General features: G+C 57.5%; 78 protein-coding genes and 4 tRNA genes. 34 read left to right on the forward strand and 48 right to left on the reverse strand.

What is annotated here, in order from left to right; genetic code table 11:
• Positions 1-143: 143 nt before the first annotated feature.
• On the forward strand, positions 144-1,361 hold the full coding sequence (locus Q1Q75_RS00700; RefSeq protein WP_300667028.1) for a hypothetical protein: 1,218 nt from the start codon (positions 144-146) through the stop codon (positions 1,359-1,361).
• A gap of 628 nt (positions 1,362-1,989) precedes the next feature.
• Here Q1Q75_RS00700 and Q1Q75_RS00705 read toward each other — a convergent pair.
• From Q1Q75_RS00705 to Q1Q75_RS00725, 5 genes are all read right to left on the reverse strand, one after another.
• Complete coding sequence (locus tag Q1Q75_RS00705; protein WP_300667030.1) at positions 1,990-2,850, reverse strand: lysophospholipid acyltransferase family protein; 861 nt, start codon at positions 2,848-2,850, stop codon at positions 1,990-1,992.
• 443 nt (positions 2,851-3,293) lie between these two features.
• Positions 3,294-3,884, reverse strand: coding sequence for a hypothetical protein (locus Q1Q75_RS00710; RefSeq protein ID WP_300667033.1), 591 nt, complete (start codon positions 3,882-3,884; stop codon positions 3,294-3,296).
• On the reverse strand, positions 3,884-4,870 hold the full coding sequence (floA, locus tag Q1Q75_RS00715) for a flotillin-like protein FloA (RefSeq protein WP_300667035.1): 987 nt from the start codon (positions 4,868-4,870) through the stop codon (positions 3,884-3,886). The genes Q1Q75_RS00710 and floA overlap by 1 nt, the downstream gene beginning before the upstream one ends.
• 120 nt (positions 4,871-4,990) lie before the next feature.
• Positions 4,991-5,467, reverse strand: coding sequence for an NfeD family protein (locus Q1Q75_RS00720; protein WP_300667037.1), 477 nt, complete (start codon positions 5,465-5,467; stop codon positions 4,991-4,993).
• Positions 5,468-5,485: 18 nt separating this feature from the next.
• A complete protein-coding gene (locus tag Q1Q75_RS00725; RefSeq protein ID WP_300667039.1) occupies positions 5,486-6,964 on the reverse strand; it encodes an NfeD family protein in 1,479 nt (492 codons plus the stop codon).
• Between the two features lie 480 nt (positions 6,965-7,444).
• On the opposite strand from Q1Q75_RS00725, the gene Q1Q75_RS00730 reads away from it, so the two are divergent.
• From Q1Q75_RS00730 to Q1Q75_RS00770, 9 genes are all read left to right on the forward strand, one after another.
• Positions 7,445-8,278: a sugar phosphate isomerase/epimerase gene (locus tag Q1Q75_RS00730; protein WP_300667041.1), complete on the forward strand. Its 834-nt coding sequence runs from the start codon at positions 7,445-7,447 to the stop codon at positions 8,276-8,278.
• Positions 8,279-8,583: 305 nt separating this feature from the next.
• Positions 8,584-9,186, forward strand: coding sequence for an RsbRD N-terminal domain-containing protein (locus Q1Q75_RS00735; RefSeq protein WP_300667043.1), 603 nt, complete (start codon positions 8,584-8,586; stop codon positions 9,184-9,186).
• Positions 9,187-9,305: 119 nt separating this feature from the next.
• Positions 9,306-10,304 (forward strand): sulfate reduction electron transfer complex DsrMKJOP subunit DsrM, encoded by a 999-nt coding sequence (gene dsrM / locus Q1Q75_RS00740; protein ID WP_300667045.1) that lies wholly within the window; start codon positions 9,306-9,308, stop codon positions 10,302-10,304.
• A 24-nt stretch (positions 10,305-10,328) separates the two neighbouring features.
• Complete coding sequence (gene dsrK, locus Q1Q75_RS00745; protein ID WP_300667161.1) at positions 10,329-11,921, forward strand: sulfate reduction electron transfer complex DsrMKJOP subunit DsrK; 1,593 nt, start codon at positions 10,329-10,331, stop codon at positions 11,919-11,921.
• The gene (dsrJ, locus tag Q1Q75_RS00750; protein ID WP_300667047.1) at positions 11,911-12,294 is read left to right on the forward strand and encodes a sulfate reduction electron transfer complex DsrMKJOP subunit DsrJ; all 384 of its coding nucleotides are present in this window, start codon (positions 11,911-11,913) and stop codon (positions 12,292-12,294) included. Before dsrK ends, dsrJ begins: the two co-directional genes overlap by 11 nt.
• 2 nt (positions 12,295-12,296) lie before the next feature.
• Positions 12,297-13,079 carry a sulfate reduction electron transfer complex DsrMKJOP subunit DsrO gene (dsrO, locus tag Q1Q75_RS00755; protein WP_300667049.1) on the forward strand — a complete coding sequence of 261 codons (783 nt, stop codon included), beginning with the start codon at positions 12,297-12,299 and terminating at the stop codon, positions 13,077-13,079.
• 12 nt (positions 13,080-13,091) lie between these two features.
• Positions 13,092-14,249: a sulfate reduction electron transfer complex DsrMKJOP subunit DsrP gene (gene dsrP / locus Q1Q75_RS00760; RefSeq protein WP_300667051.1), complete on the forward strand. Its 1,158-nt coding sequence runs from the start codon at positions 13,092-13,094 to the stop codon at positions 14,247-14,249.
• A 431-nt stretch (positions 14,250-14,680) separates the two neighbouring features.
• On the forward strand, positions 14,681-18,796 hold the full coding sequence (locus Q1Q75_RS00765) for an acyl-CoA dehydratase activase (RefSeq protein WP_300667053.1): 4,116 nt from the start codon (positions 14,681-14,683) through the stop codon (positions 18,794-18,796).
• Between the two features lie 436 nt (positions 18,797-19,232).
• Positions 19,233-21,008, forward strand: a complete 1,776-nt coding sequence (locus tag Q1Q75_RS00770) for a fibronectin type III domain-containing protein (protein ID WP_300667055.1) — start codon at positions 19,233-19,235, stop codon at positions 21,006-21,008.
• A gap of 267 nt (positions 21,009-21,275) precedes the next feature.
• On the opposite strand, the gene fdhD is transcribed toward Q1Q75_RS00770, so the two are convergent.
• Both fdhD and Q1Q75_RS00780 read right to left on the reverse strand, forming a co-directional pair.
• Positions 21,276-22,070: a formate dehydrogenase accessory sulfurtransferase FdhD gene (gene fdhD / locus Q1Q75_RS00775; protein ID WP_300667057.1), complete on the reverse strand. Its 795-nt coding sequence runs from the start codon at positions 22,068-22,070 to the stop codon at positions 21,276-21,278.
• 56 nt (positions 22,071-22,126) lie between these two features.
• A complete protein-coding gene (locus tag Q1Q75_RS00780) occupies positions 22,127-22,924 on the reverse strand; it encodes a 1-acyl-sn-glycerol-3-phosphate acyltransferase (protein WP_300667059.1) in 798 nt (265 codons plus the stop codon).
• Positions 22,925-23,200: 276 nt separating this feature from the next.
• On the opposite strand from Q1Q75_RS00780, the gene ylqF reads away from it, so the two are divergent.
• Positions 23,201-24,064 (forward strand): ribosome biogenesis GTPase YlqF, encoded by an 864-nt coding sequence (gene ylqF / locus Q1Q75_RS00785; protein WP_300667061.1) that lies wholly within the window; start codon positions 23,201-23,203, stop codon positions 24,062-24,064.
• 293 nt (positions 24,065-24,357) lie between these two features.
• Positions 24,358-24,720, forward strand: coding sequence for a PilZ domain-containing protein (locus Q1Q75_RS00790; RefSeq protein ID WP_300667063.1), 363 nt, complete (start codon positions 24,358-24,360; stop codon positions 24,718-24,720).
• Positions 24,721-24,824: 104 nt separating this feature from the next.
• Here the strand turns inward: Q1Q75_RS00790 and Q1Q75_RS00795 are convergent, their stop codons facing one another.
• The 7 genes from Q1Q75_RS00795 to Q1Q75_RS00825 all read right to left on the reverse strand — a co-directional run bounded on the left by Q1Q75_RS00795 (position 24,825) and on the right by Q1Q75_RS00825 (position 33,448).
• Entirely contained in the window at positions 24,825-26,042 is a 1,218-nt protein-coding gene (locus Q1Q75_RS00795; RefSeq protein ID WP_300667065.1) for an aspartate kinase, read from the reverse strand.
• Positions 26,043-26,131: 89 nt separating this feature from the next.
• Entirely contained in the window at positions 26,132-26,629 is a 498-nt protein-coding gene (tsaE, locus tag Q1Q75_RS00800; RefSeq protein ID WP_300667067.1) for a tRNA (adenosine(37)-N6)-threonylcarbamoyltransferase complex ATPase subunit type 1 TsaE, read from the reverse strand.
• Between the two features lie 82 nt (positions 26,630-26,711).
• The gene (locus tag Q1Q75_RS00805; protein ID WP_300667069.1) at positions 26,712-28,301 is read right to left on the reverse strand and encodes an NAD(P)H-hydrate dehydratase; all 1,590 of its coding nucleotides are present in this window, start codon (positions 28,299-28,301) and stop codon (positions 26,712-26,714) included.
• A 356-nt stretch (positions 28,302-28,657) separates the two neighbouring features.
• Complete coding sequence (locus Q1Q75_RS00810; RefSeq protein ID WP_300667071.1) at positions 28,658-29,383, reverse strand: pyridoxine 5'-phosphate synthase; 726 nt, start codon at positions 29,381-29,383, stop codon at positions 28,658-28,660.
• A gap of 264 nt (positions 29,384-29,647) precedes the next feature.
• Positions 29,648-30,016 carry an rRNA maturation RNase YbeY gene (ybeY, locus tag Q1Q75_RS00815; protein ID WP_300667073.1) on the reverse strand — a complete coding sequence of 123 codons (369 nt, stop codon included), beginning with the start codon at positions 30,014-30,016 and terminating at the stop codon, positions 29,648-29,650.
• The gene (locus Q1Q75_RS00820) at positions 30,003-32,432 is read right to left on the reverse strand and encodes an HDIG domain-containing metalloprotein (protein ID WP_300667075.1); all 2,430 of its coding nucleotides are present in this window, start codon (positions 32,430-32,432) and stop codon (positions 30,003-30,005) included. The genes ybeY and Q1Q75_RS00820 overlap by 14 nt, the downstream gene beginning before the upstream one ends.
• Before the next feature lie 17 nt (positions 32,433-32,449).
• Entirely contained in the window at positions 32,450-33,448 is a 999-nt protein-coding gene (locus Q1Q75_RS00825) for a PhoH family protein (protein ID WP_300667077.1), read from the reverse strand.
• Between the two features lie 532 nt (positions 33,449-33,980).
• Between Q1Q75_RS00825 and Q1Q75_RS00830 the strand changes: the two genes are divergently transcribed.
• From Q1Q75_RS00830 to hisF, 4 genes are all read left to right on the forward strand, one after another.
• A complete protein-coding gene (locus Q1Q75_RS00830) occupies positions 33,981-34,508 on the forward strand; it encodes a CvpA family protein (protein WP_300667079.1) in 528 nt (175 codons plus the stop codon).
• A gap of 93 nt (positions 34,509-34,601) precedes the next feature.
• Positions 34,602-35,363 (forward strand): nucleoside triphosphate pyrophosphohydrolase, encoded by a 762-nt coding sequence (mazG, locus tag Q1Q75_RS00835; RefSeq protein WP_300667081.1) that lies wholly within the window; start codon positions 34,602-34,604, stop codon positions 35,361-35,363.
• 78 nt (positions 35,364-35,441) lie between these two features.
• Positions 35,442-36,071, forward strand: a complete 630-nt coding sequence (gene hisH, locus Q1Q75_RS00840; RefSeq protein ID WP_300667083.1) for an imidazole glycerol phosphate synthase subunit HisH — start codon at positions 35,442-35,444, stop codon at positions 36,069-36,071.
• Positions 36,065-36,844 (forward strand): imidazole glycerol phosphate synthase subunit HisF, encoded by a 780-nt coding sequence (gene hisF, locus Q1Q75_RS00845; RefSeq protein WP_300667085.1) that lies wholly within the window; start codon positions 36,065-36,067, stop codon positions 36,842-36,844. The genes hisH and hisF overlap by 7 nt, the downstream gene beginning before the upstream one ends.
• A gap of 209 nt (positions 36,845-37,053) precedes the next feature.
• Here hisF and Q1Q75_RS00850 read toward each other — a convergent pair whose 3' ends face one another.
• The 5 genes from Q1Q75_RS00850 to Q1Q75_RS00870 form a co-directional block, all read right to left on the reverse strand.
• Entirely contained in the window at positions 37,054-37,524 is a 471-nt protein-coding gene (locus tag Q1Q75_RS00850) for a hypothetical protein (protein ID WP_300667087.1), read from the reverse strand.
• Between the two features lie 348 nt (positions 37,525-37,872).
• A complete protein-coding gene (gene flgM / locus Q1Q75_RS00855) occupies positions 37,873-38,181 on the reverse strand; it encodes a flagellar biosynthesis anti-sigma factor FlgM (RefSeq protein WP_300667089.1) in 309 nt (102 codons plus the stop codon).
• The gene (locus Q1Q75_RS00860) at positions 38,168-38,623 is read right to left on the reverse strand and encodes a DVU0524 family FlgM-associated protein (RefSeq protein WP_300667091.1); all 456 of its coding nucleotides are present in this window, start codon (positions 38,621-38,623) and stop codon (positions 38,168-38,170) included. Before Q1Q75_RS00860 ends, flgM begins: the two co-directional genes overlap by 14 nt.
• Before the next feature lie 93 nt (positions 38,624-38,716).
• Positions 38,717-39,295, reverse strand: coding sequence for an NUDIX hydrolase (locus tag Q1Q75_RS00865; protein WP_300667093.1), 579 nt, complete (start codon positions 39,293-39,295; stop codon positions 38,717-38,719).
• A gap of 89 nt (positions 39,296-39,384) precedes the next feature.
• Positions 39,385-40,656 (reverse strand): class II fructose-bisphosphate aldolase, encoded by a 1,272-nt coding sequence (locus Q1Q75_RS00870; protein WP_300667095.1) that lies wholly within the window; start codon positions 40,654-40,656, stop codon positions 39,385-39,387.
• Between the two features lie 395 nt (positions 40,657-41,051).
• Between Q1Q75_RS00870 and Q1Q75_RS00875 the strand changes: the two genes are divergently transcribed.
• Together Q1Q75_RS00875 and Q1Q75_RS00880 are read left to right on the forward strand one after the other, a co-directional pair.
• Positions 41,052-41,288, forward strand: coding sequence for a hypothetical protein (locus Q1Q75_RS00875; RefSeq protein WP_300667097.1), 237 nt, complete (start codon positions 41,052-41,054; stop codon positions 41,286-41,288).
• Positions 41,289-41,366: 78 nt separating this feature from the next.
• Positions 41,367-42,734 carry a hypothetical protein gene (locus tag Q1Q75_RS00880; protein WP_300667099.1) on the forward strand — a complete coding sequence of 456 codons (1,368 nt, stop codon included), beginning with the start codon at positions 41,367-41,369 and terminating at the stop codon, positions 42,732-42,734.
• Positions 42,735-43,068: 334 nt separating this feature from the next.
• Here the strand turns inward: Q1Q75_RS00880 and Q1Q75_RS00885 are convergent, their stop codons facing one another.
• Together Q1Q75_RS00885 and lon are read right to left on the reverse strand one after the other, a co-directional pair.
• Complete coding sequence (locus Q1Q75_RS00885) at positions 43,069-44,451, reverse strand: TrkH family potassium uptake protein (RefSeq protein ID WP_300667102.1); 1,383 nt, start codon at positions 44,449-44,451, stop codon at positions 43,069-43,071.
• A gap of 52 nt (positions 44,452-44,503) precedes the next feature.
• A complete protein-coding gene (gene lon, locus Q1Q75_RS00890; RefSeq protein ID WP_300667104.1) occupies positions 44,504-46,981 on the reverse strand; it encodes an endopeptidase La in 2,478 nt (825 codons plus the stop codon).
• Positions 46,982-47,285: 304 nt separating this feature from the next.
• On the opposite strand from lon, the gene Q1Q75_RS00895 reads away from it, so the two are divergent.
• Together Q1Q75_RS00895 and Q1Q75_RS00900 are read left to right on the forward strand one after the other, a co-directional pair.
• Complete coding sequence (locus tag Q1Q75_RS00895) at positions 47,286-48,473, forward strand: MFS transporter (protein WP_300667106.1); 1,188 nt, start codon at positions 47,286-47,288, stop codon at positions 48,471-48,473.
• Between the two features lie 501 nt (positions 48,474-48,974).
• Positions 48,975-49,385, forward strand: coding sequence for a helix-turn-helix transcriptional regulator (locus tag Q1Q75_RS00900; protein ID WP_300667108.1), 411 nt, complete (start codon positions 48,975-48,977; stop codon positions 49,383-49,385).
• A 188-nt stretch (positions 49,386-49,573) separates the two neighbouring features.
• On the opposite strand, the gene Q1Q75_RS00905 is transcribed toward Q1Q75_RS00900, so the two are convergent.
• The 3 genes from Q1Q75_RS00905 to sfsA all read right to left on the reverse strand — a co-directional run bounded on the left by Q1Q75_RS00905 (position 49,574) and on the right by sfsA (position 52,633).
• Positions 49,574-50,362: an FAD-dependent oxidoreductase gene (locus tag Q1Q75_RS00905; protein WP_300667110.1), complete on the reverse strand. Its 789-nt coding sequence runs from the start codon at positions 50,360-50,362 to the stop codon at positions 49,574-49,576.
• Positions 50,280-51,578 (reverse strand): NADH:flavin oxidoreductase, encoded by a 1,299-nt coding sequence (locus Q1Q75_RS00910; RefSeq protein WP_300667112.1) that lies wholly within the window; start codon positions 51,576-51,578, stop codon positions 50,280-50,282. The genes Q1Q75_RS00905 and Q1Q75_RS00910 overlap by 83 nt, the downstream gene beginning before the upstream one ends.
• A 311-nt stretch (positions 51,579-51,889) precedes the next feature.
• The gene (gene sfsA, locus Q1Q75_RS00915) at positions 51,890-52,633 is read right to left on the reverse strand and encodes a DNA/RNA nuclease SfsA (RefSeq protein WP_300667114.1); all 744 of its coding nucleotides are present in this window, start codon (positions 52,631-52,633) and stop codon (positions 51,890-51,892) included.
• Positions 52,634-52,850: 217 nt separating this feature from the next.
• Here sfsA and Q1Q75_RS00920 point away from each other — a divergent pair, with 217 nt between their 5' ends.
• From Q1Q75_RS00920 to Q1Q75_RS00930, 3 genes are all read left to right on the forward strand, one after another.
• Entirely contained in the window at positions 52,851-53,381 is a 531-nt protein-coding gene (locus Q1Q75_RS00920) for a gamma carbonic anhydrase family protein (protein ID WP_300667116.1), read from the forward strand.
• A 3-nt stretch (positions 53,382-53,384) separates the two neighbouring features.
• The gene (locus Q1Q75_RS00925; protein WP_300667118.1) at positions 53,385-55,628 is read left to right on the forward strand and encodes a PAS domain S-box protein; all 2,244 of its coding nucleotides are present in this window, start codon (positions 53,385-53,387) and stop codon (positions 55,626-55,628) included.
• A 148-nt stretch (positions 55,629-55,776) separates the two neighbouring features.
• Complete coding sequence (locus tag Q1Q75_RS00930; RefSeq protein ID WP_300667120.1) at positions 55,777-57,075, forward strand: M18 family aminopeptidase; 1,299 nt, start codon at positions 55,777-55,779, stop codon at positions 57,073-57,075.
• A 379-nt stretch (positions 57,076-57,454) separates the two neighbouring features.
• On the opposite strand, the gene Q1Q75_RS00935 is transcribed toward Q1Q75_RS00930, so the two are convergent.
• The 3 genes from Q1Q75_RS00935 to Q1Q75_RS00945 form a co-directional block, all read right to left on the reverse strand.
• A tRNA-Glu gene (locus tag Q1Q75_RS00935) sits at positions 57,455-57,532 on the reverse strand.
• Between the two features lie 28 nt (positions 57,533-57,560).
• Positions 57,561-57,637, reverse strand: a tRNA-Asp gene (locus Q1Q75_RS00940).
• A gap of 21 nt (positions 57,638-57,658) precedes the next feature.
• Positions 57,659-57,734 (reverse strand) — tRNA-Phe (locus Q1Q75_RS00945).
• Positions 57,735-58,227: 493 nt separating this feature from the next.
• On the opposite strand from Q1Q75_RS00945, the gene Q1Q75_RS00950 reads away from it, so the two are divergent.
• A tRNA-Gly gene (locus tag Q1Q75_RS00950) sits at positions 58,228-58,302 on the forward strand.
• A gap of 227 nt (positions 58,303-58,529) precedes the next feature.
• Positions 58,530-58,886, forward strand: coding sequence for a cupin domain-containing protein (locus tag Q1Q75_RS00955; RefSeq protein ID WP_300667122.1), 357 nt, complete (start codon positions 58,530-58,532; stop codon positions 58,884-58,886).
• On the opposite strand, the gene Q1Q75_RS00960 is transcribed toward Q1Q75_RS00955, so the two are convergent.
• The 3 genes from Q1Q75_RS00960 to Q1Q75_RS00970 all read right to left on the reverse strand — a co-directional run bounded on the left by Q1Q75_RS00960 (position 58,883) and on the right by Q1Q75_RS00970 (position 63,873).
• Positions 58,883-59,527, reverse strand: coding sequence for a lactate utilization protein (locus tag Q1Q75_RS00960; RefSeq protein WP_300667124.1), 645 nt, complete (start codon positions 59,525-59,527; stop codon positions 58,883-58,885). The two genes, Q1Q75_RS00955 and Q1Q75_RS00960, sit on opposite strands and share 4 nt — an antisense overlap.
• A 36-nt stretch (positions 59,528-59,563) precedes the next feature.
• On the reverse strand, positions 59,564-60,241 hold the full coding sequence (trmH, locus tag Q1Q75_RS00965) for a tRNA (guanosine(18)-2'-O)-methyltransferase TrmH (protein WP_300667126.1): 678 nt from the start codon (positions 60,239-60,241) through the stop codon (positions 59,564-59,566).
• A 131-nt stretch (positions 60,242-60,372) separates the two neighbouring features.
• Entirely contained in the window at positions 60,373-63,873 is a 3,501-nt protein-coding gene (locus Q1Q75_RS00970; RefSeq protein ID WP_300667128.1) for a hypothetical protein, read from the reverse strand.
• 321 nt (positions 63,874-64,194) lie between these two features.
• Here Q1Q75_RS00970 and Q1Q75_RS00975 point away from each other — a divergent pair, with 321 nt between their 5' ends.
• A complete protein-coding gene (locus tag Q1Q75_RS00975) occupies positions 64,195-64,614 on the forward strand; it encodes a hypothetical protein (protein WP_300667130.1) in 420 nt (139 codons plus the stop codon).
• 171 nt (positions 64,615-64,785) lie between these two features.
• Here Q1Q75_RS00975 and yhbY read toward each other — a convergent pair whose 3' ends face one another.
• Positions 64,786-65,205, reverse strand: a complete 420-nt coding sequence (gene yhbY / locus Q1Q75_RS00980) for a ribosome assembly RNA-binding protein YhbY (protein WP_366945128.1) — start codon at positions 65,203-65,205, stop codon at positions 64,786-64,788.
• A 405-nt stretch (positions 65,206-65,610) separates the two neighbouring features.
• Between yhbY and Q1Q75_RS00985 the strand changes: the two genes are divergently transcribed.
• The gene (locus tag Q1Q75_RS00985; protein ID WP_300667132.1) at positions 65,611-66,228 is read left to right on the forward strand and encodes a TetR/AcrR family transcriptional regulator; all 618 of its coding nucleotides are present in this window, start codon (positions 65,611-65,613) and stop codon (positions 66,226-66,228) included.
• 74 nt (positions 66,229-66,302) lie between these two features.
• Here the strand turns inward: Q1Q75_RS00985 and pabB are convergent, their stop codons facing one another.
• The 6 genes from pabB to mtnA all read right to left on the reverse strand — a co-directional run bounded on the left by pabB (position 66,303) and on the right by mtnA (position 72,695).
• Positions 66,303-68,540 (reverse strand): aminodeoxychorismate synthase component I, encoded by a 2,238-nt coding sequence (gene pabB, locus Q1Q75_RS00990; protein ID WP_300667134.1) that lies wholly within the window; start codon positions 68,538-68,540, stop codon positions 66,303-66,305.
• A gap of 52 nt (positions 68,541-68,592) precedes the next feature.
• Positions 68,593-69,210 carry an aminodeoxychorismate/anthranilate synthase component II gene (locus Q1Q75_RS00995; protein ID WP_300667136.1) on the reverse strand — a complete coding sequence of 206 codons (618 nt, stop codon included), beginning with the start codon at positions 69,208-69,210 and terminating at the stop codon, positions 68,593-68,595.
• A 135-nt stretch (positions 69,211-69,345) separates the two neighbouring features.
• Positions 69,346-70,032, reverse strand: a complete 687-nt coding sequence (locus Q1Q75_RS01000; RefSeq protein WP_300667138.1) for an FHA domain-containing protein — start codon at positions 70,030-70,032, stop codon at positions 69,346-69,348.
• A 124-nt stretch (positions 70,033-70,156) separates the two neighbouring features.
• Positions 70,157-70,981, reverse strand: coding sequence for a protein phosphatase 2C domain-containing protein (locus Q1Q75_RS01005; RefSeq protein WP_300667140.1), 825 nt, complete (start codon positions 70,979-70,981; stop codon positions 70,157-70,159).
• 104 nt (positions 70,982-71,085) lie between these two features.
• Entirely contained in the window at positions 71,086-71,580 is a 495-nt protein-coding gene (locus Q1Q75_RS01010) for an Lrp/AsnC family transcriptional regulator (RefSeq protein ID WP_300667141.1), read from the reverse strand.
• Entirely contained in the window at positions 71,571-72,695 is a 1,125-nt protein-coding gene (mtnA, locus tag Q1Q75_RS01015) for an S-methyl-5-thioribose-1-phosphate isomerase (RefSeq protein ID WP_300667142.1), read from the reverse strand. The genes Q1Q75_RS01010 and mtnA overlap by 10 nt, the downstream gene beginning before the upstream one ends.
• 246 nt (positions 72,696-72,941) lie before the next feature.
• Here mtnA and mtnP point away from each other — a divergent pair, with 246 nt between their 5' ends.
• Together mtnP and Q1Q75_RS01025 are read left to right on the forward strand one after the other, a co-directional pair.
• Entirely contained in the window at positions 72,942-73,694 is a 753-nt protein-coding gene (gene mtnP / locus Q1Q75_RS01020; protein WP_300667143.1) for an S-methyl-5'-thioadenosine phosphorylase, read from the forward strand.
• Between the two features lie 52 nt (positions 73,695-73,746).
• Positions 73,747-74,268 carry an adenine phosphoribosyltransferase gene (locus tag Q1Q75_RS01025; protein WP_300667144.1) on the forward strand — a complete coding sequence of 174 codons (522 nt, stop codon included), beginning with the start codon at positions 73,747-73,749 and terminating at the stop codon, positions 74,266-74,268.
• Positions 74,269-74,355: 87 nt separating this feature from the next.
• Here the strand turns inward: Q1Q75_RS01025 and Q1Q75_RS01030 are convergent, their stop codons facing one another.
• Entirely contained in the window at positions 74,356-75,141 is a 786-nt protein-coding gene (locus Q1Q75_RS01030; protein ID WP_300667145.1) for an IclR family transcriptional regulator, read from the reverse strand.
• Between the two features lie 338 nt (positions 75,142-75,479).
• Between Q1Q75_RS01030 and Q1Q75_RS01035 the strand changes: the two genes are divergently transcribed.
• Both Q1Q75_RS01035 and tatC read left to right on the forward strand, forming a co-directional pair.
• Entirely contained in the window at positions 75,480-75,764 is a 285-nt protein-coding gene (locus Q1Q75_RS01035) for a twin-arginine translocase TatA/TatE family subunit (RefSeq protein WP_300667146.1), read from the forward strand.
• Between the two features lie 110 nt (positions 75,765-75,874).
• On the forward strand, positions 75,875-76,690 hold the full coding sequence (tatC, locus tag Q1Q75_RS01040; RefSeq protein WP_300667147.1) for a twin-arginine translocase subunit TatC: 816 nt from the start codon (positions 75,875-75,877) through the stop codon (positions 76,688-76,690).
• A gap of 78 nt (positions 76,691-76,768) precedes the next feature.
• Here tatC and Q1Q75_RS01045 read toward each other — a convergent pair whose 3' ends face one another.
• Complete coding sequence (locus tag Q1Q75_RS01045; RefSeq protein ID WP_300667148.1) at positions 76,769-77,287, reverse strand: shikimate kinase; 519 nt, start codon at positions 77,285-77,287, stop codon at positions 76,769-76,771.
• 249 nt (positions 77,288-77,536) lie between these two features.
• Between Q1Q75_RS01045 and mobB the strand changes: the two genes are divergently transcribed.
• Positions 77,537-78,016, forward strand: coding sequence for a molybdopterin-guanine dinucleotide biosynthesis protein B (gene mobB, locus Q1Q75_RS01050; protein WP_300667149.1), 480 nt, complete (start codon positions 77,537-77,539; stop codon positions 78,014-78,016).
• A gap of 6 nt (positions 78,017-78,022) precedes the next feature.
• Here mobB and Q1Q75_RS01055 read toward each other — a convergent pair whose 3' ends face one another.
• From Q1Q75_RS01055 to Q1Q75_RS01065, 3 genes are read right to left on the reverse strand one after another with little or no spacing between them, the layout of a single operon-like run.
• Positions 78,023-78,931: an MlaD family protein gene (locus Q1Q75_RS01055; RefSeq protein WP_300667150.1), complete on the reverse strand. Its 909-nt coding sequence runs from the start codon at positions 78,929-78,931 to the stop codon at positions 78,023-78,025.
• Complete coding sequence (locus Q1Q75_RS01060) at positions 78,928-79,641, reverse strand: hypothetical protein (RefSeq protein ID WP_300667151.1); 714 nt, start codon at positions 79,639-79,641, stop codon at positions 78,928-78,930. Before Q1Q75_RS01060 ends, Q1Q75_RS01055 begins: the two co-directional genes overlap by 4 nt.
• A 14-nt stretch (positions 79,642-79,655) precedes the next feature.
• Positions 79,656-80,468 carry an ABC transporter permease gene (locus Q1Q75_RS01065; RefSeq protein WP_300667152.1) on the reverse strand — a complete coding sequence of 271 codons (813 nt, stop codon included), beginning with the start codon at positions 80,466-80,468 and terminating at the stop codon, positions 79,656-79,658.
• A gap of 104 nt (positions 80,469-80,572) precedes the next feature.
• Between Q1Q75_RS01065 and Q1Q75_RS01070 the strand changes: the two genes are divergently transcribed.
• The gene (locus tag Q1Q75_RS01070) at positions 80,573-82,141 is read left to right on the forward strand and encodes a SpoIID/LytB domain-containing protein (protein WP_300667153.1); all 1,569 of its coding nucleotides are present in this window, start codon (positions 80,573-80,575) and stop codon (positions 82,139-82,141) included.
• A 133-nt stretch (positions 82,142-82,274) separates the two neighbouring features.
• Complete coding sequence (locus Q1Q75_RS01075) at positions 82,275-83,192, forward strand: hypothetical protein (protein WP_300667154.1); 918 nt, start codon at positions 82,275-82,277, stop codon at positions 83,190-83,192.
• Positions 83,193-83,264: 72 nt separating this feature from the next.
• On the opposite strand, the gene metK is transcribed toward Q1Q75_RS01075, so the two are convergent.
• The 6 genes from metK to Q1Q75_RS01105 all read right to left on the reverse strand — a co-directional run.
• On the reverse strand, positions 83,265-84,437 hold the full coding sequence (metK, locus tag Q1Q75_RS01080; protein WP_300667155.1) for a methionine adenosyltransferase: 1,173 nt from the start codon (positions 84,435-84,437) through the stop codon (positions 83,265-83,267).
• Between the two features lie 129 nt (positions 84,438-84,566).
• Positions 84,567-85,664, reverse strand: a complete 1,098-nt coding sequence (locus Q1Q75_RS01085) for a radical SAM protein (protein ID WP_300667156.1) — start codon at positions 85,662-85,664, stop codon at positions 84,567-84,569.
• A gap of 23 nt (positions 85,665-85,687) precedes the next feature.
• A complete protein-coding gene (gene rnc / locus Q1Q75_RS01090) occupies positions 85,688-86,392 on the reverse strand; it encodes a ribonuclease III (protein WP_300667157.1) in 705 nt (234 codons plus the stop codon).
• Positions 86,389-87,264 (reverse strand): PHP domain-containing protein, encoded by an 876-nt coding sequence (locus tag Q1Q75_RS01095; protein ID WP_300667158.1) that lies wholly within the window; start codon positions 87,262-87,264, stop codon positions 86,389-86,391. Before Q1Q75_RS01095 ends, rnc begins: the two co-directional genes overlap by 4 nt.
• Positions 87,254-87,616 (reverse strand): RNA polymerase-binding protein DksA, encoded by a 363-nt coding sequence (gene dksA, locus Q1Q75_RS01100; protein ID WP_300667159.1) that lies wholly within the window; start codon positions 87,614-87,616, stop codon positions 87,254-87,256. The genes Q1Q75_RS01095 and dksA overlap by 11 nt, the downstream gene beginning before the upstream one ends.
• A 172-nt stretch (positions 87,617-87,788) precedes the next feature.
• On the reverse strand, positions 87,789-88,238 hold a 450-nt coding region (locus Q1Q75_RS01105; RefSeq protein WP_300667160.1), incomplete at its 5' end, for an ACP S-malonyltransferase.

Consider the following 88,238-nt stretch of genomic DNA (forward strand, 5'->3'; position numbering starts at 1 on the left):
TGAATTTACCTGTCGATGTGGCTTTCAAACCCTGGAATTAGGTTGGGTTGCAAACCAACCGTCACATGTAAAGCACCTATAACGCTTGATGTTCCCTGAAGTTGCGTTCAGAGGTGCATCCACGGCAAGGAGACGTCATTGAGATGAAAAAAAACATCGCGGCCATTTTAGCCATCGTCACGGGGGTCGTCTTCGCCTCCCCCGCCAGCGCGACCCTCATCGAAAACAACACCAACTTAAGCGCGGACTGGACCCGCATGCCGGCCCGGGTCGCCGCCACCGACTCCGTGGACACCGTCCTCTACAACCCGGCGGGCACCATCCGCCTGGGCGAGGGCACCTACATCATGGCGGGAAACCAGATCCTTCCCAAGGCATACAGCCACACCAAAGACGGGGTAAAACACGAGACCACCACCCTCACCACCGTTGTGCCTGATTTTTTTGTCTTGAAGAACGGAAAAAAATGGAGTGGATTTACAGGATTTGGGGTCATCGGGGGCGGAGGATCGCTGGAGTATGACAACGGAATACTCAACAAAGAGATGGGGATCACCACTAAGCAGGTGGCCGATCTTCTATCGAAACATCCCGTAGGCGCCGCCGTGACGGAAGAGGTGGCCTCGGCCTGGATCGGGGCCTACGTGGGCGGCGCCTATGCCGTGAGCGACACCCTCTCTCTCTCGCTGACCGGCCGACTGGTCTACGGCACCAACACGTACGAAATCGACGGCGGAAAAGTCCTGGACTATGAAAAAACCGGCACCGGCTTCGCCCCCATCATCGGGGTCAACTACACCCCCAGCCCGGTCCTCAACATCGGCTTTCGCCACGAGTTCCGCACCCGGGTAGAGTGGGACGTGGACAAAATCGATGGAACAGCGGCACCTGTCTTATCACAATCCCCAACGTTTGGAGCCAAAGGCGACACCTCCCGCAAGGACTTCCCCGCCATGACCGCCCTGGGCGCCTCCTGGAAAGCCACCGAAGCCCTCACCCTGGCCACGGACATCAGCTACGCCTGGCATGATGACATCGACTGGGAGGGGGTGGAAAAAGGGCTCGACAACGGAGTAGAGTTCGCCCTGGCCGGAGAGTACGCCCTCACCCCCACCCTCAAGGTGAGCACGGGCTACTCCTACTCCAACGCCGGACAGGACAAAGAGAAATACTCCACCGCCATCTCCAAGAACGTCTACCACGGCCTCTCCGCAGGCTTTATGATCGAGCCGAAGCCGGGCCTTAAATTCAACGTCGGCGCCACCAAGCTCTTCTACGAAAAAGACACCGACAGCCACGGCATCACCTATGAAAAGGACCTCTGGATCATCGGTACCAGCGTGCAGTATAAATTTAATTAAAGCTGGCCTGCAGCGACAGGGTGGTCATCAAAAAAATGCCCCTAAAAACAAAAAGCCCTGTCTGATCCCAACGGATCACTCAGGGCTTTGGCATGAAACGAACAGAATGCGTCGTTTGGGTTGGTGGGAACAAATAATGATACCGTGGCTTGCCGGAATACCGCTGGGATTTGACCCGAGGAATCCGCCTACGCAAAAGCCTCCGGCGTGACAAGTCCGCCTAAGCAAAAGCCTCCGGCGTGACACGTCCGCCTACGCCCATGTTCATGCGTCACCGTTCGACCGACATCAATGGGCTTCGGCGCGACAAGCGATCCGTCTTCGCCTGCGGCTACGCCGTGACATGGGGGCAAAGCGCATTTGCAACCTGCTTTCAAGGTGGCACACCTTGCCGCCGGAATTAATCCGGTTCATGTCTACCCATGAGTTGATACGGAAGCACCGGTAACTTATGCGCTTGCGACACACGAGGCACCCCCTCACCCTTCACGCGAATGCGGAGGCGGGGTGCCGCAAGTACCGATAGCCGGGGAGCATTCGCAAACCCGCTTTCAAGGTGGCATCACCTTGCCGCCGGAGGCATTGCTTTTTGTTCTTTTATTTTTTCCTGCAACCTTACCCCTCGGCGTCACTCGGGGGGACGGGTCTTCCACCGGTTGTGCACCCAGAACCACTGCTCCGGAAATTTGAGGATCATCTTCTCTATGGCGTAGCTGAAGTTCTGGGTGTTGGTCTGGACATCGGCCTCAAAATCACCCGTGTTGACAAGGGGGATCTCCGGGCCGAACTCCCCGCGGACAAACCGGCCGTCCCGGGCCACGAAATAGGGAATCACGGGGGCGCCGGTGGACAAAGCCAATTGGGCGATCCCATTGTTGGCGCTGGCTTTCTTACCAAACATGTCGACAAAGACACTCTGATGAGGCTTGGGGGCGTTCTGGTCACTTAAAAGCCCCACGGCGTTGCCCTCGCTGAGTTCCTGAAGGATGCCTTTCACGGCTTTTTTGGTCGGGTACATGCGGCAGCCGAAGCGCTCTCGCATCTCCTGGATAAACCGATCCATGGGCTTAAAATCCAAGGGGCGGTAAACCGCCGAGATCTGAAACCCGGTGATGCCCATGGAGGTGGGGAGAAACTCCCAGTTCCCCATATGGCAGGTCAGCACCAGCACCCCTTTGCCTTTTTTTTGAGCCGCAGCCAGATGGTACACCCCGTAAAGGCGAAACCGCGCCTTGATCTCCTGCCAGCCCCAGCGCAGACTGCGCCCCATTTCAAAGGGAACCAGGGCGATGTGATCAAAGGCCTGCCGACTGAGGCGTTCAATCTCCTGGCGGGACTTCTCCCGGCCAAAGACGAGGGTCATGTTGTCTATCGCCACCTGACGATGACGCGCATCACGACGATACCAGAGACCACCGATGGCATGGGCCATCCGCACGGCCTGCCGCTCCGGGATCAAGCCCAACAGCAGAAAAAACAATCGAATCATTTTGTACGCCAGACATTCCATACCCTGCGTCCACCCCTCCCTCTTCCACGAATTCATATCATCGGGTCACTCTTCAGCTTGTGCCTTCTATGGTTAAAGTTCGGGGCAAAAACGTGCCTTGGGCTTTAGATTTACCCAAGATTATAATTCAAGACCTGTTTATCTAACTGTTCAAAAGTTTGGCCTCCGGCGGTTCTGACGGGGGCCAACCAAGTGACCTCGCCCCTTCCTTTTTTTAAAAAGGCGCGTTCAACCACAGAGAGGGCACTATACGTGTGGATCCGGGGTTTTGCAATGGGAAAACCGTTCAGAGGAATTCTGGAAAAACAAGGAAAAGCATGAAGGGAGACGCTGTTTCCACGGGATGTCTTAGACAGACAAACCTCGTGGAAACACGCCTGGTGGGTGAGGCAAATCCATGGACCACCTCACCGGCACATCATTTAAGACCTCATCCCTATGGGCGAGTCGAGAATCTCTTTCCAGATGACCGCCTCTTTAAGACGCCGCCGCCGTTTTCGTTGACCACGGCACCTGTCCTCCGGCACCTCAGAGGGCCCCACACGTTTGCGGGTGACGCAGGGTGCGGCCTCCGATTCCCCGGGAAGGTCCCAAAGGGAGGGGGTCTCGTCCACAGCATCCCACCGTTCCTGGGAAGACGGACTCTCATCCGTCACCTCCCACCGTTCATGGAGAGAGGGTCGTTCCTCTTCTGCCTCCCAGCGATTACGGGGCGCATCAGGAAGATCGCTATCCGTTTCGCAGAGAACCTCTGAACGAGGTACATCCGCCCCCCGAAGCTCCTCCCAGGGGTCATCATCCATAAGGATCTCTGCGTCCGTACCTGAAGCTTCCCGCTCCGCCTCGAGCCTGGCCTTCTCCATCTCCTGCTTCATCTGCTGGATCACGTTGCCCATTTTATTTTTCAGGGCTCCGCCCCCTTCCGAATTCACGGCAGAGAGAACCTTCCTCATGATGGAGCGAAAGATCAGGTAGATCACAAAAAGCGTGATCAGAAACTTCAGGCCACTCATCAGGTGGTCTCCTTGTCATCCGGCCCTTTCTCGTCACCGGCAATGGAGCTGCGCATATCGGTATCGGCCATGATGTTCTTCATTTTGTAATAATCCATAATGCCAAGGTTGCCGCTGCGGAAGGCTTCGGCCATGGCCAGAGGCACCTGGGCCTCGGCTTCAACGACCTTGGCCTGCATCTCCTGAACCCTTGCACTCATCTCCTGCTCGACGGCATACGCCATGGCACGACGCTCTTCGGCCTTGGCCTGGGCGATCTTCTTGTCGGCTTCCGCACGATCGGTCTCAAGATCTGCCCCGATGTTCTTGCCCACATCCACGTCGGCAATATCGATGGAGAGAATCTCGTAGGCTGTCCCTGAGTCGAGGCCCTTGGCAAGCACGGTCTTGGAGATACGGTCCGGATTCTCCAGAACCTGCTTGTGGTTCTCCGCAGAACCAATGGTGGAGACAATCCCCTCGCCCACACGGGCAAGAATCGTATCGGCACCGGCGCCCCCCACCAGGCGATCGAGGTTCGCGCGAACCGTCACCAGAGCCAGGGCTTTCAGCTGAATGCCGTCCTTGGCCATGGCGGCAATTTTCGGGGTCTCGATGACCTTGGGGTTGACACTCATCTGCACGGCTTCGAGCACATCACGTCCGGCCAGGTCAATGGCCGCCGAACGGTTAAACTCCAGCTCGATGTTGGCTTTATCAGCCGCGATAAGGGACTGGACCACACGGGCCAGGTTACCGCCAGCCAGAAAATGGGATTCCAGCATGTCCGTGTCAATATCGATTCCCGCCTTCACGGCCATGATCTTGGATTCAATGATCAGCGGAGCCGGGACCTTCCTGAGCCGCATAAAGACAATGTTCAACATCCCCACATGGGCACCGGAGACCAGGGCCTGAATCCAGAGCTTGATGGCGGAGCCGATGACAAACAGAATCACCAGCACAATGGCCAAGACGACAAACGTTAAAATCATATTCGGGTTCATGTATTCTCCTGGGTTACGCGTTATCTAAATGGCCTTCCGCTTCCAAAAGACCGGGTTTCGTCTAAAAACTGCCCACGGTGTCACAGGGGGAGGACCCAAGGGGCACAAAAAAGCCACCTTCTACCCCACCTTTTTGACAATCACGCGGTTGGCGGTGACGGAGAGTACCCGCAGGGGACTCCCCTTTTCGATGTATTCGCCACGAGTGACCACATCGATGCGTTCGTCACCTAAAAGGGCCACGCCCGATGGGCGCAAATCGGTCAGGGCACGTCCTTCGAGCCCCACGAAATGATCCAGGCCTTTTTTCTGTGAGGTGGCACCTTCGGATCGTTTCAACTGCTGCTTGAGGGTGATCGGGGAATGTTCCAAGAGTCTGACCCCCAAAAAAATGGCGGCGGGGACCAGGAAGAGGTCGGCAATCAGCAGGGCATAGCCCATCTGGCTGGAAACCTCGGTAAAGACCATATAGAGAGAGAGACCCAGAAGCGACGCAGCGATGACGGAGATCACCCCAAAAGAGGGAATGAGAAACTCTGCAATGATGGCGGCAGCCCCTGTGAGTTGCAGGAAAAAAATGGCGAAAGCAAATTTCATGATCGTGGGTTGACTCCTTTAAGAGACAGATTCAGAAGATGGCCCCTTCCAGGCCACAAGGATACGATTGCCTTCGACAGCGGTCACCACAACGGGGTCGCTTCGATCTATAAAATCCCCCTGGGTGACCACGTCAAAGGGCTCGCCATGGAATTCCGCCTTGCCTGCCGGACGAAGGGGGGTGAGAGCGACGCCGTTCTCTCCCACGGCGATCCGAGAGGTCTCCTCGGAATCGGCTTTGGACGCTTTAAGGTCTGCATCCAGATAGGGTCCGCTCACGCGGCCTGCCATGGCGGGCACAAGATAACGCAAGAGCATGACGGCCATGAGCACGGAGGCCCCGACGGAGATCACCACGGTCAACAGGTTGCCCCGGAACAGGGTGCCCTCCCAGGGCAGGGTGGGGTCAGGCAATACGAAATCCTGAAGCGAAAGGATCAGGCCAATCATCACCAGCAGAAACCCGCTGATGCCTGCCACCCCGAACCCGGGGAGAATAAAAATCTCCACAATGATCAGCAGCAGGCCCATGACGATAATCAGAATCTCCGCATAAGTGGCGAGCCCGGCGATATGATGGCCGAAAAGAGCCAGCCCCAGGGCGCTGAGGCCCACGATCCCGAAGATGCCAAATCCCGGGGCCTTGAGTTCGGTGTAGAGAGCCCCCAGCCCGATCATCATAAGAACAGGGGCGATGGAGAGAATCCAGCCGGAGAGCCCTTCGGACCAGGAGGGGATGACACGCGTCACCGGCAGGGCACCATGGCCCATGGCCCCAGCCACCTCGGCGGTGGTTTTTACCGTGGCCCGGGAAAAACCGAACCCCTTGGCTTCCACATCATCCATGGTGAGGAGTTCCCCCTTGCGCACCACGGTCCGAACGTGTTCGGGCTTCTCCTTCAAGTCCTCGTAGGCCTGCGCTTCCATATAGAGGGTTTTTCCCTCTGCCTCATACGCAACGATCTCCAGATCGGCGGTCACCATGGACTCGGCCAGGGATTCGCTGTAGCCGTTTTTTCGGGCCAGCGCCCGGAACTTGGCCCGAAGAGGGGACTGAAATTTTTCGCCCAGCATTTGGGGACCCTCCTTGCCCACGGCAATGGGGGCACAGTCCCCGATGGTCGTGCCCGGGGCCATGTAGAGGGCATCTGCGGAGAGGGCAATCAGGGCACCGGCACTGATCGCCTTGGTTTTCACCCAGGCCACGCTGGGAACCTCAAGGGAGGTAATCGTATCCACAATTTTCAGGGCGGAGTCCACGCGGCCACCGAAGGTATCCATCTCAAAAATGACGAGGGACGCCCCGTCGGTTTCTTTCACTGCCCGTGCAATGAAGGCGGCCATGGAAGGGGACACCTCCCCGGAAATGGGAATCAGGCGAATTTCCCCGGCCGTGGCCTGGGCCCCTGCAAGGGGACCACCCACCGGGAGAAACCACGAGAAGAGCACACCGACAAAAAGCCAGAGCGAAAGAAGAGAGAACGTCGATTTATTCATGGTGATGCCTGGGGTTCAGTTAAAGAGAGCCGCGCCGGGAACCGATACAGGGGAGTCCAAAAAATCCATGACCCAAACACACCACGCGATCAAAAAGGATCATCCTGTTCGCCACGGCACATCTGGAAGTGCGTCAGATGACACCTTGTTGACTATTCGTATATACAGGAAAAGCTGAAAGCGTGCAAGAACAGGGAACCCGCAACCCTTTCACATCGGGCCAGACGAGTGCATCAAACAAAGTGCGTAGATCCATCAAAATTTTTCACCTCTCGATGGCGTTTCTTTGGCGTCCCGCTTCTGCTATAGTGCGGCGGTTTATCGTGAAGGCGCCACGGCAGAGCATCCTTATTGAAGCGCCTTATCACGTCATTGCTATAGATGTCGGATGACACATCATCGCACCCTAAGGCTTTCTGACGCCTTTGCCCGAGCCCTGGCAAACCCGTCGGAGATCGATGAGACGAGGCACAATCAACCATGCTGATGGATGAAACAATGCGAACCGCGGCCCAAAAGGTACACGTCAATGTGCCCTACCGCATGCTCGTAGAGGAGAAGGGACTTTTCGATCTCTTCCTCTCTCTGACCCTCAATCCCGAGCTGGGAATGGACATCCCCACCCTCGACACCTACGATCTCGCCCACTTTAAAAAAACGGCGGAAACCTTTCGCCGGGCCGGAGCACGTCTCACGATCCACGGCCCTTTTGAAGGCGTGGACCCGGGTTCAGCGGATGCCACTCTGCGACGCAGCAGCGAAAGGCACCTTCAACGCCTCACCGACGCTGTGGCCATCATACGGCCGGCAAGCGTGGTCTGTCACACCGGATTTCAACCCAACCAGCAGGACGGGGATTTTTCCGGCTGGCTGGAAAGAAGCCGCAGGGCCTGGACGGAGCTGGCGGCGTCCTTCGCCGCCTTAGACACCCGCCTTCTCCTGGAAAACGTCCATGAAGGCTCTCCGGCCGAGATGGCGAGCCTGACCCACGACATCGAGCACCTGGGGCTCTGCCTCGACACGGGCCATCTGAACGCCTACGGCAATGGAGACCTCGCAGGGTGGGTGCAGACCCTCGGGCCTTTAACCGAAGAGGTACATCTCCATGATAACCACGGAACGGAGGATGAGCACCTGCCCCCTGGCCAGGGAGAAATCGATTTTACTCCCTTGTGCTCCCTGACCCGCCGCCGCTCCCTGATCATCACCCTGGAGCCCCACACCCGGGAGGACCTCCCACCGGCTCTGGACTTTCTCCTGCGCCACCCCGATCTTCTGCCAAGACAACCCCGAGGGACACGACAATGGTTTTGATATGACTGAGTTACCCCATGGTCTGAGGAGAACAAACCACGAATTCTGAAGACGGAAATACTATCGAAACATGGAGGGGTATCAAAAAAAGCCCCCCCTCGTTACTTCGATGAGAGATAAACGTAATATCCTTTAACAAAGCATACTTCAGCCCTGTTTGCAGGGAAAGTAGTTCTTGACACTAAAACGGAAATTGATCTATATCAATCGTTTAAACTTAAAAATTTTTGTTTTGTATTAAGTGACTGTTACCAATGAAATTCTAAGGAAAACCCACGCTCGCAATCAGGTGGGAACGAGGAACCATGGGTATTTATAAACACCTCGACAGCCATGCCAAAGAGATTGTCAAAGCATGGAACGCCCGTTTTGCGGGCAGCTACCCCTCAGAAGGCGGCCGATTCATCATGAAGGAGAAAGACCCCTTCAACAATCCCATCGGCGCCATGGCCCAGAAAGCGTTCACTGAAGTTTTCGCCATTCTGTCCCAGAAAAGCGAACCGGATCCCGAGGCGCTTCGCGCCAAAATCGATCCCATCATCCGTCTGAGGGCCGTCCAGACCTTTATTCCCAGTGAAGGCGTTGCCTTTATTTTCCCACTGAAAGACGTGGTCCGAGACGCACTGAAAAAAGAGGTCAAAGAGGGCATGGTGTCCCAAAAAGATCTCGACGCATTTTACAACCGGGTGGACCAGCTCAGCCTGTGGGCCTTCGATGTTTACATGGCCTGCCGTGAGCAGATCTATCGGCTGCGCGCAAGCGACGTGCGCACCAGAACCCTCAATGTGTTGAAAAACAAGGGTATATTGTGTGAGGTTCCCGAAGTCGGGACCGAAATTTTACCACATGATGTTTATAAAAACGGGGGCTTTGAAAAATCGGATGAAGATCCGGATCGAGGGCTGTAGGACGGTCGCATGACAGCCATAGGGAGAGTTGCCGGCTCACCCGATGCTGTGTCCGTCTTTTACAAACTTTCAATTCGGGTGCATTCGTTTAATCAAGCACCAAAGGGTGAGGAAAAGGTATGAACGTTAATATTGTGTTGTCCCTGGTAGCGGTCGTTGTGCTGGGTGCACTCGCCTTTCTGGGCGGCAGTGCGCCTGCGCTACAGGGGGTGTTTGGGATCCTGATACCCTACATCGCCTTCGTCATGTTCCTGGGCGGTTTTATCTGGCGTATCATGAAATGGGCCAAGTCACCGGTGCCCTTTCGTATTCCGACCACCTGCGGTCAGCAGAAATCATTGTCATGGATCAAGCATGACAAGATTGAAAACCCGACCACTGGAATCGGTGTCGTGATCCGAATGGCCTTGGAGATCCTAACTTTCAGATCTCTGTTCCGGAACACCAAAGCCAAAATTATAGGGGACAGGATCTCTTATGAATTAGAACTCTGGCTCTGGCTTTTTGCCCTGGTCTTTCATTACAGCTTTCTGGCCGTGCTGGTCCGTCACATGCGCTTCTTTTTAGAGCCTGTGCCTGTCTGCATCACATTCCTGGAAGCGGTCGACGGTTTTTTCCAGATCGGGCTTCCCATCGTGCTGATGTCCGGCGTACTCCTCTTTGCCGCGGTGGCTTTTCTTTTCTTACGAAGGATTGCAACGCCCACCCTTCGGTACGCCTCCCTTGCCGCCGATTACTTCCCCCTCTTCCTGATTATGACGATCGCAGGCACCGGCATGTATATGCGGTACTTCCTGAGGGTGGACGTTGTGGCCGTCAAAGAGCTTACCATGGGCCTGGCGACTCTGCATCCTTCCATTCCGGCCAACATTGACCCCTTCCTTTTCGTGCATCTGTTTCTCGTATGCGTTCTGTTCGTATACTTCCCCTTCAGCAAGCTGATGCATGCCGGTGGTATTTTCTTTTCTCCCACCCGGAACATGGCCAACAACAGCCGAATCAAGAGACACATCAACCCCTGGAACCCCGATCTACCCTTCGTGACCTATGAAAAATATGAAAATGCCTTCAGAGAAAAAATGATCGAAGCGGGTATCCCAGTGGAAAAGGAGTCATAAATCGTGGACATCAAACCAGAAGAGATGATCAAGATACACAACCCGATCCCGAAGAAGTCGTGGATGGATACGCCACCGGATTTGTCCGAAGGCAAGTTCTGCTATCCCGCCAAGGCGAAGACTATGGAATACTTGGGGATTCCCAACGCACGAGACTGGTCTCCTGCCGACGAAGACTGGAAGCTTCCTGAAAACTGGCAGCAGATCATTCATGAAGGTTTCAAGGATCGCCTCGACAAATACCGTTCCCTGAAAGTGTTCATGGATATTTGTGTCCGCTGCGGCGCCTGCGCCGATAAATGTCACTTTTTCATCGGCTCGGGCGACCCCAAGAACATGCCGTTCCTTCGGGCCGAGCTGCTCCGAAGCATCTACCGAAACGACTTCACCGCCCTGGGCAAGCTCCTCGGTAAAATCGGCGGTGCCCGCAAAATCACCCCCACGGTCATCAAGGAGTGGTTCTCCTATTTCTACCAGTGCACCGAATGCCGCAGGTGTTCCGTCTTCTGCCCCTATGGCATCGACACCGCAGAGGTCACCATGATGGGCCGCGAGCTTCTCAGCCTCCTCGGCATCAACATCAACTGGATCTCGGATCCCGTGGCCAACTGTTCCAAAACCGGGAACCACCTGGGCATCCAACCCCAGAACTTCAAAGAGATCGTCGAGTTCTTCTGCGAAGACATTGAAGAGATCTCCGGCATCAAGATCAACCCCAGCTTCAACCGAAAAGGCGCAGAGATTCTCTTTGTCACGCCTTCAGGGGATGCCTTTGCCGATCCCGGTACCTACACCTTTATGGGGTACCTGATGCTCTTCGAGCACATCGGCCTGGACTACACCCTTTCCACCTATGCCTCCGAGGGCGGCAACTTCGGTCTCTTCACCTCCTCGGACCAAATGAAGAAGCTCAACGCCAAGATGTACCACGAAGCCGAACGCCTGGGCGTTAAGTACATCCTCGGCGGCGAGTGCGGTCACATGTGGCGCGTCGTCAACCAGTACATGGGGACGATGAACGGACCGGCGAACTTCCTGGAGGTTCCCAAGAACCCCATCACCGGCACGGTATTTGAAAACTCCGCGTCCACGAAGATGGTTCACATCGCTGAGTTCACCGCCGACCTCATCAAGCACAACAAGCTCAAGCTCGACCCGAGCCGTAACGATCACCTCAACGTGACCTGGCACGACTCCTGTAACCCGGCCCGAGCCATGGGGATCCTGGACGAGCCCCGTTATGTGCTGAAAAGCGTCTGCAACAACTTTCATGAAATGCCGGTCAACACCATCCGTGAGCAGACCTTCTGCTGCGGCTCCGGTGCAGGCCTCAATACCGAAGAGATCATGGAACAGCGCCTTCGTGGCGGCCTGCCCCGTGCCAACGCGGTCAAGTACGTCCACGAGAAGTACGGCGTCAACTCCCTGGCCTGTATGTGCGCCATCGACCGGGCGGCCCTGCCCCCCCTGATGGATTACTGGGTACCTGGTGTCGATGTCACGGGTCTCCACGAGCTGGTGGGCAACGCCCTGGTCATGGATGGTGAGAAAGAACGAACCTTAAACCTGAGGTTAGAGGATTTACCTGGAGCGGAGGGTGATTCTGATGAAAGATAAAGGCAAAATAATAGCCGGGGTGGCCATCTTCGCCGCCCTGGTTTCCTTCCCGTTCTGGTACAACACGGGAACGGCCAAACCTGCACCGGAGCTGATCCTCGCGCCGGAAGCCAAAGCGGCTGTGACATGTATCCTCCCCAAAGACCAGATGGCCAAGGAGCACATGCAGCTCCTCGACGGCTGGAGAAACTCGGTGGTTCGTGAAGGCCAGCGCGTCTATGTGGCGGAAGACGGCAAAAAGTACGACATGAGCCTGTCCAACACCTGCCTGGAGTGTCACACCAACAAGGCGGATTTCTGCGACAAGTGCCATGATTACGCCGCTGTTAACCCCTACTGCTGGGATTGCCACGTGAATCCGAAGGAGAAGTAGTGATGAAAGAAAGCAGAAGAAGCTTCCTGAAGATCGCTGGAGTATCCGCACTGGGCGTGACAGCAGCGTCCAACGCCCACGCCATTGGCGAATACTTCATCCCTTCAGAGCAAGCCATTAAAGACCAGAAAGTCAGCACGGCAGACCGATGGGGCATGGTCATCGATACCCGTAAGCTCACCCATGAGCTGAACGAGAAAATCGCCAAGTCATGCCACCTGAACCACAACGTGCCCACCCTTGAGAACAAAAACCACGAGATCAAGTGGATCTGGGAAGAGCACTACGAGCACGCCTTTACACAGCAGCCGAATGAGTTCCAGGCGGAGGAGACAGCCCACGCCCCCATCCTGACTCTGTGTAACCACTGCGACAACCCTCCCTGCGTCCAGGCCTGCCCCACCAAGGCGACCTTCCAGCGGGAAGACGGTATCGTTCTCATGGACTTCCACCGCTGCATCGGCTGCCGCTTCTGCATGGCTGCCTGCCCCTATGGTTCCCGAAGCTTTAACTTCAGGGATCCCCGGGATGCAATGGAGGATGGAAAACCCACCAACCCCGAGTTCCCCACCCGCACCAAGGGTGTCGTGGAGAAGTGTAACTTCTGCGCGGAAAGACTGGCCGTTGGCAAGGATCCCTACTGCGTAGAGGCCTCTGAGGGCGCCCTCGTCTTCGGTGACCTCTCCGATGAAAATTCAGAAATTCGGAAAGTCCTGAAAGAGAACTACACCATTCGGCGAAAGGCCAGTCTTGGTACCGGGCCTTCGGTCTTTTACATCGTTTAACGGGAGGTCATCATGCTTGAAAAAGCATTAAGCGGAAGCAGAAATTACTGGCTGTGGATTGCCGGTCTGATGGCCGTCATTGCGGTGGCCTTTATGGGATACCTGCAGCAATGGGAGTTCGGTCTCGGCGTCACCGGCATGAGCCGTGACGTCTCCTGGGGCTTTTACATTGCCCAGTTCACCTTCCTCGTCGGCGTCGCCGCCGGGGGTGTGATGCTGGTGCTGCCCTACTACTTGCACGACTACAAGGCCTTCGGCCGCATCACCATCCTGGGGGAATTCCTGGCGGTGGCGGCGGTCGTCATGTGCCTGCTCTTCATCCTGGCCGACCTTGGCCAGCCCAAGCGCGCCATGAACGTGATCTTCAACGCCACACCCTACTCGATGCTCTTCTGGGATGCCCTGGTTCTCAACGGCTATCTCCTGCTGAACATCGTCATCGGGTGGAAGCTCCTTGAAGCGGAGAGAAATGCGGTCCCTGCTCCCAAATGGATCAAGTATCTCATCTATCTTTCCATCCCCTGGGCCTTCGGCATCCACACCGTGACCGCCTTCCTTTACTGTGGCCTTCCCGGTCGTGGTTACTGGCTCACGGCGATCCTTGCCCCCAGGTTCCTGGCCTCGGCCTTTGCCGCCGGTCCCTCGTTTTTGATCCTCCTTTGCTTCATCGTTCGCAAAGTGACCAAATTCGATCCCGGCACAAAAGCGATGCAGACCCTCATGAAGATCATCACCTACGCCCTGATTGCGAACGTGTTTTTCCTCCTCTGTGAAATCTTCACCGTTTTTTACAGCCAGATCCCCGAGCACATGGACCACCTGAAGTATCTCTTCTTCGGACACGGTGACAAGGTGGCTCTGGTACCCTGGATGTGGACCTCCATGTTCCTGATGCTTTCGGCCATCGTCCTTCTCGTGATTCCCAAAATCAGAAACAACGAGAAGTACATGCCCTTCATCTGCATCATGGTGTTCGTCGGAACCTGGATCGACAAAGGCATGGGCATGATCGCCGGTGGCTTCGTCCCCAACGCCATGCACACCTACCACGAGTACACACCGACCCCCCTGGAGATTCTCATCACCGTGGGTGTCTACGCCACAGGCCTGCTCGTCGTGACGATCCTTTACAAGATCGCCACACAGATCAAAGAAGAGGTCAACGCGTAAGCAACGCTTTTTTATAGGTTGTACGAATCCGGAACGCCAACTGGATTGTTTAAAACCCGCCCTCCTGGAAACAGGGGGGCGGGTTTTTGCTTTTGGGGCTGTGGGTGGAGAGAAGACGGACAGGAAGGAAACACCCCCCGCGATGAAAACGCCATGAACCCCGATGGCCGTCTCTGTGAGCATAGGCCAGTGTCCTCGCTCACCCCAAATTCAAAACAAAGATTCTTCAGCATTGCCTCGATCCGAGCCAACCTTTTTGTTTAACGCTTTGATCTTGACTCACCCATAAGAAAATGTTTAAAAAGCTCATACGTTAACATAGAACACATATTCTAGACTCAAGCGCCCTCCCCCGGAACGATTCCCACGTCCCATCTCATCCCCCATCTCCGGGGAGGCCCGACCATAGAGAAGGACAGAGGTGCCCACCCATGAAAGCAGGACTTGACTTCGGATCCAAGTATATCCACTACGCCGTGGTGAACGCCGAGCGTATTGTGACGCGCGGCAGCATTCTCCACAACGGCAACCTTGAAGACGCCCTCGACCAGGCCCGACAGGCCATGGAAATCCAGGCGCCTGCCCCCATCACTCACTTTGGGGTCACCGGCAACATCACCCTCTCAGAGGTCCGGGTCTTTGACCCAGTCATCGCCTCGGTGGAGGCCGCCGCTTTCCTCCACACCCCCTGCCGGAACATCCTCTCCATCGGCTGCGAAAGCTTTTACCTCATCCGACTGGATGAGGAGGGACACTACATGGAACATGTGGTGAACTCCGACTGCGCCTCCGGCACCGGCTCCTTTATCGATCAGCAGGCAGAGCGCCTCGGGTTCTCCACAGAGGCCCTGGCGGAGAAGGCAGCCGCCTTTACGGGCAAAGCGCCCTCCATCGCCACCCGATGCGCAGTCTTTGCCAAAAGCGACATCATCCACGCCCAGGCCCAGGGGTATGCCAAAGAGGCCATCGCCACGGGGCTCTGTGAAGGCGTTGCGCGCAGCGTCCTGGCCAACACGGTCCGGGGCCGCGAGCTCAAAGGCGACCTCCTCTTTATCGGCGGGATGGCCGCCAACACAAAAATGGTTCGGGAAATTGAAACCGCCTTGGACCTCTCCGTCTCGGTGCCTGAACAGGCTCAAAGTATCAACGCCATCGGAGCGGCCTCCCTGGCCGATCAACCCTGGGATTTGAGCAAGAACCTCATCGCCCGCATGGGCCGGGTCAGAACGGTGCGCCCCGCCCTGGACACGGACATGCCTCACTACCCGGCATTTGAAGGTCTCACCTTCGAAGAAATCGATGGGATCGAGATCACCCTCTACCAGAAACCCGCCCCAATCTGCGAAGCCTACATGGGCATCGACGTGGGCTCCACCAGCACCAAAGCGGTCCTCACTGACAAAGAGGGGGCCATCCTGGCCGGCCTCTACGGCCGCACCCAGGGCGACCCGGTGGACGCCGTCACCCGCCTCTTTGTGCAGGTAAAACATCTCTTCAACGACGTGGACCTCACCATCTGTGGCGTGGCCACCACCGGCTCGGGCCGGGAGCTGATTAAAGAGGTCATCGGGGCAGACCTCGCCATCAACGAAATTACCGCCCACGCCAAAGGCGCCACCTTCCTGGACCCGGAGGTCGACACCATCATCGAGATCGGCGGCCAGGACTCCAAGTTCACCCGCCTGAAGGATGGGGTGGTGACGCATGCCGTCATGAACTACGTCTGTGCGGCCGGTACCGGCTCCTTTATCGAAGAGCAGGCCAAACGCCTTCACATGACCCTGCCCGAGATCTCCGACATCGTGGAAGGCGCCAAAGCCCCCTTCACCTCCGACCGCTGCACCGTGTACATGGAGCGGGATCTCAACATCTTTCTCTCGGAAGGGTGGAAAAAGGCAGAAATCATGTCGGCTGTGCTCCACAGCGTCCGGGACAACTACCTCTCCAAGGTGGTGGGCAAGAGCACCCCAGGCCACCGGGTCTACTTCCAGGGAGCCACGGCACGCAACAAAGCCCTGGTGGCCTGTTTTGAGCGGGAGCTGGGCCAAAAAGTGCAGGTCTCCAAGTTCTGCCATCTCACCGGCGCCCTGGGCTGCGCCGTGGCTTTGAAAGAGGCGCAATTCCCCGCCTCCACCTTCACGGGCATCGACTTCTCCTGCACCGTAGAGACCGAAACCTGCGAGCTCTGCGCCAACCGCTGCGAGCTGCGCGTCTACACCGTGGGGAATAAGAAAAACGCCTGGGGCCTGAAATGCGGACGGGACTATGCGGAAAAAAAAGTGGGGGGCAAAGAGACCGTCTCCTCCCTCGAAAAACGGTTTAAATCCATTTTCAAAACGGAGGATGTGGCCGCCACAGGGCAAAAAACCATCGGCATTCCCGAGACCCTCTTCATGGTGGAGTACACCCCCCTCTTCAAGGACATCTTCCAGCGCCTGGGATTTAACGTGGTGGTGGAAAAAAGCACGGCCGGCAAACTGGCCCACGGCATGAAACTCATCAACGCCGATTTCTGCACCCCCATGGCCCTCACCCACGGCATGGTCGCCGCCCTGGATCAGCGCGGGGTGGATTTTATCTTCCTGCCTACCCTCATCAGCGAGCAGAACCTCCTTGAGACGCTGCCCATGGAAGAGGCCTTCGGCACCAAAGCCACGGACAGCTACTTCTGCTATTACTCCTCCTACGCCGCCACCATCATCAACAACCTGCCCGGCATGAATTTCGGCGGACGCCTCCTCCACCCCACCATGCGCATGAACAACGTGGCCGACGAGATCATCGGTGAACGGCTGGCTGCTGACCTGGCACAGGCCCTGGACCGACCCGAAGAGGCCGTGGTCCATGCCTTCATCGACGCCAGACAGGCCTTTATGAAGATGAAAAATGCGTGGGTGGCCGAAGGCACAAAACAGCTCGCCACCCAGGGCAAGAAGCCAAAGGTTCTGCTTTTGGGGCGTCCCTACGCCCTCTTCGACAAGCGGGTCAACCTGGGCATCCCCGCACGCATCGAGTCCATGGGGTTTGATATCGTCTCCCAGTCCATGATGGACCTCACGGCCAATCCCAAGGACATGCCCGATCACCTGCCCAACATGCACTGGTACTTCGGCCAGCAGATCCTGCTTGCCTTAGACGCCGTCCGCAAACACCCTGATCTCTACCCCGTCTTTCTTACCTGCTTCCGATGCAGCCCTGACGCCTACCTGATGAACCACATCAAGGACGCCATGGAGAAGATGGGCAAACCGTTCCTGATCCTCCAGCTCGACGAACACAGCAGCGACGTGGGCTATCTGACACGCATCGAAGCGGCCATCGACACCTTCGTGGCTGACTACGACCGACGCAAAACGCACACGGATGAGATCGTCATCCCCCGGACCGCCTTCACCCCGGACACCCCCGAAGAGGGCGACACCGTCCTGATCCCCATGGTGGATGCCCGCATCAACCGCCTCCAGGCCGAAGTCTTTAAGACGGCGGGGTACAAGGCGGAGGTCCTCCCCATGGACAACGAGACCTTAAACCTCGGCTACCGCTTTGCCAGCGGCGGGGAATGTCTGCCCAACGTCGCCATCGTGGGATCGGTGATCTCCAGGCTCTCCAAAGGGGATCTTGAGGCCTCCAAAGCCATCGTCTACCTGCCGAACATCTGCCTCTCCTGCAACTTCAACCAGTACGCCAACCTGGTGAAAGCGGCCGGGGCCAAGTCCGGGTTTTCCGGCATCAAGGTGATGAACACCAACGGACAGGCAGCGGTTCCGGGCATCTCCGCCCGCCAGAACGCCCTGCTCCTCTCGGTGACCATCTTAAGCTCCATCCTCTCCAAGCTGCGGTTTCGTTTCCTCCCGTATGAGGCCGAGACGGGTGCCACCCAACGCATCATGGCCGAGGCAGAAGCCCTCATCGCCTGGCACATTGCCCACCGCAAATCCCTGATGACCGCCGCGGAAAAGGTGAGGGATCTCTTCGACGGGCTGCCCCTGCCGAAAACACGAAAACCCCGCATCGGCATCCTCGGGGACATGTACGCCAAGTACAACGAGGTCTTAAACGAGTCGATCTGTGACCATGCCGAAGCCTTGGGGGGCGAAGTGATTCTTCCCTCCTACAACGAGCTGGTGGTCCACTCCATCTATGCGGACACCCGCCAAAACGCCACCGGAGAGAAACTCCTCGCCACCATGACCGGCTACGAGGAAAAATTTGAGGCGATCTTTGCCGATCTCCTCGAAGGCGTCACCGAACCGCCTCTGGACGAATGCCAGGCGCTCATGGAAGAGTTCGGCCTCACCAGCTTCATCGCCGGGGAAACCGCTGTTTCTTTGGGCCGCATGCTCTACTACATCAAGCACAACCTCGTCTCCGCCGTCATCCACGTCAACCCGGTCTTCTGTTGCCCCGGAGTCATCAGCGCCTCCATCTTCCGCAAGATACAGGAGCGGTTCGGCGTGCCCGTCATCGATCTTTTCTACGACGGCACCAACAAACCCAACCGCATGATCGACCCGCATATGTTCTACCTGACGCGGAAGGCGGGGTAAAAAAGAAAAACGGCCTCCGGCGACGAGGTGTGCCACCTCGAAAGCGGGTTGCGAATGCTGCCTCCCTTCGTTTCTCAGGGTGTTCACATTCGCTGATGGCGTAGCCAATGGCCAAGGGGGCCATGGCCTCAATGATCAAGTAAAAATCTGTTTGTCAAACGTATCACCCGTTTGGCGCCCGGCAGGGCCGCCGGAGGCATCTATAACTTAGCTGCCTCCGGCGGCGCACCTGGATTTTTGTCTCTGCCGGTCCGTGTCTCCCTGTTGCCCGTCCAGATGGATACCGCTGCCCATAATCCACGCGACCTATCCCCCCATTATTCTTGAGAAAGTATGGACACCTCCCCGGAAACCCAGTAAAATCACACCTTCGATCGAAGGAGAAAGCCATCCCATTGACCGCAACCACGTTTTTGCAACCGCCCTGGAGTCCGTTATGAAACCGCGCCGTATCATCTGCCCTGTTCTTCTCGTTACCCTCCTGCTCCTCCCGTTTTCCGCGTGGGCCGCTCCGGAGAGACCGAACGACCCAACCCTGACCGCCACCCACAACACCCTCACCGTCTCCTGGGAGGCCGTGACCGATGCCGAGGGCTACACTATTTACTGGGGCGAAACGGAGAGCGAAATCACGGATAAAACCCACCCTCTCAAGCGCACCAACAGCGAGCTCGGGCTCCCCGAACCCGTATCCGAAGGGGATAAGGTGACCTTCACCCTCGGTGCCTCCTCCGGCGTCACCCTGGAACCGGAGACCCGCTACTATGTTGCCCTCTCGTCTTACGACGAATTCCGTGACAGCACGCTTTCAGACATCGCTGACGTCACCACCCAGGCCGCCCTCCAAGTGCCCCCCAGCCCCCAGAACCTCTCCCTTCAAGCGAGAACAGAAGAGAGGGTCACCTTTGCCTGGGACACAGTCACGGGGGCCAGCGTCACAGCCTACAAGGACTCCGTGGAAAAACGCACGGGCGGACTCTTTGCCCCTGCCTCTCTCACGCCCGATGCGCCCGCAAATCTCGAAACCCCTTCTGCCAACTTCTCCGGTCTTGAATCAGACACCCGTTACCGATTCCGCGTCAAAGCCACCAACGCCGAAGGCGATTCGACCCCCTCGGCCTGGCTGGTGGTGGATACCTTTGCCGCTGGAGAATTACGGGACACCCTGGCCCCCAACACCCCCATCCTCTCCCCCTCCGCCCACCCGCCTGAGCTCCAGGAAGACCAGAGCGTGCGCCTTCGGTTTGACGGAAACAACAGCGGCATGGCCGACCTGGCTGGCTACCGAGTCTTTTACGGCACCAACGCCGGAGCCCTGGATCAACAGAAGGATTTCACCCCCGATGCCGATGTCCGCATCACCGACCTGGAGAAAGAGGTCCTCTACACCTTCCGCCTCTCGGCCTTCGACACCAGCGACAACGAAAGTCCCCAGTCCGAGGAAAGTGTCTCCATCCTCGTCGAAGAGGTGCGTGGCCTCCTGGACGATCCGGACGCCTTCGAGGGGGGATGCTTCATCACCACCCCCCAGAGCAGGGCCGTCCCCTCCCTTTTCATGGGAATCGCCCTTCTCCTTTGTCCCCTCGTTCTCGTCTTTGTCCCCCGCAAAAAAGTGCTCACAGCAACACTCCTCGCCAGCCTGAGCCTTTGTCTTCCCACCCCCGGAGTCGCAGAGGAGGCCAACACCCTCGGCATCAAGGCGGGGGCCCACATCCTCTCAGATTCATCTCATAAAGACATCTACGACTCGGACGCCGCCTCCTTCACCCTCTTCTACCAGAGAAAACTCATGGGTCCCTTCTCCGCGGCCCTCGAAGCGGGCTACCTGAAACGTGATGGAAACAAACGCACCACCTCCGGCCTGCCAACCGAGGTGGCCACGGAGCTGATCCTCGCCCCCCTCTCGGCCAGCCTCCTCTGCGACATCCCCCTCACCCCGGAGATCATCCTCTTTGCCGGTGGCGGGCTGGACTACTGGTACTATAAAGAGACCAGCGACACCCATGAGGTGGACGCAAAAGAAGAGAACGATTACGGGGTAGGCGGGTACCACGGACGCGCCGGCCTCAAACTGCTCACCCGGGACCCCATGTTTCACCACAGAGCCGGAGTGATCATCGAGACCGTCTACTCCGTCATCGATCGCTTCGGAGAAAACGAAATAGACCTCGGAGGCTGGACCTTCAACGCCGGGATTTTCTGTACGTTCTGAAAAAGGCTAAAAAGAAAGTAACGATTCAGCGCCCCAAAAAGCCTCCGGCGGCAAGGTGTGCCACCTTGAAAGCAGGTTGCGGATGCGCTTTGCCCCTCGTTCCTCGGGTCAAATCACATCCGCATTTAGGTCGACGTAAATCTGAAATATGTACTTAAGACCTGTTTGTTAAACTTTTCAAAAGTGTAGCCCCCGGCAGGGCCGCCGGAGGCACACGCTGAATAGTTACAAAAGAAAAATCAAAAACGTCTCCGGCAGCTTTTGGTTTTATCTCTGGATACGATCAGGATGGGTATACACGAAGAGACCTTCGCCCCGGGCGAGGGAGCAGAGGGTGATGTTGAGGCCCTGGGCGAGTTCGACGGCCAGGGCGGTGGGGCGGGAGACGGCGGCGATGATGGCGACGCCGGCGCGGGCGGCTTTCTGAACCATCTCGTAGCTGATGCGCGAGGAGAGAACGAGAAAGCGAGCCTGGTCGAGATTTTTTTCGAGGAAGAGCAGGCCCACGGCTTTATCGAGGGCGTTGTGGCGGCCGGCGTCTTCGGCCACGGCGAGAAAATGCCCCTGTTCGCCAACGAGGGCGGCGGCGTGGGAGGCACGGGTGATTTTTCGTAAGGGCTGGTGGGCGCTGAGTGCATCCAGGGCCTGGGCCACGGTGGCAAAAGCCACGGGGGAAGCATCCACGGTGCAGGTGGCCTGACGCAGATCGTCGATCAGCTCTTTGCCACAGATGCCGCAGCTGGTCTGGCTGATAAACCCCCTGCGATCGAGGATCTCAGGCACTTTTTCGCTCCGTTCGGGGGTCAGGGTCACGGTGACCACGTTGACGTCGGCCTCACAAAAAGCAAGGGTCCCGAAGTCCTCGACGGCATCCACAATGCCCTCGCCAAGGCAAAAACCGGCCACATGGGCGATTTCATCTCCGGGGGTCCGCATCACCACGGTGTAGGGCTTGCCCTGAACACGGATGGAAAGAGGCTCTTCCGCGAGGAGGGCCTGGGTGGACTCCCGGGCCTCTCCCGAGGTCATGTGACGGATGGAATGCACCTGATGATTCTTCATGGCCCCTTCTATCATCCGAACAGAGATAAATAAAGAATGGTCTGGGCGTCAGACGCTTAGACCGCAACACCCCGTCCCCCGGCTTGCCTTCCACGCCCTTTAGAAAGGGTGGTTTCGGTTGCGTGCACATGCTCTTCCACATGGGAGCCGATGAGTTGACGAACCATCTCGGCCGTCTCTTCCACGGAGAGGTGAGCATACGCCTCATAGGGAATTTCATCGAGAATATCAATGCTCAGGTACTGCTTCCCGGTAAAATTCATGCTGTACTTGGGCAGGGCTTTTCGTGTCCCGTTGATGGCAATGGGCAGGATGGGGAGCTTCATCTGATGGGCCAGAATGAAGGCCCCGGGTTTGAAGACCCTCAAGTGCCCGTCAAAGGAGCGCGTCCCTTCGGGAAAAAAATAGACGGAGGCGCCCTCTTTCAAGGTCTTTTCACAGGCAGCCATCATCTCGGCGATGCTCTCTTTGTCCCCACGCTTCAATCGAATGTACCGGTTCATCACCATGTTCCACCCAATAAGGGGAAGCTTGAACACCTCGGCTTTGGAGACCCATTTAAAGGGAAAAAAGAGGGTAAACGCCGCCAGAATATCCAGCTGAGACTGATGGTTGGAGACCACCATATAGGTCTTCTTCCAGTCCACTTTCTTTCGGCCCCGGGTGACGATCCGCCAGGCGGGCATGGTCCAGATATACACAGAGGCCCAGAAGCAGGAGTAAAGATGTAAAATGACAAGTCGCTTATCAAAGGGTCGAGTAACCACCCAGATCAACACGGCTATCACATAAAAAACAAGACTGGTCAGCGCAATGTAGGCCAGAAACAACTTGGAAATCAATCGATTCAGCATGAGAATTCGGTCCCTTTTCATCAATGTCTATTTTATGAAACCGTCGTTCTATTTGTGGCACAAAGTGATCTTAATTTCAAGATGTCCTCACGGAATCTCGTTTCATTGACCACCCTCCCCATGCTATGAAGAAAACAAACTTTTTTATAACCCAGGGACCCCAGCTTAAAACAGGTTCCCCCCTTCATCCCAATACACCCATTGCCATGTGACACTCTGTCGGCACCCTGACGCGAGTATCCATGTTTATAATATCGCACCCTTCGAGGAGGCAATATGGCGGTCCAGTGGTATCCCGGACATATGAAAAAAGCGAGCGACGAAATTCGCGAAGCCTTAAAAAGAGTGGATGTGGTCATCGAAATCATCGATGCCCGCATCCCCATATCCAGTTCCAATCCCATGCTCAAAGAGTTAAAGGGATCCAAGCCCTGTGTACGGGTTCTCAATAAAAAAGACCTGGCCGACCCTGAGGTGACCGCGCGCTGGATCCTGGCCATGGAAAAAGAGGTGAATGTCCGGGCCGTTGCCATTGAGGCCTTGAAGAAAAAAGAGGTGGACAAGGTCAAAAGTATCGCCATCTCCCTGGCTCCGGACGAGCTGAAACGCGGCGTCCGCGCCCTGGTCGTGGGCATCCCCAACGTGGGAAAATCCACCTTCATCAACACCCTGGCCGGGCGCAAGGTCGCCAAGACAGGGGATGAGCCCGCGGTGACCAAACAGCAGCAGCATGTCCGCATCGAGGGCGGTCGAAAAGGATTTGATATCTCCGACACCCCGGGCGTTCTCTGGCCCAACCTGGCAGACAGAAAAGGGGGCATCCGCCTGGGCGCAACCGGCGCGGTGCGGGACACGGCCCTGGACTATCTCGAAGTGGCCCCCCAGGCCGCTGTGGACCTTCTGACCCATTATCGGGACCTGGTCGTCGAGCGTTACAAGCTCAAAGGAGAATCCGAAGAAGGGATGGATATTCTGGCTGAAATTGGAAAAAAACGAGGCTGCTTGAGGAAAGGGGGCATTGTCGACCTCCATAAAGCGGCCGAAATTGTCTGCCGGGAGATCAAAGCCGGAGATCTTGGACGTATCTCCCTGGATTGGCCTGAAGATTACGAGATTGAAAGTAATACGGACTCGGACTAAGATTTGCTTCAGGAGGGAGTGAAAACACGGCCAGCAAAGGCTCTCTATCCTGCGTTGGCCTTCACTATCCTTGTGGGATCTCCGGCCGTTATGGCGATAACCGATTGACAAACAGAGGGCAACTCATTTAGATATACTTTAACGGGCAATGAATTATTTCTTCTCATCCACAGATAGTTACACACAACTCAGGACCTATGCTAAAACGATCCAAACAAAAAAGAGAGATGTCCCTGTCTGAAGCAACCTCACGACTGATTTCCCATATCCTCAAAATGGGTCAGGGTGAGATCATGGAACTTCTCGAGCTTGTTGAGAAAAAAAACTTCGAGAAGAAAAGAAAATCACCCCGTTTCGACTACTACGGAGAAGCCGTCTACGTGGTGAAAGGAAGAGCGTACACAGGGTTTATCAAAAACATCAGCTCCGAAGGGGTGTATATTGAAACCCCGGACATGGCAGATGCCGGTGAAAAAATCATCCTCTCCTTTGAATTACCCGATGGCGAACACATCCGCGTATCCGGGACGGTGGTCCGGGGAGAAGGAAACGGGTTTGCCGTCTCTTTTGACCGCACCATTGACGGGAACCTCTCCCGACTGGCCTCCTCTCCCTCAGAGCCCGAAGGCCCCGGTCTGTTCAAGCGGGGAAAATAAGCACCGCCTGAGCCTTACAGAAAAACAAAAAGGCCCGCCACAATATGGCGGGCCTTTTTTTATCCCCTGTCATGCGGGGCAAGCCTCGAAAACCTTCCGTTTCTCTACATGGTATCCAGAGAAAAGGCGTCGTGCAGAATACGTACCGCCAGCTCGGCATAACGCTCATCGATCACGCAGGAGATCCGGATCTCGCTGGTGGTGATCAGGCGAATGTTGATGTTCTCGTCCGCCAGGGCCTGGAACATACGGGAAGCCACCCCGGAGTGATTCTTCATGCCCACGCCGATCACGGAGACCTTGGCGATATCATCGGCCACCAGCACCTCTTTGCCCCCAAGCTCCTCAGCCACCCGTCGGGTAATCTCGATGGCTTCCTGGTAATCGGTCTTGGTCACGGTAAAGGTGAGGTCGGTTTCCCCGCCGGACCGAGTGTTCTGGATGATCATGTCCACTTGAATACCGGAAGCGGCCAGGGGAGAAAAGATTTTGGCGGAGACGCCAGGCTGGTCAGGGACTTTCTTGACGGTAATACGCGCTTCGTTCTTATCCAGGGTCACGCCGGAGACAACAAGCTGCTCCATTCCGGACTCTTCATTAACAACCATGGTCCCTATCTCCTCATTGAAAGATGATCTAACGTGAATCGGCACGTTGTATTTTTTTGCAAAACCCACAGAACGAATCTGAAGGACCTTGGCCCCCAGACTGGCCATCTCAAGCATCTCATCGTAGGAGATCCTCTCCAGCTTTCTCGCTTTGTCACAGATCCTGGGGTCGGTGGTGTAGATCCCGTCCACGTCGGTATAAATTTCACAGGCATCCGCCTTGATAGACGCGGCGATGGCCACAGCAGAGGTATCGGAGCCCCCGCGACCCAGGGTGGTGATGTTGCCATCGGAATCCATCCCCTGAAACCCGGCTACCACAACGATCTTCTTTTCCGCCAGCAGACTTTTGATGCGATTGGCGCCGATCTTCATAATCCGAGCTTTACCGGCGCCGTTGTCCGTCTGGATCTCGGCCTGGAACCCTAAAAGAGACTCGGCACGATAGCCCATCTGCTGCAGGGTGATCGCCATCAGGGAGACCGTGGTCTGCTCACCCGTGGAGAGCAGGACATCCATCTCGCGTTTGCTGGGCTTTTCTGAGGCCTGATAGGCCATCTCAGTCAATTTATCGGTCACGCCGCTCATGGCAGAAAGCACCACCACCACGTCGTTCCCTTCGTCATAGGCCTTGGCAACGCGCGTGGCCACGTTGTGTATGCGCTCCAGGTCCCCGACGGATGTGCCACCATATTTTTGTACGATCAATGCCATTGTCTCTCCATAACGAACAAATTCGAAATCACTTGTCCCGGGATATTGTCACAAAGGTGTAAAAGCCCCATACGTTTCAGGCTCTTGTATCAGACTTGTTCTCTCAAGTCCACATTCGGATGCAAACAGCGCATCGTAATCACGCGCTCGTCCGGTCCCTCTTCGCCCAGAACAATGGCCAGATCCGTGCCAAGCTCATCATCATCGGACCGTTCGGGCCATTCCACCACGATCACTCCCTCCTGCTGCTGCATATCGCGATACCCGATCTCTTCAAGCTCCTCGCCTCCCCCCAAACGGTAGAGATCGAGGTGGAAGAGAGGCAACCGCCCCGGATACTCATTGACGATGGTGTAGGTGGGGCTGGTGACAGGATACCTCTCGTCTACCCCCAACCCCCGGGCGAGACCGCGGGCAAAACAGGTCTTCCCACTGCCCAGGTCTCCGGCAAGGGTCATCACAATCGGGCCGTTGATCGCACGGCCCATCAGCCGCCCCACCTCTTCGGTCTCCTCGGTGGAATCCGTGGTGAGGACAAGACGACCCGCGGCAAGCAGTTCGCCGATATACGATGGTTTGATGTTCATAGATATGCCACACTTCGGCTTCTAAAAAGCCGTTATTTTATATATTGATTGATGGTCACGAAAAATCTGCAGCAGACACATTTCAGAGCACCCAGGCCTCTGCCGCTCGGGGCCCCAGAGTACTGCGGGCCGCATCGGAGAGGACACCCGGCAAAAGATCAATGAGCCGGGAGGCGGCCATGCCGGTTTCAAGGCCCTGGTCCATCAGACGGTTGGCGGCTTCACCGTGGAGGTAAACCGCGATCTCAGAAGCCTCTTTGCAGGGGATCCCCTGGGCGAGGAGGGCGCCGATAAACCCGGTGAGCACATCTCCGGTACCGCCGGTGGCCAAAAGCGCATTGCCGGTCGGGTTGACGGCACAGCGGCCGTCCGGGTGGGCCACCACGGTGCCGGCCCCCTTGAGGACCACATGAAGGCCGGTCTGGGTCGCAAAGGATCGGGCAGCATGGATCCGGTCCGCCTGAATCTCAGGGACAGAAAGTCCCATCAACCTGGCCAGCTCTTTGGGATGCGGGGTAATCACCGCATCGGCTTTGATCTCACGAATCAGCTCCGGTTTTTTGGCCAGAAGGTTGAGCGCGTCGGCGTCCAGAACCATGGGAACCAGACAAAAATCAATGGCCGCGGTGAGGGCCGCCAGGGCGCCTGGGGAGGTCGTCAGCCCCGGCCCGATGGCCACCGCGTCCCGGCCATCCAAAAAATCGGCAATGGCCTGGCCGCAACCGGGATGAAAACTGCCGTCCGAATCATGGGGCAAAGGCAGGCTCATGGCCTCCAGACACCGGGTTTCAAAGACCGCGTTGATGCATGACGGCAAAGCCGTGGTGACCAGCCCTGCCCCCCCGGCAACGGCTGCCGCAGACGCCAGGACAGCCGCCCCGCTTTTTCCCAGGGAGCCCGCCACCAGCGCAAGATGCCCCCGGGTGCCTTTATGGGCATGGGGACTCAAAGGGACGACACGCTGGGAGACCGACTCACTGGAGATCAACCGGGTCTCCACGTTCGCCTGGTCCACGGCCCGCTCTGGGATCCCAATGTCCACGATGGAGAGCTCACCCGCGTACTCCCTGCCGGGGGAGAGAAAATGACCCGGCTTGGGCCGACAAAAGGTGGCGGTGGCGGCGGCCTTAACCGCACACCCCAAGACCCTGCCGGTGTCCGCACACACCCCGGAAGGGATATCCACGGAAACAACCGGTCGGCCGGAGGCATTAACGGCCTGAATCACCTCCGCGTAAAGCCCCGTGACCTCCCGCTGAAGTCCTGTGCCAAAAAGCGCGTCCACCACCAGAGAGCTGTGGGACAGGGCGCGATGCAAAGCCGTCAGATCGCCGGCCTCAGCCACCGCCATCACCGCCACATTCAACGGCTCCAGAAGTTCCAGGTTTTCCAGGGCCTCCCCTTGGATCCCGTCCACGCCCCCCACCACAAACACAGGGACCTCCATCCCGCGCTCCGCGAGATACCGGGCAACGACAAAGCCGTCCCCCCCGTTGTTCCCGCGACCCGCCACCACAACCCCCTGGGTCAAAGGCTTGCCAGCCATCAGCCGGTCAAGGGCCGACACGCACCCGCGCCCCGCGCTCTCCATGAGTACCCGCCCGGGAATACCGATCTCCTGTATGGTTCGGTGATCGATCTCCTGCATCTGTTTTGCTGTGGTCAACTGCATGGTGAAAGTCTCCCTATAAAAGCAGCCTCCGGCGGCCCTGCCGGGGGCTAAACTTTTAAAAAGTTTAACAAACAGGTCTTAAACATTCGTCTTGAATGAATTTTGTTTTAAAGGCGGAGATGATTTAGCGTGAGGGATCCGTCTTCGCCTGCAGCTACGCCGTGACATGGGGCAAAGCGCATCTGCAACCTGCTTTCAAGGTGTTTTATACGTTGCACAACATGAAAAAGGTATAAATAACCGCACTGTTTCTCGAAATACGCCGTTGCGATTTGACCCGAGGAACGAGGGGCAAAGCGCAGCGGCAACCCGCTTTCAAGGTGGCTCACCTTGCCGCCGGAGGCATTTTTTTGCTCTTAGCTGTGCAGCTCTTTCACCAGCTGGGCCATGTCGCGGACGGCCTGGTCCAGACCGATCATGGAGGCTCTGGCGATGATGCTGTGGCCGATGCTGTACTCGTCGATCTCGGGAACCTCTTTGAAGGCTTTCACCGTATCGTAGTTGATGCCGTGGCCGGCGTTGACGCCCAGAGCCAGCTCGTGGCCGAGTTTGGCGGCGGCTTTGATGCGGTCCATCTCTTCGCGTTTTTCCGCGTCGGTGATGGCATCGCAATAGGCCCCGGTGTGGATCTCGATAAAATCAGCCCCCACCTCTTTGGCGGTACGGATCTGATCAAGATCCGGGTCGATAAAGATACTCACAGGGATCTCGCCCTCCTGAAGTTCTTTGATGGCCTCAGTGATATGGGCCTTGTGGGTAAGCAGGTCCAGTCCCCCTTCGGTGGTCACCTCTTCCCGGCTCTCTGGAACGAGGGTCACCAGCTCGGGCTTGATGTCCAGGGCAATGGCCAGCATCTCTTCGGTGGCGGCCATCTCAAGGATAAAACGGGTCTGAATGACCTGACGAAGCAGGCGAATGTCCCGGTCCTGCACGTGGCGGCGGTCTTCACGCAAGTGGGCGACAATGCCATCGGCACCGGCCATTTCAGCGCGTAAAGCGGCGGCGATGGGATCGGGGTAGGTGGCCCTGCGGGCCTGACGAAGGGTGGCGATGTGATCGATATTGACTGCAAGTCCTGCCATGGATAGGTCACTCCAAATAGATCGATAGGTTAGTATGACGACTCCGCGGACAGACCGAACGGAAGGCGGAGCATTGAATCAACGGGCACGGCAACGCAACCGGAGGGGCCGGTCTGCGAGGGTATTTTTCCGAAGTCTAACACCGGGTTTATCCCGGATCAAGCCCTGTTGATCATCTCTCGAAGCACAAACAAAAAAGGGCTCCGAAGGGGAGCCCTGCCTCGGCAATTCGCCAAGGAGCTGTTCATCTGTATGTTATGCCACTTAGAAATAATCCAGAGCGGCATCGGGCTCAATGAGCCGAAGGAGTTCCCGACTTTTTTCAGCCATGACCGCCTCCGCGTCCTCCCCGAGTTCATGGTCGTAACCGGCCAGATGCAAAATGCCGTGAACCAGAAGCTGGCTGTAGCGCTGTAAAAGAGTCACGCCCCGCTCTTCGGCCTCTCGGGCTGCGGTGTCGCAGGAGATAATCACATCCCCCAGAAGGGGCGAGACAAACGACGAGTCGCCATCATCCATGGCAAAGGAGAGCACGTTGGTGGTGGCTTCCTTTCCCCGGTACTGATGATTGATCTCGAACATCTCGGCGTCATCCACAAAGGAGAGGGAGAGTTCCCTCTCATGTAATGCCAAGGCGTTTAAGATGACTGTCCCTCTCGCCTGTATCTCGTCCTGAGGAACCGTATGCCTCTCCTGACGATTGTCGATTTGAATCTCCATTTTTTGCCCTCTGTCCGTTCCCCGATTTTTCAGGGTATTTGATGCGGTGGTGGTTGATGCCGCTGAGAACCACATTAAATCGCTTGGCCATGTTGTGAAGATCTTTCAGGGTGATCTCACTGTAATCCAGCTGGCCTGAAACGAAAATCTTATTGATCAGATTCTGAACCAACCCCTGAATACGCGCTGGGGTGGGGTTGTCCAGGGCCCTAGTGGCGGCCTCCAGCACATCGGATATCATCACGATGGCGGCCTCCACGGTCTGGGGCTTGGGCCCGGGGTACCGGAAATTATCAGCGTTCACCGTCTCTTCGCTGTCCTCTTTCTGGGCCTTGGCCTTCTCATAAAAAAACTCGATGAGGCTGGTCCCGTGGTGCTGCTGAATGGTATCCATGATGGTCTGGCCCAGTCGGTATTGCCGGGCGATCTCGATGCCTGATTTGACGTGCCCGGTCAGAATCAGGGCGCTCATGGAAGGGGCCAGTTTGTCGTGACGGTTTTTCCCATCCGTCTGGTTTTCAATGAAGTACTGGGCCTTTTCAATCTTCCCGATATCATGATAGTAGCCGCAGACCCTTGCCAGGAGCGGATTGGCCCCGATCTCCGAGGCAACCGCATCGGCCAGGGTCCCCACAATCACGCTGTGATTGTACGTGCCGGGTGCCTCGATCATCAGGCGCCGCAAAATGGGTTGATCCAGGTTGGCCAGCTCCAGCAGCTTGATGTCCGTGGTGTAGTCGAAAAGCATCTCCAGGAGGGGCGCGATGCCAGCGGTGACAATGCCCGAGGCGAGTCCCCCGGTAAAGGCAAAAAATGCACTCCAGAGACAGATCTCCACAGACACATCGTTGGCATAGGCCATGACCCCGGCGGCCAGGGCCACATTAAACAACCCCAGCTTGGCTCCGGCCTTGATAAACACTTTGCGTTCCCGGCAATTTTTCAACCAGAAGGCCGCCATGGAAGAGCTTAAAAAGATATAGATAAACAGGGTAAACTGGTTGGAAAAAACCAGGGTGACCAGGGCCGCAAAGACGATGGAGAAGAAGAGCGCCGCGTCCAGACCCATGAAGAGACAGACCGTCATGGCACCGGCCGCCACGGGCATCCCGAAGTAAACCGAGGTCTCTTGAATATCGAACTCCACTGTGGCTCCGATGACTCCCGGGACCGACAGGGAGACCTTGGCGACCAGAAGAAAAGTGATCAGCACCGTGGCGAGAAAAAACATGTTCTTGTTTCGGTCCTCAATCCCTTCGTTCCTGGGATGAAAGTGGACCAAAAAGGCAATCAGAATAAAAAAGGCCGTGATCATGGCCGCGCCGATGCTGCGAGAAAAAATATGGCGATTCTGGGTCTGGATTTGCAGCTCCCGGAGTTTCACCAGCTGCAGTTCCGTTACCCGCTCGCCTTCACGCAGGATCATCTCCCCAACTTTGACCTTGAAAAGAACCGGCTTCACCTCTTCAGCAAATCGCCGGGCCCGAATTTCAGTTTCGCTGCCGTTTACGGTGATATTGGGCCGCAGCATGCGCTGGGCAAAATCCACAATCAGATTCAAGGCGGTATAATCGACATCCACGGCCTCTTGTTTAAAGAGAGGGTCCGCCACAATACGCACCATGGTCTGCGCCTGCTCCAGGCCATAATAAGCCTTCAGGTTCTTGGCGATGGACTCCTCTTTCCCATCCAGAGTCCGGAGCGTGATGCCCCGATCGCCCTGACGGAGCAGCAGGGCCTTGTTGGCCACCACGCCGTTGGTCACGATCTCGGCGTAGATCCGGCAGATCAGATTCTCAATCGTCTTGGAGAAAAGATGGGTCTCCAGGACCTGAAACGCGCCCCGGCTGACCTCAATGCCCATTTTATCCTCGAACTCCTGCTTTCTCAGCCACACCTCATCCAGGGGGGTGGCGGCCAGGCTAGACTCAAGGCCCCGATCCAAAGCGGGCTGGGGAGGGGGAGGCACCGGGGGCTGGGTCAACACAGTCCGAAAGGTAGAGAAGGCGCTTCGGACATGGGCGACCTGCCGAACCACCATCTCTGTGTTGTGGTCATACACGGGCAGTACCGAACGAATGGCCAGCTTACGGCTCGACTCGGTGGCGGCATCGTCCTGAATAAAAAAATCCCGGGGTGCCTTGATGTTCTTTTCAGCAATATCCCCCACATTGTAGGAGAACTTGGTCACGGAAAGGTTGGGATAAATAATGAGGGTAAAAAAAAGAGTGATGGCAGCCAGAAGGACCCAGAGGACACGACTGCTCGTCGCAAAAAATACACGGACCGACTCACGCAAAGGGAGCCGCTTCTCAGATGGAAGATTCATCTTATGTCGTATGCCTCTTAAAGTGCCTGTTCCGCACGTCGAAGTTTGGAAAGGTCGTTCTTCTCGTAGGCCGAGATAATTTTCATCACCAGTTTGTGGCGTACCACATCGTCCTTGGAAAATTCCACAAAAGAGATGCCGCAGATCCCGCCCAGAATCGAGCGAGCCTCTTTCAGGCCCGGAATCTTGCCCTGGGGCAGATCCACCTGGGTGACGTCACCGGTGATGACCGCTTTGGAGTTAAACCCGATGCGGGTCAAAAACATCTTCATCTGTTCAGAGGTGGTGTTCTGTGCCTCGTCCAGAATAATAAACGCGTTGTTCAAGGTTCGCCCCCGCATAAAGGCCAGGGGGGCCACTTCAATGGCTCCCTGCTCCATCAGCTCCGCGACCTTTTCATAGCGCAGCATATCATGAAGGGCATCGTAGAGAGGACGCAGATAGGGGTCGACTTTCTCCGCAAGGTCACCGGGCAGAAATCCCAGAGACTCCCCCGCCTCCACGGCGGGTCGCGTCAGAATGATTCGGCTGACCTGTCCGCTGGTCAGGGCCGCGACGGCCATGGCCATGGCCAGGTAGGTCTTTCCGGTACCGGCCGGACCAATACCAAAGACGATATCGTGCCCTCGAATGGCATCAATATAAGCTTTCTGGCTGGGACTTTTGGGGGTAATGGGACGTTTCGTGGCGGTGATAAACACCGTATCCATGAAGATAGACTTCAAGTCCACCGAAGGATCACTGCTCACCGCCTTAATGGCGTGGTCGATGTCGCTGGGGTAGAGGGGCAGACCCTCTTTGATCAGGGCGTAAAGCTGATTCAGTAAGGTGATGGCCAGCTTGCGGGCCACCGCGTCACCCTGAAGGGTCACCTTGTTGCCCCGGGCATGAATGGTGATGGCCAGGGCGTCTGCGATTTTGGTGAGATGATGATTCTTCTCACCGAACAACTGGAGAGCATATGAGTTGTTGGAAAACGCCAACTCAGTGGTGCTATTCTCCGAATTTCCTTCCATGTATGCGCCTTCGCGATGCCCGTCCTTTCATGGTCTGAAAGGGTGCCGGGCCGTCCCTTGAGTGTTGCTGAACCCCACTTTTGACAGGGAAAATCAAAAACGGTGGTAACGTTAGAATCCAGAACGGCACAACCGCCCGGAGCCCCTCAGAATAAACGGTATAGAGGTATCTGCCTGAGAGTGAACGTCATTTTGATAATTATGCATTCTTAGCACACATGATTTACCGAATGCAAACTGAAACGTAACCCCCTTTAACCCAAGGAAAAATGCCTTGACTCCCCGGCTTGGGTTCTGTTAATCAAGCAGTTTGATCGGTGTGAGGGACACACCGTGCCTTGGCATTGAAAAACTATTTCACCGAAACGTTGCACGCTTAACTGAGCCCGTAGAATGTCCTGCGAATCCTTACTAATCACGCGACAAACCTACCTTCTCCAGCGAAGGAACCTGTGAGTTCCTGATGTGCCGCTTAACCCTTTTTCCGGTGAGACCCGCTTGACCCGACCCAGCTGACCATGGAGGCCCACTGATGAACCCACTTGATATCACTTTTTGTATCGTTATTGCCTTCTGCTTGATTCGGGGCGGCTTTCGGGGGATTGTCAAAGAAGCCTCCGCCATCATCGGGGTCTTCGGTGGTTTTTTCGCCGCCTACAGCTACTACCCCCTTCTCGGCCAGCAGCTCGCCCGCTTCATCGACTCCACCGCCTGGCTCAATATCATCAGCTTTCTGATCATCTTCGGCGTGATCTTTGCCGCCGTCTCTGCCCTGGGCGTCCTCATCAAGTACCTGCTGAAGGTGGTGTTCCTCGGCTGGGTGGATCGCCTCTGCGGTGCAGGATTCGGCCTGGTGAAAGGGATCCTGATCTCCGCCGTGCTCCTGATGGTCTTTGCCACCTTCCTGGACAAGGGGAGCCCCCTGATTCGCAACTCCAAAACAGCCCCTTACGTCACGATTGTCTCAGAAGCCCTCTCCGGTTTTACCTCCAAGGATTTAAGGCAGCAATTCAACACCAAAATCGATGACGCCCGAAAAAAATGGGGCCAGCACTTCTAAGCACCGCCCCAAACACCGGACTGAACGTTGTGCATTCCAAACAGCCCTGCTCTCCGGCAGGGCCTTTTTTATTATCATGAGAAGGTCGCCCCCGTGAACGAAACACGTGAACTTATCAAACGCCTGAGAGCCGAAAATGGCTGTCCCTGGGACCGAAAGCAGACCCCCGTCACCCTGGTCCGTTACCTCATTGAAGAGAGCTATGAGCTCCAGGAAGCGATCCATGGGGGGGACCCGGAAGAGATGACCGATGAGCTGGGAGACACCTGGTTTCAACTGGTTTTTCTCATCCACCTCCTCGAAGAGACCCACGGCCTCTCCTTTTCCGAGGTGGTGAAAAACAACCACCGCAAAATGATCCGCCGTCATCCCCATGTCTTCGGCGATGAAACCGCCGAGACAGAAGAAGAGGTCAAAGCCCACTGGGCAAAGATCAAAAAAGAAGAAAAATCCGATCAACCGACCTCTCTTCTGGACACCGTCACCTCAGGCACCCCACCCTTGATGCGGGCGAGGGATGTCTCCAAGGTCACCGCGGAGGCGGGTTTCGACTGGGACGACATGGACGGGGTGATGGAGAAGGTGGACGAAGAGTGGAACGAATTCACCGAAGCCCTGGGCTCAGGGGACAAAAAGGCCGCCTCTATGGAATTCGGAGACCTCCTCTTTACCCTTGTCAATGTGGCCCGGGTGGCCGGAATCGATACCGATGCGGCCCTCTCCTCCTCGGTGGCCAAATTTGAAAACCGCTACCGCCTCATGGAACAGCTCCTGGCCGAAAAGGGGCAGAGCCCCGACCGACGGAGTTCGTCCGAGGTCGACGCCATGTGGGACCGGGCCAAAGAGCAGTTTTAATCCCTTCCCCGAGCGCTGAGTGACGCTTTTGACAGGGGCACACCCCCTTGAAACAACCTTATGGAGATGTGACACACCATGATAGCCATCATCGACTACGAAGCCGGAAACCTCACCAGCGTCGAGCGGGCCGTTCGGTCCCTGGGTCGCGACTGTGTGGTGACCAGCGATGCCCAGACCATCCGCGAAGCCGAGCGGGTGATCTTCCCCGGCGTGGGCCAGGCAGGCAGCGCCATGGCCAGCCTTGCACGCACGGAGCTTTCCTCTGTCATCCGGGATGTCTACGCCTCGGGCCGCCCCTTCATGGGCATCTGCCTGGGAACCCAGATCATCCTCTCCCACAGCCAGGAGTACGACACCCCCTGCCTGGGCCTTCTTGAAGGAGAGGTCGACGCCTTTCCCCTCAAGATGACGGACACAGACGGCTCCCGGCTCAAGATCCCTCACATGGGATGGAACCGAATCCATCCGGTGGTGGCCCACCCCATCCTCGAGGGGATCACCGATGACGACGAATTTTACTTTGTCCACAGCTACTACCCGGCACCCGCCCACCGAGAACATGTCGTGGCCGAGTGCACCTATGGCTTCACCTTTCCCGTCATGCTGGGTCACAAAAATCTGGTGTCAACCCAGTTTCACCCGGAAAAAAGTGGCAAAGCCGGTCTTACAATCTTAGAAAACTTCTGCAGGTGGGAACCATGTTAAGCAGGCGCATTATCCCCTGTCTCGACGTGCGTGAGGGGCGCACCACAAAAGGTATCAAGTTCAAGAACAACGTGGACATCGGCGATCCCGTGGAGATGGCCAGGCTCTATTATGAGCAGGGGGCCGATGAGATTGTCTTCTACGACATCACCGCCTCCCATGAAAAACGGGACATTATGATCGATGTGGTCCGCCGCGTGGCTGAGACCATTTTTATTCCCTTCTCCGTGGGCGGAGGCATCCGCACCGTAGAAGACATGCGGGCCGTGCTTTTGGCTGGCGCCGAAAAGGTGAGCGTCAACTCCGCCGCCGTGAAAAACCCCGAGATCATCCGCCAGGGCGCCGAAGCCTTCGGTAACCAGTGCGTGGTGCTCGGCATGGATGTGAAGCAGGTGGAAGTAAGCGAGGCCATCCCGTCAGGCTACGAGATCGTCATCAACGGCGGGCGCAAGCACATGGGCATGGACGCGGTGCAGTGGGCCCTCAAAGCCCAGGAGCTGGGTGCCGGTGAAATCTGCCTCAACTCCATCGACGCCGACGGCATGAAAACCGGCTACGAGGTCACCCTCACCCGTCTGATCTCCGAGACCGTGGACATCCCCGTCATCGCCTCCGGCGGCGCCGGAGAACCCGAACACCTCCGGGAGGTCCTCACCGACGGCAAAGCCGATGCGGCCCTTATCGCCTCCATGGTCCACTACGGCGACTACACTGTCCCCGGCATAAAAACCTATCTGAACGAGGCAGGCGTCAAAGTACGGAACCGCTGGTAAGGGCTCGTGCCTCGCGCTCCCAAACGTTAAAGGCCCCAGAGAATCCTGACGGATTTTCTGGGGCCTTTTTTATTCCACGGGCATGTTCTTAAAAGATCGTCGTGATTGGACCTGAGGAATCCGCCTGCGGCTGCGCCGTGACATGGGGGCAAATCGCAGCGGTAACACGCTTTCAAGGTGGCTCACCTTGCCGCCGGCGCTGATTTTATTTACAGATAATCGCCCCTGCTGAACTTCACGGATTCGATGCCGGCCAGAGCCGCGCTCTGTTCGGCGAGCTCGCGGATGCGGGGGTCGGGCTCATCGCCCAGAGAGGCGGCGAGGGCCTTGGCCAGGGTGCCCATCTCTCCCACCAGGGATGCCACCTCTTTCAAGGGAACCTCGTCGGACTCCATCTTCTGGGCGTAGTTTTCCAAAAGATTCAGAAGGGCAACCGTTCCTTCGGCCGCGGGGGAGGGCATCCCGGACGTCATGGACGGCATAAGGGATCGGATTTCGCCAAGGGGAGCGACCGCCAAAGCCGCCGCTGGGCTAGCCGGGGTCTCGGCGGGGCCAACCGACGCCTGGGTGGCCTGGTTCAGCATCTGCCCGAAAGAAGGAGACCCTTCACGGGTCTTCACGGATCCTGCCGGGCTCGTGGGTACCGTGGGGCCTAAAGGTTGGATGGAATTAAGTTTCATGGTGGACTCCTATAGGGAGGTCTAAGTGACCGGGTGCCATCGGGATCTGTCGCCGACATCGCCCCGCCGGAAAACCCCTTTCCGGCATACGCACCGCTCACATACCCCGCCTGTTTATCTTTACGCCTCCCCCCGATTCTTACGGGACAAGGTCTGCCACCCCTACACTTATACAAAATATGTGCCAGGTCATGATTTGTTCGACCCAAGGCCTGAAAACCCCTAAGTATCCCAGGTTTTTCCCTCACCCAAAAAAAGAAAGGCACCGCGATATGGGAAAATTTTTCCCCTCGGTGCCTCGGGTCTTTCTAAAACAGGGCTGAATTTGGGTACAAAGACCCCCTCGGACTAGACGTACTCGTTAATGGCGGAAGCGATAATCTTATCCGCCACCTTATCAGCGGGCACGGCATAACGACCGGCCTTCACTTCGTTTCGGAGTTCTTCTACCTTTTCGGTACGAATATCCGGGGCATTCATCATCGCATCCCGGGCAATCTGCATATCCCGAGAGTCTCTGGAAAGGGTCACCTTGTCACCCGCCGTTGCGCGTTCCTGTCCCCTTGCCTGACTCCCCTGCTTTGCCGGGTTGGCTTCCGCCACCTCTCTCATGTAGAGCTGCCTGCCATAATTGGCATTTGAATCAGAGATTTTCATGGCTTTCCTCCGGGTCGAGGTTTCCCTCCTCCCGTCTGTAGTGATCCACCAGGGACTTTATTCTCTCCCCTTGGGGACCGCTGTTACCGACGGAAAGGGTACTGGTGGTCTTTTCGTCGTCTTCACCGATATAGTTATAAACAAACCGACCGTTTTTTTTGCGCTCGACGCCGGGCTCCCCGCTCTTTTCCTTCCAGACCTGTGCGGAGACTTCCACTTCCTTCTCGCCGGAGGTTCCGGTCGTGGTGAGGCGATTGATGATGTCTGACGCCACCTTATCGATGACGGCCTTCCGCTTTCCTTCCGCTGACAAAGTGATCTTATCATGGGCCGGTGCATTGTCAAGACCGAGATCTTTCTGACTATTCAATGCCTTATTCTGGCTTACCTGACGGCTGTAAACCTTTAAAACATTGTTTATCTGGTATGACGGTACATGCATGACATCTTTCTCCTTAGTCTTGCCATCGGCAAAAATTGCCGCGACATTAAGGAAAAAAACAAACTAAATGCAATAAATCATCTCGTGACCCCCTCACACTCGTTCAGGATCCGAGGTGGTACGGGTCAAAAGATAATTGCGGATAAAATGCTGGTGGCTCCGGAAGGCAATCTCCGGCAGGGCGTCCAGGGGAAAAAAACTGGCCTCATCGGCGTCATCACCTGCCACGGGAGTCCCGATCCAGTGTCGCACCAGATACCCCATCAAAAGCACGGTACTGTAATCCGGGTTGGGGTTGGTGATCACCCCAAGCAGGCATTCAATACGACCGGCAATGCCAGCCTCCTCCTGCAGCTCTCTCACCGCCGCCTCTTCAGGCGATTCAAACAGCTCCATAAAACCACCGGGCAGGCACCACATGCCGACCTTGGGAGAGACATTACGCTTCACGAGAAGCAGCCGCTCCTGATCATCCACCACCACCACACAGGAGGCGGGCACGGGGTTTTCGTAGAGGGGTGAGGCGCAGGCCTCACAATAGAGCCGATCCCGACCTTCCACAAATCGCAAATCGAGAAGGCCGCCGCAAAAGGGGCAATAGCGTTTTTTTCGTGGTGTGGCCTCAAGATCCGTCAGGGAACGGCAAGGGGTGAGAGTGGATTCTGTCGTCATGGGCCCTCCTTCGAGTGAAACATGAAAAAAAGGCGGCCCGACATGACATCGGGCCGCCTGGAGCGCTTTATAAAATGTTCGTGCAGGGATTACTCGTCAAAGTCGCCGTCCGGTCCCTTGTCCGTCGTCATCAACGCTGCCCTGGCTCGAATTTTCTCTTCGGTCCACTCGGCCTTGTCCTCGATGACCTTGGCGCTGAAACCGGGGTTGTAGCTCCCTTTTTCGAGAATCTCCTCGATGCAGAGGCTGCCGGTTCCGGCGGCGTTAAAGACCTCGGTCAGCAGGGTGTAGGTAAACTCTTCCACCCGCTTGGCCATACGATCACGCACCTCGCGGGACTGGCCCAGGATCTTGTTCTCAAAAGGCAGGTTCAGCTTCTTGAAGTTGCTGCCCTTGATGCCCTTTTCATCGGCGTAGGCCTTCATCTCCACCCACAGTTCGTCGGTGAGGCCCTCCCCCTTGATCTTGATCAGGTCTCCGTTTTCGTCCATCACTGCGTTGCCGAACTCGTTGACCTCCATGCCCCAGGAGAGGAGCTGAAGGGCCGTGGCGACGTTGGCTTTGGTGGTGGAGGTTTTTTCTGCAATATCACGGAGGCGATCGGAGTCGTTGCCGCTGGTACCGTGCTGGGCACCATTGACACCGTAAGGGGCCAAGGCATCATGAACGGCCTGGGTCAGCTCGACGTCGATGCCGGTGCCACTGGCTTCGATGCCGTGGGTGGTGCCATTATTCAAGGCGATCCAATCGGCATGGATGTTGTGAGCGTTCAGCCCCTGAATGAGAAAAAGAGCCTCCTCCGGAGAAGAGAGCCCTTCGGTCCCTTTGATCTCACCGACTTCCGTCTCAAGACCGGCCCACTCGGGAATGTAGGGAGCCAGGGCAATATTGGCCAGGAGGTTATCGGCATCGGGCTGATGGGAGGCATCGAGGGCGATGGAGGTGATGCCCGCCTCAAAGAGGGTCGGAATCTCAACCCTGGCCGCATCCAGGTCGGCCTGGGTCTTGATGGCATAGTGGTCGGCATGAATCGCCACGGGGACGGTAACGCCCAGCTCATTCATCACCGCATCCACCTGACGGGCCATATTCCAGAGGCTGGTGGGGCAATAGGCATTGGCACCGCCTTCGGACTTGGCGATCTCAATGATGATGGCCGCATCGGCACGCTGAGCCGCTGCAAGAACGCCACGGATCACCAGATGACTGCGCCCATTGGCCGCAATGGTCATGGCGCCACCCTTCTTCTTCATGGCACGATCGATGTAACGACCGCTCACCAGAAGGGCTTTGGAGTTGGGAAAGAGTGTTGCTATCGTGGGGGGACGACCGATTTTGAGTGCGCGATCAAAGTCAGACATGATCTCTCTTCTTCTCCTCTATATTAGGGGCAACAAGGCCCCTTTGTCGCGGTTGAAAAACATGGAATAGCCGATACTGCGAATCTGTCTGGGCTGGCCCCATTAAACGATATAAAGCGCATCTGCGCTTCCCGGGAGCCGCCGCAAAAAATAAACCGGCTTTTTAATGAACCCAATATATTTTATTATTGTAAAGGAATTGTAAAGAAAAAAACAGTGGAAGATCACCGACACCCTCTGCTTTTTCCATGCGATATCAAGAAGGTAAATACGGAGCGCCGCATCTTGACTTTTGGGGGCGGAATGGCTTAGGTTTTTGGGAGAATCCCCGTTTACGGCGGCAGACACCCGGAAAGCCCGCGCACCCGTTCCACCCTTCATTCCAGGGAGACCCCATGACACACCCTCTTCGACGTCCTCTGCTCTCCGTTTTTTCACTGCTGATCGCAGGGGGATGCCTCCTCCTGCCGTCCCCCCTGACGGCCGAGATGACGACACCCGCCGCCATGGAAACCTCCACCCGGAAAATCGACAACCTGACCCGCCTACTCACCACCATCGAGCACGTTAAAACAGAGGTCGTGGAGGCCCAAAGCAATCTGTCCAGCCCGGCCTCCCTGGGGAAAGAGTAGTGGTACCGCGTCCGCATTGACCTGCTCACCACCCGACTCACCGCCCTGGAGGAGGGCTTTGAACAGCTGGCCACCGGCGTGGAAAAAACAACGAGCACCGCCACCGGCGCGTCAGGCAGCGCCTTTGAGTGGAACAACGAACTCAAGGAGCTGCTCGCCCCCCTGCTCATGGAAATCAAACGCATGACGGCCAGACCCCGTGAAATTCAAGGGCTCCGCAGCGTTCTGGAGGGGTATGATGAGGAACTCACCCGGGTCACCCGCGCCCTGGCCAACGTCACCCGCCTGCAGTCGCACCCAGAGCTGAGCCCCTCCCTGATCCAAGAACTTCGCAGGCTGGCGGCCAAATGGCAGCATCGCAAGCAGGAGCTCACCTCACTGAAAGGCCTGGCTGAACTGAACCTGGAAGAGAAGGAACAAGGGAAACGCTCCCTTTCCGGCTCCCTTCAAGACTTCACCCGCCTCTTTTTCAAAAGCCGGGGCCGCAACCTCATCATGGCCCTTGGGGTCCTCTTCGGCACCCTTTTCGCCATGGGAAGGCTCCGTACCCTCATCGAGACCCGCAGCCGCCTCTACGATCGAGCCCAGACCGTCTATGCCCGGATTTTTGACCTCACCTACATGCTCATGACGGTATCGGCCGCCCTGCTCGTCACCATGGGGACCCTCTATCTGGTGAGCGACTGGGTTCTGCTCTCCATCCTGCTGATCTTCGTCTTCGGCCTGCTCTGGGCCTCCAAAGAGGCCATCCCCAAAGTGTGGGGCCAGGTCCGCATGCTCCTCAACCTGGGCGTGGTCCGAGAGGGTGAACGCGTGGTCTACCAAGGCGTCCCCTACAAAGTCACCACCATCAACCTCTACTCCGAGCTGGAGAACGAGGCCCTCCAGGGAGGCCGGGTGCGCCTGCCGTTAAAGGACCTGTTTACACTGCGCTCCCGCCCCTGCCACCCGGACGAGCCCTGGTTTCCCACACAGTGCGGGGACTGGGTGCTGCTCGCAGACGGGACCCACGCTGAAGTAACGGTGCAAAGCCCGGAGTACATCGGTCTGCGCCTTCTGGGCGGGGCCACCCGCCACCTTCCCCCCGGCGACTTCCTGAACGTCTCCCCCACCAACCTCTCCCACGGATTCCGCCTGGAAACCCGATTCCGCTTGGCCCCCGCCTACCAGGCCGAGGTCGCCACCACCCTTTCGAAACAGCTGGAAGCCAGCCTGACAGACCGCCTCAAAGCCACCGACTGGCCTTGCCAAGCCCTCTCGGTACTCTACCGACGCACCCTCCCCTCTTTCCTGGAATTATCCGTCCTCGCCGATTTTCCCGGCTCCTGCGCCAAAGACCACCCCCTCATCGCCATGGCCCTCGAACAATTCTGCCTGGAGACCGCAGAAACCATGGCCTGGGAACTCCCCTCCCACCGCATGGCCGTGCAGATGGTGCAGGGGTAGGAAAAAGAGCACGCCTCCGGCGGCCAGGGGATAATCCCCTGGACCCCATATGGCGAATGCGCAACGGCTGTCACCACTCAAAGCGCTTTGTATCCGCATTCGCGTGATTTTCGAGGAAGGGCACCTGCCGTCGCAAAGACATGGGCTGGTCATGTTTCGAAACACACGCAAAGAGTGTCATACCCCACACTTATTTCGGCCAAAATCAAAACCGTTGTCCACGGGCGCAGCCCGTCAGCGAATGTGACAACCCGAGGCACGAGGGTTGGAGCATTCGCGAACCAGGGGTGCAGGGGATTTATCCCCTGCCCGCCGGAGGCACGCCTTTGTTTTTTTACCCAATCATGATGTCTTCTTCGGCCCAGCGATTTCGGGGAGCGATGTCGCGACTGATGGCGATGGCCAGGGCCATGGGGCCGAGGCGGCCCACGAACATCAGGAGGGTGACGCAGAGGCGACCCAGGGTGGAAAGAGTGGGGGTGACGCCCATGGAGAGACCCACGGTGCCGAAGGCGCTGACACTCTCGAAGAGGAGCTCCAGAAAGCGACCCCGACTCTGGGTATGGGCCAGGCCACCCATCTCGCTGGAGAGAAGCACCAGGGTTCCGCAGATCACCACGGCAAAGGCCAGCATCATCAAATGAGTCGCTTTTTCCACGCTTTTATCTGGAATGGTTCTGGAAAATGCGGAGACATGGGCAGCGCCTCGCAGACGGCTCCGCCCCATGAGAAAGAGGGTGGCAGCGGTGGTGGTTTTCACGCCCCCGCCGCAGGACCCGGGCGAGGCCCCGATAAACATGAGGATCATGGAGATAAAAAGGGTGCCGTTGGCCATGGAATCAAAATCAAGGGTATTGAAACCCGCGGTTCTCAGGGTCACCGACTGAAAAAAAGCAGCCAGCAATTTTTCGGAAAAAGGGAGCCCGCCCAGGGTGTTGTGCCACTCCAGCACCAGGGTCGCCAGGGTACCGAAGAGCAGGAGGACAAAGGAAGCGGTAACCACCAGGCGGGTGTGGAGGCTGAGCCGTTCCCAGCGCCATCTTCCGGGGCGACATTTCCCCTGGAGTTCGGAGATCACCAGAAACCCCAGGCCGCCGGCAACAATCAGAAAGGAGACCGTCCCGTTGACCAGAAGATCCCCCCGGAACCGGGTGAGGCTGTCGGGATAGAGGGCAAACCCCGCATTGCAGAAGGCGCTGATGCTGTGAAACACCGACAGCCAGAGGGCCTGCCCGAGATCAGGGGAACCGGGGTAAAAGCGACAGAAAAGCAGGAGAGCCCCCAGGAATTCCAGGATCACGGTCACCTGAACCACGGCTCGCAGGATATCGCTGGGGCTTTTTTTTCCACTGTGGGTAAAGCTGTCCTGAATGATGAGATTTCCGGCAAAGCCCACCCGGCCCCGGGCACCTAAGATGATCAGGGTGGAGAGGGTCATGATCCCGAGCCCGCCCAGCTGAATCAGGGCAAGCAGCACCCCCTGCCCGAAGGGGGTCAGGACCTGCCCCACATCCATCACCGAGAGGCCGGTGACACAGCCCGCCGAGGTGGCCGTGAACAAGGCGTCCACAAAGGAGAGAGAGCCTGTGCGAGAAGACGCGGGAAGCATCAGCAGCAGAGCGCCGAATGCGATCATGGCCATAAACGAAAAGACGAGAAGGCGCGCGGGCGATTGCCTTCGCATCACGGCACGCCATGTAAGGTTGAGTGACTTCATCCCCTCTGTTTACCAGAGTGCGGAAATCATGGCAATTGACAGGGCCATCCCGTCAAACACGTCGATCCATCGTCTCCCCCTTCACGGCGGAGGCCATGGCCGGTCGACGGCGTTCCCCGGAGCCGTGACGCTGCTCTGAACGAACCCCCTGGGCCTTGCGACGGCGTTCTTCATCGGCCCGACGGTCGATGGCCAGCTCCAGCACCTCCACCATGTCCGAGACCAGATGAATGGTCAGCGCCTTCAGGACTTTTTTAGGCAACTCCTCCAGATCTTTCTCGTTTTGACGGGGCAGAATCACGGTTTTCATGCCCACCCGATGGGCGGCCAGCACCTTCTCCTTGACCCCACCCACGGGCAGCACTTTCCCCCGCAGGGTGATCTCCCCGGTCATGGCCAGGTTCTTTCGCACCACCCGATTGATCAAAAGAGAGACCAGGGCCGTCATCATGGCCACCCCTGCCGAGGGGCCATCCTTGGGAATCGCCCCGGCGGGAACGTGCACATGCAGATCAATGGTCCGGAAGATCTCATCGTCGATGCCCAGCGCTCGGCTGTTGCTTCGCACAAAAGAGAGGGCCGTGCTCACCGACTCCTTCATGACGCTCCCCATCTGACCGGTGAGGTTAAGCCCTTTGTTCCCCTTCATGGCCGTCACTTCGATATAAAGGATTTCTCCCCCGGCCGGGGTCCAGGCAAGCCCCATCACCACTCCGGGCACGCTGATGCGATCGTTCACGTCATGGGTGTATTTTTCGGTCCCCAGGAATTTCGGGACGGTCACGACATTAACGGCCACCTCCTTGGCCTCTTCCTGGGCAATGAGGGTGGCGGCACCCCGACAGACACCGGCGATCTCGCGTTCCAGATTCCGCAACCCCGCCTCCCGGGTGTAGCCGGAGATAATTTTCTTTACCGCCCCCTTGGTCAGAGAAAAATTCCCCGCGGACAGCCCGTGGGCCCTGCGCTGCTTGGGGATAAGATACCGGTTGGCGATTTTTACTTTCTCATCATCGGTGTACCCCGGAAGTTCCAGCACCTCCATCCGGTCCAGCAGGGCGGGCGGAATCGTGTACAAGACATTGGCGGTGGTAATAAACATCACATGGGAAAGATCAAAGGCGACATCCAGGTAATGATCGGTGAAGGTGTGATTCTGTTCGGGGTCCAGCACCTCCAGGAGGGCCGAAGACGGATCCCCTTGAAAGCTGCTGCCAATTTTATCCACCTCGTCGAGCACCACCACAGGATTTCGAGAGCCCACACGCCGAAGCCCCTGGATAATCCGTCCGGGCAGGGCGCCCACATAGGTCCGGCGATGACCGCGAATCTCGGCCTCGTCCCTCACCCCCCCCACGGCGATGCGGATAAACTCCCGCCCCATGGCCCGGGCCACGGAACGGCCCAGGGAGGTTTTCCCCGTCCCTGGAGGACCGGCAAAACAGAGAATCGGCCCCTTGGAACTCTGGGTCAGTTTACGAACGGCCAGGTATTCAATGATGCGCTTCTTGGGTTTGTCGAGCCCGAAATGGTCATCATCTAACACCTTGCGAGCCCGTGGGATGTCCAGATTGTCCTGGGTCTCCTTCTGCCAGGGCAGGGAGGTGACCCACTCCAGATAGGTGGTGGCCACGGAATATTCCGATGAGGAGGGGGGCATCCGTGCCAGCCGGGAGAGCTCCCGCTCCGCCTCTTTTTTCGCCTCTTCGGGCATACCCGTGCCCTCAATTCTGGCCTGGTACTCCGACACTTCGGCGGCAAGATCTCCCTCTTCTCCCAGTTCCTCCTGCATCGCCTTGATCTGCTGCCGCAGATAGAACTCCTTCTGCTTGTTGCCCATGTCCTCCTTGACCTGGGTCTGAATTCTCGTCCCGATCTCGAGAATTTCCAGCTGGTAATTCACCAGCTCCGTCACCTTTTGCAGGCGCTCACGGACATCGGCAAGCTCCAGCACCTCCTGCTTCTCATCCAGGCTGACGTTGATGGTCGAGGTGATCATATCGGCCAGGGTCCCCGGAGCGGGAATGGAGCGGGCCATCTCCCCCAACTCCTGGGGCAGGGAGGGGGTCAGCTTGATCACCTTCTGATACTGGGCCAGGAGATTGGTCGCCAGGGCCCCGGCCTCTTTATCGTCTAAGAGAATATCGGGCACCAGCGTCACCCCAGCGCGCAGATAAGGCTGGTCCTGGGTGTAGTCACGAATGCTGAACCGCCCCATGCCCTGAACCATCATCTGAATTTTGCCGTCGTCCTCCCGGGCCCTCTTCAGAATCATGGCCACCGTGCCCACGGTATGAAGCTCCGAGGGAAGATGGCGCCCTTCGTGGCTCTCTTTTCTGGAGAGGAGCAAACCAATCATCCGGCTGCCCCGCATGGCGTCATCCACCAAGGCCGACGCAGCCCCTTCGGCCAGCTGCAGGGGCAACACCATCTTTGGAAACAGGGAGACATCATACACAGGAAGAATCGAAAGTTCATCCGGGATCTCTTCGGGAGCCAGGGTCCCGCTGGAGAGTTCATTAAAGGTCATGGTCGCCTCCGAAGTCAAACACAGGGCAAAATCCCCTGTGGGGTGTGGATGCCAGGCCGGGAAGTGAGGCCGTCCCGGCGGAGAGTTTTACTACGGGGTATGGTGTGCATATTGGGGTGGGTGTGCTATAACGCTCGAAGAAGAAGATGAAAAAGCGTGGTCAGGTTTCTGAACGTTGTTGGCAGGTCTGCCGGGTCACGGGCGCGATGCCGTCATCGACCGTTTTTTGATGAGGCAGGCTGCCGCGAGAGCCGCTTTAACGCTTTAATAAGTACCACGACCCTTGGATTGATGTAAAGGAAAGATGGACCCAACCCCTCGCAACATAAGCACAATCCCCCACGGAAGGGTCCGCCCCGCCACCATCCTCTCCATCCACTATTTCCTTTACTTCGGGATGATGGGGCTCTTCCTGCCCTACTTCAACCTCCTCTGCCACCGGATTGGCCTGTCAGGCTTTGAAATAGGAGTCCTAAACTCCACTCGCACCGTCGTCATGGTCCTCTTCTCTCTCTTCTGGGGTGCTCTGGCCGACCGCCTGGCCCTGAGACGACCCGTCTTCATCGCCACCGCCTTTCTCAGCGCCGCCGCCTGGGGAGGCTATCTCCTCACCGAGGCCTTCCTCCCCATGCTGGCCGTCACCGTGGTCTATGCCCTCTTCTTTGGTCCTGTGATCCCCTTCCTCGAGACCTTTACCATGGAAGCCCTCGGCCGCAACAACGGAGACCAGAACGGCTACGGGCACATCCGGGCCTGGGGATCCTTAAGCTTCATCGGGGTCGTGCTGATCATGGGAAAGCTCGTTGAGGTGACCTCCATTCGCCTGGTGGTCCCCCTGATCCTCCTGGCGTCCCTCCTGCTGGCCCTCTGCTCCCTGGCCATGCCAAAAGACTTATCTACACAAAAGCGGAGCCAGACCTCCGATATCCGCAGTCTTTTCAACCGCCGGGTTCTTGTTTTTCTTCTGGCCAATTTTCTCATGCTGGCCGGGCACGGAACGTACTACGGGTTCTTCTCCATTCACCTGGCGTCCCTGGGGTATGGCTCCGGCTTCATCGGCCTGGCCTGGGCGTTGGCCAGCCTGGCGGAACTGGCGGTGATGATGGGCTCTGCCCGCATCTTCAAAACCCTTCCCATCGACCGGGCCCTTTTTCTCGCCTGTCTGGTGGCGGCGATCCGGTGGGTGATGCTCTTCTTCTTCACCTCCCGAGAGGCCATTCTTCTCTCCCAGCTTCTCCACGCCGCGACCTATGGGCTCTTTCACATCGCCTGCATTCTTTACATGGACCAACTCTCCACCCCCTCCACCCGTACCGTGGCCCAGGTGGCCAACAACGCCGTCTCTTACGGCCTGGGCTTAATGACCGGCTTCCTGGTCAACGGATGGCTCTATGATCGATACGGGGCTCTTCTCTTTCTCATGAGCGCAGGGATCTCCCTTTGCGGGGCGGCCCTGATCCTTCAGACCATCACCTCCAGACCCCGCTCCTGAGTGAAACGACAGGTACCCGTCATAGACGAGGCCTGCCCCCAAGCGTCAATGCCTACTTACACTCCTCCTTAGTTTACCCTCAACGGCCTGTTTTACCCCACCATTCTGGTATAGATTGGAGACAAACCTCGGGCTCACTCAGGCCGTTCAAAACGGCTGACAGGGAATAAAAACAGGACTTTCAAACACGGATCAACAGTGCTGAGGTACCATCACTCTCAAAACAATGTACAGAGCGTATTTTTTACTCGAAAAATGTACTGGTGGTAAAAAAAACATGCCCGTGATCCCCCCCCGGCAACTCGCCCTAAATAGTCACGATGACAGTAAGTATAAGCGTGCAGGCATAATTCCTGACCGCGGGTCAAAGAAAAAACAATAATTTCACTATTGAAAAGCCCAAAATATTTTTTTATATCCGTTTTTTACCCAGTTTTTCATACGAGTGGAAAATTTTGGCAGGCGTTTTGAATTTTTTACTCACAGAGGGGATAAAATATCATGGAAAATGACGCAGGCAAAGGGAAACAGGTTGTAAAGTCCATCGGCAAGGCCATGCAGTTCTGGCGCAAACTTGAAGGACACGACCAGAAAGACTTTTCTGAGGTGATCGGTACCTCTCGCTCTTATGTGGCCAAGCTGGAAAACGGGCACGTGGGCGTCTCCATCAACCGCATTGCAGAAATTGCAGAAGCGCTCGGCATCTCGCCCTATACCCTGATGCGAGGCGTACCTGAAAAAGAGGAGCTGGAAGCCCTCCTCGACCTCTACACCGACGATGACCTGCGGGTCACCAAGTCGGAGATGGAAGACCTCTTCTGCGAACGGCTCCGAAACCACAGAGTGCCCAGGGAGTATTATATCCACCTCCTGGAACTCTTCCGATCGGGCAAATACAACAGGGTCGCTTAAGACCTCCCTGGCGTAGGCTCTACACAACCCCTCGCAGTAAGCGCTGCTGCCGGGGTTTTGTATTCGGAAAAGGGCGTGAGGGTCACCGGCATCCGTGGCGACCCTTGAACACGCCCGAGACATAGGGAAAGGACGCCCACACCGGGGCGGATTCAATCCACCCGGAAAACTGTGGCGCCCAACCCTAGTTATTCCACCGCACGCCCCGCGGCAAAGCCCTGATGAACGGCGTCGAAGGCCAGGGCGATCCCTTTGGCATCCCCCACGACGGAGACGGAAGCACCCTTCCTCTCCAGCCATTCGGAAAAGGGATCCACGGGAAGGGCCCCGGCGGCGAGAACCACGGTATCGGCGCTCAGCGTGTCCATCTCTTCCCCACACTGCACTGTCACCCCCTCACGGGTTATCTCAAGGGCGCGGGTACCGGTCCGCACGACCACACCACTCCTGGCTATCTCCTGACGCATCCCCCACTTGGTGGTCTTCCCGATCTCCTGCCCCACCGTGTCCATCCTCTCAATAAGCACCACCTCTTTAGACCCCTTAGAGGCCAAGCGCCTCAAGGTCTCCGGTGACTCTGCCCTGTTGAGGAGAAGAAACGTCACGGCCTCAGGGGAAAGGGTTCCCTTTTCAGCGAGAAAAAGAGCCGTCTCCACCCCCACGGCTCCCCCACCGATAATCACCACTTTTTTTCCGGCCTGGACCTTCTCAGCGAGGACATCCCAGGCCTGGACAACATGCTTTGCGTCCACGCCCCGGATGGGAGGCGTGAGGGGCAGGGCACCGGTGGCGACAATGACATGGTCTGGGTTTTCGGCGTTGAGGAGGGCCTCGTCCACACAGGTGTTCAACGCCAGGCGGACATCAGTCATCTCCAGCAGGTGGGTAAGATCTTTAACCAGCTCGAGAAACTCCTGGCGGCCTGGGGGGGGCCGCGGCGAGATGAAGCTGCCCGCCCAGGCGCATCGCCTTTTCATAAAGCGTCACCTGATGTCCCTTCTCATGGGCCGCCAGCGCCGCCGTCATCCCGGCGGCTCCCCCGCCTATGATCATCACTTTTTTCGGGGCAGGGCTTTTCACAAGGCGGGTCTCCTCTTCATGACCCGCCCGGGGGTTGCAGAGGCACTCCACATGCTTAAGCTGAAACAAGTGATCAAAGCAACCCTGAGCACAGGCGATGCAATGCACAATCTCCCGTTCCCGACCGGTGCGAGCCTTTTCAGGAAGAAAGGGATCGGCGATGAGGCTTCGGCCCATGGCCACCATGTCACACCAGCCTTCTCCGATGAGCTCACGGGCGATGGCCGGGTCATTGATGCGATGGCTGGCGATGACGGGCACCGAGACCCTCTCCTTGACGTTTCTGGCAAGATAGCCGTACACACCTCTGGGCACATTCGGGGTCAGCTGAGGCGTCCGGGCCTCATGCCAGCCCCCCTTGATGCAGAGGGCATCCACCCCCGCCGACACCAGCCGTTGCGCATAGGTCTCCAGCTCCTCCCGGGGCATGCCCCCTTCCATAAAGTCGTGGTTATCCATGCGCACGAGCAGGGGGTAATCGGCCCCCACCCGCTGCCGAATAGCCCCCATAATCTCAAGCCCCAGGCGCATACGGTTCTCCAGGGGTCCTCCGTAGGCGTCGTCCCGCGTGTTGGTTAAAGGGGAGAGAAACTCGCTGATCAGGTACCCGGTACCGGAGAGCACCTCCACCGCGCTGAAGCCTGCTTTTTTAACCCGCGCTGCGGCATCGGCAAAAGACGCCACCACGGAGCGGATACCCTCAAGGGTCAACGCCTCCGGCACTTCCCCGGTCAAGCTGGAGGCAATGGCCGAGGGAGCCACCGGAGCCCGACCATCCAGAAACACCGAGTGACAGTAACGACCCGCATGATTCAACTGAACGGCAGAGTGGGCGCCATTTTCATGGATCGCAGCGGCCAGCCGAGTGAGCCCGGGGAGATGGGCATCCAGATGGGCCCCGATGTACTGAGAGTTTCCAGAACACTCGTCCACGGTGGCGTTGCCCACCACGATCATCCCGGCGCCCCCCTTTGCGCGCTCGGCATAAAAAGCGACAAGGCGGTCATTCACCAGAAATTCTTCGCACATGCCCAGGTGCATGGCGGGCAGATAAATTCGGTTTTTAAGCGTCAGCCGGTTGATACGAATCGGTTCAAACAACGGATCTTTCATGACGTCCCCTTTTCTGCCCCCTGCGGTCTCACGACGTAAAGCGGGGTCTCATTGTGTCATCACTCAAAAGGACGCTGCGGGACCATAGACAGGAAGAATCCGGCGCGCCATATAATTCGTACACCAACTATAAAAATAGACAGGTCCCCAGGGGGATCGCCTCGTTTCCCCTTAAAAGCAAGAGAAAAGACTTATTATTCACCAACAGTTCCCATAGACCGACGCCCTCGAGAGCATCATCCCCAATGAATACTACGTGTACAAAGTATTTTGTTTTCAAGGGGCCTGTCAAGCAAAAACGACGGCCCCACCTATAGATCCACAGGCAGGGGGCGTTCTAAAATCACATGGGTTTCCGTCACACGCGCACACCACGCCTCTATCTCCACACCCTCTGCCGCCACTTCCCTCAAGGCCTTTCCGTAGGCGGGGTCGATATCGTCGGCCGGGGTAAACCGGGCGGCATCGGGACGCTGAATAAAAAAGAAGATCACCGCACGCTCTCCCTTTGCCTTCATCCTGGCCAGGGCCCGAAGGTGTTTCAGCCCCCTTTCCGTCACCGCATCGGGAAAAGCCGCCACGCCATTGCGAACCAGGGTGCAGTTTTTGACCTCCACGTTGCAGGAAGGGTGCCCCTCTTTGTAAAGGACCATGTCAAGACGTGTCCCCTTCTCGACGGTCACCTCCCGACGAAGGGAATCATAGCCATCAAGGGCCGGGACGCCCCCGGCCTCAATGGCTGTCGCCACCAGAAAGTTGGGGAGCAGGGTGTTGATACCCACAAGGCATTCCCGGGTTTCCACCAGTTCCCAGGAGTAGGCGTGCTTGCGTTTGGGGTTGTCGTGATGACTCAACCAGACCCGGGAGCCGGGTTCCGAGCACCCCTTCATGGAACCGGTGTTGTTGCAATGGGCGGTAATCAGGGCACCGTCCTCCATGCGAACATCCACCAGAAAGCGCTTGTACCGTTTGATAAGAACCCCGGGGTAAAGTTCCGGAAGCGCCACGGAAACCATGACTTTCTTTCCTGATTCACCACGCACAGACCGATCCATAATCCTCCAATACTGTTGTAAAACAAGGCAAAATGCATTATGACTGATGCCTTAATGAATGGACCGCCATCGCATGACTACCTGAGTCCCATGCCCTCGGCCGACAGAAGATTTCACCGCTTCGGTTCACCCTCTCATCACCCTGAGCCGACGTCAACATCCGAGATCCCGGCCCGTAGCCCGTTGTTCCGGACCTTTGCCTCGCAAGGAGATCCTCGTGCCCCTTTACAGCCTGAAAGACCTGCACCCCGCCTGCCACCCCTCGGTGATCCACCTGCCCGGCTCCGTCGTGGTAGGAAACGTCACCCTCGCCGAGGAGGTCTCCGTCTGGTTCAATGCCGTCATCCGAGGCGACGCCGACGCCATCACCATTGGCGCCCGCACCAATATCCAGGATCTGTCCATGCTCCACGCAGACCCAGGCCAGCCTCTGACCATCGGGGAAGAGGTAACGGTGGGCCACCGTGCCATTCTCCATGGCTGCACCATCGAAGATTGCTGCCTGATCGGCATGGGAGCGGTGGTGATGAATGGGGCATGCGTGGGGCGAGGGTCCATCATTGCCGCAGGGGCGGTCGTCCTTGAAAACACCCTCATTCCCCCTTACTCTCTGGTCGCCGGGATGCCGGGTGCCGTGAAAAAAACAGTCTCCCAGGACATCCTGGAGGTGATCCGCGCCTCGGCGGATATCTATGTGGAAAAGTCCCAGCACTACGGGCAACCCCACCTTTTCAAACCCATGGAGTAAGGCATGAAGCTCCTTTCCTCCGTCCTGACCAGAGTTCAGCGCCACTGGGCAGCGATTCCCGCCGCCATGCGGCAGGATTTCAACGCCCATGTGCGCCTCACCAACGCCCGTCGGCTCACCCTCATGTATATGACCTTTTTGGTGGTGACACCGATCCTCTCTCTCTTTCGTGTCATCATGGCTCGAGGGGTCGAGCCCCCGCTGTACCACGCCCTGTTCCTGACCATGGCCGGAGGGATTATCGCCTCCGCCCTCACCCTCCTGCTCATTCATCGACACATAGACGCGAAAAAAAAGGCCTGTCACTCTCCCCTCGTGCTGGGGGTGACGATTCTGAGCCTGGGCGGTGCCCTGGCGGTGGTTGCCGGTCTCGAATACGCCTCCGTCGGCACCCTCACCCGATTTTACCTCACTATTTTCGGTCTCTGCACCACCCTGATTCTCCCCCCCGGCCCCTTGCTCCTCTCCTTTACCTGGACAGCCTCCTGCCTGATGGCCACGATCTGGGTCACCCAAGGGACCCCGGTCCTCTTTCTCTTCAAGAACATGCACCTGGTGGGCCTGTTTCTGATGGGCGGCGTCATTTCCCGAACCCTGTCCACAACCTTTATCCGGGACTACCTTCTCTTTCAGGAGGTCAAACACTCCAACCGGGAACTGAGGCGGGAGATCCATGCGCGGGAAAAAATCATGCGACGCCTGGCCCGCTCGGAGCGAGAATTTAAAAACACCTTCAAGTACGCCCCGGATGCCTACATCCTCACCGACCCGGCCGGCAAAATCAGCCGCATCAACCGAGCCGCGCTGGAACTCATCGGAAAGACGCAAAAAAAAACCGTAGACAAACGGCCCCAGGAGATGAAGTTTCTTCAGGGCAACAACCTGTTTCAAGTAGAGCGGATGCTGCGTGAAACCCTCATCTGTGGACGCTCCGGCCCCTGCGAACTGGAAAAAATTATCCTGACCGAGAACCTCACCATGCACCTGGAGCTCCACGCCTCCATGCTCCACCTCGAAGACCGGGAGATGGTCCTCACCATTGCCCGGGATATTTCCCAGCGCAAGGAGGGAGAGGCGCTCTTAAAAGAGTCTCAAAAACGACTGGAGGAACGGGTTAAGGAACGGACAGAAGAGCTGGAGCACATCAACATCCGCCTCCAGGGGGAAATCACCGAACGCATCGCCACCGAGGCGGCCCTGGCCAAAGCCGAAACCCACTATCGGCTCCTGGTGGAGAACATGAATGAGGGGCTGGCCATTTTCAATGCCGAAGGCCACTTCACCTATACCAACGACTGTCTCTGCGCCATGACAGGATACAGCCGGGCAACCCTCATGGGCAAAAAAAGCACCTTTGTGGTGGCCCCGGAAGATCATCCCCCCATCGGGGACAAGGGGCGATATGAAGATCGCGGCTCCTACGAAGCCCGGCTCGCCACGGCCTCAGGAAAGAATCTTCATATTCAGATCTCACCGGAGCCCCTGGTCGATGATCAGGGCAACGATCGGGGAAGCTTCGTGGTGATCACCAACATCACCGAACTCAAGGCCGCGGAGAAACAAATCCGGTCCCTCTCCCAGGAACTTATCAAAGCCCAGGAGAACGAACGCCAACGCATTGCCAGGGACCTCCACGACAACGTGGCCCAGAACCTCGCTACCCTTAAAATTGGCTGGGACACCCTCCTTGATACCCTCCCCGAATCCGCCCCCGCACTCCAGGTTAAAACACGGGCCCTCTCCCGACTGCTGCGCGGATCCATCGAGAGCATCCGGGGCCTGGCCTACAACCTGCAGCCCCCGGAGCTGGAACAGTTGGGCCTCATTACCGCCATCCGGCGCTATTGCGAAGAGCAGGCCACCCACTCCAACCTCCCCATCGACCTCTTTACCGCCGGCGTGAAGGAGCTGCACCTCTCCTTTGATATTCAGATCAACCTCTACCGCCTGGTCCAGGAGGCCCTCGCCAATGTTCGGAAACACGCAGACGCCACCCGGGTGGTTATTCGCCTCACGGCCTCCCACCCCTGCCTGATTTTAAAAGTGGAAGACAACGGCAAAGGGTTCCATGTCAAAAAACGACTGGCCGAAGCGGTCCATGAAAAACGCATGGGCGTTCGCAGCATGGAGGAACGCGTCAGCCTCCTTCATGGTACCATGAAGCTCACCTCCTCTCTGGGCACAGGGACACGCCTGCGCATCGAGGTCCCGGCTGCGCGCGAATTGTCCAGCGTCCCCTTGGCCTGAGAGGCTCAGCGGTGGTACAATTTAAAAAACCGTCACTCTTCAGCCAAAAAAAACCTCCGGCGGCAAGGTGTGCCCCCTTAAAAGCGGGTTGCCTGTGTATCAAACGTGTCAAAAAATCATGCACGCGCCACGGACTGAAAGGACCCCCATGAACAAACGCCCGTTTAACGAAGGACTTCTCCATTTTCTCGGCACCTCTCCCACGCCCTTCCATGCCGTGGCCTCCCTGGTCCACCTCCTGGAAGCCGAAGGGTTTCAACGCCTCCACGAAAAAGATCGGTGGACGCTCCAACCGGAGAGCCGTTATGTGGTCACCCGAAACGACTCATCCCTTATCGCCTTTACCACGGGTCGCCGCCCTTTTTGCGAAACCGGCCTGGCCATGGGCGGCGCCCACACGGACAGCCCCTGCCTGAAAGTCAAACCGGTGGCTGAGATGGAAAACGGCGGGGGGGCCAGGCTGGGTGTGGAGGTCTACGGAAGCCCTCTGCTGACCACCTGGTTTGATCGGGACCTTTCCCTGGCAGGAAGGATAACCACCCTTGACAACAGCGGAAATCGACCCGGCGTCAGACACACCCTCATCGACATGAAACGCCCCGTGGCCATCATCCCCAACCTCGCCATCCACCTGGACCGCGAGGCCAATAAGAACCGCCAGGTAAACCCCCAGACAGAGCTGCCACCCCTGATAGCCATGCCCGGAGGCCTCTCAGGCACTCTGGAGACCCTGCTTCGAAAAGAACTGACGAACCAAGAGATTGAGGTGGCCCCGGAGGCCGTCCTGGAGTTTGAGCTCTCCTTTTACGATACCCAGCTCCCCGCCCTCACCGGTTACAACCAGGAGTTCATCACCGGAGCCCGCATCGACAACCTGCTCTCCTGCTTCGCCCTGGCCCGGGCCCTTGCCAGGTCGACCGGGGAATCGCCCGCTTTAATGGTCTTAAATGATCATGAAGAGGTCGGAAGCCAGACCCCTTCAGGGGCGAGCGGGAACTTTCTGGTGCAGGTCCTTGAACGGCTGATTCCAGACCCGGAAGAACGGGCCATGGCATCGTCCCGATCCCTTATGATCTCTTCCGACAACGCCCACGCGCTCCACCCGGCACATCCCGGGAAATACGACCCCGCCCACAGCCCCCGGCTCAACCAGGGTCCGGCGATCAAGTACAACGCCAACCAGCGCTACGCCACTTCAAGCACCACCGCGGCGTATTTCAAAGAGATCTGCAGACGAAACGAGGTGCCTGTCCAGGCCTTTGCCATGCGAAACGACATGCCCTGCGGCAGCACCATCGGCCCCATCACCGCCGCCATCACAGGAATTCCCACCCTTGATGTGGGCGTCCCCATGCTGGCCATGCACTCCATACGGGAAACCGCCGGTTGTGAGGATGCTTTTTACCTCTATCGCGCCATGACCGATTTTTTCCAGAGCATGGCGTAAAGACCCCGGAGGACATCACGCAGCCATGCCTTGGTGGTATAAAGGAGAGAAATATTTCGATAAATGAAAGGGAGGTTTTTTTCGAAGAGAGAGATTCCGAAGAATTCACAGGAGGACCCACGTACAGACAAAACAGTGCCACACGTTCGGGCGTTAAAACCCTGACGTGCTTTGATTCAGGAGAGAGTTATGGCATTTGGAAGACGCGGGTCCGGCCTGTGAAACCGGGTATGCCATGCAAAAAGCATGAACATACTATATAGAATACAACGGCCATCATGGCACCGCCCAAATGGGGCTGATACCGGCACATCATATGTGTGAAATGAGGTTTTTTTATGATTTTTAAACAAAAAAAAACCGAAAAAGAAGAGAAATGTGGCGTCCCCAAGGGGATTTGAACCCCTGTCGCCGGCGTGAAAGGCCGGTGTCCTGGACCAGGCTAGACGATGGGGACGCAATATTTCTTTTCTTTTTCAGGTTTATGGCGGGAGTGACGAGACTCGAACTCGCGACCTCCAGCGTGACAGGCTGGCGTTCTAACCAACTGAACTACACCCCCGCAACCCGAAAGGTTGTCAAGTGGTGCCCAGGGGCGGAATCGAACCACCGACACGGGGATTTTCAGTCCCCTGCTCTACCGACTGAGCTACCTGGGCTCACCGAACGAGAGAAGGTTTAAAGAAATTTGCCGGTGGTGTCAACCAAAAGCTCAGCTTTTTTTCCAAAAAAATGAGCCTGTAAACAAATGCCACGTGATTGCGATCGGTTATCCATCAGACACCTTCATCCGCCCAGGGTCTCCCCCTGCCCCAGGAGCCTCTTCCCGCCACTTGGTACCCCAGGGAAAAAGTCCCCTTCTGCCACCCCACCCCAGCCGCCCTTTAATAACAAGGATGCCCCCACCCTTTGGAACCGCTTTAACGGCCCCTCAGGTCGCCTTAAGGCGACCCACCCATTCCGGCTCTGCCCTCCCGGCACCCCCGCCCACAAAAAGAGATGCCGCCGCCTGAACGCAAACCACAGACACGGCACCTGAAACCAAGGGCCCTGGCAGATCCCCTCCTGCCCCAAAAAACAATCACGGCAACTTTTTTTCATTTTGGGGTTGACTCAACGGAAGAGATGGCGGTATAAACTCTCCCGTGCTGAGCGGGAATAACTCAGTGGTAGAGTGCAACCTTGCCAAGGTTGACGTCGCGAGTTCAAATCTCGTTTCCCGCTCCAACAAGACGATATAGCCCCCGAGTCCTCAGGATTCGGGGGCTTTTTTGTTGGCTGCCCGTCACCTGACCCCCCTTTCGACCTCTATATCCCACGGATGACGCCCGTTCCCACCCGCTTTCAAAATGTGCTATAAGGAAACCGGTGATCATGAAAGGCGCCAGAGACGCCTCCGACCCCACAGAATCCGACACCGCAGAAGCACCCCTTTAAGAGGAGAGGAGAAACCCATGAAGACCCAGGTATTCAAAGCCCACGAGAAAGAGGGCCAAACCTTTGATGGTGGCCCTGCATCCGGCGTCACCGGACGCATCCTCATCGGCCGGGAGACAGGCGCAGAGAACTTTTGTATGCGCCTGTTCGAGATGGCCCCTGAAGGCCACACCCCGAGCCACACCCACGACTGGGAACATGAAATCTTCTTTCACGAAGGCCAGGGCGAACTCCTGGCCAACGGCGTCTGGGAACCCGTTGAAAAAGGGTCCGTCGCCTTCGTCCCCGGCGGCGCCCCCCACCAGATCCGAAACACCGGCACCACCCCCTTAACCTTCGTCTGCCTCGTTCCCAGGGGAGCCCCTGAGCTTTAATACCCCAGCGATTCTCCCACGACCAAAACGGTCACCTCGGTGAGCATGGGTTTGCGGTGAAGAATGGTGGTGATATTGCAAATTCGCATGGGCGCGTTGCAGTCAGAGCAGACACCGGTGATGGCGCAAGGGGTGTCCACGCCCAGGCTTTTGGCGCGCAAGGGGCCGGCCACCTCCCGGATACGACGCAGGGCGGCGTGAAGGTCCGAGGCGACTTTGTTGTAGCCGGCCACCACCACCACGCGGGACGGACCGAAGCCCATGGCGCTGGTGCGGTTCCCGATGCCATCCATGTTGACGATCTCTCCGGTCTCACTCAGGGCGTTGGCGCTGGTAAAAAAAAGGTCGCAGCCCTGCTGGCCCTTTCGAATGGCCAGGGTCTCGTCGTAGGTGAGGCCGGGGCGATGATGGTCAAAGAGCTCTTTGCCCATCTCCTCGGCCAGGGTGTGAAGGCCCAGGGAGCGAACGGTATCAGACCCGCCAAAGCCCACGGTGGTGGCTTCCTCCAAAAAGGGCCTCACCCGCTCCGCCACCTCCTCTGCGGTCTCCAGATAATGGGCATCAAAACGGTGTTTGGACAGACGGTCCACGCAGCGTTGGGCCCGCTGCGCAAGAAGCCATGTTTTTTCATCTCCGGTCATCTGTGTCTCCTTTCGTTAAAAGTCTCGGATGCAGAGTCAGGGAAGCTTCCCTGCCCCTTTTTGCTCCTCGAGGACCAGGAAGCCCTCGTCATTGATGGGGGGATAGGGTTTCCCCTGTTTTTGATAATACGGCACCAGCCGGGGATACCCCCACTCGAACAAAAGGGCCTGATAGGTCGCATCGTCCATGGAGCGCTCGTCGTACATCCCTTTTTCCAGGCGCTGTCTCTGGGCTTCGTAGAGGATCAGGGCGGTCGCCACGGAGACGTTAAGAGACTGAACCATCCCCAGCATCGGCACGATCATAGACCCATCGGCCTTGGCGACCGCCTCCTCGGTGATCCCGTCGAGCTCCGCGCCCACCACGATGGCCGTGGGCAGCGTAAAGTCCACCGCGCGAAAATCTACGGCCCCTTCGTCAAAGTGGGCACAGAGGATACGAAGCCCCTGGCTCCTCAGGTGGGCATAGGCCTCGTCCACGCTGCCGTGACGCTTGACCCCCACCCATTTCTTGCTCCCGCTGGCCGTATGCGACCTTAAAACCACCTCCTGCTTCGCGCTGATGGCATGGGTCTCAAAGACCCCCACCGCATCGCAGCTTCGGGCCACCGCCGCCAGGTTATGCGGCTTATGCACATTCTCCATCACCACGGTCAGATCCATCTGCCGGCTCTTGAGGATGGCCTTCAATTTTTCAAAACGTTCAGGTGTCATACACGTCATTCCATTTCTCTAATATTCTGCCGCACGAAGCCATGGCTGAGTGGCCGGTGTCTATTTTCTTCCAAACCATGCCACATCCTCAAGAATAATTCACGACGATTTGGCGCCTGCAGAAGGGGGCTTCACAAGGGAGGCCTGTCGGGTCTCTGATACGCCGGAGGGAGACTTTTAAACAGCTTGATCTTCCCGGAGCCCCCGGCCTGGGCATGGGCCAGATCGGCCACGGGGAGCCCCACCGACTGAACGGAAAACAGATTGGCTCCCTCCTGGCGATAAAGGGTCCGCCTCCAGGGTTCGTAATACGGAGAGACCGCGAGGCTGCCGCCGTAAAACCCGGTGTTGCAGATGACCACGTTGCAGTAGAGGGTCTTGGAGAGGGCGTCGGCCAAATGGTAAAAGGAGTCAATGTCCCGGTTGTAAGCCAGAACAAAGAGATGGTGAATCTGCCCCCGATAGATGGCGTAACGTTCCACATCCATAAAATCGTAGCAGATGCAGACCCCGATCCGGCCGTACCCCCCGGCATCGATGATCCAGACCGCAGGATCCGGCACAAAGGTGTTCCCACTCCTTACAATCCCGCTCTCCTCGGGCGGGGCCATGAAACTCTTGCCAAACCAGAAGGTGCTGCATCGTCCGGACTCACGGGGATTTAGCCAATGCCGCGGGACGGTCACCACGGCCCGATTGCGAACTCGCTTGGTCTCGGGGTTCACCAGGTAGTCCACCCCGGTGACCACCGCCACCCCGCTTCGAATGGAGAGGCGCTTGAGGCTCTCCAGCCGATGCACCGGCAGGGCCAGCTCCGGCATGACGATAAACGAAGGGATGGGGCCTGCCTGGGTGAGAATTCGAAACCCCTCCCGAATCTGGTGCCAGGCACGGTCGCCCTCGGCCCGACTCATGCGGGGCGTCTCCTTCCAGGCGGCCCGGGCGTCGGTGGTGGTCTGAATAAACCCGACCCGCAGCAGGGGTCGATAGGCCCCCTGCTGGAGGTCCCTGGCGGCGGTGGCGTGGTGGACCATGGAGACGGGAATCAGCTGTCTCAGGTGCCGGGTCCGTCCACCGGATTGATGACGTTCCAGGGTCTGCATCGCCGCCTCCACCTGACGGTGAAAGACGGCAAGATCACCGCAGACAGGAGGATCAAGCAGGGTGTCATCCCCGTCCACATCGCCTCCCTGCCGCCGAATAATCAGGGTTTCCAATTGGCGCGGCTCCAGGACCCCCAGAAGAAGCCGCCGGGTGTCAGACGAGATAGACAGGGACTCAATCAGGCCGTGGATGGGCACATCCGTCAGGTGGCCAAAGGGATGCGCGAGGTACCCGGGAAGGTCGAAACAGCGCCGGAGGGTTCCCAGCAGAATCAAGGCCAGACTGCGTGTGGCGGCCCACACCAGCTGCCGCTCACCCAAGGCCTCTACCGGGGGAATCACCCCGCCCCCTGCCCCCTCCGGGGAAAGACGCGGGAGTGCCTCGGTGACCTGTCGGCGCCAGGATTCCCAGGAAGAGACGTGACCCCCATCTCCCCCCCAGCACCTGGGAATAAAAACCTCCTCGGGCTGGAGACACCGCGCCCCGTCTTTCATCAGGTGATGGCAGGCCTGACGGGCGACAAACAAGGCGGTCCACTCCGAGGCCCTGGGATCAAAGAGCTCTGCCGAATCCGGCGTCAAAGCCGTCACCCACTCATTTAAAGGCGTCTCATCCGGCCTCGGCCCGCTTCCGGCCGCCGCAACCCGCTGGGGCCTCCGCGTGTCGAGACGCTGCTGTTCCATATAAAAACGAAACGCCGAGACGCCCTTCGGGTCCATGTCTCGGGGCAGCGCCTCCAGTCCCCTCAAGGAAAACCCTCTCTCATCAAAAATCTCCCGGGCGGCCCCTAAGGCCTCACCGAGCGCCCTCAGTGCGGACGCCACCAGGGGAGACCCCTCCACCCTCAGCGCCAGCCCCTCACGAGCCAAGGCTTCCAGGAAGACGCGCGCCCCCTCCCTCTCGCCGTCAAGTCGCCGGACATCGAGGCATATCCGCATGCAGGTGCCCGCCTCCCGTGCCATCCGCCCCAGAAGAAGGGCCGCAAGGTAAGGCCCATCCTCTCTGTCAAGGGGGAGGCGATCCAGGAGCGGGGCCAGGGTGCTGAAGCCGCTGCGGCGCATGTGGCCGAGGGCTCGACTCCAGAGCGCAGGAACCTCGGGATAGCGCTCCGCCGCCTCCAGAAGCACCAGAAGGCTGCGCTGTCTCTGACGCACCGAAATCATGCGCTGCTGGTAGAGACGGCTGGTCACCTCGTCATCGGTGCTGCCGTCGGCGCTCCGTTCCAGGGAACAGACCACCGAATGATCCGGTTCCGAGGCATCGGCCGCCCTGCGCGAGAGAAGGGCCGAAGCGAAATCGATACGCAATCGCTCCGAAATCCCCGTGCCGGCAAACGGGTCCAGAAGCAGAGACTCCAAGCGTGCGATGTGGTCCCGTTTGCCCCGACGATCCAAAAGGGTGTAGTCGGCGCTGTGGATGGAGGCCATGGCCTCCACGGGGCGTGTCACCTCAGGAAGAGGGTTGATGGCATCCAACCGCACCCCGTGATCCGAAGCCGTCCCCGAGGGCCACATCCCTTTAGGCAAGAGGGTGGCCCGGTGAATGCCCCCGAGACCCTTTGCCTGCAACAGGGCCTCATAGGTATCGATCCAGCCGGACAGACGCTCTGGGTCGCGTGCGATGATCACGTGCTCCGTGTCATGTCGAAAGTGAGCCACGGCTCCGGTCATGCCCTCGGCGTCAAAGGCCGCCATCACCGCACGATCCACCGGGAGCATGGCCACATTCAAGAGAAAGCCCGACACGGACAGCTCCGCCGGCAGAGGATTCGGCCCCTCTCCCTGGCCCTCCCAGGTAAAATCGAGCATATCACCCAAAGCACCCACCGCCTCCGTGCCGATGGAGGAGGAGACCGATTGAACCCCCCGACGGGCCGCGGCCGCGCCATCCACCCCGGTGGTATCCAGGGTGAAGCTGGCCCAGTAAAGCTGTCGAACCGGGCCACCACCCTTCGGGCCGGAGAGATACGGTGTGGATTCGGGCAGAAGAATCCGCCCCTCATCCCCCCTGAAAAAGCCGGGAATCCCCAGCTCACTCTGCAAACCGGTCATGGCTCGGGTCGCCTGAAGAATATGACGCCGATAGGCGGGCCAGACCCGGGTGGGATGGCGGTAGAGACGGGCAGAGGTCCTGCGGTGCCACCCCTGACGATACCGGGCCATGCCACCGCTGCGATCAATCCACTCCGACCGGTGAAGCCGGCTGCCATAGCTCCACAAGGGCATGACGGCCTCCACGGCGGACCCCAGGGCCTGGACCAGGGCGATCCAGAGAACCTGATCGGACAAATCCAGGCAAAACCCCACCTCTTTCGGCGTCCGAACCGGCACCAGGGGACGGGGTGAAAAATCACCGGCGGTGAGGCGTCCCTTCAACTCCGCAACCAGGGCCGGGGCGTCTACTGCCCGCCTCACCATGGCCCCAATATCCACCCACTCCCCATGCCACATCTCATGGCGAACGAACGTTTGAAACGCCCAGTAGAGATTTTCCGTATACCCGGCTCTCTCAAGAAACCTCTGATCCATACCCCCCCCCTTTTTCAAGACTCCAGACAGGATGGTCCTTAACTTCCGACTGGTTATCCCTATACACCCAAAATCCCGAGACCTCAACGGGCCAATGGGTTCCCCCTGTGAGGTAAACCGAAACACCGAAAGGGACTCACGAGGTCAACACCCTTGTTTTACAGAGCATAACAGCCTTGTCATCTCAACGAAAATCATGCCTCATCTTGACACCACGGCAACCCATCTCTTATACTCCCCCTTTGCAATCAGAGAACTCACCGACCGCCCTGCCTGCCCGTCCTAAGGCGTCGGCCACTTACCTTATAAAGGAGCCACACCATGACCCATCCCACCATTTTAAATGCCGTTAACGCCTTCACCGAGAGTTGGACCGAGACGGAAACACGCATGAAGGAAGCCTTTCTAAACCTCAAAGACTACCTCGAAACAAAAGAGGGGGTCACCCTGGATTTCAACAGTCGCCCCGGCGTCAGCTACTCCCTCAGGGCCTGCCACGCCGCCCAGACGGAGAGGGATCTCTTTGTCATGATGGACGTCATCGACGACGACCCGGCCGAACGCTGGCTCTCTGTCTGCTTTTACGGAGACATGATCACCGACCCCGAGGAAGAAGGCGACCTGATCCCCGAAGGCCTGAAAGGAAGTGACGGCTACTGCTTTGATATGGATGATTATGACGAAGAGAAGGTGGCCTACCTGAAAGCCCGTTTTGATGAGGCCTGCACAAACGCCTCCTGAAGAAGACCGGCACCCACGCCACCCGAGCCCCTGCCCGGGGGGAGAAAAAAAACAGGCGAGGAGCACTCGCGTGCCACCTCGCCTGGTTTTTTGTATACATAAAAGCTTCAAAAAAACACGATCACATGAACTTGGAACACCGCTCCACTCTCACGTCATACCGCGCTATTTTCACGCAAGATCCTGGCGTGTCTTGGGAACGGTAATCTGCCGTTTCTTTGAATCTTTCTGGGGACGATAAAAAATGGCCACGTGGCCGATGATACCCGCCAGACAGCTGTCCGTCCGGCTCTCAAGCTCTTCCGAGAGGGTCTGCTTGGCCTCTTTTTCCTTAAAGTCTAAGAATTTCACCTTGATCAATTCATGGGTGTCAAGGGCCTCCTCCATGGAGAGAATCAAAGCGTCTGTCACCCCTTTTTGCCCCACAAAAACAACCGGCTTAAACCCGTGGGCCAACCCCCGTAAATATTTTCTCTGAAATCCCTGCAGCTCTTTCACGTCACTTCTCTCCCAGGCCTGCACTGCGGCCTCATCGCTTCGACGCCTTGACGGCACCGTCAAGCATGGTGGTATCGCTTCATTGTGTTTCACGGATGCCCCAAACGGGGCACTGCCGCAGACCATTCTGCGGCCCCTGTCTCGAAGGGTTGCCATCCATGGCGACCTTCCAAGACCTGCATCATACCTTCACGTCACGTCCAAGGCAAGTCCGTAGCCTTCCTGTCAATTCTCCTTGATAAGTCACATTTCGTCTGGTATACTGGTGTTAACTTTACGGTATCTCGTTTCCATACATGGAAACAGTTACAGCTAAGCTCGACCCTTCCACACTGCGATAACTATCACTAGAGGTTTAATCAAAGCCCCTTCCATACAGGCTGGTTCAATCCGTCACAATTCGGAGTCGTAACTTCCACATACAATCTTTGCGCGCGATGGACGGACCTCTTGTATGCGATCAATAGGCGCATAACGTAACAATCAGGATTCTTGGACATGATGGACAATAAATCAAAGTTTCTCAAGCTGAAAGAGGGTGAACGCGAGGCTCGAAGAGAGATTCTCATCGAAGCCACTCTGGAACTTTTCGGCAAGAAACCCTTCGATGAAATCGGCGTCAGAGACATTGCTGCCGCTGTCGGCGTATCTCCCGCATCGATGTACCGGTATTTCCCCAGTAGAGAAGATCTCTTTGTAGAGGCCTTCATCAAAGACCTCCGGGAAATGGAAAAATGGCTCGGCAATCTTTTGGATGCTAACGAGGAGCTCTCTCTGGAAGACTTTTCAGACTCGCTGATCCGATACCTGATTGACAGCGAGCCCACCTTTCAGATGATGAGCTACCTGATGATCAAGGGGTCCATGACCCCGGACCTGCTGCGCAAATACAACGGCGTTCAGCGGGCCATGCTCAACAAATTTGAGCAGGTGCTCAAGCGCAACGGCATCGAATGCTCAGACCGCATCCACGCCCACGCTTTCTACGCCTCTCTCAACGGCATTCTGATGACCTTCCGAAACTACCCTGGCCGTACCCGCGAGGAGATCGAAAAGCACATCAACCGCCTCTCATCCCTCCTGTGCAAAATGCTTCGCGCCAGCACCGAATCATAGCCCTACCCCCCCCCTTGCGGAACATCCGCCGAAAATGCAGCAGGCCGAAAGGCCTGCTTTTTTGTTTTTAAGCCCTACCGTCGAATCCCCAGCCTCGTATTCAGATCGGCGCAGAGACCCTCGGCCCCACCTTTCATCTCCATTCCATCCACCGACAGCACCGGGACGGCCCCCATGAGGGCGTTGGTGGCCATCACCCCGTCCATGGCGGACAGGTCCGTGACATCAAGCCGCTCCTGGACCCTTCGGTACCCCCAGGCGTCCAGAACCGACAGCACCTGGGCCTGCATCACCCCGGGAAGCACATGGGCCGACAAAGGCAGAATCGCCCGGTCTCCAGAGAGAGCGATGAGATTGGCCGTGGCCAGCTCCGAAACAGAGCCATCGGCATTCAGTAAAAGAGCGTCCTCGGCCTCCATGGCTCCGGCATAAGCCAAAGCCTTCAGGCTTAGCAGGTAATTAAGGCTCTTGTGATCGGCAAGGGGGGAGGTGCGGGGATAGGGAAAGGTGACCACGCTGAGCCCTTTTTTTCCGGAGACCGTCAGCCTATGGGTGTAAGGTCGCGCGGTCAGGACCAGGTGCCCTCCGAACCCGGCACCTCTCTCTTGCCCCTCTCCCACCATGATTTTGACCGCCGCGGTCTTCTCCTCCAGCCCATTGGCCTCAACAAGCTGAGAAATAATCGTCTCCCAGGTCAAATCGGGCAACGCCGCGCCGAAGAGCCCTCGCCAGCTTTTCTCAAGCCGCGCAAGATGCTGCGCAAGAAACGGCGCCTGGCCCCTCTCCACGCGCAGGGTCTCAAACACTCCGGCGCCATACTGCACAGCCCGGCTCATTACAGGGAGGCTCGCCTCGCCTGCCGCCGTCAGACGCCCATCCAGCCAGACCCACTCGTCTCCCTCCGTCGCCGGCCGACGCCCTGTAAACGCCTTCATCAAGGTCTCTCCCTTATGAAGGGTCTCCTCGTACTCCGCTTCGGGATCGGAGTCGTACACCACCCCCCCCCCAACGGAAAAGACCACCCGCCCCTGTGAAAGGGTGGCGGTGCGGATGGCAATGGAGAGATCCAGAGTGTCGTGAAAACTGAGATACCCGATGGAACCGGTATAGAGATGCCGCGCATCGCTCTCCATCTCATCAATGATCTCCATGGAGCGGATCTTCGGGCAGCCGGTGATGGAGCCCCCGGGAAAGGTGGCTCGAAGCAGATCGACCGCATCGACCCCGTCATCCAACTGTCCGTCCACCAGGGAGACCAGGTGAAACACATTTTTGTAGGCCTCGACCCGCTTGTGCTCACGGACCCTGACACTTCCTGCCTGACACACCTTGCCCATGTCGTTTCGCATAAGATCCACAATCATGGAGAGCTCTGCGTCGTCCTTGGGGCTTGAAGAGAGCTCCTGCCGGAGGGCGTCATCGTCTTCAGGCGTCTTTCCCCGGGGGCGGGTGCCCTTGATGGGACGCGCCTCCACGGCTCCCTGGTCCCTCTTGATGAACCGCTCCGGAGAGGTGGAGACGATTTGATGGGAACCGGCCTGGACATAGGCAAAGAACGGGGCCGGGTTGTCGGCAAAGAGCGCCAGAAAGAGAGCATACGGATCGCCGGTAAAGTGGCCCTCAAAGCGCTGGGACATGTTCACCTGATAGATGTCTCCGGAACCAATGTACCCCTTGATACGCTCAATGGCGGCCATGTACCCCGGCAAATCAAAGTTGGAGACAAAATCCCCTCCCCCGAAACGGCCGGGAGAGGGCAGGGGGCACGCAAGACGTGCCTGAAAGACCCGGGAGGCCTCATCGATCTCTGCCTCACTTCTCCCCGTCACCCAGAGCACCCTCTCCCCTAAGAGGCGATCCTCAACCACCAGAATCCTCGGAGCAGACAGCCAGAGATGGGGAAGCTGAAAACGATCCAGGGTCGTGCGGGGAAGCCGCTCCACGACATCCTTCAGGTCATAGGAGAAGTAGCCGAAAAGCCCAGATGCCACGGGTCCCCAGGCCTGGTCACCGGTCAAGGCAAACCGGGAGGTCAGCGCCCGCACCGTATCAAAGGGATCGGCGATGAAGGTCTCCTGCCGACCCTCCCCGGCAAGGGTCATGGACCCGCCGTAACCGGAGAGCGTGAGCCAGGGTCGGGTCGCCAGCATATTGTATCGAGCGGAATCCAGGGTTCCGCCGCTGAGCAGCACCACGGTCCCCTCATCCTTTGCAAAACGAGACGCAAAGCGCTCAAAGGGTTCCGTGAGTTCCAGCTCTGTTCGCTTGACTGTCAAGCCATCCGGCCATGAATTGAAAAGCCTGTCCAACACCTTGGGCCTCCATGTGTCGAGGGTTCCGTAACACACCGATGAGATCGATCTGTTACGCGTTTATCCGGTTCAACGGTCCGAGATTCAGGAAATTAGCCACCATGGTCCGGCCGTGATCCGTCATAAAACTCTCCGGGTGGAACTGCACCCCCCACAAGGGAAACTCCCGGTGGGCCAGCCCCATGATCACCCCGTCATCGGAGTGGGCCGTCACCTCAAGGGGCGCCCCCTCGGCCATCTCCACCATAAGCGAGTGATACCGGGCCACACGCACCGGCGAGGGGACCCCCTCAAACACCCCCTCACCCGTGTGAACAATAGGGCTCTGCTTCCCATGAACCGGCAGGGGAGCCCTGACGGTCTGGCCCCCGAAGGCCTCATTGATGGACTGCATGCCGAGGCACACCCCCAGGATCGGCACCCGTTTATAAAAGGCGCGGATCATGGAAATGGACACTCCGGCGTGCTCCGGGGCCTTGGGGCCGGGGCTGATGAGAATATAATCGGGGCCCAGAACCTCCGCCTGACGCAGGGAGATGGCATCACTTCGGAACACCTTGACAGAGAGACCGGCCATGCCCTTGAACATCTGGACCAGGTTGTAGGTAAAGGAGTCGTAGTTATCGATAACAAGCAGTGTGGCCACGTCCACCTCTTTTAGTAAAATCATACGGTTGCAATGTGCCCGACAAAAAAAACCACCCGGAAACGCATCCGAGTGGTTCACACCTTACCCCACCTCCCCCGTCCCTTGTCAACGGCCCCCGTTGGGCAAAACGAGAAACAAGGCCCTTCCGGCAACGCCTTACATGAAGAGGGATTCACGGAAAACAAATTGAAGACGGGTCGTCCCGATCTCGACGGTATCAAATTCTCGAAGCTTGACCGAGGTCCTCAGGGGCTCTCCATTAACGCGCGGCCGCTTAAATCCGCTGATATAATTGATTAAAAAACTCTTGGGCATCTTGCTGATGGTCATGGAAATTTTACCCACCCCGAATCCGGGCACCACAATATCACAGGCCGGGTCCTTGCCAATCTTGGTCACCTTTTTGGTCAGGGGTATATCGCCGCTGCCCCCCTTGAGAATCGAGAGATAGGCATTGAGTTCGGCACTGGACCCAGAGGGCTGTTGACGGCCGACATCCATCACCACGGTCTTGTCCAAGGGAGCCAACTCCCGTTCAGGCCGGGTTTCTCCTCTGGCGTAACCAAAAATCAACTGATGACGCCCGATCAGGATGCTGTCCCCATGCTTCAACTGACAGGTCGTAATCATCGTGCGGTTGATCACCGTGCCGTTGGTGCTCTTCAGGTCGGTAATAAAATACCCCCCTTCCAAGCCGTCAATTTTTGCATGCTTGCCCGACACCGCCGCATTATCAATCACCACGTCACTCTCTGGATGGCGTCCAATGGTCAGGCTTCCCCCCGGCTCCACTCTGTGTCGACTGATCACCCGATCTTTGAACTGCAGTTGAACTACCGGCATCGATTTATCCTTTTATGATGGCATCGCACACAATCATGACGACGCCTGTGCATCCACAGGGCAAAACACCTCCGCAGAACAGCACGATTTTTTTTGGCCAGACACGGTGAATCGAACCCCGTGACTAAGACCTTTTCACCCGGGGCAAGAGCTTGAACTTACCCAGTGCGCGGTTTACCCACCCTGAAAAAGGCCCCCTTTCCCTTCCGAAGACCTTGACCACCACCACGGTAATGTTGTCGTCCCCTCCCCGGGCATTGGCCAGCTCCACCAAGGTTCGGGCGGCATCCCCAGGGGAAAAATTGTTAGCCGCCTGAAGAATTTCCTCTTCGGACACCCGGTTGCTCAACCCATCGGAACAGATGACAAATCGATCCCCCGGATAACATTGACTCTCACACACATCGGCAGCAACACGCTCGCGGATCCCCACAGCGCGCGTGAGAATATGCTTCAACCGCTTGGGCTCCGGCGTCTTTTCGGCTTGGACGGACGTGTCCATGGAAAGATTGTGGGACACAGACACCATCTCAATGGTTTCACCGTGAATGCAGTAAACCGGGCTGTCCCCTACATTGGCCGCCACATAGGAGCTGCCGCAGATCCAGAGCGCCGATACCGTGGCCCCCATACCCTCATACCGATCCACATTACGAGCCGCCTGCCAGACCTTCCGGTTGGCATGGCCGATGGCATCCACCAGGGAAGAGGCTTCAGGAGAGAGACCGGAGCCCGTCGAAGGCACCGGGCCATCCGCCAGGTCTTTCACCTGATCAATATATTCCCTCATGCCTTCCACCACCAACCGGCTGGCCACATCTCCGGCTTTGTGACCCCCCATGCCATCGGAAACGACATAGAGTTTCAGCTCATTGCTGGCAAAAAAGGCATCTTCATTCCGGAGCCTGCGGCATCCCACATCGGTCAGGGCGGCATTTTCGACATCCATGGTGATCTACTTTCCAAGTCCATCGGGGTCTATGGCTGGGAATCACGCCGTTAGAGAAACGAACACACCCAGGCCTTTAAAGCGAGCGCGGTAACCGTCGGGCATCAAACCGCCCCCGGCACCTCGGCTTGTGAAAAATAGCTCATGGAGGTCTTCTTCAATTCCCGCTTGCTGAACAACACCCTGTAGACAGTCACCCCCGTTTTTTCAGAAATACGGCGCGCGGTCTCCAGGCAGGTCTCGCGGCTGGTGGCGTGGACCATGGTATAGAGGTTGTAGGGCCACTCCTCGGCAGGATCTCGTCGGTAGCAGTGAGATACCTCGTTGAACGAAGCCATGAGGCCTCCCACCTCTTCCGACCGAGCCTCAGCCACCTGCCAGGCCACCATGGCGTTGGCAGTAAAACCCGATTTCTGGTGGCGTAAGGTGGCACCAAAACGGCGGAACATCCCTTTATCGTCCAATCCTGTCAAGACGGAAAGAAAGACCTCTTCGGTCATCCCCAGTCTCTTAGCCAGCACCCGATAAGGGCGCTCACACACCGGAATATCCCCCTGGATGGCAGAAATCACCCTTTTTTCCTGATCAGTCAATTGCATGGTGCCTCCTTTCCCTTTTCAGGAAAGAGTCCGAGGACCCCCTCGCGACTCGCCGCGCACAGGCCTCTTTCGGTAATAAACCCGGTCACAAGCCGTGCCGGTGTCACGTCAAAGGCGTGATTCTCACAGGCAGAGCTGGCCGGCGGGACAAGAACCTGGACGGTTTTCCCAGCCACCTGCCCCTGAACATAGCGAATCTCATCAGGATTTCGCACCTCAATGGGGATCTCTTTCACCCCATCATCCATCTCCCAGTCGAAGGTCGAAGAGGGAAGCGCCACCCAAAAAGGAATCCCGTTGTCCCTGGCTGCCAGGGCTTTCAAGTAGGTCCCGATTTTATTGGCCACATCTCCGGTCCAGGTGGTGCGATCGGTGCCTGTGATGACAAGATCCACCTGGCCATGCTGCATGAGATGCCCTCCGGCGTTGTCGGCAATCACCGTGTGAGCCACCCCGTGCTTCCCAAGTTCCCAGGCCGTCAGACGGGCGCCCTGGTTCAAAGGACGGGTCTCATCCACCCAGACGTGAACATCAATCCCGCGGTTGAACGCTTCGTAGATCGGTGCCGTGGCGGTGCCATAGTCCACACAGGCCAGCCACCCGGCGTTGCAGTGGGTCAGGATGTTGACGGTTTCCCCTTGCTTCCGGCGGCTGATCTCTTCGATGAGGGAGACACCAAAGACCCCGATCTGGCGGCAGTTCTCCGCCTCCTCATCGGCGATCAGCTCCGCCTCTTTGCGAGCGGCGCGCACGCGATGAACGTCCCCCTGAACCGACGCCAGGCAGGCCATCATCCGATCCACCGCCCAGGCCAGATTCACAGCCGTGGGACGAGACGATTTCAAGCGCTCTGCTTCACCTTGAAGCCAGACGTCTGTGATCTGGCCTCCCGGCGCATTGATGCAGGCCAGATAGACCCCCCAGGCACCGGTGGCACCAATCAGGGGGGCTCCCCGCACGAACATCTCCCGGATGGCGTCCAGAGTATCATCCACGCCCTTCAGAGCCACGATCACCAGCTCATGGGGTAGCATTCTCTGATCAATCACAAGGACTTCCAGGGGGTTGTCGTTATTCAGCCAGATGGGCCTCATCTCTTTGCCGTCTACCTTCATAGGAACCTCGTATATCTCCTGGGCACCTCCCATTCACAGGCAGACAGGGGGTCAGGAACAAAAATATTGTCTCATATCACGCATTAACGTATAAACCTTAGTATCATAATTCAAGGTTCTCGTATAGCGGTTATCCGGCGGTTTCCGGCGGGAATCGGACGCCTGCCAAGGCCCCGGTGGCCCCTCGCCGGGAAGACAATGCGCAAGGCAACGACATGAGGTCACAGGGAATTTAAGGAGAGGCACATGATTCAGGTGGGCATCATCGGCGGGTCGGGACTCGACGACCCGAAGATTCTAAAAAATGCGGAAGAGATCACCCTTACCACACCCTTCGGTGACCCCTCATCCCCCATCACCCGAGGCGTCATGGACGGACGCACCGTTTTGCTCCTGGCCCGCCACGGACGCCAGCATCAGTTCAGCCCCAGTCAGGTAAACTATCGCGCAAACATCCATGCCCTGAAAGAGCTGGGAGCCACTCACCTCGTGGCCACCACCGCCTGCGGCAGCCTGCGGGAGGAGATCGAGCGGGGCCACTTCGTCATCCTGGATCAATTCATCGACTTCACCCGCAAACGGGCCCACACCTTTCATGACGACTTCACCAGCGGCGCCGTCCATACCGGCATGGCCACCCCCTTTGACGCCCACCTGCGAAAGGTGCTCTTTGACACCAGCACAAAGCTCGGCAACCCCACCCATCACACAGGAACGGTGGTGACCATCGAGGGGCCGCGCTTCTCCACCCGGGCCGAATCCAGGATGTTCCGCTCTTGGGGAGCCGATGTCGTCAACATGAGCGTCGCCACAGAGGCCGCCCTGGCCAATGAAGCGGGGATCCCTTACGCCGCCGTCGCCATGAGCACCGATTATGACTGCTGGAAAGAGGACGAAACCCCCGTCTCCTGGGAAGAGATCCTTGAGGTCTTTCACAAGAACACCGACCGGGTCCAGGGGCTGCTGTTAAAAGCAATACCCAGAATCGGTGAGGCATAAAAAAGACACCTTAATAAAACCAACAAAACAGATAAAAGAGATCAGGAAGAGCATGACTATTAAAGAGAGCATTCGGTCCATCCCCGGATGGCCCATTGAAGGCGTTATTTTCCGTGACATCACCACCCTGATGCAGGACCCGAACGCCTATCACGCGGCTTGCGATCAGTTTTACGAACGTTACAAAGGAAAGAACATTGAAAAAGTGGTGGGCATCGACGCCCGCGGCTTCGTGTTCGGCGCGGTCCTGGCCTACCAGCTCGGCGTTGGATTTGTTCCAGTAAGAAAAAAAGGAAAACTTCCCTGGAAAACCATTGAAGAGTCCTATGCCCTGGAGTACGGGGAAGCCGAAGTGGAGATACACGAAGACGCCATCGAAAAAGGCGAGAAAGTGGTGATCATCGACGACCTCATCGCCACCGGGGGCACCATTGAGGCGGCCATCAACCTGGTGAAGCGCCTGGGCGGCGACATCGTGGAGTGCGGATTTATCGTGGAACTGCCAGAACTCGGCGGACGAAGCAAAACCGGCGACACCCCCATCTACGCCATGTGTGAATTCGAAGGCGATTGACCGGAGGGGCTCACCGTCTCGGACGAACGCCAGAAAACAGGTTTGATTTAAAAATGAAGGGCCGACCCAAAGGGGTCTGCCCTTTTTTTATCTCCCCTCTGACGCCCCGTGCATCGGGTTGGGGGCGTACCCCAGGGCAAAGGAGATCTCTCCGGCGGTGCGCTTGACCTCGCTGGCGATGGATGGCATCTCCCCCCGTTTAAGTAGCTCCGGAGTACCCGAGACACTGAGGGCCGCCACGCAAGACCCGGTATGGTCAAACAGGGGGGACGCGATGCAGGCCAGCCCTTTAAGATACTCCTCCGACTCACAGGCATACCCCAGAGCCCTGGCGGTCTCCAGCTCAGAGCGCAAAACATGGTCATCGGTCAGGGTCTGCGGTGTCAAAGGGGCCAATCGGGTGCGAGATAAATAGGCCTCCAGCGCCTGGGATGAACAGGTGGAGAGAATCGCCTTGCCAACGGCCGAGCAATAGGCCGGGACCTTGGGTCCGAGAGTTGTAAAAGGAAGGGGCTGATCATTGGGGAACAGGTTCAAGGTAACAAGGACCATCCCCCGATCCCAGATGGCGATACGGGCCATCAGGGAGGTCTGACGTGCGAGGCGCTGCGCAGCAGACCCGCCGATCTGATTGACCCGGAGATGGCTGGTGACGCAGGTACCCAACTCGTACACCCGAAGACCCAGAGAGTACTTTCGGGTCTCATCGCTCTGGCTGAGAAAGCCCTCGTCGGCCAGGGTTTGAACCAGGCCGTGAACGGTGGGTTTGGGCAACCCCATGAAGCCGGCCATCTCGGTAATCCCCAGGACAGGCCGAGACGGGGTGAAAAGGGAGAGTATGTCAAGAGCCCGCTTTACCGATTGAATCGTCATACTTGCCTCCATACCACAGAGAATCCGTTTCCACAGACGCCTGAAAACGACGCCCCCCGCACACCCCTTCCATGTTTCAACCAAACCCTATGTAGTACATCGCCCAGAGCCTGTCAAACCAGCGCAACCCGAATCTTTTTATCTAGCTCTTCATCAATTTGTACGCCAATGCAACCGCTGGAGACATCCTTCTTCTTCTCTCAAAGAAAGGGTGGGTTGTCCACGACGGCCGGGTAAACGACAAGCCCTTCACCTTGACACCGCCCCCCAAAACAAGTACAACCGTCCATGCGTTTTTACCTGAAACAACTCTCAATTTTTTCAAGGAGATGACCACCATGTTTGGAATGGGGATGCCCGAAATCCTCCTGATCATGGCCGTGGCGCTTATCGTCATCGGCCCCAAAAAACTGCCTGAGCTGGCCCAAACCCTCGGCAAAGCCTTTGGAGAATTTCGCAAGGCAACAAGCGATCTCAAGGAAACCTTTACGGTTGACCTGGAGACCCCTTCCACCGAAAAGGCAGGTGGCGAGATAAAAAAAGTGTCCCTGATCCCTCCCGATGCCCTCTCCCCCGAGGCCGAGGAAGTCGAGCCAGAGACGCCGGACCAGAAAGAGGTTTAATGACGGGCTCTTTTGCGGTGTCAGACACCGCAAGACAGACAAAAGCAGCCCGATAAGACGACAGACCACGCTTCGCCATGGTGCGGAGCCACCCATAAAGAGACCGAATCATGCAGGAAGAGGACAAACTCCCGTTTACCGATCACCTGGAGGAGCTGAGAACCCGGCTCATCCGCTGCTTTATCGCCATCGTCATCGGGTCGGCCGCCGCCTATGGGTTCAAAGAGGTGATCTTTACCCTCCTTACCCAGCCCCTCCTCGACGTGCTCCCCGAGGGCGGTGCCATTATCTTTACCGGCCTTCCCGAGGCCTTCTTCACCTATCTTAAGGTTTCCCTCCTGGCCGGCCTGCTCCTGGCCAGCCCGGTGATTATCTTCGAGATCTGGATGTTCATCGCTCCGGGGCTCTACAAGCGGGAGAAGTGGATCATGGCACCGGCCATTCTGCTCTCCGTGCTCTTCTTTACCGGCGGTGCCCTCTTCGGCTACTTTCTCGTTTTCCCCTTCGGGTTTAAGTTCTTTCTGGGCTTCGCAACGGAGTCCCTCAGGGCCCTGCCCACCATGCGGGAGTACCTCTCCTTTGCCTCCAAACTTCTCATGGCCTTCGGCCTCGCCTTCGAGCTCCCGATCTTTATCACCATCCTGGCCATCATGGGCCTCGTGACGCCTGCATTCCTGAGGAAACACCGCAAATATGCCGTGGTCTTCTTCTTTATCTTCGGCGCTATCCTCACCCCCCCGGACGTGGTCACCCAGATCCTGCTGGCCACCCCCATGATCCTGCTCTATGAACTGAGCATTTTCGGGGCCATGGCCTTCGGCAGACGCCCCCTGGGCACCACCGATGACGAGGACGAAGAGAAGGATGAGGAGAAGGACAGCAAAACCGACGTCAAAGACGATGAGGTCACAACCAAAAAAGAGTAACCTGATCTAACCTCACCACCCCAGATAGACGGGGGCCGGAACCCTTCGGCCCCCTATTTTTTTTTCTGCCAAGCCCCCCTATCGCCAGATCTCACCCTCCCTATTGATCAGGGCCTCATGAACCACGTCGGCAACCCCGGAGGGGGTCAACCCTTCGGTGGGAATCACGAGGTGAGCACACGCCATATAGAGGGGGTGGCGCTCATGATACAGGCTTTCGACGCTCATGCCCGGCTGAATCACCACGCCTCGAGCCTCCAGATCGCTGAGACGCTCCAGGAGAACAGACAAGGGGGTGTGCAGGTAGACCACCAGGCCATGGGTGGCCAGATGATCCATGGCCCGACGTCCGTAGATGACGCTTCCACCAGTGGCGATGACGGTGGCGGTGGCCTCCATGCCACAGAGGTGACTCTCCTCCAGCGCCTTGAACCTCTCCATCCCCTCCTCCCGAATGATCTCTGAAAGACGACGCCCCTCCCGGGCCTGGATATAGACATCGCTGTCGGTAAAATTCAGGCCAAGGCGCTTGGCGAGGATCACCCCCACGGTGCTCTTTCCCGCGGCGGGCATGCCGGTCAGTACCACATTTTTCATTATAAATTATCCTCCTCGTCCATGACCCCGTTCAATTTTTATACATAGAAAAGCCCCCACAATAACGCATTGCGTCCGCCCTTTCAAATCTTCCTGTGCAAACAAAGAATCCCTCGAATTTTACCGAGAGCAAGAGGCCCTGCGGCCAGGCCCGCATTTGCCTTGACAAGGCCGAAGCCAATCCCATAGGCTATCGAAATCCTCGCCCCTGACGGCGGCTTAAATCAACCTCTGAAAGGACCCTCCTCCATGACAGTCACCCTCTCCATCGTGGGTAAATCAGGCTCCGGAAAAACCACGCTGATGACGCGGATCCTCCCGTTGCTTCAACAAAAAGGCTTTCGAGTAGGGATCATCAAGCACACCGCCCACGGCTTTTCCATGGACCATGAAGGAAAGGACAGCTGGAAGTATCAGCAGGCTGGAGCCGATGCGGTGATGGTGGCCTCAGAGACCGCCTACGCCCTGGTCAAAAAAGTGACCCCGGTGTGCCTGGAAGAGTTGGAAGGACAGATGAAGGATGTGGATCTCATCCTCACCGAAGGATACAAGGGATCGGATCGTCCCAAGATTGAAGTCAACCGAGCCGCGACGGGCAAAAAAAACCTGACGGGACTCACGCAGCTCGTGGCCCGCATCACGGACACCCCGCAGGAGGATGGCCTGCCCACCCTTCACCCGGACGACGCCCAGGGGGTCGCCGATTTCATTGCCAAGACCTTTTTATAAGGGATCTCAGGGACGGAGCCCCGCATCCTTTGCCCGGACCTCAGGGCCAGGGGGCAGGTTCCCCCGGATCAGAAGATTCTTCTTCAGGGACTTCACCACCTCATCGATGTGCTCCACCCCCACCCGGATCTCTGCAAGCCCTTTGACGGTTGTTTCGGTAATGGTGGGCACATCCCGGCTTCCCTTCTCCACATTGTCCAGAATCTGCTTCAGCACCGCGATGTTCTTTTCAATCTCCACGCCGATTTCATGGACCTTGTTCAGATCCCGATCCACGAGGTCCACGGTATGCGGCACCTTGTCCACGGCCACGGCCAGGCTGTCGAGGATCACCCCCACACGAACCTCCACGGCCTCAAGGGAGTTGTTGATGCTGGCAAGCGCCGCAAACAACGGGCCTTCGGGATCCCTGAGCAGCGCGGTCACTTCTGAGATATCCTGCACGGCACGAATCACCTGCTTGGCCGTCTTCTCCACCTCAAACTCCGCGAGAATATCCGAGACCGAGGGCTTCTCTTCGGACAGAATCGCCTCATCCGTCAAAATCTGAGGGGACTCCGGGGTGCCGGGCGTGATGGAGATATACTTGTTGCCGATATAGTTGACACTCTGGACCGTGGCGATGGAATCCCTTCGGATGCGCGGGGCGTATTCGGCAAAGACCGCCATCCGCACGTGGACCACGTTCCCCACGAGGGTCACCTCTCGAACCTTGCCGATGTCGGCATTAAAGAGCTTCACGGCCGCATTTTTCTCCAGGTTGTAACTCTCTTTAAAGGTGGTGTAATAGGTCACCTTCTCGCGAAACCAGTCCTTGCTGCGACCGATGGCCAGAACCATCAGGGCCAGCAGAATAATGATGGCAAGCATAAAAGCCCCCACCACTTTTTCCCGGGTGTCATAGCGTACAATCATGGGGCCAGCTCCTTGACCAGAGTGCCATTTTCAAGATGAAGGTTCAAGGGACTGAGCTCTTTACCGAACCCCCGATAGTTGGTGGTGAAAATAAAGACCCCCCCCCGCAAAAGAATTTTACGGATTTCACTGATAAACAAGGCCAGATACCCCCGCCCCACAAACTCCTCGGGATACTCCGCCAGAAACAGCAGGGGCTCCTTGAGCAGGTCCCGCACGACGATGGCCCGCCTCTGCTCCATGGCGTCGATCAGCTCCGGGCAGAGGGAAAGCGTCCTTTCAATGCCAAAACCTTTCACCAGCGCCTCCTTCACCCCCTGGTGCCGATCCAGGTTGGTGTCACTGAAATAATGCGCCTGGTAGTCAAGGTTCTCCTCAACGGTCCGGTTTCTCACCATGGCGGCCGTCGGATAAAGGTATCCGATCCGGCGCTTGACAGGGAGGAGTTTCTCATACCAGGTGAAAGGAAGCGTTGCGCCGTCAAAACAGTAGGTGCCGCGTGAGGGCCAATCCAGGGTGGCCAGACACCGCATCAACAGATGGGCATCGGAGGGGTTGTCGGCAAAGAGATGCACGGCCGTCCCGGGATTCAGGGTCAAATCAAGCCCGGAGAGCAAACGCCCGCCCCAGCCATCTCTCACCCTCAGGTTTGTCCACTGAACCACCGGTGTATCGGCGGGGTCGATGCCATCTTTTCCGGCGGTCGGCATGGGCGAGGTGTCCTCTACAGATAAAAAACAATGGAAACAAAGGCATTCACAAGCATGCAGACAAAAAAGCTCTCCACGGAAGCCCGGGAGACACTCACAGGAATCCGCGAGACTTTACGGACGGTGGTGTACCCGTGAAAGAGACTCACCACCGTGATAATCAACCCGAAGAGCAAGGCCTTCAGCAGGCTGACGACCAAATCGGTGCCGCTGAGGGCCCGAGCCACCTGAAAAAGAAAGATATCGCCGGACATGCTGACGGTCACCCAGGCAACAATCTGCCCACCCAACAGGGCCGCTAAGTCAAACACCACAAAAAGACAAACCACCGCCGAGGTGATGCCCGTAAACCGTGAAAAAGAGAGGATCCACATGGGATCCACCCCGGACATCTCCAGGGCCTCGATTTCATTAAAAACGGTCATACAGCTCATCTCCGCGGTGACCGCTGTGGCCGAACGCAAAATAACCACCAGGGCTGTGATGAGGGGACCGATCTCCCGGACAATCAAAATCACGGCCGCCTTGCCGAGCTCAAACTCAGCGGAGAGCTTGGTAAACTGAATAATCACGGCACTTCCCACGAGCAGGGCCAGGGGAATGATCAGGGGCAGGGCCTGAACGGCCGTGAAGTAAATCTGCTCCACCACCGCCCTCTTGACCTGCTTGCGCCCATCGGTGGGGCGCCTCACCAGAAGGGTGAGAATACGCAAGGTAAAGGCCGCACGAACCAGGGCCATCCCCATAAAATCGAGGGTGGCTCGTCCGAGATAACCGCATGTACGTCCGATCCATTTCAAAGGAAGCCCCTGTCGACTGGTTGTCAATAACCTCAATATCCGGTACTCTTGTGCTGCCGGAAAAGTATAGTCAATTCAATTAACAAAGATCAACCGATTTTAAACGTTCCACCCCGGAGGGCTCCCACCCCATGATTCGCCTGAAAACCCTTGTCACCCTCTGCCTGTTTTTCTGTGTGCCCCCGGCAGTTTTCGCCGAAACCACCCCCCCGGCGACCCTGTTTGAAGACGCCGCCGCCCTCCTCGAGCAGGGCCAAGCCCTCGAGGCCACAGCCATTTACCGACGCATCCTGGACGGCAGCTCCAACCGTGAACAACGGGCCAGGGCCCTTCTCTTTCTTTCGACCCTGTACAGTCGCAACCTGAACCTTCCCGACACGGCGGTGGCCTGCCTCGAACAGATTGAGGCCACCTACCCCAACACCTCGGTGATCATCGATGCTCGATTTGCCTTGGGGACCGTGACCTACCGCAGCGGACGGTTTCGTCAGGCGGTCACCCATTTTAAACAATTTATCGAACGCTACCCCGATCACATGCGCAGCTCTTCGGCCCGAGCCTGGTTGCGGGAAGCGGAAACCCTGGCTGGAACCGAACGGCCCAACCTCGTGCAGAACAAGGCCATGGACCAGCTCCCCGACACGGTACGGGTTCTCATTCGAAACAAAGAGGAAAAGGTGATCCTCGGCAAAGCCGGCGAGCCCATGGCCGTGCTCCAGGACGGATTGCCCCTGTTTGAAGGAGACGGCCCGGTCACCCTCACACGCACCGGGCAAGACCTGGCCATCAATGGGGTCAAGGCCGGCTCCCAGACCCTGTCGGTTCAGACCCCGGGTCGCCTCCCCCGGGTGGACGGGCACGCCTACCGGGGAGAGGTCACACTCTGGCCCGAAGAGAAAGGCATCTCGGTGGTCAACACCCTGGCCATCGAGCCCTACCTGTACGGCGTCCTCCCCAAAGAGATGAGCCCCCTCTGGCCGGAAGAAGCGCTGAAGGCCCAGGCCATTGCCTCACGGACCTACACCTATCATACCCTACTCAACCGGAAAGGGCATCCCCGCTTTGACCTGGAGGCCACCACCGCCTTTCAGGTCTATGGAGGGGCTGACGCCGAAACCCCGGAGACCACACGCCCTGTCGACCTCACCCGCGGGCGCTATCTCGCCTTTCAGGGGCTCCCCATCATCGCCTGTTTCCACGCCAACAGTGGGGGCATGACGGAAAGCGCCGATGCTGTCTGGGGGGCGGCTTTGCCCTATCTGCAAGGGGTCAAGGACAGCTTCAGTCGCCTGGCACCCGAGGCCTGCTGGAAAAAAGAGCTGAAGAAGGACACCATGGTCCGGAGGCTCTGGGCAAAGGGATACCGACCGGGAGGCATTATCTCCCTGACCACGGCCGACCCCTCCCCTTCCGGGCGCACCGGCCAGGTGATCATCAGCACCTCCCGGGGACGGCTTGAACTCACCGGCAACGAGTTCAGGCAGGCCATGGGGCCCACGGTGATTAAAAGTGCCTGGTTCACGGCCACCCGCCAGAAAAAAGGCTACCTCTTTGAAGGGTGCGGGTATGGCCACGGTGTCGGCATGAGCCAGTGGGGTGCCCGAAAAATGGCCACCTCAGGCTTTACCTGCGACACCATTTTACATCACTATTACAAGAACGTCTCCCTGGTCTCCATTGACAAAGAGGGGCGTCGCTGATATCGGATTTTTGCGCCTTCACTGAGACAAAAGAGCCATGCAAATAAAAACCAGACGACCGAACCGGAGTTTTCGCTGTGCCGACCGTTGACCAACAGAGCACGATTTTTCCACACCCCTTTAAAGGCCCATCATGATACATCGGCTGATGCCCTTTATCTTCCTGGGAGCCCTGTTCCTTGTCTGCCCCGGCCTCCTCTTCGGCGCCGACGGACAGGAGATCACGGAGACCTTTAAGGACGGTGGGATCGACTGGAGCACCGGCACGGCCTGGGCGCAAGGGATGCATGCCCCCAACGAACAGGCCGGACGCCCCGCCTCCCCCGAAGCGCGGGAACACTACGTCAATCGGGCCGTGGGTGCAGCCCGGAAGAACCTCTACGCCATTTTGCAAAAGCTCACCATTCACGGAGACATCACAGGCGGCCACGTCATGGACAACACCCGGGAAATTCTCGCCCAGGTCGACCTGATGCTTCTCTCCACACCGGTGACAAAAAAACGATTCCTCACCGACGGCTCGGTGGAGGCCAGGGTCTCCCTTCCGCTCCGAGGCGCCTTCTCTCAACTCATCCTCCCGGAGGAGATCCGGCAAATCGATCCCATCAAGCCCCTTTTCTCCTCACCGACGCCCAAAAACCTGGCCCATGTTGCTTACACAGGCCTCATTGTCGATGCCCGCGGCATTGACGCGGTCCCCAGCCTCGCCCCGCGCGTGGTGACCGAGTCCGGAGAAGAGGTGTACGGCCCCCCCATCATCAGCCGGGAATACGCAGTCCAACGCGGGGTGGCGGCTTATGAGAGGAGCCTCGCCCAGGCGGGCCAGGGCCCGTCCCTCGGTGAAAACCCCCTGATGGTCACCGGTATCGGCACCACGGCCGAGGCACGCACTGATATCATGATCAGCAGCGAAGACGCCGCCCGTATCCGCTCCGATGTCGCCCACACCACCTTCCTCAGCCAGTGCCGGGTCATCATTGTCCTGGACGCTCCGGCCCCACGCACGCAAAACAATGCCTCCCCACGGCGCCTGGGCCAAAGTACCAAATAAAAAAGGGACGTTTCCTCATGGAAACGCCCCTTTCATCATCTACCCGTCTGACAACTGATCTGCTATAGAGCCTTAAAGCCCGGCTTTCTCCCGAAGAATCGCGACCTTGTCGGTTCGCTCCCAGGTAAAGCCCACCTCATCGGTGCGGCCAAAGTGACCGTACGCAGAGGTCATTTTATAAATAGGCCTCAGGAGATCAAGCTGCTCGATAATGGCGGCAGGACGCAGGTCAAAGACCTCACGAACGATAGCGGCAATGCGGGTCTGGTCGATCACCCCGGTGCCCTTGGTGTCCACAAGAACGGACACGGGCTCTGCCACGCCGATGGCATAGGCCACCTGAACCTCACACTCTCGGGCCAGGCCAGCGGCCACGATGTTTTTGGCGATGTAGCGTCCCATGTAGGATGCGCTGCGATCCACCTTGGAGGGGTCCTTGCCGGAGAAACATCCGCCCCCGTGGCTGCCACGACCGCCGTAGGTGTCGACGATGATTTTTCGACCGGTGAGGCCACAGTCGCCCATGGGACCGCCCACGACAAAACGGCCGGTGGGGTTGATGAGAAAACGGGTCTTCTCATCGATCATCTCAGAGGGAATCACCTTATTCACCACCTCTTTGATGATGCCTTCCTGAAGATCCTCGTGGCTCACATCAGGGCTGTGCTGGGAAGAGACCACCACGGTATCCACGCGCACGGCTTTTCCATTTTCATACTCAATGGTGACCTGCGCCTTTCCATCGGGACGGAGGTAGGGAAGAACCCCTGTCTTACGCGCCTCGGCAAGCCGATAGGTCAGCTTGTGGGCAAAGACCGCTGTCATGGGCATGAGTTCCGGGGTTTCATCGATGGCGTAGCCAAACATCAGCCCCTGGTCGCCCGCGCCCTGGTCCTTAAAAAGGCCTTCGCCTTCATTGACGCCCTGGGCAATATCCTCAGACTGCTTATCAATGCTTGAGATCACAGCGCAGGTCTGCCAGTCAAAGCCCATCTCGGAGGAGTCGTAACCAATCTCTCGAATGGTGTCCCTCACAATCTGGGTCATATCCACATAGCAATTGGTGGTAATTTCACCGGCGATGAAAGCCATACCTGTGGTCACCAGAGTCTCGCAGGCCACCCTGCATCGTGGATCCTGGGCCATGATGGCGTCTAAAATGGAATCGGAAATAGCGTCGGCCACCTTGTCGGGGTGACCCTCCGTTACGGACTCCGAAGTAAAAAAGTAGTTCGCGTTGGTCATTCTCTGCTCCTTTGGAACACTTGAAATCTAAATCGCTTCATATGAATCGATCGGTGTCTGTCGGGCGGGAAGCAAATGAGCTGAGCCCCTGCTCATATAAGGGTCTAGCCAATTACCCGAACATCTTTATCAACTTTCGCCCTGTTTTGCAAAGATTTGGCGCACCGAATCCACGACCCACCCCCCGGCCGACAAGGCGGTCTCCGCCAGGGCCTCATCCGATCGAACAGAAATCGTCTGAAAAGCATACCGGGTTTTTAATCGCGCCATATTCTCATTGCGGAGCCCGCGCATACGGGAAATATTTCGGGGGTGGACACGAAAAACAGGAGAGTCTCCCGGTGAGAAGAGCCGTTCGGCAAGACGTTCCGCCATGTCGAGGAACCGGGCGCTGTGGACAAGATGGCCGAAGGCGGGGTGGTGAGGGCCTGCGCAAATACGCTCTAAACGCATCGCCTCACTCTCTTGAAGCCCCATGCGAATCACAGTGATCCCTTTCCGGGAAGCGGCCAGCCACGCCTCTTTGCTTCGAGAGACCGCCTCAGCAAGGGTCAGGGGCACATACCGGCCCTGACGCCAGAGCATGGTCAGGCCGCTTTCGGAAAGAACCACCGTCGGATAAATGCGGATTCCGTCGGGGGCCAGGGCCAGCATACGGTCAAGGGAGATGTGAAAGTGTTCCAGGGACTCCCCGGGAAGCCCGAGCATCATCTGAAGGATGGTGCGATAGCCGCGTTCTTTCAACCGCCCCATGGCCACTTCCGTGTCTGAGGCGCTGTGGCCGCGGGTGCTGGCCCGCAAAACGGAATCTACCATGGACTGGGCCCCAAGCTCCACCGTGGTGACCGGGTAAGCCGCCAGAAGATCCAGCACCTCCTCCGTCACGGTATCAGGGCGGGTGGAAAAACGAATTCCCTGCACCCGTCCCGATCGGACGTAGCTCCGGGCCAGATCCAGACAGGCCGTCATGGCCTCCACGGGCAGACCCAGAAAGGTGCCGCCATAAAAAGAGATCTCTACGGGATGGCGGTTCGCGGCCCAGGAGAGCCAGTGCTCAATGTCTGTGACCATCTCTGCACGGCTGGGCATGGCCGGGACGCCTAAACCGCCCTGGCCGGTGACCGCATATTGATTGCAAAAAATACAGTGGTGAGGGCATCCCGCATGGGGGATAAAGAGGGGAACGATCAACTCACGAGGTGTGCCGGGGGGCCGCGAAGGGCTCACCGGCGACTGAAGGGGGCCATGATTCAGAACCCCCGTTCCTTTAAGATATCCAAAGCGATGCGGGCAGCATCCTGCTCGGCAGACTTCTTGCTCTTTCCATATCCCGTGGTTTCAATATCACGGGTCTTCAGGGAAATCTGAAAGGTCTTGTCATGATCCGGCCCCATCTCCGAGACCACACGGTAACGCGGAATCTCCTTGAGATGCACCTGAGAATACTCCTGCAGCAGACTCTTACTGTCGCTGTTGAGGCGCGTGGGACGGACCCCACTGAGCAGGGGCTTAAAATGACGACTGATCAGACGATAGGAGGCGTCAAAGCCCCCATCAAGGTAGACCGCCGCGATGACGGCTTCCAGGACATCGGAGAGGATAGAATTTTTATCCCGACCGTTGGTCTGATTCTCTCCCTTGCCCAGACGAATGAACAGGCCCAAATCAAGCTGCCTGGCAATCTCGGCCAACTGGGTCTCATTGACCAGGTTGGACCGCATGCGGGACAAATTGCCCTCGTTCAACTCAGGAAAATTGTGCATCAGGGCATCCCCGACCACAAGGTTCAGCACGGCGTCTCCCAGGAACTCAAGGCGCTCGTTGTCCTCCGGGACAGTGTCTCCCTGTTCATTTACATAGGAGCTGTGCATCAAGGCCGTCGCCAGAAAGCTTCGGTCTCCAAAGGTGTAGTTGAGGTTGGTCTCTAACTGTAACAGGTCTTCAATGTGATTCATGTCAATGCAGCGATTAAGGTGGCGTAACAGTCAAAGGGTATATGGAGGTCGCCCTTCCCCACACCCAAATGTATACCGGATTTATATTCCCCGTGAAAATCGGACCCTCCGGTTACCAAAAGCCCCAGGGACTCTGCGCAACGAAGAAGGGACTGGGTAAACTCTGGAGAATGGGTAGAATAATAAGCCTCCACGCCGGCCAGACCCCTTCGGGTCAGGTCTGCAAGAAGCCCTTCCAACTCACCCAGAGGAAGCCCTACGGTCACAGGATGTGCCAGCACGGGAAGCCCCCCTGCAGCACGAATGAGACTTACCGCATTTTCAAAATCAATGCGACCCTTTTCTACATAAGCGGGACACCCCTTGGCCAGGTAACGATCAAAGGCTTCCTGAACCGACCCCACCGCCTGCTTCCGCACCATGACGGCGGCCATGTGGGGACGCCCGACCACAGCGCCTCCGGCCTCTGCCACCACCTCGGAAAGCGTGAGGGGGACGCCAAGGGTATTAAGGCGTGAAATCATCTGGGGATTCCGCGTCTCGCGCTGTCGCCGCAGGGCGGCCAATGCCTCCCCGAGGGGGGGCGAATCCAGATCAATCCCGTATCCAAGGATATGGAAACTGCCTTGGCTGCAGTAAGGCGCAGGGGGAGAAGAGCTGATCTCAACCCCGGTGATGAATTTTAAATCGACAGGAAGTCCGGCGGAAAGAATCTCCCGGGCACCCTCCACCGTGTCATGATCGGTAATGGCGATGGCGGAAAGACCGGTTTTTCGAGCACAAGCAACCACCTCCCATGGCGAAAAAGACCCATCGGAGGCGGTGGTATGGATGTGCAGATCAACTCCCGCCTCGGCATGATCAAAGGCCAAGGGATTTTTCTCTGGCTTCCGCCCGGGTTTTGCAATCGATGCATTGGGTCGTGACAGGGCGTGCCTTAAGGCGTTCGACAGAAATGTACTCTTCACAGCTTTCGCAGATCCCGAAGACATCGTTATCAATACGTTCCAAAGCCTGTTTTATCTTTTTGATCAGCTTGTGTTCGCGGTCGCGAATACGCAGCATAAAATTTCTGTTTTCTTCGTGAGATGCTCGGTCCGTGGGATCGGGGAAGCTCTCCTTCTGGGCTGTCATACCTTCAACGGTGCTGTCAGCCTGTTCCAGAAGATCATTAAGCCGATCAGTTAAAAACTTCCTGAAATATTCCAGTGTTTCCTGATCCATACTCAAACCTCTCCTCTGAGCTTGATTGGCGAATTTTTGTTTAACCTGCCTACTGTAAACACAGTTTACACTTTTTGTAAAGAAATTTTGCCTATGGGGCGTCCCTCTCTGCGAAGAAAGCCCGAGGAAAACAGCAAGAGACAACTCGCTGATACCTCACATAAAAATCAAATTACTGCGCCGCATTCATCCAGACATCCAAGGCCTTCAAAGTGGAGATATTCACCACCTCACACGGGCCGCCCTCGGGGACAATTTTTCGTGCCATCCCGGTGAGCACTTTACCGGGACCAACCTCCACAAATCGCGTCACCCCGTCTGCAAGAAGACGCATCATGATATCATACCAGCGGACCGGGTTGACCAGTTGACGGGCCATGTTCTCCTTCATCGCCTCGGGGTCTGCTTCCGACGCCGCGGTCACGTTGAAGAGGAGCCCTTTCTCCGCCTCCTGGAAAGACACCGCCTCAAGTGCCCGGCGAAAAGGCGCTTCCGCCTCTTGAATCAAGGGGCTGTGCCAGGCGCCGCTCACGCGGAGGGGAACAGCACGTCCCCCTTTTTCGCGAGGCACTTCGCCAAACCGTTTCACGGAGTCTGGATCGGCGCTCACCACGATTTGTTT

The organism is Desulfoluna sp., assembly GCF_030145185.1.
Lineage (GTDB): Bacteria > Desulfobacterota > Desulfobacteria > Desulfobacterales > Desulfolunaceae > Desulfoluna.

Bases quoted from the DNA above. Each gene is read 5' to 3' on its own strand.
- Q1Q75_RS00700 (WP_300667028.1), top strand. From the start codon at position 144: ATGAAAAAAAACATCGCGGCCATTTTAGCCATCGTCACGGGGGTCGTC.
- Q1Q75_RS00705 (WP_300667030.1), bottom strand. From the start codon at position 2,850: ATGATTCGATTGTTTTTTCTGCTGTTGGGCTTGATCCCGGAGCGGCAG.
- Q1Q75_RS00710 (WP_300667033.1), bottom strand. From the start codon at position 3,884: ATGAGTGGCCTGAAGTTTCTGATCACGCTTTTTGTGATCTACCTGATC.
- floA (WP_300667035.1), bottom strand. From the start codon at position 4,870: ATGAACCCGAATATGATTTTAACGTTTGTCGTCTTGGCCATTGTGCTG.
- Q1Q75_RS00720 (WP_300667037.1), bottom strand. From the start codon at position 5,467: ATGAAATTTGCTTTCGCCATTTTTTTCCTGCAACTCACAGGGGCTGCC.
- Q1Q75_RS00725 (WP_300667039.1), bottom strand. From the start codon at position 6,964: ATGAATAAATCGACGTTCTCTCTTCTTTCGCTCTGGCTTTTTGTCGGT.
- Q1Q75_RS00730 (WP_300667041.1), top strand. From the start codon at position 7,445: ATGCTGATGGATGAAACAATGCGAACCGCGGCCCAAAAGGTACACGTC.
- Q1Q75_RS00735 (WP_300667043.1), top strand. From the start codon at position 8,584: ATGGGTATTTATAAACACCTCGACAGCCATGCCAAAGAGATTGTCAAA.
- dsrM (WP_300667045.1), top strand. From the start codon at position 9,306: ATGAACGTTAATATTGTGTTGTCCCTGGTAGCGGTCGTTGTGCTGGGT.
- dsrK (WP_300667161.1), top strand. From the start codon at position 10,329: ATGATCAAGATACACAACCCGATCCCGAAGAAGTCGTGGATGGATACG.
- dsrJ (WP_300667047.1), top strand. From the start codon at position 11,911: ATGAAAGATAAAGGCAAAATAATAGCCGGGGTGGCCATCTTCGCCGCC.
- dsrO (WP_300667049.1), top strand. From the start codon at position 12,297: ATGAAAGAAAGCAGAAGAAGCTTCCTGAAGATCGCTGGAGTATCCGCA.
- dsrP (WP_300667051.1), top strand. From the start codon at position 13,092: ATGCTTGAAAAAGCATTAAGCGGAAGCAGAAATTACTGGCTGTGGATT.
- Q1Q75_RS00765 (WP_300667053.1), top strand. From the start codon at position 14,681: ATGAAAGCAGGACTTGACTTCGGATCCAAGTATATCCACTACGCCGTG.
- Q1Q75_RS00770 (WP_300667055.1), top strand. From the start codon at position 19,233: ATGAAACCGCGCCGTATCATCTGCCCTGTTCTTCTCGTTACCCTCCTG.
- fdhD (WP_300667057.1), bottom strand. From the start codon at position 22,070: ATGAAGAATCATCAGGTGCATTCCATCCGTCACATGACCTCGGGAGAG.
- Q1Q75_RS00780 (WP_300667059.1), bottom strand. From the start codon at position 22,924: ATGCTGAATCGATTGATTTCCAAGTTGTTTCTGGCCTACATTGCGCTG.
- ylqF (WP_300667061.1), top strand. From the start codon at position 23,201: ATGGCGGTCCAGTGGTATCCCGGACATATGAAAAAAGCGAGCGACGAA.
- Q1Q75_RS00790 (WP_300667063.1), top strand. From the start codon at position 24,358: ATGGAACTTCTCGAGCTTGTTGAGAAAAAAAACTTCGAGAAGAAAAGA.
- Q1Q75_RS00795 (WP_300667065.1), bottom strand. From the start codon at position 26,042: ATGGCATTGATCGTACAAAAATATGGTGGCACATCCGTCGGGGACCTG.
- tsaE (WP_300667067.1), bottom strand. From the start codon at position 26,629: ATGAACATCAAACCATCGTATATCGGCGAACTGCTTGCCGCGGGTCGT.
- Q1Q75_RS00805 (WP_300667069.1), bottom strand. From the start codon at position 28,301: ATGCAGTTGACCACAGCAAAACAGATGCAGGAGATCGATCACCGAACC.
- Q1Q75_RS00810 (WP_300667071.1), bottom strand. From the start codon at position 29,383: ATGGCAGGACTTGCAGTCAATATCGATCACATCGCCACCCTTCGTCAG.
- Q1Q75_RS00820 (WP_300667075.1), bottom strand. From the start codon at position 32,432: ATGAATCTTCCATCTGAGAAGCGGCTCCCTTTGCGTGAGTCGGTCCGT.
- Q1Q75_RS00825 (WP_300667077.1), bottom strand. From the start codon at position 33,448: ATGGAAGGAAATTCGGAGAATAGCACCACTGAGTTGGCGTTTTCCAAC.
- Q1Q75_RS00830 (WP_300667079.1), top strand. From the start codon at position 33,981: ATGAACCCACTTGATATCACTTTTTGTATCGTTATTGCCTTCTGCTTG.
- hisH (WP_300667083.1), top strand. From the start codon at position 35,442: ATGATAGCCATCATCGACTACGAAGCCGGAAACCTCACCAGCGTCGAG.
- hisF (WP_300667085.1), top strand. From the start codon at position 36,065: ATGTTAAGCAGGCGCATTATCCCCTGTCTCGACGTGCGTGAGGGGCGC.
- Q1Q75_RS00850 (WP_300667087.1), bottom strand. From the start codon at position 37,524: ATGAAACTTAATTCCATCCAACCTTTAGGCCCCACGGTACCCACGAGC.
- flgM (WP_300667089.1), bottom strand. From the start codon at position 38,181: ATGAAAATCTCTGATTCAAATGCCAATTATGGCAGGCAGCTCTACATG.
- Q1Q75_RS00860 (WP_300667091.1), bottom strand. From the start codon at position 38,623: ATGCATGTACCGTCATACCAGATAAACAATGTTTTAAAGGTTTACAGC.
- Q1Q75_RS00865 (WP_300667093.1), bottom strand. From the start codon at position 39,295: ATGACGACAGAATCCACTCTCACCCCTTGCCGTTCCCTGACGGATCTT.
- Q1Q75_RS00870 (WP_300667095.1), bottom strand. From the start codon at position 40,656: ATGTCTGACTTTGATCGCGCACTCAAAATCGGTCGTCCCCCCACGATA.
- Q1Q75_RS00875 (WP_300667097.1), top strand. From the start codon at position 41,052: ATGACACACCCTCTTCGACGTCCTCTGCTCTCCGTTTTTTCACTGCTG.
- Q1Q75_RS00885 (WP_300667102.1), bottom strand. From the start codon at position 44,451: ATGAAGTCACTCAACCTTACATGGCGTGCCGTGATGCGAAGGCAATCG.
- lon (WP_300667104.1), bottom strand. From the start codon at position 46,981: ATGACCTTTAATGAACTCTCCAGCGGGACCCTGGCTCCCGAAGAGATC.
- Q1Q75_RS00895 (WP_300667106.1), top strand. From the start codon at position 47,286: ATGGACCCAACCCCTCGCAACATAAGCACAATCCCCCACGGAAGGGTC.
- Q1Q75_RS00900 (WP_300667108.1), top strand. From the start codon at position 48,975: ATGGAAAATGACGCAGGCAAAGGGAAACAGGTTGTAAAGTCCATCGGC.
- Q1Q75_RS00905 (WP_300667110.1), bottom strand. From the start codon at position 50,362: ATGAAAAGGCGATGCGCCTGGGCGGGCAGCTTCATCTCGCCGCGGCCC.
- Q1Q75_RS00910 (WP_300667112.1), bottom strand. From the start codon at position 51,578: ATGAAAGATCCGTTGTTTGAACCGATTCGTATCAACCGGCTGACGCTT.
- sfsA (WP_300667114.1), bottom strand. From the start codon at position 52,633: ATGGATCGGTCTGTGCGTGGTGAATCAGGAAAGAAAGTCATGGTTTCC.
- Q1Q75_RS00925 (WP_300667118.1), top strand. From the start codon at position 53,385: ATGAAGCTCCTTTCCTCCGTCCTGACCAGAGTTCAGCGCCACTGGGCA.
- Q1Q75_RS00930 (WP_300667120.1), top strand. From the start codon at position 55,777: ATGAACAAACGCCCGTTTAACGAAGGACTTCTCCATTTTCTCGGCACC.
- Q1Q75_RS00955 (WP_300667122.1), top strand. From the start codon at position 58,530: ATGAAGACCCAGGTATTCAAAGCCCACGAGAAAGAGGGCCAAACCTTT.
- Q1Q75_RS00960 (WP_300667124.1), bottom strand. From the start codon at position 59,527: ATGACCGGAGATGAAAAAACATGGCTTCTTGCGCAGCGGGCCCAACGC.
- trmH (WP_300667126.1), bottom strand. From the start codon at position 60,241: ATGACACCTGAACGTTTTGAAAAATTGAAGGCCATCCTCAAGAGCCGG.
- Q1Q75_RS00970 (WP_300667128.1), bottom strand. From the start codon at position 63,873: ATGGATCAGAGGTTTCTTGAGAGAGCCGGGTATACGGAAAATCTCTAC.
- Q1Q75_RS00975 (WP_300667130.1), top strand. From the start codon at position 64,195: ATGACCCATCCCACCATTTTAAATGCCGTTAACGCCTTCACCGAGAGT.
- Q1Q75_RS00985 (WP_300667132.1), top strand. From the start codon at position 65,611: ATGATGGACAATAAATCAAAGTTTCTCAAGCTGAAAGAGGGTGAACGC.
- Q1Q75_RS00995 (WP_300667136.1), bottom strand. From the start codon at position 69,210: ATGATTTTACTAAAAGAGGTGGACGTGGCCACACTGCTTGTTATCGAT.
- Q1Q75_RS01000 (WP_300667138.1), bottom strand. From the start codon at position 70,032: ATGCCGGTAGTTCAACTGCAGTTCAAAGATCGGGTGATCAGTCGACAC.
- Q1Q75_RS01005 (WP_300667140.1), bottom strand. From the start codon at position 70,981: ATGGATGTCGAAAATGCCGCCCTGACCGATGTGGGATGCCGCAGGCTC.
- Q1Q75_RS01010 (WP_300667141.1), bottom strand. From the start codon at position 71,580: ATGCAATTGACTGATCAGGAAAAAAGGGTGATTTCTGCCATCCAGGGG.
- mtnA (WP_300667142.1), bottom strand. From the start codon at position 72,695: ATGAAGGTAGACGGCAAAGAGATGAGGCCCATCTGGCTGAATAACGAC.
- mtnP (WP_300667143.1), top strand. From the start codon at position 72,942: ATGATTCAGGTGGGCATCATCGGCGGGTCGGGACTCGACGACCCGAAG.
- Q1Q75_RS01025 (WP_300667144.1), top strand. From the start codon at position 73,747: ATGACTATTAAAGAGAGCATTCGGTCCATCCCCGGATGGCCCATTGAA.
- Q1Q75_RS01030 (WP_300667145.1), bottom strand. From the start codon at position 75,141: ATGACGATTCAATCGGTAAAGCGGGCTCTTGACATACTCTCCCTTTTC.
- Q1Q75_RS01035 (WP_300667146.1), top strand. From the start codon at position 75,480: ATGTTTGGAATGGGGATGCCCGAAATCCTCCTGATCATGGCCGTGGCG.
- tatC (WP_300667147.1), top strand. From the start codon at position 75,875: ATGCAGGAAGAGGACAAACTCCCGTTTACCGATCACCTGGAGGAGCTG.
- Q1Q75_RS01045 (WP_300667148.1), bottom strand. From the start codon at position 77,287: ATGAAAAATGTGGTACTGACCGGCATGCCCGCCGCGGGAAAGAGCACC.
- mobB (WP_300667149.1), top strand. From the start codon at position 77,537: ATGACAGTCACCCTCTCCATCGTGGGTAAATCAGGCTCCGGAAAAACC.
- Q1Q75_RS01055 (WP_300667150.1), bottom strand. From the start codon at position 78,931: ATGATTGTACGCTATGACACCCGGGAAAAAGTGGTGGGGGCTTTTATG.
- Q1Q75_RS01060 (WP_300667151.1), bottom strand. From the start codon at position 79,641: ATGCCGACCGCCGGAAAAGATGGCATCGACCCCGCCGATACACCGGTG.
- Q1Q75_RS01070 (WP_300667153.1), top strand. From the start codon at position 80,573: ATGATTCGCCTGAAAACCCTTGTCACCCTCTGCCTGTTTTTCTGTGTG.
- Q1Q75_RS01075 (WP_300667154.1), top strand. From the start codon at position 82,275: ATGATACATCGGCTGATGCCCTTTATCTTCCTGGGAGCCCTGTTCCTT.
- metK (WP_300667155.1), bottom strand. From the start codon at position 84,437: ATGACCAACGCGAACTACTTTTTTACTTCGGAGTCCGTAACGGAGGGT.
- rnc (WP_300667157.1), bottom strand. From the start codon at position 86,392: ATGAATCACATTGAAGACCTGTTACAGTTAGAGACCAACCTCAACTAC.
- dksA (WP_300667159.1), bottom strand. From the start codon at position 87,616: ATGGATCAGGAAACACTGGAATATTTCAGGAAGTTTTTAACTGATCGG.